Origin of the sequence: Streptomyces taklimakanensis, assembly GCF_009709575.1 — a bacterium.
Lineage (GTDB): Bacteria > Actinomycetota > Actinomycetes > Streptomycetales > Streptomycetaceae > Streptomyces > Streptomyces taklimakanensis.
The window spans coordinates 1665945-1781287 of the sequence record NZ_WIXO01000001.1 but is presented as its reverse complement, the minus strand read 5'-3'; the positions used below and the strand labels follow the sequence as shown (position 1 = coordinate 1781287).

The window sequence follows — 115343 nt, the reverse complement described above, 5'->3', positions numbered from 1 at the left end:
CCGGGATCGACCTGCCCAACGAGGTCACCGGACGCGTCCCCGACCGCCAGTGGAAGCAGGACTACTGGGAGCTCAACAAGGACTCCTGGTGCAAGTACGGCAAGAAGGACGGCGACTACGTCGAGAAGATCGCGTACGAGAACTGTCTGGAGGGCAACAAGCTCCGCGCCGGTGACAGCGTCAACTACTCCATCGGCCAGGGCGACACCCTGGTGACGCCCATCCAGATGGCCACCATCTACGCGGCCCTCAGCAACGGCGGGACCCTCTACGAACCGACCGTCGGCAAGGCGATCGTCAGCCCGGACGGCAAGGAGATCAAGGAGATCAAGCCGAAGAAGAAGGCCCGGCTGCCGATGGACGACAAGACCCTGAGGCAGACGGACAAGGCGCTGGAGGGCGTGGCCACCCGGGGCACCGCCGCCTGGCGCTTCGCCGACACCGGCTGGCCGCAGGACAAGATCCCCATGCACGCCAAGACCGGTACGGCCGAGGTCTACGGCAAGCAGACCACCTCGTGGTTCGCCACCTACACCGACGAGTACGCGATCGTGATGACGATCTCCCAGGGCGGCACCGGCTCCGGCGCCTCCGGCCCCGCCGTGCGCAACATCTACGACGCGCTGTACGGCGTGGACGACGAGGGGAAGGTCCACCCGGACAGGGCGCTGCTGCCCGAGCCGCAGAAGGAGCTTCCGAAGGTCAACTCCGACGGCACCATCGAGGCCCAGCGCCAGAAGGGCTTCAATCCGTGAGCACCCACTCCTACAACGGGCGGCCCTGGCAGGAGCGGTCGGCCTGGAGCAGGATCACCGCGCGTGACTCCCTCGTCCGCCGCCTGGACTGGATACTGCTGCTGGCCTGCCTGGCGCTGTCGGTCCTGGGCTCCCTGCTGGTGTGGTCGGCCACCCGCAACCGCACCGAACTCAACGAGGGCGACCCGCAGCACTTCCTCTGGCGCCACCTGATCAGCCTGGCCATCGGCATCGCCCTGGCCGTCGGCACCGTCTGGCTCGGCCACCGTCGGCTGCGCGGTGCCGTCCCGGTGCTGTACGCGCTGTCGGTGGCGCTGACACTGCTGGTGCTCACCCCCCTGGGCGCCACGATCAACGGGCAGCGCGCCTGGTTGGACTTCGGCGGCGGCCTCTCGCTCCAGCCCGCCGAGTTCGCCAAGATCACCATCATCCTGGGCATGGCGATGCTGCTGGCGGCCCGGGTGGACGCCGGCGACCGGGTCCACCCCGACCACCGCACGGTGGTCCAGGCCCTCGGCCTGGCCGCCGTGCCGATCGCGATCGTCATGCTGATGCCCGACATGGGCTCGGTGATGGTGCTGGTCGTGATCGTGCTCGGAGTGCTGCTGGCCTCCGGGGCGTCCAACCGCTGGATCATCGGTCTGCTCGCCGCCGGCGGCATCGGCGCGGTCCTGGTCTGGCAGCTCGGCGTGCTCGACGACTACCAGATCAAGCGCTTCGCCGCCTTCGCCAACCCGGCCCTGGATCCGGCCGGTGCCGGCTACAACACCAACCAGGCCCGCATCGCCATCGGATCCGGCGGCCTCTACGGCAAGGGTCTGTTCGAGGGCACCCAGACCACCGGCCGGTTCGTGCCCGAACAGCAGACCGACTTCGTCTTCACCGTCGCGGGGGAGGAGCTGGGCTTCCTCGGCGCGGGACTGATCATCTTCCTGGTCGGCGTGGTGCTCTGGCGGGCCTGCCGCATCGCCCGCGAGACGACCGAGCTGTACGGCACGATCGTCGCCGCCGGGATCATCGCCTGGTTCGCCTTCCAGTCCTTCGAGAACATCGGCATGACGATGGGCATCATGCCGGTCGCCGGTCTGCCGCTGCCCTTCGTCAGCTACGGCGGCACCTCGATGTTCGCGGTCTGGATCGCCATCGGGCTGCTCCAGTCGATCCGGGTGCAGCGCCCCGTGTCCGCCTGATCCACAGGCGGCGCGGGGCCCCGTCGGGCAGGCGTTACGCTGGATGGTCACGTCCGTCCGCACCCCGTGCGCGGACCGGCACCCACGAACCCAGCATCCGAGGACACCACCCATGCCTGTCGAGTCGGTCTTCCCGCGCCTGGAGGCCCTCCTCCCGCACGTCCAGAAGCCGATCCAGTACGTCGGCGGAGAGCTGAACTCCACCGTCAAGGACTGGGACGCCTGCGATGTCCGCTGGGCGCTGATGTACCCCGACGCCTACGAGGTCGGCCTGCCCAACCAGGGCGTCATGATCCTCTACGAGGTCCTCAACGAGCGCGAGGGCGTGCTCGCCGAGCGCACCTACAGCGTCTGGCCCGACCTCGAGAAGCTCATGCGCGAGCACGGTGTCCCCCAGTTCACCGTGGACGCCCACCGTCCGGTCGGCGCCTTCGACCTGCTCGGCGTCTCCTTCTCCACCGAGCTGGGCTACACCAACCTGCTCGCCGCCCTCGACCTCGCGGGCATCCCGCTTCGGGCGGAGGACCGCGACCTGGACCACCCCGTGGTCGTCGCCGGCGGGCACGCCGCCTTCAACCCCGAGCCGATCGCCGACTACATCGACTGCGCGGTCATCGGCGACGGCGAGCAGGCCGTGTTGGAGATCACCGACATCGTCCGGGAGTGGAAGGCCGAGGGGCGCCCCGGCGGCCGCGAGGAGCTGCTGCTGCGCCTGGCGAAGACCGGCGGCGTGTACGTGCCCGGGTTCTACGACGTGGAGTACCTGCCCGACGGCCGCATCGCCCGGGTCGTCCCGGGCCGTTCCGGCGTGCCGTGGCGGGTGTCCAAGCACACCGTGATGGACCTCGACGAGTGGCCCTACCCCAAGCAGCCGCTGGTGCCGCTGGCCGAGACCGTCCACGAGCGGATGAGCGTGGAGATCTTCCGCGGGTGCACCCGCGGTTGCCGTTTCTGCCAGGCCGGCATGATCACCCGTCCGGTGCGCGAGCGCTCCATCACCGGCATCGGCGAGATGGTGGAGAAGGGCCTGAAGAACACCGGCTTCGAGGAGGTCGGCCTGCTCTCGCTGTCGTCGGCCGACCACAGCGAGATCGGCGACGTCGCCAAGGGCCTGGCCGACCGCTACGAGGACGACAAGATCGGCCTCTCGCTGCCCTCCACCCGCGTCGACGCGTTCAACATCGACCTGGCCAACGAGCTGACCCGCAACGGCCGTCGCTCCGGCCTGACCTTCGCGCCCGAGGGCGGCAGCGAGCGCATCCGCAAGGTCATCAACAAGATGGTCTCCGAGGAGGACCTGATCCGCACCGTCGCCACCGCCTACGGCAACGGTTGGCGGCAGGTGAAGCTGTACTTCATGTGCGGCCTGCCCACCGAGACCGACGACGACGTGCTGCAGATCGCCGACATGGCCGCCAAGGTCATCTCCAAGGGGCGCGAGGTCTCCGGCACGGGCGACATCCGCTGCACCGTCTCCATCGGCGGTTTCGTGCCCAAGCCCCACACTCCCTTCCAGTGGGCGCCGCAGCTCTCGGCCGAGGAGACCGACGCCCGTCTGGAGAAGCTGCGGGAGAAGATCCGCGCCGACAAGCGGTACGGCCGGTCCATCGGCTTCCGCTACCACGACGGCAAGCCCGGCATCGTCGAGGGCCTGCTCTCGCGCGGCGACCGCCGCGTCGGCGACGTCATCCGGGCCGTCTACGAGGCCGGCGGACGCTTCGACGGCTGGCGCGAGCACTTCTCCTACGACCTGTGGATGGAGTGCGCCGAGCGCGCGCTGGCCCCCCACGGCGTGGACGTCGACTGGTACACCACGCGCGAGCGCACCTACGAGGAGGTCCTGCCCTGGGACCACCTCGACTCCGGGCTCGACAAGGACTGGCTGTGGGACGACTGGCAGGACGCCCTCGACGAGACCGAGGTCGAGGACTGCCGCTGGACCCCCTGCTTCGACTGTGGCGTGTGCCCGCAGATGGGCACCGAGATCCAGATCGGCCCGACCGGCAAGAAGCTGCTGCCGCTGACGGTCGTCGACAGGTAGGCCCGACGACGGGCCGGACGAGGGCGAGGGGGAACGCGGCACGGGACGCGCCCCCGCACCCCGGACCGCCCCCGGCCGGCGGATGTCCGCCGGCCGGGGGCGGTGGTGTGCTGCGAGACTGCCGTCCATGCCGGAACTGATCGTTCCCGACGTCCGTGTGCGGGCCTCCTACGTCGAGGCGATGGAGGAGTTCGTCGCCGAGGGGCGCGGCACGCCGGACGACGGCTCGACGATCGGTCGCGACATCCTCGCCTGGCACGACCGGTGGCGGGACCCGGAGGTCTTCGCCGAGTACGTCGCCCGGGTCCGCGCCGCCGGGAAGGACGCCCCCCGAGCGCCGGGGGCCGTCCCGACCACCACCCTGTGGTGGGTCGACGGCGACGTCTTCCTGGGCCGTGTGGCCATCCGCCACCGACTCGACGGCTTCCTCCTCGACTACGGCGGCCACATCGGCTACGACGTGCGGGCCTCCGCCCGCCGCCGCGGTCACGCCACCGCCATGGTGCGGGCCGCCCTGCCCGTCGCCCGTTCGCTGGGTGTCGACCCGGCCCTGATCACCTGCGACGACACCAACACCGCCTCCCGCGGGGTCATCGAGAAGTGCGGTGGTGTCTTCGAGGACCGGCGGGGAATAAAACTGCGGTACTGGGTGGCCACGGACCCCGACGGGACACGGCCCGGGAGACGGGCGGGCGGCGACGAGTAGGCTGGTGGGTAGGTACGGGCCCACCGGCCCCGCACCGGCGGGGGACGGCCCGGCCGCCACTGTTCGACCGAGGGGCGCTCGGCGCGCCACCCCGCAGCAAGGAGAAGGATCCTGGGCAAGCGACAGCCCGAAGGCCCGCCGCCCGCACCCGTGGCGCAGCGCATCCGTCTGCGCTACACCAAGCGCGGCCGCCTCCGGTTCACCAGTCACCGCGACTTCCAGCGCGCCTTCGAGCGGGCGCTCCGCAGGGCCGGGGTGCCCATGGCGTACTCGGCGGGCTTCACCCCGCACCCCAAGGTCTCGTACGCGAACGCGGCACCGACCGGCACGGGCAGCGAGGCCGAGTACCTGGAGATCGCCCTCACCGAGCGACGCGACCCGGAGGAGCTGCGCGGGCAGCTCGACGAGTCGCTCCCCGAGGGGCTCGACGTCGTCGACGCGGTGGAGGCCCGCACCTCCGGCTTCGCGGACCGGCTCACGGCCTCCCATTGGGAGCTGCGGCTCGACGGAGTGGACCCCGAGGAGGCGGGAAAGGCCGTGGAGGCCTTCCTGTCCGCCGACTCGGTCGAGGTACAGCGGCAGACCAAGAAGGGCATGCGCACATTCGACACACGGGCCGCGGTGGCCTCACTGGAGGTCGCCTCGGCCGGGTCCGATAGGTCCGGCGAGGGTCCCTGTGCGATACTGCGCCTGGTGGTACGGCATCTGACACCTGCCGTGCGACCCGACGACGTCCTGTCCGGTCTCCGAGCTACGGCCGACCTGGCGCCGCCGGTCCCCGCAGCGGTGACCAGGCTGGCGCAGGGGCCGCTCGATGAGGAGACCGGCACGGTGACCGACCCGTTCGCGCCCGACCGCGACGCAACACCAGTCGCGACGGCGCCGGAAGGCACCGCGTAGGCCGACGCCGCCGCGCCGCCGACGAGCGAGGCACCAGGGAGCCACCCGGGTCCGGCCGTCAGGCAGGCGCATCCACCAGCAGACTTTCGTCGTAGCCGAGCCGGATGGCCCGGAACCGGCGAGCGAGACGACAAGCTCCCGTGCGGCGCCCGCGCCCCGGACAGCGGCCCGCGACATCACGCGGAGCCCGACCGGACGAGGCGCGGCGCCCGGGAGCGTGACGGGAGAACCGCCCGCATGCGCGAACCCACCGAGTCCGCGGAGTCCACCGCCGCGGAGAACATCGACAGCACGTCCCCCGCTCCGAACGGGGAGGCCACCGAGCACGGCGGCCCCGGCGACTCGCCGGCGCCACGCCGCCGGCGCCGCGCCGTGTCCCGCCCGGCGGGGCCGCCCGCGGTCACCAGTGTGGAGCCCGAGGTCGTGACCGCGGCTCCTGCCACGGCCACCGCGGAGACGGACACCGCTCCACCGCGGACCGAGGGGCGGTCCGCACCGGAGTCCGCCGAGGACACCGGCGACGCCGAGGAGCGACCGGCCGCTCCGGCCGCCCGCACCCGCCGTCGCGCCACGCGCCGGGCGACCGCTCCGGCAGGGCCGCCGGAGCCTGCCGAGGCGGTGGCGACCGACTCGGGGAGCGACGCCGCGGAGCGGGCGACGGAGACGGCGACGGAGATGGAGCCCTCTTCCGCCGGTGCGGAGAAGCCCGCGGAGGAGACGCCCGCGCGTCCCCGCCGCCGTGCGACTCGCCGGGCGACCGCCCCGGCGGGCCCGGCGCAGTCGTCGGCGGAGGAGCCGGCGGAGGAGGCGACCGGGGAGGCGACCGGACAGGAGGCCGTCTCGGCCGTCGAGGAGAGCCCGGCCCCCGCCCGCACCCGGCGCCGCACCCGCAAGACCGCCGCGAAGGAGACGGACCGGGAGCCCCCGGTCGACGCCCCCGCGGCCGACGAGCCCGCCGAGGCACCCCGGGCCGCCGGACGGAAGCGGACCGCGGGGAACGAGCGCTCCGAGCGGCCTTCGCGGACCACGACGCCCGCCGCGGACGCTGAGGAGCCCCGGACGGAGGAGCCCCGGACGGAGGAGTCCCCGAAGCGGGCCCGGAAGAGGCCGCCGGTGGCCTCGACCGCACTGTTCCAGCCCCCCGTCTTCGCCGAGCCGGTCTTCCAGACCCCCGAGACCGCAGCGGCCGCCGCCGCTGCCGAGTCCGCCGCCGAGGGGCCCGACGAGTCGGACGAGGACGAGTACGACGTCGAGGACGGCGGGCGTGAGGACCGCTCCGAGTCCACCGCCACGGCACGTCGCCGTCGCCGTCGCCGCCGCGGTGGCGAGCCCGCCGAACGGGACGGGAACACCGAGCGGGACGAGCGGGGCGGCGGCGAGGCCGACACCGCCGCCGACACCGCCGCCGACACCGGCGAGGACGACGAGGAGGCGGACGCCCGGACGGACTCCGAGGAGGGCTTCGAGGACCGCCCGTCGCGCCGCCGCCGCCGTGGTGGTCGCCGCCGCCGCAGGGGCGGGGAGGCGGAGTTCGCCGAGGACGCCGGGAACGGCGACGGGGACCGCGAGGACCGCGACGACCGCGACACCCGCGACACCAAGGCCGCGTCCGCCGACGAGGACGACCGGAGCGACGAGCAGGCGTCCGCCGACGAGGAGCGGAACGCCGCCGACGAGCAGGCGACCGGCCCTTCCAGCAGCAGTTCGCGCCGTCGCCGCCGGCGTCGCCGCCGCAGCGGAGAATCCGAGGTCGTGGCCGCCGACGTCGCGCCGGACGACCCGGAGCGCACGGTCGTCAAGATCCGCGAGCCCCGGAAGAAGAAGGACGAGCCCTCCGAGAGCGCCGATGGCGTGCAGTCCATCAAGGGCTCCACCCGTCTGGAGGCCAAGAAGCAGCGCCGCCGCGAGGGCCGTGAGCAGGGCCGCCGCCGCGTCCCGATCATCACCGAGGCCGAGTTCCTCGCCCGTCGCGAGGCCGTCGAGCGGGTCATGGTCGTCCGCCAGAGCGGTGAGCGCACCCAGATCGGCGTGCTGGAGGACGGCGTCCTCGTCGAGCACTTCGTCAACAAGGAGCAGGCGACCAGCTACGTCGGCAACGTCTACCTGGGCAAGGTCCAGAACGTCCTGCCGTCGATGGAGGCGGCCTTCGTCGACATCGGTAAGGGACGCAACGCCGTCCTGTACGCCGGTGAGGTCAACTTCGAGGCGCTGGGCCTCTCCGGCGGTCCGCGCCGGATCGAGACCGCGCTGAAGTCCGGCCAGTCCGTCCTGGTGCAGGTCACCAAGGACCCGATCGGTCACAAGGGCGCCCGGCTGACCAGCCAGGTCTCCCTTCCCGGCCGTTACCTGGTCTACGTGCCCGAGGGCTCGATGACCGGCATCAGCCGCAAGCTGCCGGACACCGAGCGGGCCCGGCTGAAGCAGATCCTCAAGCGGATCGTCCCCGAGGACGCGGGCGTCATCGTGCGCACCGCCGCCGAGGGCGCCAGCGAGGAGGAGCTGCGCCGGGACGTCGAGCGGCTCCAGGCGCAGTGGGAGGACATCCAGAAGAAGGCCCGCAAGGGCGGCGCCCCGACGCTGCTCTACGGCGAGCCGGACATGACCGTCCGGGTCGTCCGCGACATCTTCAACGAGGACTTCTCCAAGGTCGTCGTCAGCGGCGACCAGGCGTGGGAGACGATCCACGGATACGTCTCGCACGTCGCGCCCGATCTGGCCGACCGGCTGCAGAAGTGGACCTCCGAGGTCGACGTCTTCGCCACCTACCGGATCGACGAGCAGTTGATGAAGGCGCTGGACCGCAAGGTCTGGCTGCCCAGCGGCGGATCGCTGGTCATCGACCGTACCGAGGCGATGGTCGTGATCGACGTCAACACCGGGAAGTTCACCGGCCAGGGCGGCAACCTGGAGGAGACGGTCACCAGGAACAACCTGGAGGCGGCCGAGGAGATCGTGCGCCAACTGCGGCTGCGCGACCTCGGCGGCATCATCGTCATCGACTTCATCGACATGGTGCTGGAGTCCAACCGGGACCTGGTGATGCGGCGCCTGCTGGAGTGTCTGGGCCGGGACCGCACCAAGCACCAGGTCGCCGAGGTCACCTCGCTGGGTCTGGTCCAGATGACGCGCAAGCGCGTCGGCCAGGGACTGCTGGAGTCGTTCTCCGAGACCTGTGTGCACTGCAACGGCCGGGGACTGATCGTCCACATGGACCAGGTGCAGTCCCAGGGCGGCGGCGGTGGCGGCGGCAAGCGCGGCAGGAAGAAGGGCAAGGCCGCTCAGCAGGCGACCAAGGCCCCGGAGGCGCCCGTCGAGGAGGTCGTCGAGGCCGTCGAGGACTCGGAGGCGCCCGTCGCCGAGGCCGCCGAGACGGCCGCCGAGATCGCGGCGGAGACCGCCGAACCCACCGCGCTGCCCGAGCCGGAGTTCGTCCCGGACGAGGAGCTGTACAGCAGCGCGGCCGAGGCCGAGGAGGCCGCCCGGCGCGGCCGCAGGCGCCGTCGCGCGGTGCGGAAGGTGTCGGCTCCGGCGGGTCCGCCGAAGGCGGCTGCCGAGGTGGAGGCGGCGGTGACGGTCGTCCCGGCGTCCCAGGAGGCCGAGGCCGCCGAGGCGCCGGAGGAGGCCGCCGAGGCCGCCGAGGGGACCGTCGAGGCCGAGCGGTCCGTCGAGACCGCCGAGGAGACACCGGCCGCCGCGGAGGCGGCACAGCCGCGACCGCGCACCCGCCGTCGCGCGGTGCGGAAGGTGTCGGCTCCGGCGGGTCCGCCGAAGGCGGCTGCCGAGGTGGAGGCGGCGGTGACGGTCGTCCCGGCGTCCCAGGAGGCCGAGGCCGCCGAGGCGCCGGAGGAGGCCGCCGAGGTCTCCGAAGGGGCCGCCGAGGCCGCCGGGGGCGCGGTGAAGGCGGAGGAGCCCGCTCCCTCGTCCCGTCCCCGTCGCCGTGTGGTGCGTCGGGCGGCCGCTCCGGCCGGCTCCCCGGAGGCCGCCGAGATCACCGAGCCCGCCGTGGAGCCGGTCTCCGAGGCGGCTCCCGAGACGGCTCCCGAAGCGGAGGCCGAGCCGGCGAAGAAGACGGCCCGCAAGACGGCCAAGAAGACGGCGGCGAAGAAGACCGCCACGAAGAAGGCCGCGGCCAAGAAGACCGCCACGAAGAAGACGGCGGCCAAGAAGACCGCCACGAAGAAGAGCGCGGCGGAGAAGAGCACGACGAAGAAGGCGGCGGCCAAGAAGACCACCGCCCGGAAGTCGACGGCCGGGAAGACGTCCGCGGCGGAGCAGCAGGCGTCGCCGTCCGTCTCCTCTCCGGCCGAGGAGTGACGGGACCGGGTTCCGGGCGCCTCGCCGGCGCCCGGGACCCGGTTTGACCCTCGACTTCGGGCCCCGTAACCTTGACCGTCGGCGTGTCGATGGACACGTCAGGCTCCTGAGCAACTACCTCCACGCACTCCGCGAGGTGTCGCGCGAGCGCGAGGAGAGGCCGCTCAATCCACTCGGATCAGCACGGGCCCCGGCCCGTGGCGAGCGGCTGGCATCAGGTGTCCCACCCACGAGCGAGAGAGAGTTCCGCGTGTACGCGATCGTGCGCACCGGCGGCCGCCAGCAGAAGGTGTCCGTCGGAGACGTCATTGAAGTTGACCGCATCTCCACCAGCAAGGTCGGCGACAGCGTCGAGCTCTCGACCCTGCTCATCGTCGATGGCGACGCGGTCACCAGCGACCCGTGGGTCCTGGCCGGTGTGAAGGTCCACGCCGAGGTCGTGGACCACCACAAGGGTGCCAAGATCGACATCATGAAGTACAAGAACAAGACCGGCTACCGCAAGCGGATCGGTCACCGCCAGCTGCACACCGCGCTGAAGATCACCGGCATCGACGCCCCGGCGACGAAGTAAGGGACTGAGGAGAGATGGCACACAAGAAGGGCGCATCGTCCACTCGGAACGGTCGCGACTCCAACGCCCAGCGGCTCGGCGTGAAGCGCTTCGGCGGTCAGGTCGTGAACGCGGGCGAGATCCTGGTCCGCCAGCGCGGCACCCACTTCCACCCGGGTGCCGGTGTGGGGCGCGGCGGTGACGACACCCTGTTCGCGCTGGCCGCCGGTGCGGTGCAGTTCGGCACCTCCCGCGGCCGCAAGGTCGTGAACGTCGTCCCGGTCGCCGAGTAACCACCGGCTACGGCACGACCGCAGCACCACCTTCCGAGGGCGGACCGCCTCCCGTCCGTACGCGCCACGTGCGTACGGACGGGGAAGCGGTTCCGCCCTCGGCGCGTTGTACCCGTTGTACCGGTGAGCGCACTCGGAACGACGCCCCCGCGTCCCGGGCGCGCGAGCCAGGGGCCGCGCTGACGCGTCGGCCCCGCACCCCGAAACCCCCGACCACCAGCTCTGGAGGCACCCCTCATGACCACCTTCGTGGACCGCGTCGAGCTCCACGTCGCCGCGGGTAACGGAGGACACGGCTGTGCCTCCGTGCACCGGGAGAAGTTCAAGCCGCTGGGCGGCCCGGACGGCGGCAACGGCGGTCGCGGCGGCGACGTGGTCCTCGTCGTCGACCAGTCCGTGACCACCCTGCTGGAGTACCACCACACCCCGCACCGCCGGGCGACCAACGGCAAGCCCGGTGAGGGCGGCAACCGCTCGGGCGCCGACGGCAGGGATCTGGTGCTGCCCGTCCCGGACGGCACCGTCGTCCTCGACACGCGGGGCAACGTCCTGGCCGACCTCGTCGGGCACGGCACCACCTTCGTCGCCGGCCGCGGTGGCCGCGGCGGACTGGGCAACGCCGCGCTGGCCTCGGCCCGCCGCAAGGCACCGGGCTTCGCGCTGCTGGGCGAGCCGGGGGAGACCCGCGACATCGTCCTGGAGCTGAAGACGGTGGCGGACGTGGCGCTCGTCGGCTACCCGTCGGCCGGCAAGTCGTCGCTGATCTCCGTCCTCTCCGCCGCCAAGCCGAAGATCGCCGACTACCCCTTCACCACCCTGGTGCCCAACCTGGGCGTGGTGACGGCCGGCTCGACCGTCTACACCATCGCCGACGTCCCCGGCCTGATCCCCGGCGCCAGCCAGGGCAAGGGTCTGGGCCTGGAGTTCCTGCGCCACGTCGAGCGCTGCGAGGTCCTGGTGCACGTGCTGGACTGCGCCACGCTGGAGACCGAACGTGACCCCGTGACCGACCTCGACGTCATCGAGGCCGAACTGGCCCAGTACGGCGGTCTGGACGGCCGTCCCCGGGTCGTGGTCCTCAACAAGGTGGACATCCCCGACGGGCAGGACCTCGCCGACATCATCCGCCCCGAGCTGGAGGCACGCGGCTATCCGGTCTTCGAGGTGTCGGCCGTCAGCCACAGGGGACTCAAGGAGCTCTCCTACGCCCTGGCGCGGATCGTGGACGAGGCGCGCGCGGCCAAGCCGAAGGAGGAGGCGACCCGCATCGTCATCCGCCCCCAGGCCGTGGACGACGCGGGCTTCACGGTCACCAGGGAGGACGACGGCTTCTTCCGTGTGCGCGGCGAGAAGCCGGAACGCTGGGTGCGTCAGACCGACTTCAACAACGACGAGGCCGTCGGCTACCTCGCCGACCGGCTCAACCGCCTCGGCGTCGAGGAGGAGTTGATGAAGGCCGGTGCCCGCGAGGGTGACGGCGTCGCCATCGGCCCTGAGGACAACGCGGTCGTCTTCGACTGGGAGCCGTCGATGGCGGCGGGCGCGGAGATGCTCGGTCGTCGCGGGGAGGACCACCGTCTGGACACCCCCCGCCCGGCCGCCCAGCGACGTCGCGACCGCGAGGCCGAGCGCGACGAGACCCTGCGCGCGTACGAGGGCTTCGACCCGTTCGAGTGACGGCGTGACCGTCGGCCCGAGGGCCCGGGGGAACGAGGAGAACGAGGAGGGAGCCGCGCCCGGTGGCGCGGCTCCCTCCTCGTCGTCTCACACCCCCCGCGGGGTGTCATCCGGCTGGCGCTCCCCGACTCAGCGGTCCTCCTCGGCCTTCTCCAGCATCCGGTCCACCACGCGCTTCGAGGCGTGACCGTCGTCCAGGTCGCAGAAGAGGTGGTGGAAGCGGTCGTACCGCTCCTTGTACTCCCTCATGACCTCGTCGACGTTCCGGATGGCGGTGACCAGCTCCTCGGAGGTGCGGATCAGCGGTCCGGGGGAGTCCTTCTCGAAGTCGAAGTAGAACCCGCGCAGGGTGTCCCGGTAGTGCTCCAGGTCGTACGTGAAGAAGAGCATGGGACGCTTGAGGTGGGCGTAGTCGAACATCACCGAGGAGTAGTCGGTGATCATGATGTCGGCCGCCAGGTACAGGTCCGCGATGTCCGGGTACTCCGAGACGTCCCAGACGAACCCGTTCCCCGCGCCCGGGACGGCGTCCACCACGTTGGAGTGGCGTCGGACCAACAGGACGTGGTCGTCGCCCAGGCGGCGCCGGGCGTCCTCCAGGTCCACGCGCAGGTCGAACTTGTACTGGCCGGCGCCGTGGGAGAGGTCGTCGCGCCAGGTCGGGGCGTACAGCACGACCTTCTTGCCCTCCGGCAGGCCGAGCTTCTCCCGCGTCCGCCGGGCGATCTCGTCGCGGTCGGGCGAGTAGAGGTAGTCGTTGCGGGGGTAACCCGCCTCCAGGATCTCCCCGTCGAAGGAGAACGCCCGCTTCAGGATCGGTGTGCTGAAGCGGTTGGAGGAGACGACCAGGCTCCAGTTCTTCGCCTCCATCGCGATCCGGTTCTGGTACTCGCGGTCGAAGTGGAGCGTCTCGATGTCGTGGCCGATCTTCTTCAGCATGGTGCCGTGCCACGTCTGCACGATCACCTGGCCAGGCCGCCGCTCCACCCACTCCGGCAGGTGGGCGTTGGTCACGATGTAGCGGCAGGTCGCCAGCGCCTCGAACCACTCGGTGCCCCACATGCGCACCGGCTTGAGCTCCGGCGGCAGGACGACCTGGTCGTCCCGGACCGCCCACAGGTGTTCCAGCTCCAGGTCGCGTCCGGCCAGTTCCTCGTACATGGCGCGGGGGCTGTCGGAGAACTGCTTGCCGTTGTAGCTGAGGTAGAACACGGCGTCGCGCAGCGGCTTGTGACGGCTCGGCTCGTACACCTCGCGCCGCAGTTGCGCCTGCCGGTACGGGCCGCGTTCCATGTCGGTCAGCCCGGAGCGGCAGTTGAGCTGCGGGAAGTCGCCCCAGCGTGCCTCGAACCAGTAGTGGCGCCCGCCCAGGTGGGCCTTGAGCGGGAAGCGGTCGGCGGCGAGACGGTCGATGACGAACGAGGCGTCCCTGGCCTCCTCGCCCTCCGGTCGGAGGTAGAGGTTCCAGCGGCCGGCCTTGAGCGGCACGGTGCCGGCGGGGTTCCCCATGGTGGAGGGGTCGAAGCCGAACTCGAACGAGCCGTCCTCCCGCCACTCCACCGGGACGGTCCGCTCCTCGAAGCGGTTGTTGGCCCTGAGGACGAACGACGCGCCGGTCAGCCGGGGGTCGGTGTACCCGCCGACCGTGATCTTCCCGTCCTTCAGCGCCACGTCGGTGATCACCGCGCGCGTCGCACGTCCGGAGAACTTCAGGTAACCGGTGTGTCCGGCCAGGACGGCGACCTCCCGGTGCCGGGCCTCCTCGCCCAGCGACTCGGGCAGCGGGAAACGGGCGTCGGGAAGGCCCTCCCGGACGACCGTGCTGAAACGGCGCTCCCGACCGTCCGCGGTCTCGGCGACGAGGACGGTGCTCCAGTCGCGCTTCGCCGAGCGGGTCTTGTCCTGGACCCCCTCGCCGGCGATCAGGGCGATGTCGCCGACGGGCACGCGGACCGTGAAGGGCCTCCTGCCGCCGGTGGCGGCCTCCAACGTGACGGGGTACTCCAGGACCTCGCCGCTCCTGCGGTTGGTCACCCGCAGCCGGACCGCCTCGCCCTCGGCGAGCGCCTCGCGGATCTCGCCGCCGATCTCGAGCGACTCGCCGACCAGGCGGCGCTCGGTGACCAGGGCGCGCACCTTCTCCAGGCGCAGCTTCAACGCGGCGCGCTCGACGAACGGCACCAGCCGGTGGTCGTCGTCGAGCCAGTGGTACGGCGGGTAGTTGGCCGCCGCGGCGCCCACGGTCTGGACACCGCGCTTGCGCATCAGACCGGAGCTGATGACCCGCATGCCGACGTGCCAGACGCCCTCGTCCCACTCGCCGCCCCTGCGGAACTTGGCGGGGTCGAGCGTGTACGTCCAGCCGGCCCAGTCGTAGTTGTGGAGCTTCTGGCCGGAGTCGGTGGTGCACTCCGGGCGGTGGAGGTTCTTCGCCGGGAACACCAGACGGCGGCGCGAGCCGTCCTTCTTGAACTGGATGAACTTCACCGAGCTGCGGCGGGTGGGCAGGTCGATCTTCTCGATGTAGGCGTCGCCGAGGAGGACGAGCTTGCCGTCCTGCCAGGAGATCTCCCGCAGCGGAGCCTTGAGGACGAGGTCGGGGTCGATGCGCAGCGCCCGCTTCGGCAGCTTCAGGGAGCTGTCCTCCAGCGCCTTGAAGCCGGCGTACTTGCGGACGAGGCCGCTGACCTCGACGGGTTCGCGCCGACGCTGGGCCGCCAGCAGGTCGATCAGCTCCGGCAGGGCCCGCTTGCGCACCAGCAGCCACTGCACCCGCAGTTGGACCGGCAGGGCCGACAGGACCTTGGGGTCGATGGTGTCGAGGTAGCGGTTGGTCACGTCGAGGAAGGCGGCGCGGTACTCCTCGTCGCCGTCCGGGAGCACGTTGAGGAAGAGCCGCAGGTCGTCGGTGAGGGCCCGGTGGTCGTACTCCCGCTTGTAGCGGGCGAACTCGGGACCGTCCTGCCTGGCGAGGAAGTCGCTGACGGCCCGGACCGCGGCGACGCGGTCGCGGACGGACTTGACCTCGGTGCGCCGCTGGGTGATCGACGGGGCGCCCCGGCCCCCCTCGCGCTGCCGCCAGTAGTAGACGGGCTCGCCGATGATGTCGACGGCCTCGGCGATGTAGTGGGCGGGGAGGACGACGGGGCTGTCCTCGTACAGCACGCCCTCGGGGAAGGAGAAGCCGTGCTTCTCCCAGAAGGAGCGGCGGAAGACCTTGTTGCAGGCGATGCGGTCGGCGACCAGCTTGGGGTACTTCGATATGTGGGTGCGCCGGCGGGCCTGGCCGGCCAGCATCTTCAGCAGCGGCACCTGCCAGGTGCGCTCGCCCTTGATGTGGAGGACGTTGCCGGTGGCGAAGTCCGAGCCGGTCTCGTCGAGGCTGGTGACCATCAGCCGGTAGGCGTCCGGCGGTATCAGGTCGTCGCTGTCGATGAAGGTCAGGAACTCGGATTCGGGCGATATGTTCTCGATGCCCGTGTTGCGGGCGGCTCCGAGACCGGCGTTCTCCTTGCGGACGAGTCGGAAGCGAGGGTCGCGCTCTGCGTACTGCGCCGCGATGGCGGCCGAGCCGTCAGGGGAGCCGTCGTCCACCATGACGACCTCGATGTCCTTCAGGGTCTGTTCGGCCAGGGAGTCGAGACAGGCCGGAAGATACTCCTCCACGTTGTAGATGGGGACGATGACGCTGAGCCGCGGAGCCATGGTGCGCGGTGTTTCCTTTCGGTTCAGACCGTTTCGACCGAAGCTACGGCCTGGGCGGGAGTGGGTGCCGTGCGACGCTCGCTCAGGGGAACGATAGGGGGGAGGTCGGCGAGGTCCTCGCCCAGGAAGACGTGACGCACCACTCTTTCCGCGGCGCGGCCGTCGTCGAAGTCGCAGAAACGCGCCCGGAAGGCGGTGCGCAGACGGGCGGACTCGCCGTCGTTCCAGGCCCCCGAGGTCAGGATCTCCGCCAGTTCGTCCTGGGTGCCGGCCACCGGTCCGGGTGGCTCCGCCGGCAGGTCGAAGTAGGTGCCGCGGACCACCTTGTAGATCTCCCAGTCGGGGGCGTAGATCACGATCGGGCGGTCCAGGTTGGCGTAGTCGAACATGGCCGACGAGTAGTCGGTCACCAGCGCGTCCGCGGCGAGGTAGAGCTTCTCCACCACCGGGTGCGCGGAGACGTCGACGATCCGGCCGTCCTCGCGCAGCGCGGCCGTCCGGGAGGAGGGGTCGTAGAAGTAGTGGCCGCGCACCAGCAGGGTGGTGTCGGGCCCCAACTGCTCCGCGAACCGCGCCAGGTCCAGGCGCGGCACGAAGGACGACTCGTACTCGCGGTGGGTGGGGGTGTAGAGGACGGCGGTGGTGCCGTCGGCCAGCCCCAGCTCGCGGCGGGCGGCCGCCACCTCCCGGGCGGTGGCGTTGACCAGAACGTCGTTGCGCGGGTAGCCGGTCTCCAGGGAGGTGTAGGAGCAGGGGTAGACCCGCTCCCAGACGGCGGTGGAGTGGCGGTTGGAGGAGATGCTGTAGTCCCAGCGGTCACAGCGGGCCAGCAGCTTCTCGAAGTCCATGCCGTGCGCGGAGCCGGGGTAGTCGCGCTGGTCCAGACCCATCGACTTCAGCGGGGTGCCGTGGTGGGTCTGGACGTGCACCTGACCCTCGCGCTTGACCACGGAGTCGCCGAAGTTGACGTTGTTCACCAGGTACTTCGCGCGGGCCATGGCCGTCCAGTACTCGCGTGAGCCCAGCAGGACCTTCTCCACGCCCGCGGGAACCTTGTGGGCGTCCCCGGCCCGGATCACCCACAGCCTGCGGACGTCGGGCGCCAGGCGGGCCAGTTCGGCGTCGATCGCGGCGGGGTTGCAGGAGTGGGACCGGCTCCAGTAGGCGGAGAAGACGGCCAGCTTCTCGTCCAGGGGCAGCCGCAGTTGCGCGCGGTAGTGCGCGTTCTTGACCTGGCGCTTGGCGCCCTGCACGTGCCGGCGTCCGCGCCGGCCCAGGGCGGCCCGGGTGCGGCCCGCCACCTTGAACCCGGCCAGCGCCGGGTAGCTGCCGAGCGCGATCAGGCGGTACTTCTGGCCGCGTCTGCCGCCCGGACGGACGAAGCCCTCCGGCTTCCGGCGGCGGTAGTCCGCCGTGGCCCGACGGAAGAACTCGGACCGGGCCGACTGGGGCAGCCGTCCCGGGCGGTCGAGGATGGTGATGTAGTGGTCGACCATCTTGCGGAACAGGTGGGGCCGCCAGTGGTCGAGCTCGGGGTGCTCGTCGACGTAGGAGAAGATCCGCTCGTACTGGTCGAAGACGTCGAAGTGCTTGCGGCTGACCGTGCGCAGGATGTTGCCGCCCTGCCGCCGCTGCCGGTAGTGCACGCATATTCGGTCCAGCACGGCGATGCGCTTGGCCGTGATCAGCGAGCAGAACGTCCAGGGGGCGTCCTCGTAGTAGCCGGGGGGGAACCGGAAGCCGTGCTCCTCGACGAAGTCCCGGCGGTAGGCCTTGTTCCAGACGATCTGGAGGAGGTCGAGCAGTTCGGGGCGCTGTTCCAGGGAGAAGACGGCGGGGCCGCTCTCGCTCAGCAGGTCGGCGCGCTGGTTGCGCAGCACCCGACCGTCCCAGTAGGTGCGGGCGTAGTCGTAGATCACGACGTCGGGGTCGCCCGTGGCGTCGATCCGCTCGGCGACGGCGGCCAGGGAGCCGGGGGTGAGGGTGTCGTCGCTGTCGAGGAACAGCACGTAGTCGCCGCGCGCCTGCTCCAGACCGGCGTTGCGGGCGCGGCCGAGTCCCACGTTCCGGGGCAGGTGCAGGACGCGGACCCGGTCGTCCCGGGCGGCGTACCGGTCGAGGATCTCCCCCGATGCGTCCGGTGAGCAGTCGTCGACCGCCACGACCTCGAAGTCGCCGAAGTCCTGCTCCAGGATCGAGTCCATGCAGGCCGGCAGGTAACCCTGCACCTTGAAGGCGGGCACCACGAGCGTGAAGCGCGGCAAAACTTCCCCTTTGGAGCGGATCACACCCTCGGGGGGTGCTCTCGGTGAACTGTCGCCTAACAGAGACGACAAGCTGAAGTGAACAGTTGTCGCGTGTTCGAGGCGTGTTATCCGATTGTGACGGGTGGAGCCGCCGATCGGAGCGTTTCGGTCTCCCGGAACGTGGCGTGACATGATATCTCGCCAGCCACCCACCGGGTCGCTGCCCGCCACCGTCCCCGGTGCCGGGCCGCCGACCGCACGGCCCACCCGTCCGGGCCGCGTGCCGCCGCCCGGAGGGGGCCGCGGACGGGAGGACGGCAGACCGGGAGATGCGCACATGACGTGGATGGTGACAGGCGGAGCCGGGTACATCGGGGCTCACGTCGTCCGGGCGATGGCGGCCGACGGGCAGCGGGTCGTGGTCTACGACGACCTGTCGACCGGTGACGCGGCCCGGGTCCCGCAGGACGTGCCCCTGGTCAGAGGCACCGTCCTGGACCGGGCGGCACTGGACGCGGCGATCCGCGACCACGGGGTGACCGGCGTCGTCCACATCGCCGCCAAGAAGCAGGTGCCGGAGTCCGTGGCCCGCCCCCTGCACTACTACCGGGAGAACGTGACCGGTCTCCAGACCCTGCTGGAGGCGGTCGCGGACGCGGGCGTGCGCCGCCTCGTCTTCTCCTCCTCGGCCGCCGTCTACGGCATGCCCGACGTGGACCTCGTCACGGAGGACACCCCGTGCGCCCCGGTCAACCCCTACGGGGAGACCAAGCTGGCGGGCGAGTGGATGGTGAAGGCGGCCGGTGCGGCGCACGGCATCGGCAACGTGTCGCTGCGCTACTTCAACGTGGCCGGTGCCGCCACGCCCGAACTCGGCGACACCGGGGTGTCCAACCTCGTGCCGATGGTCTTCGAGCGGTTGGAGGCGGGTGGGGCGCCCCGGATCTTCGGGGACGACTACGACACGCCGGACGGCACCTGCGTGCGGGACTTCGTCCACGTCCGGGACATCGCCTCCGCGCACCTGGCCGCCGCCCGCAGGCTGACGGAGGCGGCGGGGGAGGACGCGTCCGACGGGCCCCTCTCCCTGGTGCTGAACATCGGACGGGGCGAGGGCGTCTCGGTCCGGGACATGGTGGAGCGCATCTGCAAGACCACCGGCCACGAGGACACGCGCCCCGAGGTCCACGACCGCCGTCCCGGGGATCCGGCGCGGGTGGTGGCCTCGGCCGACCGGATCCGCGCGGAGCTGGGCTGGTCGGCCCGGCACGGTGTCGAGGAGATGATCGAGTCCGCCTGGGCGGGCTGGCGGCTGCGCCACCCCTGACCCCGGGGAGACGGACGCACGGACGGAAGGCGTGGTGGCCGGGGTCCGACGGGCCCAGGCCACCACGCCTTCCGGACGTCCTCCGCGCCGGTGCCCGGCCGGATCTCACGCGGTGACCGTGTCCTCCGCCGAGCCGTCGACCGCCTGCTCCTGCTCCTGCTCGCCCACCGCTTCCGGGACCCCGGACCGCTCCGGTTCCTCCCGTGCCCCCTGTCCGCGCGGGCCGGCCTCCGCCGCCATCCGGGCCCGGCGCTCGTCCGACCTGGCGCACAACTCCGCGACCGCACGACCGAAGCGAACGATCGACGGCGGGTCGGCCGGGCCCAGCAGGTGCGTCTTCAGTTCGGCGCGGTCGTGCGCCAGGGCGTCCTTCGACGGGTCCCGCACGGAGTCCAGCAGGGCCGGGACGCCCGCCGCGTCGGGCGTGAGCACCACGGCCGCCCGCACCGTCGGGAAGCCGGCCCTGAACTCCTCCTCCGACAGGTCGGTGGTGTTGGTCACCGCGTACGGCTTCTCGCTGCTCAGCCAGTCCGACACCACGCTGGAGACATCGCTGATCAGCAGGTGTGCCCGGTTGAAGCAGGAGTAGAGGGCGGGCCGGTGCCCGGTGACCACCAGGTGCTCCCACTCGGGGTGCGCCGCCCAGTAGGCCTCCTCCCAGGCCGCCGTCGCGGCCGCCACGGCGGCCGCCCGGTCCTCCCGCGGCGCGGACTGGACCAGCATCCGTTCCGCCTCGTCCGCGCTCGCCCGGAACGCCGTGGTGGTCAACTCGTCCAGCTCGGCGGTGCGGCGCTCCAACCGGGCGGCGGCCTCCGGGCCGGGACGCGGCCCGGAGCGCCGGGCGTTGGCCTCGTCGACCAACTGCCGGATCCGTTCGTCGGCCAGGGCCGCGCGGGGGTCCACCGAACCGGTCATCGGGTGCGGCTTGTACAGCAGCCGCACCCCCGGATCCGCCAGCAGCGCCCGGACGATGTTCTCGCCGGCCAGGACGATCGAGGTGTTGCCCGGATCATCGGTCCAGCCCTCCCAGGTGGGGGCGTAGAGCACCGTGAGGGGGGAGTCCGGCGCGGGCGGCCCGGCGTGGGGACGGATCGGCGCGAGCTGGGGGCGGCCGACCTCCACCACGTCCCGGTCCTCGACGCCGATGTCGGCGAGCCGGTAGCGCTCCCGGGCGGCCGGACCGGCCACCCACACCTCGTCGTACGCCTTGGCGTAGGGGTTGCAGCTGGAGAGCTTGTCGCTCTCGCCGTGGTTGATGAAGGCGTGTTTGATCGTGGGGATGCGCAGCACCTGGGAGGTCTTGCCCGAGTTGGACGGGTGCAGCATCACCTTCAGGGGGGAGTGTTCCAGGCGCATCAGGTGGGCGACCTTCGGCACGCACACGATCGGCACGTCGGTCGCGTCGATCCGCTGCACCATGAACCGCTCGCGGAGCACGATCAGCGGCCTGGCGCCCGACACGGCCGGCGCGGCCAGCGTGGACAGCCACATGTTCGCCTGGTAGGCGGAGGCGGTGCCGCCGGAGAAGTACATCGCCACGGTCGGCCGGTACTCCGCCAACCAGCGGTCCAGCCACTCCAGGGCCTGCCGCTCGTCCGCGGGCCGCCTACCGGGCAACAGCCGGCGGGCGAGCACCATGGTGCCGACCAGGACCGTGACCAGCGCGGCGCCCACGCCCAGCAGGCCCCACAGCGCGTCCCCGAGGACGGTGGTGGCCAGCAGCCCGGCCGTGACGGGCACCGACAGGCACAGCAGGCGGCGGCTGGGCTGGCGGGCCAGCAGACGCGGCGGAGCGGGGGACAGACCCAGCTCGGAGGCGTCGATGTTGCGGGTGACCACCGGGAGGGTGCGGGTGCGTCGGACCAGCAGTGCGAGCGCCTGGCAGCAGAAGTGCAGCAGATAGCAGGCCAACAGCGCCGTCACCAGCAGTCGTTCGGTCGATTCCGACACCTCCGGTGCCCCGAGCAGCCCGACGACGAGCAGCAGGTCGCGGAGGAGCTGGCGGGCGGTGATGTCGAAGCGGGTCCTGGCCAACAGGGACGCCACGCGTGGTTGTCTGCCGACGAGGTGCGTGTCGAGGGCGAGCCCGACCACGGAACCGGCGACGAACAGCGACGGCACCTGGTACAGGGCGCCGACGAGCTGGGTGGCGAACGCCGCGAGCAGCAGGACCGGTCCCGGCAGGGCCCGCAGCCGGGAGGGGGTCGCCGGAGGCGTCCGTCCGGCCGGTGGTCGCGGAAGCGACCGGAGGGGGGAAGGGATCCGGGCGGAGCGGGGCGACACAGCGGCTCCCTTCCGCCGGGACGTGGTGCGAAAGAACCTCACCGCTGTGAACGAGGGAGACAACATGCGGGTCACGCTCCTGGTGGACGGGAAGCGGTCGGGGTGCCCTCCCGGAGCCGTGCCGCCGCACGGCGTTCGACCCGCGCCCGGAGCGCCCGTACGGCCACCGCGACGCGGGACGGGAAGGAAGGATTCCGGGAACTTCGGTGGCTTATTTCTGTTTCATCCTGTTCTATCCGCTCGGAGTGCCACGGTGGGGGAGGCGTGACGAGTAGCCGGACGACGGGGTGTCACACGTCCGACGCACGGGCCCGTGCGCTCGGCCCCGTACGCGGCGCGTCCGGCCCACCGCCCACCGCCCACCGCCGTCCGCCGGGCGGGACGGGTGGGCGGGCGGAGACGGGGGTCGCGTAGATTGCGACGCGGACGGGCAACAGGGACCACGCACAGAGGACGCGCAGGTGGCAGCGGCAGAACAGGATCTTCGGCCGGACGTACGGGACGCCCGCAGGATCGTGGTGAAGATCGGGTCGTCCTCGCTCACCACGGCCGCGGGCGGACTGGACGCGGACCGGGTGGACGCGCTGGTGGACGTGATCGCCCGACACCTGGCCGCCCCCGCGGCCGCCGGGAGCGGCGGAGGCGGCAAGGAGCTGGTGCTGGTCTCCTCCGGCGCCATCGCCGCCGGGCTCGCGCCGCTGGGGTTGGACCGCCGCCCCCGCGACCTCGCCCGCCAGCAGGCCGCCGCCAGCGTCGGCCAGGGTCTGTTGGTGGCCCGCTACACGGCCTCCTTCGCCCGGTACGGACGACGCGTCGGACAGGTGCTGCTGACGTCGGACGACACCAGTCGGCGCGCCCACTACCGCAACGCCTACCGCACCCTCGACCAGCTCCTGGCCATGGGCGCGGTGCCGATCGTCAACGAGAACGACACCGTTGCGACCGACGAGATCCGGTTCGGCGACAACGACCGACTGGCCGCGCTGGTGGCCCACCTCGTCCGTGCCGACCTGCTGGTCCTCCTCTCCGACGTGGACGGTCTCTACGACGGGGACCCGACCACCCCCGGCACCTCCCTCATCCGGGAGGTGCGCGGGCCGGACGACCTGGCGGGCGTGGAGATCGGCAGCGCGGGCCGGGCCGGGGTCGGCACCGGCGGCATGGTCACCAAGGTCGAGGCGGCCGACATCGCCGCCGCGGCCGGCGTCCCCGTGGTGCTCACCTCCGCCACGCGGGCCGCCGACGCGCTCGCCGGACGGCCCGTCGGCACGTACTTCCACCGCACCGGACGCCGCTCGGCCGGCCGGCTGCTGTGGCTGGCCCACGCCTCCACACCGCGCGGCGCGCTGGTGCTGGACGAGGGCGCGGTGCGCGCCGTGGTCGAGCGGCGCACCTCACTGCTGCCGGCGGGCCTGGCGGGGGTCGAGGGCGATTTCTCGGCGGGCGACCCGGTCGAGTTGAAGGACGTCTCCGGCCGCGCGGTCGCCCGTGGGCTGGTCAACTTCGACGCCCGCGAGATCCCCCGTCTGATCGGCCGCTCCACCCGCGACCTCGCCCGTGAGCTCGGCCCCGCGTACGAGCGCGAGGTGGTCCACCGCGACGACCTGGTCCTGCTGCGTCGCCGACCGGCGGAACCGACGGCCGAACACTCCGCGCGCGACCGGTGAAGACGGCGGGGAGAGGTCGGCCTTTCAGCGGACAGCTTCCCGAAAACCGTCACACGGCGGCCCGTGGACTGGTCAACTCTTGTGCGGGGGGTCGCCCGGGGAGGCGGCCCGCGGCGCAGGCACACGGAGTTCGGCACCACACGGGAGGCCACCGGTGAGACGACTGACCAGCGTCGACATGGGGTACCCCCAGCGAAGCGAGGGGAGGGGGCATCCCCGGTGGAGCGAGGGGAAACGCTCCCGGCGCGGCACGGGGAGGGACCCGTGGGCCGGCCCCGGGAGTGAGGCGGAGGCTCCCCGTGTCGAGGCGTCGCGGATGTGGCACGTCACCCTCAGCGTCTCCGGGGAGGAGGCCCCGCTCAGGGACGTCAGGAGGGGGCTGGAGCAGCTCGCCCACGACCACCCGTTCCTGCTGGCCGGCCGGTACGCCAACGACCACGCCGAGATCCGGTACTGGGAGGAGGCCCGCGACCTCCACGACGCGGCGGCCGTGGCGCTGCGGCTGTGGGGGGAGCACCGGGCCTCGGCGAAGCTGCCGCCCTGGGAGATCGTCGGGTTGGAGGTCATCGGTCGCGAGACCTACCACCGGCGGGTGGCGGAGGGCTGTGGCCCGTACCCCGCGGTGCCGGTGGGCGTGCACCCCTTCTGAGGGGCGCTCCCGACGGCGGCTCCGGGGCCCTCACGGGCCGGGCGCGCGGGGGCGGCGGCGCGCGGGGGGATGTCGCGGGGGGCGCGGAGCGCGGCGCGAGCCTCCCCGGTCCCACCCGCCCCCCACGTCTCGCGAAGCGGACTTTCCGGCGTACATCCTCCGCGGGCCGGCTAGGCTTGCGGCATGAGCAGCGCATCGCAGACCTCGCCCGTCATCGACACCGCCCGCCGCGCGAAGGAGGCGGCCGCCGTGCTCGCCCCACTGCCGCGCACCGCACGGGACGGCGCGCTGCTCGCCGTCGCCGACGCGCTCGAGGCCCGCGCGGACGAGATCGTCGCGGCCAACGCGGGGGACGTGGCCAAGGCCCGCGCCGCCGGCGCCCCGGACGGAATCGTCGACCGGCTCACCCTCACCCCCGAGCGGATCGCCGCCATCGCCGCCGACGTGCGCGACGTGGTGGCCCTGCCCGACCCGGTCGGCGAGGTGGTGCGCGGTTCCACGCTCCCCAACGGTCTGGAGCTTCGCCAGGTGCGGGTGCCGCTGGGCGTGGTCGGCATCGTCTACGAGGCCCGGCCCAACGTCACCGTGGACGCCGCCGCGCTCTGCCTGAAGTCCGGCAACGCGGTGCTGTTGCGGGGGTCGTCCTCCGCCCACGCCTCCAACGCCGCCCTGGTGGAGGTGCTCCGCGACGCGGTGTCCTCCGCCGGCCTGCCCGCCGACGCCGTCCAGCTGGTGCCCGGCGAGAGCCGTGACAGCGTCAGGGAGCTGATGCGCGCCCGCGGCCTGGTGGACGTGCTGATCCCGCGCGGCGGTGCCTCCCTGATCAAGACGGTGGTCGAGGAGTCCACCGTCCCGGTCATCGAGACCGGCACCGGCAACTGCCACGTCTACGTGGACGAGCGCGCCGACCTCGACATGGCCGTGGAGATCCTGGTCAACTCCAAGGCGCAGCGCCCCAGCGTCTGCAACGCCGCCGAGACCGTGCTGGTGCACACCGGCATCGCCGACGCCTTCCTGCCCCGTGCCCTGGCCGCCCTGGAGAAGGCCGGCGTGACGGTCCACGGCGACGAGGCGTGGGTGAAGGCGGGCGAGGCCGAGGGCGTGACGGTGGTGCCCGCCGACGAGGAGGACTGGGCCACCGAGTACCTCTCCCACGACATCGCCGCCGCCGTGGTGCCCTCCCTGGACGCCGCCGTGGACCACATCCGCCGCTGGACCTCCGGTCACACCGAGGCCATCGTCACCGCCGACACCGCCGCGGCCCGCCGCTTCGTGTCGCTGGTGGACTCCACCGCGGTCATGGTCAACGCCTCCACCCGCTTCACCGACGGCGGCCAGTTCGGTTTCGGCGCCGAGATCGGCATCTCCACCCAGAAGCTGCACGCCCGCGGTCCGATGGGCCTGCCCGAGCTGACCTCGACGAAGTACGTGGTCACGGGCGAGGGGCACGTGCGGAGCTGACCGGGCGGGGGCGGCTCCGTCCGGAACGATCCGTCCGCGGTGGGGATCGGACCAGACGAATCGCGATTATCCCTGCCCAAACTTCCCCGACCGGTCTACGCTGGACACGTGCCGGAGGATGTGGGGGGCCGGCCGCCCGACGGCGGCGAGGAGCCCGACGACCGCGACCGCACGGCGGCGGACGACGTGTTCGCCTCCGTGATCTTCGACGAGTCCTTCGTGAGGGCCGCGTTGATCCACGAGCCCACCGCGGCCGAACGTGGCCTCGCCGCCGCCCAGTCCCCCTCCGAGACGGAGGCGGCGCTCGCGTACGACGATCAGTACGGTCACGGGCCGCGCTGGGAGGACGCCGAGGCTCCCGAGTACGGCCCGGGCGAGGAGGAGGACGAGCACCGTCACGGCCGGTACCGGTACGGGCGGCTGGAGTTCGCCGACCGGCTGGACCACGTGGAGTACGTGGCGGACGCCGAGTACCCGGAGGACGTCGGCTACGCCGCCTACACCGAGGAGGACGAGGGCCGGCACGGCGTCGCCCCCCGCCCCTACCGCGGTCACATCCGTTGGCAGCGCCCGGTCGCGTGGGTGCTGGCGGTGGTGATGGGCGTCGGCATCGTCGCGCTCGCCTTCGCCGCCGTCCACCGGAGCGCCTCCGGGCAGCGGTACCAGGAGCCCGAGCCGCCGCCCGCGACCACCGGGGTGGACGTCCCGTCGGTCGGGCAGCCCGGGGCGCCGCTCTCCCTGTCCGGTCGTTACGCGACCTCCTAGGGGCGGTCCCGGCCGACGCGTACCGCCGCCTTTCGGGGCCCCGGTACACGTCCTCGGTCTGCCCTCGGTGGGCCGCCCGGCGGACGCCTGTCGGGTTTTCCCGGAATTATCGCGCCGCGAGGCGTTTGGGATGGCTTCCACCGACCTACCCTGTCGGTATGACCGGGCACGGGAACCCACCGCCCGAGGGTTTCCCCGGGGGTGCCGACGACGAGTACCGCTCCACCGTCTTCGACGAGTCGTTCGTCCGAGCTGCCCGCCTCCAGGAGTTCTCCGCCAGGGAGCGGTTGGCCGACCACGAGCACCCGGTCCGCGCCCTGCCCTCCGGCCCGCTGCGCGGGCTGCCGTGGCAGGGCCTCGTCCTGACGCTGCTGATCGTCATGGCCTTCGGCGCCGCCGTCTATCTGGGGGCGCGTGCCCCCCAGGAGCCCGTCGAGCCGCCGCCCGGCCGCCAGGTGATGCACAGCACGGTGGTTCCGCTCGCGCCGCGCGGCCAGGTGCCCGGCGGAGCCCCGGAGAGGCTGTTCGAGCACAGCCCGGCCGCCGAGTTCTACGACGGGGCCTCGGGGGTGTCGCTGCCGCCCGCCCGCGACACCGCCCACTTCGCCGAGAGCCAGGTGCTCGCCGCGCTGACCGTCGCCAAGGAGTACCTCGTCGAGAGTTCCGTCAATCCCGAGGTGCTCACCGGATCCACCGAGCGCCCGGTGCGGATACTGCTCGACCCCGACCAGCACCCCCAGTTCGACCGCAGCCTGCGGGAGCCCGCCGACGACGGCCGCCACGCGGCGACCGGCTGGTTGGTGCGCTTCGACCCGGAGCGAACGGCGTTGACCGGGGAGGGGGTGCGGGTGCGCGGCACGATGGAGTACCGGGAGACGGACGCCGCCGCCCTGGAGGTCCACACCGACCACGTCTTCGTCTACGCCGTCCGGCCGGCCGAGGGCGGGACGGACGCGGGGGCCGGTGCCTCGCTGTTCACGGTGCGGCGCGAGCTGCTGCTGCGCTTCGACCGCGAGGACCTGCGCGACCACCACCTCACGGTGGAGCGCAGCACCGTGCGGGCCGGCCCGATGGAGTGCACGGCCCGGCCCCACGACGTGCTGGTGCCCCTGACGGCCGGACAGCGCGCCGGGAACGATCGCCCGGCCGACACCGACCCGTACGCGCGCGACGGCGGCGCGCCGGTGTGCGGAACGCTGGACCCCGGCGCCCTGCCCACTCCCTGAGGCGCCGAGGCTCCCCGGCCCGGATCGTCAGCCGGCGGTGTCCCCGGAGCTCCTCGCCCCGCCGTTCGAGCCGTTTCCGTCGCCCGTGCCGTCGCCGGCGCCGGTACGCCCGGCGAACCGGTCGCGCAGCTTCCCGCCCAGGTCGCCGGCGCCGTCGGTGAGGTCCCGCAGCAGCCCCATGAGCGGGTCCTTGCTGGTGCGCACCGTCTCGGAGTAGTGGTTCGCCGACTGCCGGAACGACTCGTACACCGAGGTGTCCTTGTCGTCCTCGCGGCGCGGGTAGTGCCCGTCCATGATCCGCTGGTAGTCGCGGCCGGACGTCCACCTGCGCAGCTCGGCGGCGCGCACGGTGGTGAAGGGGTGGCTGCGGGGCAGCACGTTGAGGATCTTCAGTACGGAGTCGCGCAGATCACCGCTGGACTCGTACTCGTCGGCCTGCTTCAGGAACGCGTCCACGTTCATCTCGTGCAGGTGGTTGCCACCGGCGATCTTCATCAGGCCGCGCATCGACGCCTGGAGATCCTGCCCGACCAGCAGACCGGCCCGGTCCGCCGACAGCTCCGACTTGCGGAACCACTCGCGCAGCGCCGTCACGATCGCCATGATCGCCATGTTGCCCAGCGGGATCCAGGCCACCTTCACGGCCAGGCCCGTCAGGAACAGCAGGATCGTGCGGTAGACCGCGTGCCCGGACAGGGCGTGGCCGACCTCGTGGCCGATCACCGCCCGCATCTCCTCCTCGTCCAGCAGCTCCACCAGCCCGGTCGTCACCACGATGATCGGCTCGTCCAGGCCGATGCACATGGCGTTGGGCTTCGGGTCCTGCGTGACGTACATCGGCGGGACCTTCTCCAGGTCCAGGATGTAGCAGGCGTCCCGCAGCATGGCGTACAGGTGGGTGAACTGCTCGTCGTCCACCCGCACCGAGTCGGACAGGAACAACAGGCGCATGCTGCGCTCGGGCAGCAGTCCGCTGAGCGCCTTGAAGACGGTGTCGAAGCCGCTCAACCGGCGGAGCGCCACCAGCGCGGAGCGGTCCGCCGGATGCTCGTAGGCCCGGGAGGAGATCCCGGGGAAGCGCCGCCTGGTGCGGCCGGGAGGGTGCTCGGTGCTGCTGCCGTTGGTCATCGTCCGCCCCCTGCGGGTCTGGTGTGGGCCCGTCCCCCGTGTCGGAACCCACCCTAGGCGGTGGGTGCCACGAGCCCCAGCACCCGGCCCGCTTACGATGTGCCTCAAGTTTTTCCGCCCCTACCCGATAGGTCTGCCGACGATGACCCTCACCGAGACCGCGCACACCCTCGCCCTCCTCGCCTCCGAGGGCGGTGAGCACGGCGGTGCGTCCGCCAGTCCGCTCGCCACCGGTGGCGGTGCCCTGCTGGTGCTCCTCCTGCTGCTGTGGATCACCACCCGCTTCAACCGGGACCGCTGAGGCCCGGGGCCTCACGGGGACGGAATCGACGTCGGACGGCTAAGGTCGGCACGCATGGGAGAGCACATAGTGTCCGGCACCGGTAGGCGGCGGCTGGGAGTGATGGGCGGGACGTTCGACCCGATCCACCACGGACACCTGGTCGCCGCGAGCGAGGTGGCGGCGCGGTTCGAGCTCGACGAGGTGGTCTTCGTGCCGACCGGGCAGCCGTGGCAGAAGAGCCACAAGGCGGTATCGCCGGCCGAGGACCGCTACCTGATGACGGTCATCGCCACCGCGTCCAATCCACAGTTCTCCGTCAGCCGCATCGACATCGACCGCGGCGGTCGGACGTACACCATCGACACGCTGCGGGACCTGCGCGCCCTGCACCCCGACGCCGAGCTGTTCTTCATCACCGGCGCGGACGCGCTCGCCCAGATCTTCACCTGGCGCGACGTCGACGAACTGTTCTCGCTCGCCCACTTCATCGGGGTCACCCGTCCGGGGCACCCCCTGACCGACCCGGGGCTGCCCGACGGCGGGGTGTCCCTGATCGAGGTCCCGGCACTGGCGATCTCCTCGACGGACTGCCGTGCGCGTGTGGCGCAGGGGGATCCCGTCTGGTATCTGGTGCCGGACGGGGTGGTGCGCTACATCAACAAACGCCGGCTGTACCGGGACGGACAGGCGCCGAGGGGCTAGAGGGGCGGCAGTCGTGAACGATCGACAGGACCCGTACGGGCCGGGGGAGCCGCCGCGGACGTGGGGCTACGTCCAGGAGGGACACGACCACGGCCCCGGCTACGACGAGTACGGCCGGCCGCTCCCCGTCGATCCACCGCGGCAGTACGACCCGTACCGGGACGCCGGAGGCCACGGGGGCGCCGCCTACGGCACGGACCCCCACGGCACGGACCCCTACGGCACCGGCGCCTACGGCACGGCCCCCCACGGGACGGACTCCCACGGCGCGAGCCCCTACGGAGCCGACGTCCACGGAACCGGCGCCTACGGGTACGCCCCGGACCCCTACGGCACCGGTTCCCCGGACGGATACGCGCCGGGGGCGTACGGCCAGGACGCCTACGCGCCCGGGTACGCCCCGGACCACACCCAGGGCGGCCACCCGTCCGCTCCCGACACGGGCGGTGTGGATCCGTACGGCGACGGCTGGACCACCGCCCCCGCCGACACCGGCCGGCCCCCGTCGGGCCCCTGGGTCCCCCAGCAGCCCCAGGGCCCCTGGTACGAGGACGGTTCCGAGGGACCCGCCGGCCCCGGACGGGAGGCCGACGGCGGCACCACCGCGCCCGCGCCCGCGGACGTCCCGGGCGGCGGCCTTGGCGACCGGGAGGGCCCGAGCGGCCCGGAACGTCCCGGCGCCCGGGACGACGGTCCCGACGCTCCCGACGGCGAGTACCGGACCGAGGAGTTCTCCTTCGTCGAGGAGCAGGACGAGGAGTCCGAGGACGTCATCGACTGGCTGAAGTTCTCCGAGAGCCGCACCGAGCGGCGTGAGGAGGCCAAGCGGCGCGGCCGCAACCGCATGGTGGCCCTGGCCGCAGTCCTCGCCGTGGCCCTGGTGGCGGGCGTCGGCTGGCTCTGGTACGCGGGCGTGCTGCCGGGCGCGTCCGAGGGCGGGGACGCCGAACAGGCGGCCGGCGGGGCCCAGAAGCGTCAGGTGATCGTCGTCCACCTGCGCGAGATCGACGGCGGCGAGACCTCCACGGTGCTGCTGGTGGACAACGAGACGGCCCGCAGGGGGACCACCGTCCTGTTGCCCAACTCCCTGGCCGTCTCCTCCGGGACGGGCGGTGGGGGCACCACGCTCGGCAAGGCGTTCGAGTCCGAGGGGGCGGCGGCCACGCGCGACGCGCTGGGCCTGCTGCTCGGGACCGAGATCCGGGGCACCTGGCGGTTGGACACCCCGTACCTGCACAGCTGGGTCGATCTCGTCGGTGGCATCACCCTCGACGCCGACACCACCGTGCCCGGTGCCGAGAAGGGCGACGACCCCCTGGTGGAGCAGGGGAAGGACCGCGACCTCGACGGCGAGGCCGCGGTCGCCTACGCCACCCACCGGGCCGACGGCGAACCGCAGACCGAGCAGCTCGCCCGCTTCGGACAGGTCGTGCAGGCCACGCTCACCAAGATGTCCGACGACCCGGCGACCGCCACCAAGACGGTCAGGGCGCTGACCCAGATCCTCGACCCCTCCCTGACCGACGCGCAGCTCGGCGCCAGCCTCGCCGAGCTGGCCGGCTACGCCAAGAAGGGCGACTACAGCACCGAACTGCTGCCCGTCGAGGACGACGGCACGCTGAGCGACGAGACCGGCCGGAGCCTGGTGAAGGACATCCTCGGCGGCACGGTGAAGAACACCGATCCGGACGCCACCCCGCGGGTGAGCCTGCGGGACGCCGGGGGCGACGAGGACGCCGCGACCGCCGCCCGGGTGGCGTTGGTCAACGGCGGCTACACCGTCGTCGGAGCCGGCAGCGCCGGATCGACGCAGGCCACCACCCGCGTGACGTACTCCGACGAGGCGAACAGGGCGAAGGCCGTGGAGGTCGCCAGGACGCTCGGTCTGTCGGAGGAGGCCGTCTCCCAGGGCCGGGGAGCGGCCAACGCCGACGTCACGGTGGTGCTCGGGAAGGACTACGAGCCCCGGGGATGAACCGGAGCGGGCCCCGGGTACGCACCCCGCGGGCCGCGCGGGGTACGGGCCCGGGTCCGACCCGCCCCGGCCCCCGGAGGCCGACGGAGCCGGTCCGCGGTGGTTCGTGAGACCCTGGAGGGGTTGTTGACCACCGACCGAAAGCGTTGCCTGTGACCGCCACGGACCGCTCCATCGAGCTGATCAACGCAGCAGCCCAGGCTGCCGCCGACAAGCTCGCCCACGACGTCGTCGCCTACGACGTCAGCGATGTGCTCGCCATCACCGACGCCTTCCTGTTGGCCTCCGCCCCCAACGACCGCCAGGTGAAGGCGATCGTCGACGAGATCGAGGAACGGCTGCTGAAGGAGAAGGGCGCCAAGCCGGTGCGCCGCGAGGGGGAGCGCGACGGCCGCTGGGTCCTGCTGGACTTCGTGGACATCGTGGTGCACGTCCAGCACAGCGAGGAGCGGGTCTTCTACGCCCTGGAGCGCCTGTGGAAGGACTGCCCGCAGATCGACCTGCCCGAGGACGCCAAGGCGACCCGGGGCAAGGGGGAGGAGACCGAGCGCGAGGGCGGTGAGTCGAGCTGAACGGGCGGGTTGCGGGACGCGGCCGCCGGATCGTGCTGTGGCGGCACGGTCAGACCGCGTGGAACGTCGAGCGTCGTTTCCAGGGCACCACGGACATCGAGTTGACCGAGGCGGGCGTCGAGCAGGCGCGCCGCGCCGCCCGTCTCCTGGCGGCGCTCGGGCCGGACGCGATCATCGCCTCCGACCTGAAGCGGGCCGTCGACACCGCCGCCGAACTGGCCGCCCTCACCGGCCTCGACGTCACCCACGACGAGGGCCTGCGCGAGACGTACGCGGGCGTCTGGCAGGGGCTGACGCACGAGGAGATCATCGAGCGGTACGGCGAGGAGTACGCCGCCTGGAAGCGCGGCGAGCCCGTGCGGCGCGGCGGCGGCGAGCTGGAGACCGAGGTGGCCGACCGGGCCGCGCCGATCGTCGAACGCAACGCCGACAAGCTGCCCGACGGCGGGATCCTGGTCGTGGTCAGCCACGGCGGCACCATCCGCACCACCATCGGCCGCCTCATCGGTCTGGAGCCACGCTCGTGGGAGGCGCTGGGCGGGCTGACCAACTGCTGCTGGTCCGTGCTGGGCGAGGGAGCCCGGGGCTGGCGGTTGCTGGAGCACAACGCCGGGACGCTGCCTCAGCCGGTCCTCGGCGACGACGTCTGACCCGGTCTCGGACGCCCCCCGTGATGCCGCCCGCCCCGGGCCGGCCACGGGGGCTCGGGGCGGCTCGGCGGCGGATTTCGCGTTCGGGCAGGTCACGGGGTAAGCTTCTTCCCGTTCACGGCGCCGCGGTGAGAAGCGGCGGAGCCTGAACGATGGGGCTATAGCTCAGTTGGTAGAGCGCTTGCATGGCATGCAAGAGGTCAGGAGTTCGATTCTCCTTAGCTCCACAGCAGCGGAACGAAGGTCCCGCACCCACCGGGTGCGGGACCTTCGTCGTTTCCGGCGGTGCCGCGACGCGTCTCGGCCTCCTCCGCGGTCCGCCCGCTCACCCCGCCGCTGCTCACGGATCGGAAACGGAACGGGGGTTGGGCGTTCTCGCGCCCTCCTGCGCACGGGTGTGACGTGGCACAATCGGACCGCCGGGTGAGGCCGCCGCCCCGTGGAAGCGGGCCTGCGGAAGGAAGTCCGGGGGGATGGGCGCCGTGATGCCGGGACGAAGGAGCGCCACGGATCCCGCTTCCCGACCCGGGGACGGTCGGGCGCCGCCGGGGCTCCCGCCGTGGGGGCCGCGGTACCGAAACGACCGGCGGGCCGGAGAGATCACCGGAGAGACCACCGAAGAGACCGAAGACATCGACGACGGCAGAGACAGCGGAGGGATCCCCCACGTGCGCACGCCTGCGGTCACGGCTGGAGTTGGCTGACGGACATGGGCGCTCACAGCAGGAAGTGCGACTGGTGCGGCAGCGGCACCCCGATCGTCCGCGACATGGAGCCGGTCAACACGACGTACCAGTACTGGTGCGTCGAGTGCGCGCGGGCGCTGATCATCAAGGGCGACCCGATCGAGGTCTACCGCGAACTGGAGGGCGAACCCATCTACGGGCGACTGCTCGAGGAGCACTGCACCCTCAAACGCTTCTACTGCTTCGTCGCGGCCTGAGGGCGGCTCCGCCGCAGGGCCACCACCACCGACACCGCGGCGAGCGACAGCAGCGCCACGCCCGCCACCGGATAGACCGCCGACAGCGCCATCTGCGCGCCGGTCTGCCGCAGTTCGAGCCGTTCCGCCGAGGAGCCGTGGGGCACCCACCACAGCGCGTACGAGCAGAACAGCAGCGCGACCGGCCCCACCCCCACCCACCACGACGGGCGGCCCCGGCGCAGCGCCTCGGAACCGAGCAGCAGTACGGCCGGTACGCACCACACCCAGTGGTGTGACCAGGAGACCGGGCTGATCAGCAGGGCCGTGCAGGCGACGGTGACGGTGGCCCAGGCGTACGCGGAGGGCAGCCGGCGCGGCCCGGCGAGCGCGGCGGCCACCGCGACGGAGAGCCCGGCCACGGCCACCACGGCGGCCACGACCGCCCAGGTCGAACCGGGGTCGTCGGTGTGCGTCAACCGGGCCAGGACGCCGCGCAGCGACTGGTTGGCGGTGTCCTCCACGCGGCCGACCCGCTCCGGCGAGAACAGGGCCTCCGTCCAGAAGGTTCGGGAGTCACGGGGCAGCACCAGCGCCGCCAACAGCACCGTCCCGGCGAAGGACGCGGCGGCCACCGAGGCCCGGCGCAGCCAGGGGTTCCACATGTCGCGCCATCCGCCGCCCGGACTCCGCAGCCGTCGCCAGGCGCTCACCAGCCCGCACAGCGCCAGGAACACCGCGAACAGCGAGGGCGTCAGCTTGATGCCCGCCGCCACCCCGATGCCCACGCCCGCCCAGCGGTGGTCGGTCCGGCGGGAGAGGTCCCACAGGACCACCACCGCGAGCAGCAGGTTGACCTGTCCGTACCGCAGCGTCGTCCACACCGGTTCGCACCACACGGCGACCGCCGACACCGCCAGGACGGCGGCCGGGCGCGGCAGGCGCAGCGGACGGCCGACCAGCCGCAGGGACAGGTGCACCAGGGCGACCAGCAGGGCGAGGTTGGCCACCGTGGCCAGGAGGCGCATCTCCGGCACGCCGACGAACGTGAGCGGCATGAACAGCAGCGCGGCGAACGGCGGGTAGGTCATCGGCAGTTCGGCGTACGTGGCCCGCATCGCGTACAGGTCGCCACCGGTGCGGGCGGTCCAGCCCCCGGCCCGGTAGACCATCAGGTCGATCATGGAGACGTCCGCGGCCCGCTGGGCCGCCAGGAAGGCGGTGAAGGACAGCAGGCAGAACGTCGCGGCGATCCGTACGGACCGCTTCTGCAGATACGCCCTCGCCGTGGGGAAGCGGCGGACGACGGTCAACTGCAGCGTGCTCACGGGCGGCTCCGGTCTCCGGGAGGGATGGCCACAGGGGGGACGGCCCGTACGCGACGCACGCGAACGGGGGGTGCGGAGACCAGACAGTACCCGCCCGCCGTAACCCGCTCGTTATGGGATTTGGCGAAGAGCGGTCCGGGGCGTGTAAAGTAGGCGACGTCGCCGCGGGGGACCGCGGAGGACGAACAAGGGGCTATAGCTCAGTTGGTAGAGCGCTTGCATGGCATGCAAGAGGTCAGGAGTTCAATTCTCCTTAGCTCCACATTCGGAGAGCGGGCCGTCCGTACGGGCGGCCCGCTCTCGTTCGTCTGCCCGTGCTCGTCGAGGGCGCCGGGTCTCCGGCCGCCGGGCGGCCGCCGGGGTGGAGGGGGCCTTGCGGTACCCTGACCGCATGCGTGCCGTACGCCTTCTGCTTAGCGGGCCGCGCTGAACCACCGCCGACCCTCCGGTCCCGGTTCCGGCGAGGTCGGAATCAGCGCGGCGCCCCCTCCTGTGCGAGGGGTCTTTTGTTTTACGGACCACGGGTCCCGCACGACCCCGCCGGTTCCCGCGAGCAGACGACGACCGATGGAGCTTAGAGGACGATGAGCGAGACCACCGCCGCCGCGGAGACCGCGGCCCCCCATCGCTACACGGCCGCGCTGGCCGCCGAGATCGAGGCGCGCTGGCAGGACTTCTGGGACGAGCACGGCACGTACGAGGCCCCCAACCCCACGGGGGACCTGGCCGGGGATCCCGAGACCGTCGCCAGGCCCGAGCGGTTCATCATGGACATGTTCCCGTACCCCTCGGGCGCGGGCCTGCACGTCGGGCACCCGCTGGGGTACATCGCCACCGACGTCACCGCGCGCTACCTGCGGATGACCGGTCACAACGTCCTGCACACCCTGGGTTTCGACGCCTTCGGCCTGCCCGCCGAGCAGTACGCCGTGCAGACCGGTACCCACCCGCGGGTGTCGACCGAGGCCAACATGGAGAACATGAAGGCCCAGTTGCGGCGGCTGGGTCTGGGCCACGACCAGCGCCGGTCCTTCGCCACGATCGACCCGGACTACTACCGCTGGACCCAGTGGATCTTCCTGAAGATCTTCGACTCCTGGTACGACGAGGAGGCGGACCGGGCCCGGCCGATCGCGGAGCTGGTCGAGCAGTTCGACAGCGGCAGGCGCCCCACGCCGGACGGTCGCCCCTGGAGCGAGCTGAGCGCGGCCGAGCGGGCCGACGTGCTGGGCGAGTACCGACTGGCGTACGCCTCCGACGCGCCGGTCAACTGGTGCCCCGGCCTGGGCACCGTCCTGGCCAACGAGGAGGTCACCGCCGAGGGCCGCTCCGAGCGCGGCAACTACCCCGTCTTCAGGGCGAAGCTGCGCCAGTGGAACATGCGCATCACCGCCTACGCCGAGCGGCTGCTGCGCGACCTGGACGGACTGGACTGGCCCGAGGCCATCAAACTGCAGCAGCGCAACTGGATCGGCCGCAGCGAGGGCGCCCGCGTCGAGTTCCCCGTGGAGGGAAGCGACGAGCGGATCACCGTCTTCACCACCCGCCAGGACACCCTGTTCGGGGCCACCTACATGGTGCTGGCGCCCGAGCACGACCTGGTGGACCGGATCGTGCCCGACGCCTGGCCCGAGGACACCCGCGAGGCGTGGACGGGCGGTCACGCCACCCCGGCCGAGGCGGTCGCCGTGTACCGCGAGCAGGCCGCGGCCAAGTCCGACGTGGAGCGGCAGGCCGACGCGAAGGAGAAGACCGGGGTCTTCACCGGCGCCTACGCCGTCAATCCGGCCGGCGGTGAGCGGATCCCGGTCTTCATCGCCGACTACGTGCTGATGGGGTACGGCACCGGCGCGATCATGGCCGTCCCCGCCCACGACAGCCGGGACTTCGCCTTCGCGCGCGCCTTCGAGCTGCCGATGCGCTGCGTGGTCAAGCCGACCGACGGCCGCGGCACCGATCCGTCGACCTGGGACGACGCCTTCGACTCGTACGACGCCACGATCATCAACTCCACCGGTGTGGAGGTGTCGCTGGACGGTCTGGGCGTCGCCGAGGCCAAGATCCGGACGACCGAGTGGCTGACCGAGCGCGGCATCGGCGAGGGCACCGTCAACTACCGGCTGCGCGACTGGCTGTTCAGCCGGCAGCGTTACTGGGGCGAGCCCTTCCCGATCGTCTACGACGAGGACGGCGTGGCCCACGCCCTGCCCGAGTCGATGCTGCCGCTGGAGCTGCCCGAGGTCGAGGACTACTCCCCGCGCACCTTCGACCCCGACGACGCCGACACCGAACCCGAGACCCCGCTGTCGCGGAACGAGGAATGGGTCAACGTCACCCTGGACCTGGGCGACGGCCCCAAGCGGTACCGGCGCGAGACCAACACCATGCCCAACTGGGCCGGCTCCTGCTGGTACGAGCTGCGCTACCTGGATCCGCACAACGACGAGCGGTTGGTCGACCCCGAGGTCGAGCGCTACTGGATGGGTCCGCGCGAGGACAAACCGACCGGCGGCGTCGACCTGTACATCGGCGGCGCCGAGCACGCCGTGCTGCACCTGCTGTACGCCCGCTTCTGGTCCAAGGTGCTGTACGACCTGGGGTACGTGTCCTCGGCCGAGCCGTTCCACAAGCTGTTCAACCAGGGCATGATCCAGGCGTACGTCTACCGCGACTCCCGCGGCATCGCGGTGCCCGCCGCCGAGGTCACCGAGCGCGACGGCGCGTACTGGTACAAGGGCGAGAAGGTCAGCCGGGCGCTGGGCAAGATGGGCAAGTCCCTGAAGAACGCCGTCACCCCGGACGAGATCTGCGCCGAGTACGGCGCCGACACGCTGCGGCTGTACGAGATGGCGATGGGTCCGCTGGACGTCTCCCGTCCGTGGGACACCCGCGCGGTCGTCGGCCAGTACCGGCTGCTGCAGCGGCTGTGGCGCAACGTCGTGGACGAGGCGACGGGCGAGGTGTCGGTCGTCGACGCCGAGCCGGACGAGGAGACCCTGCGGGCGCTGCACAAGGCGATCGACGGGGTGCGGCAGGACATGGCGGGGCTGCGCTTCAACACCGCCATCGCCAAGATCACCGAGCTGAACAACCACGCCACCAGGCTGCGCGAGGTGCCGCGTTCGGTGGCCGAGTCGCTGGTCCTGCTGATCGCGCCGCTGGCCCCGCACGTCGCCGAGGAGCTGTGGCACCGGCTGGGCCACGAGGACAGCGTCGTGTACGCGGACTTCCCCGTCGCGGACCCCCGGTACGTGGTGGACGAGACCGTGACCTGCGTCGTCCAGGTGCGCGGCAAGCTCAAGGCCCGGCTGGAGGTCTCCCCGGACATCTCCGAGGCGGACCTGGAGAGCCGGGCGCTGGCCACGCCCGCGGTGGTGAACGCGCTGGACGGCGCGGGAGTCCGGAAGGTGATCGTCCGGGCGCCGAAGCTGGTGAACGTCGTCCCGGCCTGAGCCCGGTCCGCCCCGGCGCCGTGGAGCCACGGCCCGAGGGCGGCCCGAGGACGTGGGACGTCGCGGGGCGGAGACCGTCACCCGGTCTCCGCCCCGCCCGCCTTCCCGGCCCGCGGCCACGGGGACACCCGCCGCCCCGCCGGCGGAATCAGTCGGCGGGGGCCTCCGGCTCCCCCCGGTCCTTCCCGGCCCCTCCGCTCCCCCCGGCCTCCCCGGCCGCCGCCAGGGCGAGCAGTTCGGCGAGGTGGAGCGCGCGCACCCGCGAGCCGCCGCGCCGCAGCCCCTGCCGGAGCTGACGCAGGCATCCGGGGTTGACGGCCACGACGTAGTCCACGTCCGCCGCCTCGATCGCGGCCAGCTTCGGGGCCAGTACGGCCCGGCTGTCGGCGGGCCGGAGCATCGAGTACGTGCCGGCGGCGCCGCAGCAGTCGCCCGCGTTCGGCAGCTCCACGTACTCGGCGACCGCGGCGATCGCCTCCCGGGGTGGGCGCGTCACACCGAGCCCGTTGCGCAGGTGGCAGGAGTCCTGCAGGGCGACCCGTGCCGGGCGGCCGTCGACCGTGACCCTGCCCGCCGGGCGGTGGCCCGTCAGCTCCAGGTACTCGCTCAGCTCCCGCACGCGACCACGTCCCAGGTGGTGGGCCAGGTGGGCGGCGCAGCCGCCGGCGGTGGTCACGATGGTGCCCGGCAGGCGCTCACCGAGCGCGTGGGCCAGCTCGGCGCCGGCGGCGGAGTCGCCGTTGTGGGCGTGCAGCGCGCCGCAGCAGCCCTGCCCGGGCGGTACGTCGACCTCCGGCCGCAGCGTGCGGACGGCTCGGGAGACGGCCGGGTACAGGCCGCGCTCGACGCAGCCCAACATCAGCGAGACGGGCTCCGCCGGGCGGCTCGACGCCGCTTCCGGCGCGTCCCGCCGGGTGGCCTGTGGCGCCCCCGTCCCCGCCCTCGCTCCCGCTCCCGGCCGCCGTCCGGGGCGGGCGTGGCGCCGAACGAGTCCCTGGAGCCGCAGCAGGGCGGGCCGGGACACCAGGGCCATCAGCAGCCGGGCGATCAGAGGGCGGTCACGGCCCCGCCACTGGTGGTCCCGCCACTGCTCCAGCAGCGCGCCGTACCGGACGCCCGCGGGGCAGACCGGCTCGCAGGCCCGGCAGCCCAGGCAGAACGACGACTCCTCGGCCAGGGTGGGGTCGTCCGGCGCGAGGTCGCCGGACTCCAGCGCCCGCATGAGCGTGATGCGCCCGCGCGGGGAGGAGGGCTCCTGACCGGTGAGGGTGTAGGTGGGGCAGGCGGGCAGGCAGAAACCGCAGGAGATGCAGCGGTCGAGCAGATCCTTGTCGAAGACGCCAAGGCCCGGGCCGGATGCCGGGCCGGGCGTCGGGCCGGGCGTCGGGCCGGACTCCCGACCGGACCCCGGGGTCGGCTTCCGCGGGGCCGCAGGCGCCACGGGCTCTCGGGGGGACCGGTGGGAGGGTCGGTCGGTGGTCATCGGAGCTCCTCCGGGGACGCCCCCGCCGTCGGGTGGGGGGAGGGGAAGTCAGGAACCGAGCTTTCCGGGGTTGAGGATGCCGGCGGGGTCGAAGGCCCGCTTGATGCGGCGCAACAGGGCCACCTGGTCGTTCCCGATCCGGTCGGCCAGGTACGGCAGTTTGGCGGCGCCCACACCGTGTTCGCCGGTGATGGTGCCGTCCAGTTCGATGGCGGCCGCGAAGATCTCCGCGAACGCCTTGTGCGAGCGTTCCACGGCCGCCCCGTCGTCCGGGTCCAGCACGCAGGTGGGGTGGAGGTTGCCGTCGCCCGCGTGCCCGAAGGTGGCGATCATCAGATCGTGACGGGCGGCGATGTCGTCGATGCGGTCCACCATCTCGGCGAGCCGGTGCCGGGGCACGGTGGCGTCCTCCAGGATCGTCAGCGGGGCCAGCCGGGAGAGGGCGGGCAGCGAGCAGCGGCGGGCGGCCAGCAGCGCCTCGGAGCGGGCGACGTCCTCGGCGAGGGTGACCTCCGGCGAGCCGGCGTCCGCGCAGACCTCGCCGATGCGGGCGAGCGTGCCGGCCACCGCGCCGGTCGGGCCGTCGTCGCCGAACAGCAGCAGCGCGCCCGCGTCCCGCCGCAGGCCGAGCCCGGCGAACTCCTCCACGGCCACCACGCACTTGCGGTCGAGGAACTCCAGCGTGGCCGGGAGGACGCCGCTCGCGATGACGGCCGCCACGGCGCGGGAGGCGTCGGCGAGGGAGTCGAAGTAGGCGACCCCGGTACCGGTCTCCTCCGGTGCCGGCAGCAGGCCCACGGTGACCTCGGTGATCACCGCGAGCGTCCCCTCGGAGCCGGTCAGCAACCGGGTGAGGTCGTAGCCGGCCACGTCCTTCCAGAGCCGGCCGCCGGTGCGTACGACCTCCCCGGTGGGGAGGACCGCCTCCAGGCCGAGGACGTGGTTGCGGGTGACGCCGTACTTCAGGCCGCGCAGTCCGCCGGCGCAGGTGGCCACGTTGCCGCCGACGGTGGAGACGGTGCGGCTGCCGGGGTCGGGAGCGTAGAGCAGCCCCTGGCGGGCCGCCGCGTCGGAGAGTGCCGCGGTGGTCACCCCGGTCTGCACGCGGGCCAGCAGCTCGGCGGGACTGACCTCCAGGACGCGGTTCAGCCGGGTCAGCGCCATCACGATGCCGCCGCTCAGGGGCACGGTGGCGGCGCACAGGTTGGAACCCGCGCCGCGCGGTACGACGGGCACGCCCCGATCGGTGGCGTACCGCAGGACCGCCGCCACCTCGTCGGTGGAGCCGGGCAGCACCACGGCGTGGGGTCGGGCGGTGTACAGGGGGGTGGCGTCGCGGGCGTAGGCGGTCAGCGCGCCGTCGTCCACCCGTACGTGCTCGCGCCCCACGAGGCCGGCCAGATCGTCGGCCAGGCTCCCGGGCGGATCCGTGCCCACGGTCATCGACGCACCACCATCCTGTGTCGGGTGTCCGGGCCCGTGCGGGCCTGCCGACAGACGGTAGACCAGCGGACGGACGGCGACGAGCGGGCGAGCGCGCGTCGGTCCGGAAGTCCGGCCGAACCCCTACGGGACGCGCGGGGGAACGTTCCGGGCCCGGCGGAACTCCGTATCGGACCCGGCGCGTTTACCCTGGGAGAACGGCCGCCCCGCCGGGAGAGGACCTGGAGGGCGGGGAGGCACCGGCGGACGAGGGAGCGGACCTGTGGAGTTCGTCACCGGCCTGATGGCTGTGCTTTTCGTGCTCTTCGTACTCTTCGTGGCCCTCGGCGCGTTCCTCACCGTCAAGGCGGTGCGCACGGTCAAGCGCGGCGTGGAGCGGACGGGGCGGCAGGTGCGTCACACCGTGGAGGAGACGACCCTGCGGGCTCGCAGCGCCCAGCCCGGTCCGATCGGCGAACTGGCCCGGGTACGGCTGGAACTGCGCGCCTCCCTCGACGGCACCCGACGTGCCCTGGAGGCCGGGGTCGCGCACGACGCCTCGCTGGCCGAGGCCGTCGGCCTGTTCGAACGGCTCGACGATCACGCCCGCCAACTCGACGGCGAACTGCGGCTGCTGATGGAGCGCGAACCGGACCGGAACCGGATCGCCGCCCGGCTGCCGGAGGCACGCGAGCGCGCCGACCGCATCCGCGCCTCCGCGGACTCGTTGCGCTTCGCCGCCCAGGACCGGGCCCTGCGACACGACGAGGAGAGCCTGGCCGCCCTCGGCGAACAGATCGAGATCGAGGCGGGCGCCCTGCGCCACTGGATGGAGCCCGGTGCGGAGGAGGCCCCCCGCGCCGCGGGGGCCACCGGCGCGCCCGGTGCGTCCGGCGCTCCCGCCCCGGGGACGTCCGAGGCCCCCGGTGGCCGGCGGCCACCGGGGATCGAGGGCGGGAAGGACCCCCGGCAGGGGTGGCCGGGAGCCCATGGCACCGGTTCGGCCGGAGATCCCGTCGGGGAGTTCGGCACCGGCCTCGGCCCGGACTTCGGCAGGGGCCACCCGCGGAGCGCCCCGTGAGCGCGGGCGGCCGGTCGTGTGTCGCTCCCGTGCGGTGAAGCGTGCCGTGGGGCGCGCTGTGAACCGGTGACGTACCGCTGACGGCCGCCCGGTGAACGGCTCCCGTCCCGGCGGACGCGCGGCGGACGGGAACACGACGGCCCGCGCCGGGCGGCTCGCGTCGCCACCGCGCCGAAGAGCCCGGTAATCTCCGCCCCATGTCCCGCCATGTCGCGATCGTCACTGACTCCACGGCCTACCTGCCGCGGGCGGCGCTGGAGCGGCACCGCATCACCTCGGTGCCGCTGACCGTGGTGCTCGGCGACCGGGCGTTGGAGGAGGGCACCGAGATCTCCGCCCGTTCGCTGGCCGAGGCGCTCGGGAAGCGGCGGTCGGTGACCACCTCCCGGCCTGGTCCCTGGGTGTTCGCCGACACCTACCGGGCCATCGCCGAGGCGGGGGCGGAGAGCATCGTCTCCCTCCACCTGTCGGCGGAGATCTCCGGCACCTACGACGCGGCCGTGCTCGCCGCCCGGGAGGCACCCGTACCGGTGCGTGTGGTGGACACCGGCATGGTGGCGATGGCACTGGGCTTCTGCGCCCTGGCCGCGGCCGGGACCGCCGAGGCGGGCGGCACCCTGGAGGAGACGGTCGCCGCGGCGCGCAAGCGCGCCGCGGGAACCTCGGCGTTCTTCTACGTGGACACCCTGGAGTACCTGCGGCGTGGTGGCCGTATCGGCGCCGCCCGGGCGCTGCTGGGCTCCGCGCTGGCGGTCAAGCCGCTGTTGGAGCTGGAGAACGGCCGCATCGGTCTGTTGGAGAAGGTCCGCACCGCCTCCCGCGCCATCGCCCGTCTGGAGGAGATCGTCGTGGACCGGGCGGGAACCGCGCCCGTGGACGTCGCCGTGCACCACCTGGCGGCGGCGGACCGTGCCGACCACCTCGCGCAGCGCCTGCGCGAACGGCTGCCGGGGCTGGAGGAACTGCACGTCAGCGAGGTGGGGGCGGTGATCGGCGCGCACACGGGGCCGGGGTTGCTGGGCGTGGTGGTGTCACTCAAACAGGTGGCGGAGTTGTCCACAACCGGCCGGTAGTCCACGGGAAAGGGCGGCCGCCGGAAGGAAGGGGCGGGCCCGCCCTACCGTCGGCCGACATGAGCTCTCGACCACGCCTTCGACCGCGTTTCCCCTCCGACCCCTCCACCTCCACCTCCACCTCCGCGTCCGTCTCCGCCGCGGAGCCCGCTTCCCCCTCCCCCTCCCCCTCGACCGGGCGGCCTCCCACCTGGGGCCGGTCGACAGGGCCGGGGCGCCACCGGAGGGCGGACGGCCCCGGTCACCGCATGCGCGCGCGGGTCCGGGGGCGAGGGCTCCGGCGGGCGGCCGACGCCCGCGCGCTGAGGGAGCGGGCGAGCGCGCTGCCGTTGGATCCGCCCTCCGGAGCCTCGGGGCGTGAGCCACGCGGCCCCGACGGCCTCCTCGCGCCCGTGCGCCCTTCCGCCTCCTCCGTCCCCGCCGCCTCCTCCGTCCCCGCCTCCGGTCCCACCCCTGATCCCGTTGCCGCGGAGGCCGTCCGAGCGGCTCCGCTGCCGCGTGCCGAGGCGATCGCCTCGGCACGCGAGGCGGTGCGGCGGGCGCGCGTCCGGCGAGGGGTGGCGGAACGGCGGCCACGGGTGCCGGCGCGCGCCTCCACCGAGGCCCACGGGCCCGACCCCAAGGGCGCGGCGGACGAACCCGTGCCGGGCGACACCGTGTCGGACGACGCCGTGCCGGGTCCCGGTGCCGTCACCGCGCCGTCGGCCGGTCCGAGGACTCCGCGCTCGTCCCGGTACGAGCGGTTGACGGAAGCGGTACGGGATCGGCTGCCGTTGTGGGCTCGGGCGCGGTTCGGTGCGGCGCCGCGCTCGCTCGCCGCGCTCACCGTCGTCCTGGTCCTGGCGCTCGGCCTCGCCGCGCACCACTTCTGGAGCGGGCGCCCGCGGACGGTGGAGGCACCGCCGGTGGAGTCCGCGTCCCGCTCGCGTCCCGTGCCGCCGTCGGAAGCGCCCCCGCCGTCCCTCGGCGCGTCGCCCCCGGCCGCCGGACGGCTGCTGGTGGACGTGGCGGGCGAGGTCCGCAGGCCGGGGCTCCACCGGCTGCCGCCCGGCGCGCGCGTGGCCGACGCCCTGGAGGCCGCGGGCGGCGTCAGGCCGGGCACGGACCTCCACGGCCTCAACCGCGCCCGGCCGGTGGCCGACGGAGAACAGATCGTCGTCGGCGAGCCCCCCGCTCCGGCGGGCGTGCCCGTCCCACCCGCCGGGGCGGGGGCGCCGCCCGGCGCACCGGTCAGCCTCAACTCGGCCACCGTCGAGCAGCTCGACGCCCTTCCCGGCATCGGCCCCGTCATGGCCCGGCGCATCGTCGACTACCGCACCGAGCACGGCGGGTTCTCCTCGGTCGACGAACTCCGCGAGGTGAGCGGTATCGGCGAGCGGCGCTTCGCCGATCTCCGCCCCCTGGTCGGGCCGTGAGCACCTCGGCGGGCGTCCGGGCGGTCCGGAGCGCGGCACGGGCGGCGGTGCACGCCGGATCAGGACACCGACTGGGAGCGGCCCACCCGCGCCAGGAGGGCCCGGCCGATCTCCGTCTGGTCCCGCCCGCCCTGGCCGCCTGGGGGGCCGCGGCACTGGCCCTGGGGCTTCCGGGCCGCACCGCGGTGGTCGGCGCCTCCGCCTGTGCCCTGCTGGCCGTGGCACTTTTGGTGCCGGCCCGGGGCCGGGGGCGGTCGAGCGGGCGCACGGCGGTCGCGATGGCACTGGTGTGCGCCGCGACGGGCGGCGGAGTGGCCGCCGCGCACGTCGCCGACGTGCACCGAGGCCCCCTGCCGGAGTCGGCCCGGCGGTACGCCCACGTCACCGCGGAGGTGGTCGTCACCGGCGATCCGCGGTCGGCGCGCCCCCGTGTCCACGGATCCGAGCGGCTGCCGGGCGCGATCGTGCTCCGGGCCGACGCCCTGCGCGTCACCGGGGCCGGCGGCACGGTGACCGAGGCCCGGTCTCCGGTCCTGCTGGTGGTGTTGTGGGGCGGGCCGGGCACGCGCCAGGCCGCGGCGGGGCGGGCGGCCCGGCCGCCGTCGGCCTGGCGGGAACTGCTGCCCGGCACCCGCCTGGAGGTGAGGGCCCGATCGGCACCCGCGCGGGAGGACGGCGCGGGCGGTCGGGACGTGGCCGCCGTGTTGCGGGTACGGGGCGAGGAACCGCCCACGGTGACCGGTGCGCCGCCGGCAGCGCAACGCATCGCCGGGAGGCTGCGGTCGGGGCTGCGCGAGGCGAGTGACGGCCTGTCACCGGACGCGCGGGCGTTGTTGCCCGGTCTGGTGGTCGGCGACACCTCCCGCATCCCGGCCGATCTCGACGCCGCCTTCCGCGCGGCGGACATGCTGCACCTGCTGGCGGTGAGCGGTGCCAACCTGTCGATCCTGCTGGTGCTGCTCATCGGACCGCCCGGCACGGCCTCCCGTGCCGAGCGACGGGGGGCCGCGCCCCTGTTGGGGCTGTCGTTGCGCACCACGGCGGTCGTCTGCGCACTGATCACCCTGGCCTTCGTGGTGGTCTGCCGCCCGGAACCGAGCGTGTTGCGGGCGGCCGCCTGCGGACTGATCACCATCGTGGCGATCGGCACCGGCAGGCGCAGGTCCCTCCTGCCCGCGCTGGCCGCGGCCGTCCTGCTGCTCGTCCTCCACGATCCCTGGCTGGCCCGCGACTACGGTTTCCTGCTCTCGGTCCTGGCCACCGGCTCGCTGCTGACCGTGGCGCCCCGGTGGAGCGAGGCCCTGCGCCGTCGGGGCGTGCCCGGACGCGTCGCCGAGGCCCTGGCCGCGGCCGCCGCGGCACAGGCGGTCTGCGCGCCCGTGGTCGCCGTCCTGGCCTCCCACGTCAGCCTGGTGGCGGTCCCGTGCAACCTCTTGGCGGAGTTCCTGGTGGTGCCGGCCACCGTCCTCGGCTTCGCGGCCCTGGCGGCCGCTCCGGTGTCGATGTGGACGGCGGAGGCGCTGGCCTGGGCGGCGGGCCGGCCCACCGAGGGCATCGCCGCCGTCGCCCGTACGGGGGCCTCCCTGCCCGGTGCGGAGATCCCCTGGTCCGGCAGTTGGGCGGGGGCGCTGCTGCTGGCGGTCCTCATCGTGTCGGTGGTCCTGGCCGCACGGCGACTGGTGCGGCACCCCTGGCTCTGCGCGGCCTGCGTCGTCCTGCTGCTCCTGGCGGTTCTGCGGCCCGCCCCGCTGTTCCGTCCGCTCGTCGGCTGGCCACCACCGAACTGGCGGATGGTGGTCTGCGACGTCGGCCAGGGCGACGCGTTGGCGCTGGCGGCGGGGGAGGGGGCGGCGGTCGTCGTCGACACCGGCCCCGACCCCGAGCCCGTCGACCGCTGCCTGCGAGCCCTCGGCGTCACCACCGTCCCGCTGTTGGTGCTCACCCACTTCCACGCCGACCACGTGGCCGGCGTGCCCGGGGTGCTGCGCGGCAGGGCGGTCGGGGCGATCCAGACCACCCCCCTGGGCGAGCCGTCCGGTCAGGCGGCGGCCGTACGGCGCGAGGCGGCCCGCGCGGGCGTTCCGATGGTGCGGGCGACCCCGGGGGAGCGGCGTCGGACGGGCGATCTGTCCTGGGAGGTGCTGTGGCCCCGCCGACCCCCGCCCCCAGGCCCTCCCTCGGCATCCGGGGAGGAGGCCAACGACTCCAGCGTCACCCTGCTCGTCCGTACCGCGGGGCTGACGGTCTTCCTCCCCGGCGACCTCGAACCCCCGGCCCAACGACGCCTGCTGGAGAGCCACCCGGACCTGCCGCCCGTGGACGTCCTCAAGGTCGCCCACCACGGGTCCGCCCGACAGGAGCCACGGCTGCTGGAACGTCTGCGCCCGCGCGTCGCCCTCGTCTCCTGCGGAGAGGACAACCCCTATGGCCATCCGTCCCCCAGGACCGTCCTCGGGCTGCGCGCCTCGGGCGCGGCCGTCCTGCGCACCGACACCCACGGCTCCCTGGCCGTCACGGCCGACGGCACGGTCACCGCCTCGGGACGCTGAGGTCCTGTCCCGCCCGGGGCCCGGGCCGGTGGCCCTTCGGCCCCGGAAAGCCGCACGAGCCCGGCGTCCTCCGTGTCGGTCCGCCCGTGCGGGCTCCGTCCGACCGGCGCGCCGGTCGGGTCAGCGGGCGAGAGAGGCGGCGTCTCCCATGACGACGACCGGGTTCGACTCCGGTTCCAGCGCGCGCAGCAGGGCCTTCATGTGCGGCTCGGAGAGGGTGACACACCCCTTCGTCGGTCCGTCGTGGTCGACGTGGAACCAGATGCCGCCGCCCTTCGAGTCGCCCATGGGCCGGGTCCAGTCCAACGGGGAGACGCCCGTCTCGCGGTTGTAGTCGATGGCCACCACGTAGTCGAAGGAACCCTCCAGCGGCTCGCCCTCGAACCCGGTGCCGTCGATGGTGAAGCCGCCGGAGCGGTGGTACGGGAGTTCGGTGCCCGGGTCGGGGAGCAGGCCCCCGGCGTCGGAGAGGGTGAACACCCCGATCGGCGAGCGCAGATCACCGAGCCGGTGGTCGTCGGTCCAGCCGCGCAGGGCGTTGTGCGCGGGCCACCGCTCACCGGCCCGCCAGCCGTCGTCGGCACGCTCGTGGAGGACGACGGTGGAGCGCGGGGAGTCCCGGTGCTCGCCGGTCACCACCACCACCTGGTGGGCGTCGTCGGGCACCCGGGCCAGGGTCTTCGGGCCGAGGCCCGGCAGTCGTCCGGTCTTTCCGTCCCCGGCGGACGCCGACGGGTCCGGGGACGACGTCGGAGCCCGTCCACCGGCCAGGGTGTGGGTGGGAGCGGGCCGGTCGCGCGCGGTGCCGTCGGTGCTGCCGGAGTCGCCGGAGCCTCCGCAGCCGGACAGCGCGCCCAGGGCGACGACGGTCAGCAGGAGGGCGAGCGGACGGGTGGGCCGGGTGGACATGGGAGCGCCTTTCGGAGCCGTTGGGGACGGGCGCGGGCGGGGGCACCGACCGCGACGGGGACCGGGGAACGCGGGTGAGGGTGTGGACACGACGGGCCCGCCCGGGGCCTCGTGGTGCCGCCCCGGGCGCCGGGCGTCCGACCGTGTCGTTCTCCCCCACACCCGGTCCAACTCGGTGGGACGGTGGCCGGGTGCCCCGTTCCGTGGAAAAACCGCTTCCGGGGCCGGAGTTCACCGTTACCGGTGAAGTGTCGTCTCGTCACATTCTCTGACACAGCGACTGGTTTCCGGGCGCGGAGCAGGGCAGGTGGCCGTGGGTGCGCAGGACGTTCTGCGCGGTGCCGCCGCCCAGGTAGTCCAGGAACTTGGAGGTCAGGGAGTCGGCGGGGGGCTGGGTGTAGGTGTAGGCGTACTCCACCTCCCAGAAGGGGTACGCGCCGCGGCCCTCGCCCGACCCGTCCGTGTTCCCCGACTCCGGTACCGGGCCGATCGCGTCCACGTCGGCCGCGACCCCGTCGAGCCGCAGGACGGTGACGTTCTCGGCCTCGGCGGCCGCCTGGAACTCGGCGTACCCGATCGCCCCGGGCACGGTGCCGACGGCCTCCAGGACCTGCTCGGTGCTGCCGCGCTCGCAGCGCAGCACCGGGGCGTCGGCGTCGTCCTTGTGCCGGCAGTCGGAGGACGAGGAGGCGGGCTCGTGGTCACCGAGTATCCGCTTCTGGAAGGCGCCGCGGGTGCCGGAGTCCGAGCGGCGGCTGACGAGGCTGACCGGCAGGTCCGCACCACCGAGCCGCGACCAGTTGTCGATCTCGCCGGAGTAGAGGCGCCGCAGGTCGGCCGGGGAGAGGTCCTCCACGCCGGTGTCCTCGTCGACCACCACCGCGAACAGGGTGACGGCGACGGGTTGGCCGCGGAGTTCCGGGCGGTTGTCCGGTTCGACGCCGTCCGACATCGCGATGGCGGCGGGAGCGCCGCCGTCCGAGGCACGGCCGAGCGCGTCGAGTTCGCGGGTGCCGTCCGCGCTGCTTCCGGCCTCCACGGTGATCTTCGCGCCCGCGCAGTCCGCCGCGTACGCCGCGGAGATCTCCTCCATCACCGGGGCGAAGGCGGTGGATCCCAGGACGGTGAGTTCGCCGCGGGCGCACTCCAGCGGGGGCGGCGTGCCCTCCAGCCGGGTGCCGATGGCGATGCCGCCGATGAGGACGAGGAACGCCGTCAACCCGAGGTAGATGGTGCGGGGACCGCCGCGGCTTTGGCGGTTGGACCTGATCCGACCCTCGTTGACGGTCCCCTCCAGGTGGACCCCGCCGCCCACCGGGCCACCGGTGAGCAGGACCAGCAGCTTGAAGTGGTCCCCGGTGTTCAGCGGCAGGGGAGGGACGCGGACCCGGTTGCCCTCGTACCGCAGGCCGTTGTCGGGGGTCAGGCGCTCCATCAACCCGCGCGGGTTGGGATCGGTGACGGCGACCCCCAGCACTCGGCGGCCCTCGAACACCGCGCACAGTGGCGCTTCGAAGGCGGCCTGGCCGATGTCCTTGACGCCGTCGTTCTCGATGCGCAGCAGCACCAGTGTCGCGTCGGTCAGCTCCCGGTCGTCGCCGAACAGTCCGAGCCTGGCGCCGGTCTGGCTCTGGCGGGTCTCCGCGCCGATCGCGGTGTCCATCTGGACCCGGTAGCCGATGAGGCGCCGCCCGGGACGGAGCCGGTCGTAGGCCACGACGGCGATGGTCACGGCGATGCCGAGGGCACCGAGGACGGTTTCGGTGGACAGCCACTCCACGGGGCAACCTCACTCCTGGGCGAGCCGGTCGGGACGTGGGGGTGTGGGGAATGTACGTCCACCGGTCGCCGGAGACACCACCTTGCCCGAAGGCTTCACCGAGGGTTCATCCGGGGGGTGAGCCAGGCCCCGGCCGGGCTTCACCGCCCGACAAACCGTTTCCCCGTGCGAGCGGCGGTGTGTCAGGGTCGAACGGTGACCGCATCCCGACGTGATCTGCTGCGCCGACAGTTCGACCTGACCTGGGCGTTGTTCGAGTACCACCTGGAGCGCCTGGAGCCCGACGACTTCCTCTGGGAGCCCGCGTCCCGCTGTTGGACGGTGCGTCCGGCCGCCGACGGCAGGTGGGTGCCGGACTGGGCGGAGACCGAGCCCGATCCCGTCCCGGTCCCCACGGTCGCCTGGCTGAGTTGGCACATCGGCTGGTGGTGGAGCACGGCCGTCGACCACGTGCGGGGGCGGACGCCACCGGCGCGGACGGAGATCACCTGGCCGGGCGGGGGGAAGGCCGCCGTCGACCGGCTGCGCGGTCTGCGCTCCGACTGGCTGGAGGTGCTGGAGGGGCTCACCGAGGCCGATCTGGACGCCGCCGCCCCGTTCCCGTGGCCGGACGGCTCCGGGTACTCGGTCGCCGACACGGCGGCCTGGGTGAACGCCGAACTGATGAAGAACGCCGCCGAGATCGGTCAGCTCCGGATGCTGCGCGCCGTCGTCGGGAGATGAGGCGTCGAGGGCCCGTTCCGCCGGGGGCGGACGGTCTCAGTCGCGTTCCAGCCAGCCGTCGTGCTCCTCGACGAGCGCCTCCAGCACGGCCGTGTCGTAGGTGCCCGCCGGGTCCTCGACCACGACCAGCCACTGGGCGTCCTCCGCGTCGTCCTCGCCCGCCAGGGCCTCCCGGATCGGGCGTGGCGCCTCGGGCAGCCCGAGGCGGTCGGTCGCCTCCTCGGCGACCTCGTCGGCGGCGTCGCGGTCGGGGAGCACCAGGATGTGTCGTCGTGCTTCGGTCACGGCACACCATTGTGCGACAGCGCCCGTTCGGTTCCGGAGCGGGCCCTCGGGGTGGGGCGCGCTGTCGGAGGCTCATGGGATGCTGGTCCGCGATGGCCGGAAAAACCAGGAAGTCCTCGACCGACGATCCCCTCGCCCCCGTCACGCTCGCCGTGGGCCAGGAGGGGCTGCTGCTCGATCGTGCCGTGCGCGAGGTGGTCGACGCCGCCAGGGCCGCCGACGCCGACACCGACGTGCGCGAACTGGCCCCCGCCGACCTGCGGCCGGGCACGCTCGCCGAGTTGACCAGTCCCTCGCTGTTCGCCGAGCGGAAGGTCGTGGTCGTGCGGGACGCGCAGGATGTGGCGGCGGACACGGTCAAGGACGTCAAGGCCTATCTGGCGTCCCCGGCCGAGGAGATCACCCTGGTGCTGGTGCACGCGGGCGGCGCCAAGGGCAAGGGGCTGCTGGACGCGGCCCGCAAGGCGGGGGCCCGCGAGGTGGCCTGCCCGAAGATGACCAAGCCCGCCGACCGGCAGGCGTTCGTGAGGGCCGAGTTCCGTGCCGTGGGGCGTTCGGCCACTCCCGAGGCGTGCCAGGCCCTGGTGGAGATCCTCGGCAGCGATCTGCGCGAGTTGGCCAGTGCGTGCAGCCAGCTCACCGCCGATGTCGAGGGGACCATCGACGAGGCCGTCGTCGCCCGCTACTACAGCGGCCGGGCCGAGGCGTCCAGCTTCACCATCGCCGATCGCGCGGTGGAGGGCCGGTTGCCGGAGGCACTGGAGGCGCTGCGCTGGTCCCTGTCCACGGGAGTGGCGCCGGTGCTGGTCACCAGCGCCCTGGCCCAGGGGGTACGGGGCGTCGGCAAGCTGCTGTCGCCCCCGCGCGGGATGCGGCCGGGCGATCTGGCCCGCGAGCTGGGCATGCCGCCGTGGAAGGTCGACCGGGTGCGTCAGCAGGCGCGCGGCTGGTCGGCCGACGGTGTGTCGGTGGCGCTGCGCGCCGTCGCGGAGGCCGACGCGGCGGTCAAGGGTGGCGGTGACGATCCGGAGTACGCCCTGGAGAAGGCCGTGATGGTCGTCGCCCGCGCGGCCCGTTCCCGCTGAGGCCGGCTCGGGCGGCCGGTTCGCGGCGGTCCGGGCCCCGAGCGGTCCGAACGTGCCGCCGAACGCCCGCGGCAACGCGAAACGCCCGCCGTGGGGGATCACGGCGGGCGGTCGCTTCAGGCTCTCGGCCCGGTACTTCTCGGTGCGCCGCACCCGCGTGGCGAACGCAGGCCGCGTGCGGCGCGGTGGTGCCGGTACGGAGCGGTGAGAGGGTCCGCTGTGGTCCGACTCGGCACCGGAGCGGGCCGCTCGGTGGCGGCCCCTTGAGGGATCAACCCTGGAGAGCGGAGACCTTCTGGGCCAGCGCCGACTTCTTGTTGGCGGCCTGGTTCTTGTGGATCACGCCCTTGCTGGCGGCCTTGTCCAGCTTCCGGTTCGCGACGCGCGCGGCCTCGACGGCCTTCTCGACGTCGCCCGCGGCGACGGCCTCACGGGTGCGACGGATCGCGGTCTTCAGCTCGGACTTGACCGCCTTGTTGCGCTGGCGGGCCTTCTCGTTGGTCTTGATCCGCTTGATCTGGGACTTGATGTTCGCCACGAAAGAGCCTTCTCGAATGGGTCGGAGTGTGATTCCGTGCTCGGTGTCCCCTCATCGGCTCCCGCCGCGCTCCGCGCGCCGGACCGCCCGCGAGAGGGCATGAGGCACAGTCGGTCAGGCTACCAGCAGGCCTCTCGGCCTCCCAAACCGGACCGGAACCGCCACTCGTGGGACGATGGGGGAGACGTATCGAACCCGAGCCATGACCCGACAGGACCCTGCGTGCCCGCGACCCCTTCGAACGTGCCGGAGCCGAGCCGTACCGACCCGGCGCTGATCCGCAACTTCTGCATCATCGCGCACATCGACCACGGCAAGTCGACGCTCGCCGACCGGATGCTCCAGCTCACCGGTGTCGTCGAGCAGCGCCAGATGCGTGCCCAGTACCTCGATCGCATGGACATCGAGCGCGAGCGGGGCATCACGATCAAGTCCCAGGCGGTTCGCCTGCCGTGGGCCCCGGGCGAGGGCGAGGAGAAGGGGAAGACCCACATCCTCAACATGATCGACACCCCGGGACACGTCGACTTCACCTACGAGGTCTCCCGCTCGCTGGCCGCCTGCGAGGGATGCATCCTCCTGGTCGACGCCGCCCAGGGAATCGAGGCGCAGACCCTCGCCAACCTCTACCTGGCGATGGAGCACGACCTCACGATCATTCCCGTCCTCAACAAGATCGACCTCCCGGCCGCCCAGCCGGAGAAGTTCGCCGCCGAGCTGGCGCACCTCATCGGCTGTGACCCGTCGGAGGTGCTGAAGGTCTCCGCCAAGACCGGCGAGGGCGTCGAGGCCCTGCTGGACGAGGTCGTCCGGCAGGTTCCGGCCCCGGTCGGCGAGGCGGACGCCCCGGCCCGCGCGATGATCTTCGACTCGGTCTACGACGCCTACCGCGGCGTGGTGACGTACGTGAAGGTCGTCGACGGCCGGCTCTCCAAGCGCGAGCGCATCCAGATGATGTCCACCGGCGCCGCGCACGAGCTGCTGGAGATCGGCACCAACAGTCCGGAGATGCTGCCCGCCGACGGCCTGTCCGTCGGCGAGGTGGGCTACCTGATCACCGGTGTGAAGGACGTCCGCCAGTCCAAGGTCGGCGACACCATCACCCAGTTCTCCAAGGGCGCCACCGAGCCGCTGGGAGGTTACAAGGACCCCAAGCCGATGGTGTTCTCCGGCCTCTACCCGCTGGACGGCTCGGACTACCCCGAGCTGCGCGACGCCCTGGACAAGCTCCAGCTCAACGACGCCGCGCTGGTCTACGAGCCGGAGACGTCCGCCGCCCTCGGCTTCGGCTTCCGCGTCGGCTTCCTCGGCCTGCTCCACCTGGAGGTGATCCGCGAGCGGCTGGAGCGCGAGTTCGGGCTCGACCTGATCGCCACCGCGCCCAACGTGGTCTACCGGGTGGAGATGGAGGACGGCACCGAGCACGTCGTCACCAATCCCAGCGAGTATCCGACCGGCAAGGTCGCCCAGGTGCACGAGCCGGTCGTCCGGGCCACCGTGCTGACGCCGGGCGACTTCGTCGGCGCCGTCATGGAGCTGTGCCAGTCGCGGCGCGGCAACCTCCAGGGGATGGACTACCTCTCCGAGGACCGTGTCGAGCTGCGCTACACCCTTCCGCTGGCGGAGATCGTCTTCGACTTCTTCGACGCCCTGAAGTCCAAGACCCGCGGCTACGCCTCGCTCGACTACGAGCCGACCGGCGAGCAGACCGCCGACCTGGTGAAGGTCGACATCCTGCTGCACGGCGACAAGGTGGACGCCTTCTCCGCGATCGTCCACAAGGACAAGGCGTACGCCTACGGCGTCCGGATGGCCTCGAAGCTGCGCGAGCTGATTCCCCGGCAGCAGTTCGAGGTGCCCATCCAGGCGGCCATCGGGGCGCGCGTCATCGCCCGCGAGACCGTCCGCGCCATTCGCAAGGACGTGCTCGCCAAGTGCTACGGCGGTGACATCTCCCGGAAGCGGAAGCTGCTGGAGAAGCAGAAGGAGGGAAAGAAGCGCATGAAGGTGGTGGGCCGTGTGGAGGTCCCGCAGGAGGCCTTCATCGCCGCGCTCTCCTCCGACTCCGCCGCCGGCGGCGGTGGCGAGGGCAAGGGCAAGAAGTAGCCCGGCGCCCGACGGGTCGCCGAGGGCGCCCGCCCCCTTCCCGGGGCGGGCGCCCTCACGCGCGTGCGGCCCTCGTGGAAGCACCGCGGGGCGCCGCGGGAGCGCCGAGGGGGTGCCGGACGCGGTCCCGAACGGCCCGCCGGGCGGTGAGCCGGTCGTGTGGGACATGTCTCGCGGAGGTCACGGCTTGACGGAAGCGGTGCGCAAGCCCTTTCACGGTGGGGCGTTCCGGCCTACCCTGATCGTCCGCTCGGTTGTTACTCGCGAGTCACCCGATACGCACAACCCGGTACGCACAGGTACGCACCCTCCTGGCGGCGGAACCGGGCACCACGCATCAGGTACCGACACGCACCGCAAAAGACCACTCGCCACCCCGACACTCGCGGTACACCGGGCCTTGAGCCACCCCCTGCACCGTCGCGGGCCCCGGAGGATGTTGTGAGCGACCACCAGTCCCTGATCGAGAACCGTCCGCCCTCGGTGGCGAACCTCTTCCTGGAGCGCGTCGAGGCCACTCCGGACGGCGAGGCGTACCGCTATCCCGTGCCGCCCGCCTCCGGAAGGGGGCCCGACGACTGGCACTCCCTGACCTGGGGCGAGGCCGCCGAACGGGTCTTCTCGATCGCGGCCGGGCTGATGAGCCTGGGCGTGCGGCCCGAGGAACGGGTCGCCATCGCCTCCAACACCCGGGTGGACTGGATCCTGTGCGACCTCGGCGTGCTGTGTGCCGGAGCGGCCACCACCACCGTCTACCCCAGCACCAACGCCGAGGAGACCGCCTACATCCTCGCCGACTCCGAGAGCCGGGTCCTGATCGCCGAGGACGCCGACCAGGTGGCCAAGGCGCGGGAGCGCCGCGCCGAGCTCCCCGACCTCGCCCACGTGGTCGTCGTCGAGGCGGCGGACGCGGGGGCCGCCGATGACGACCCCGAGGACTGGGTGCTGTCGCTGGACGAGCTGCGCAAGCGCGGCCGGGCGTACCTGGAGGAGCACCCCGAGGCGGTCCGGAAGACCGTCTCCTCCCTGCGCTCCGACCAGCTCGCCACCCTGATCTACACCTCCGGCACCACCGGCCGGCCCAAGGGCGTGCGGCTGCCCCACGACGCCTGGTCGTACATGGCCAAGGCCATCGCCACGACCGGGCTGGTGACGAGCGACGACGTGCAGTACCTGTGGCTGCCGCTGGCGCACGTCTTCGGCAAGGTGCTCACCGCCGGTCAGATCGAGGTCGGTCACGTCACCGCCGTGGACGGCCGGGTCGACAGGATCATCGAGAACCTCCCGGTGGTGCGGCCCACCTACATGGCCGCCGTGCCCCGCATCTTCGAGAAGGTCTACAACGGCGTCGCGGCCAAGGCGCGGGCCGGCGGCGGCGCCAAGTACAAGATCTTCACGTGGGCGGCCGGAGTGGCGCGCGAGTACGCCAGGACCACCCAGGACAACTTCCGCCGCACCGGGGTGGCCTCCGTGCCCGCCGGTCTGAGGATCAAGCACGCGGTGGCCGACAAGCTCGTCTACGCCAAGTTGCGCGACGCCTTCGGCGGCAGGCTCCGCGCCTGCGTCTCCGGCTCGGCCGCCCTCGCCCCGGAGATCGGCTACTTCTTCTCCGGCGCCGGCGTCCACATCCTGGAGGGCTACGGCCTCACCGAGTCCAGCGCCGCCAGCTTCGTCAACCCCGGTGAGGCGTACCGCACCGGCACCGTCGGCAAGCCGCTGCCCGGCACCGAGGTGCGCATCGCCGAGGACGGGGAGATCCTGCTGCGCGGACCCGGCATCATGCAGGGCTACCACAAGCTGCCCGAGAAGACCACCGAGGTCCTGGAGGACGACGGCTGGTTCCACACCGGCGACATCGGCGAACTGTCGGAGGACGGCTACCTGCGGATCACCGACCGCAAGAAGGACCTGATCAAGACCTCCGGCGGCAAGTACATCGCCCCCGCCGAGGTCGAGGGCCGGTTCAAGGCGGTCTGCCCGTACGTCTCCAACATCCTGGTGCACGGCGCCGACCGCAACTTCTGCACCGCGCTCATCGCGCTCGACGAGCCGTCCATCATGGGGTGGGCCGAGGAGCACGGCCTGGGCGGGAGGAGCTACGCCGAGGTCGTCTCCTCCGACGAGGTGCACCGACTGATCGACGAGTACGTCCAGCGGCTCAACTCCGATCTGCAGCGCTGGCAGACGATCAAGAAGTTCCGCATCCTGCCGCGCGACCTGGACGTCGAGCACGGCGACCTCACCCCGAGCCTGAAGCTGAAGCGGCCCGCGGTGGAGCGCGAGTTCGGTCACCTCATCGAGGAGATGTACACCGGCGCCCGCGAGGTCTGAGGCCGGCCCGACGGGGGTGGGGCGGCCCGCGGGCCGCCCCACCCCCGTGTCCCCTGGTCCCGGTTGCCGGGGGCGTCGTCAAACGGCCGTCGGACGGCGCGGGACTCGCTGTTCCCCGGGCCCGTCGGGAGGGCGCCGTGGTGGTTCCGCGTCCGGCGCGCCCGCGCTCGCGAGCGGGACGGCGCGCCCGCCGCCCGGCTAGTCCACCAGGTCGCGGACCACCGCGTCGGCCAGCAGCCGGCCGCGCAGGGTGAGCGCCGCGCGGCCCCGCCCGTACGCCTTTGGGCGCAGCAGACCGTCGGCCAGCGCACGCTCGGCCGCCCGCGCCCCCGCCGGGGCGAGGACGTCCAGGGGGACGCCGTCCGCCAGCCGCAGCTCCAGCAGGATCCGCTCTACGCGGCGGTCCTCGGCGTCCAGCACCTCGCGGCCCGCCCCCGGCGAGCGCCCCTCGGCGAGGGCCTGGGCGTACGCGCCGGGGTGCTTGGCGTTCCACCAGCGCACGCCTCCGACGTGGCTGTGCGCCCCCGGCCCCGCGCCCCACCAGTCGGCGCCGGTCCAGTACAGCTCGTTGTGGCGGCAGCGGGCGGCCTTCGAGGTCGCCCAGTTGGACACCTCGTACCAGTCGAACCCGGCCGCCGACAGCTTCTCCTCGGCGATCAGGTAGCGGTCGGCGTGCACGTCGTCGTCCGTCGTCGGCACCTCGCCGCGCCGGATGCGGGCGGCCAGCCGGGTGCCGTCCTCCACGATCAGCGCGTACGCCGAGACGTGGTCGGGACCGGCGCCGATCGCGGCGTCCAGCGAGGCCCGCCAGTCGTCGTCGCTCTCGCCCGGGGTGCCGTAGATCAGGTCCAGGTTGACGTGCTCGAAGCCCGCCGCCCGTGCCTCGGCCACACACGCCTCGGGACGGCCGGGGGTGTGGGTGCGGTCCAGGACGGCCAGCACGTGCCGCCGGGCGCTCTGCATCCCGAAGGAGACCCGGTTGAAGCCGGCTTCGCGCAGCCCGGTCAGGTACGCCGGGTCGACGGACTCCGGATTGGCCTCCGTGGTGATCTCCGCGCCGTCCGCCAGTCCGAACTCCTCGCGGACCGCGGCCAGCATCCGTCCCAGGTCGGCGGCGGGCAGCAGGGTCGGGGTGCCGCCGCCGACGAAGATCGTCTCCACCGGCCGCGGATCGTCGCCGAGGACCTTGCGGGCCAGCCGCACCTCCTCGACCAGGACGTCCGCGTAGTTCTCCCGGGAGGCGAGGGCACCGCCCGAGCCGCGCAGCTCGGTGGCGGTGTAGGTGTTGAAGTCGCAGTAGCCGCAGCGCGTCGCGCAGTACGGAACGTGCAGGTAGAAACCGAGCGGACGCCGTGCGGCGTCCGCCAGGGCGGACGCGGGCAGCGTCCCGTCGGCGGGGACGGGCTCGCCGTCGGGCAGTGCGGAAGGCATGGGACCCATTGTCCGGCATCCGCCCGGCATCCGTCCGACGCCCGATGCCACGCCCGGTCCGACGCCCGATGCCACGCCCGGTCCGACGCCCGATGCCACGTCCGGTCCGGCACCGCGTGCCGTACCCGGGCGGGTGGAGGGCGCGAAGGCGCGAAGGGCTCAGGGGCCGACGGGTCCGGTGGGGCCGCCCACCGTGACGTGGTCGATCAGCCGTTCGACCGGTCCGAGCAGCTCCGGTTCCAGGTCCGTGTAGCCGCGCACGCTCCCCAGGATCCGCTTCCACGCCGCGCCGGTGTTCTCCGGCCAGCCCAGCGCCCGACACACACCCGTCTTCCAGTCCCGGCCGCGCGGGACGTCGGGCCAGGCGCCGATGCCCAGCGCGGACGGTTTCACCGCCTGCCAGACGTCCACGTACGGATGCCCGACGACCAGCACGTTCTCGTCGGTCACCCGCTCGGCGATCCGCGACTCCTTGGAGCCGGGCACCAGGTGGTCCACCAGCACTCCCAGCCGCGCGTCCGGGGTGGGGCCGAAGGCCTCCACGATCGCGGGGAGGTCGTCGACGCCCTCCAGGTACTCCACGACGACGCCCTCGATCCGGAGGTCGTCGCCCCAGACCTTCTCCACCAGCTCCGCGTCGTGGCGCCCTTCCACGTAGATGCGCCCCGCGCGCGCCACTCGCGCGCGGGCACCCGGTACGGCGATCGACCCCGATGCCGTGCGCCGGGGCGCGGACGGGGCGGGCGCCGCCGCCCGTGGCCGCACCAGGGTGACGACCTTCCCCTCCAACAGGAAGCCGCGCGGCTCCATGGGGAAGACGCGGTGCCTGCCGAAGCGGTCCTCCAGGGTGACGGTGACCCCCTGGGCGGTCTTCTCGCAGCGGACCACGGCCCCGCAGAAACCGGTGGTGACCTCCTCCACCACCAGGTCCGGTTCGGCGGGCACCTCGGGCACGGGCCGTTTCCGCTTCCAGGGAGGGGTCAGGTCGGGACCGTACTGTCTGCTGCGCATGCGCTCATTCTGACGCGCGGGCCCCGCTGCGAAACCCGAAGGAGCGGCCCCGGGGCCGCTCCGCCCGCCCCTACGCGACGCCGAAGCGCCGTGCCAGCGCGTCGCGCTGCGCCCGGACGAACGCGGCGTCCACCACGGCCCCGTGGCCGGGCACGTACACCGCGTCCTCGCCGCCCAGCGCGAGCAGCCGGTCCAGGGCGGCCGGCCAGTGGGCGGGGTGGGCGTCCGGGCCCGCCTGCGGCTCGCCGGACTCCTCCACCAGGTCCCCGCAGAAGACGACGTCCCGCCCGCCTCGGACGCCGGGGGCCACGACCGCCAGGTCGTGGGCGGTGTGCGCGGGTCCCACGTTGGCCAGCAGCACCTCCCGGTCGCCCAGCGAGACGGTGAGATCGCCCACCACCCGGTGGTGCGGGTGGACGAGCACGTCGACGGCCTCGGCGGCCTCCTCGCGGTCCATGCCGTGCCGCACGGCGTCGTCCCGCAGCTCGTCCTTGGAGCGCGCCAGCCACGTGTCGGCCCCCACGGCGGCGTAGACCTCCACCCCGGCGAAGGCCGCCGTGCCCAGGACGTGGTCGAAGTGCGGGTGGGTGAGCGCCACATGGGTGGCCGGTCGGCCGAGGAGTCCGCGCAGCCGGCGCCGGATCCCCGCGCCCTCCCGCAGGCTCGCGCCGGTGTCGACCACCAGCACCCCCGCGCCGCCCGCGACGGCGCCGACCGTCTCGTCCCAGCCGGGCATGCGCCGGCGCACCACCCCCGGCGCGAGAGCTTCCCAATCGGTCTCCATACGGCGACGCTAGCGCCATCGTGGGGATGACGCCCGTTCGATGCCGGCCGAGCCGGGTTACCTTTCCGTCCGGGGCCACCCTTGCCCTGGCCGTGGTCACCGGCCGTACACTGGCTCAGGGGCGCTGGCACTCATGAGCCGAGAGTGCCAGGCAGACAACCGGAGACAGACAACCGGAGACGAGGAACGGCCGGACGGGAGGTGCGCCCAAGTGCTCAGCGAACGCAGACTCGAGGTCCTGCGCGCCATCGTCCAGGACTATGTCGGCACCCAGGAGCCCGTGGGCTCCAAGGCCCTGACCGAACGGCACAACCTTCAGGTCTCCCCGGCCACCGTGCGCAACGACATGGCGGCGCTGGAGGAGGAGGGCTACATCGCCCAGCCCCACACCAGCGCGGGCCGTATCCCCACCGACAAGGGCTACCGGCTGTTCGTCGACAAGCTGGCGAGCGTCAAGCCGCTGTCGAAGCCGGAGCGTCGGGCGATCCAGAGCTTCCTGGAGGACGCCGTCGACCTCGACGACGTGGTCAGCCGCACCGTACGGCTGCTGGCCCAGCTCACCCGTCAGGTGGCCGTCGTCCAGTACCCCTCGCTGACCCGCTCGACCGTGCGCCACGTCGAGCTGTTGCTCCTCGCGCCGGCGCGGCTGATGCTCGTGCTGATCACCGACACCGGGCGGGTCGAGCAGCGTGTCGTGGAGTGCCCGACGCCCATCTCCGAGACGTCACTGGCGGACCTGCGCGCCCGCCTCAACAGCAGGGTGGTCGGAGAGCGCTTCTCCGAGGTGCCCAAGCTGGTGCAGGACCTGCCGGAGTCCTTCGACCAGGAGGACCGCGGCACGGTCTCGACCGTGCTCGCGACCCTGCTGGAGACCTTGGTCGAGGAGACCGAGGAACGGCTGATGATCGGTGGCACCGCCAATCTCACCCGCTTCGTGCACGACTTCCCGCTGACCATCCGGCCGGTGCTGGAAGCGTTGGAGGAACAGGTCGTCCTGCTCAAGCTGCTGGGGGAGACCCAGGAACCCGGTATGACGGTGCGCATCGGACATGAGAATGCTCACGAGGGGCTGACGTCCACGTCGGTCGTCTCGGTCGGTTACGGTTCGGGCGACGAGGCGGTCGCCAAACTCGGCGTGGTCGGACCGACCCGCATGGACTACCCCGGAACGATGGGAGCGGTACGCGCAGTGGCACGTTACGTCGGACAGATCCTCGCGGAGTCGTAAGTGGCGACGGATTACTACGCGGTCCTGGGCGTGCAGCGCGATGCCTCGCAGGACGAGATCAAGAAGGCATTCCGGCGGCTCGCCCGCGAGCTGCACCCGGATGTGAACCCGGACCCGAAGACGCAGGAGCGGTTCAAGGAGATCAACACCGCCTACGAGGTGCTCTCCGACCCGCAGAAGAAGCAGATGTACGACCTCGGCGGCGACCCGATGGGCGGCGCCGGGGCCGGAGCGCGGGGCGGTGGCTTCGGCGCGGGCTTCGGGAACTTCTCCGACATCATGGACGCCTTCTTCGGCACCGCCGCGCAGCGCGGGCCGAGGTCCCGCACCCGGCGCGGCCAGGACGCCATGATCAGGCTCGACATCGAGCTGGACGAGGCCGCCTTCGGCGCCACCAAGGAGATCCAGGTCGACACGGCGGTCGTCTGCACCACGTGCAGCGGCGAGGGCGCGGCCCCGGGCACGTCGGCCCAGACGTGCGACATGTGTCGCGGTCGCGGTGAGGTGTCGCAGGTCACCCGGTCCTTCCTGGGCCAGGTCATGACCTCGCGTCCCTGCCCGCAGTGTCAGGGCTTCGGCACGGTCGTGCCGACCCCGTGCCCGGAGTGCGCCGGCGACGGTCGCGTCCGCTCGCGGCGCAACCTGACGGTGAAGATCCCGGCCGGTGTCGACAACGGCACCCGCATCCAGCTCGCCGGCGAGGGCGAGGTCGGTCCGGGCGGGGGGCCGGCGGGCGACCTGTACGTGGAGATCCACGAGGTTCCGCACCCGGCCTTCCAGCGGCGCGGCGACGACCTGCACTGCACGGTGACCATTCCCATGACGGCCGCCGCGCTGGGCACCAAGGTCCCGCTGGAGACGCTGGACGGCATGGAGGAGGTGGACATCCGGCCCGGCACCCAGTCCGGCCAGTCCATCCCGCTCCACCAGCGCGGTGTGACGCACCTGCGCGGCGGCGGCCGCGGCGACCTGATCGTCCACGTCGAGGTCCAGACGCCGAGCAAGCTCGACGCCGAGCAGGAGGAACTGCTGCGCCGGCTGGCCAAGCTGCGCGGCGAGGAGCGGCCGACGGGCCAGTTCCAGCCGGGGCAGCAGGGGTTGTTCTCGCGGCTGAAGGACGCCTTCAACGGACGCTGAGGCGCTGCCGGCCGGCGCTCGGGGGGCATGACAGGATGCCGTCATGTCCTCCGAGTCGACTCCCCTGACCTCCTGGCTGGACCACCCCGTCGTACAGGCACCCATGGCCGGGGGCCCGTCCTGTCCCGAGTTGGCCGCGGCCGTCTGCGGGGCGGGCGGTCTCGGCTTCCTCGCGGCCGGGTTCAACTCCCCCGACGCGATGCGCGAGGAGATCGGACGGCTGCGGGAGCTGACCGACCGGCCCTTCGGCGTGAACCTCTTCGTGCCGCAGCCCGCCGGCGGCCCGGAGACGGAGGCCGCCGTCGCGGCGTACCGCGATCGGCTCGCGGGCGAGGCCGCCCGGTACGGGACCGAGCTCGGCGACCCCGGGCCCGGCGGCCACGACGGGGCCGCCGGGTACGAGGCCAAGCTGGCGGCCCTGCTGGACGACCCCGTGCCGTTCGTCTCCTTCACCTTCGGCTGCCCGCCGCGCGACGTCCTGGCGGAGCTGGCCGGGCGGGGCACCCTCACCGCCGTCACCGTCACCTCCGTGGCCGAGGCGCGGGCCGCGCGGGAGGCGGGAGCCGACGTCCTGTGCGTCCAGGGCATCGAGGCGGGCGGCCACCAGAGCACGCACCGCGACGACCCCGCGGCGGACGGTCCGGGTGCCGGCATCGGCCTGCTGACGCTGCTGGCGCTGGTCCGCGACGCCGTGCCGCTCCCCCTGATCGCCGCGGGCGGGCTGATGCGCGGTGAGCAGATCGCCGCCGTGCTGGCGGCCGGAGCGACCGCCGCGCAGCTCGGCACGGCGTTCCTGGCGTGCCCCGAGTCCGGGGCGCACGAGCTGCACAAGCGGGCCCTCACCGATGTGGCGTTCCCCCGCACCGAACTGACCCGCGCCTTCACCGGCCGCCCGGCGCGCGGGCTGGTCAACCGCTTCATGGCCGAGCACGGGGCGCACGCTCCCGCCGCCTATCCCCAGGTGCAGCGACTCACCACCCCGCTGCGCCGGGCCGCCGTGGCGGCGGGCGACGCGCAGGCCCTGCCGCTGTGGGCGGGGCAGGGGCACCGGCTGGCGCGCCCGCTTCCGGCCGCCGAACTGGTCGCGGTGCTGGCCGGCGAACTGGCGGCGGCCCGTGCGGCGCTCGCCTCCGCTCCCTCGGGACGGTCCGCGTGACCGCCCCCGTCTTCCTCGCGGAGCCCGGCGCCCTCGCCGGTGCGGCCCCCGGCGCCGGGCTGGTGCTGGACGGTCCCGAGGGCCGGCACGCCGTCGCGGTGCGGCGGCTGCGGGTGGGCGAGGAGATCGTCCTCACCGACGGGGCGGGCACCGGGGCGTTCGGCACCGTCGCCGCCGTCGAGGGCCGGGACCGCCTGGAGGTCGCCGTCGCCGAGGTGCGCGCCGAGCCGGAGCCGCGTTTGCGGATCACCGTCGTCCAGGCGCTGCCCAAGGGCGATCGCGGCGAGCTGGCGGTGGAGACCATGACCGAGACCGGCGTGGACGCGATCGTGCCCTGGTCGGCGGCGCGCTGTGTGACCCAGTGGCGGGGCGAGCGGGGGGCGAAGGCGCTGCGCAAGTGGCGGAGCGCGGCGCGCGAGGCGGGCAAGCAGTCCCGTCGGCTGCGCTTCCCCGAGGTCGCCGAGCCGGTGACCACCCGGCAGTTGGTGCCGCTGCTGTCCTCGGCCGCCTTCGCCGCCGTCCTCCACGAGGAGGGCTCCGAGCCGTTGGCCACGGCCGAGCTGCCCGCCGACGGTGAGCTGGTGCTCGTCGTCGGACCGGAGGGCGGGGTGGCCCCGGAGGAGCTGGAGGCGTTCGCGGGGGCGGGGGCGCGGCCGTACCGGCTGGGGCCGAGCGTACTGCGCACCTCCACGGCGGGAACGGCCGCGGTGGCCCTGCTGTCGGGGCGTACCGGCCGCTGGTCCTGACCGTCGGGTCCGGACCGGTCGGGGTACGATCTGCACCGCGCACCCCGCATCGGGCCAGGTTCGAGACCATCCTCAGCGAAAGGCGCCACCGTGGCGGAAGAACCGCAGGAAGACTGCCTGTTCTGCAAGATCGTCGCGGGTGATGTCCCAGCGACCGTCGTCCACGAGACGGACACCACGCTCGCCTTCCGGGACATCAACCCCCAGGCGCCCACGCACGTCCTGGTGATCCCCAAGGAACACCACCCCGACGCCGCGGCCCTGGCCGCCGCGGCCCCGCAGTTGGCCGCCGACGTGCTGCGCGCGGCGGGCGAGGTGGCGGCGCGGGAGAACATCGCCCCGCCCGGGGGCGCGACCGTCGGCTACCGCATCGTGTTCAACACCGGTGCGGGGGCCGGGCAGACGGTGTGGCACGCGCACGCCCACGTCCTCGGCGGGCGCGGTCTGAACTGGCCGCCCGGGTAAGGGGCGGTCCTCCCCGCATGTCCGTACGGGAACTGGTCGTGCTGGGCACCGCCAGCCAGGTGCCCACCCGGCACCGCAACCACAACGGCTACGTCCTGCGCTGGGACGGCGAGGCCCTCCTCTTCGACCCGGGCGAGGGCACCCAGCGCCAGATGCTCCGCGCGGGCGTGGCCGCCCATGACCTCACCCGGTTGTGCGTCACGCACTTCCACGGTGACCACTCGCTCGGACTGGCCGGGGTCGTCCAGCGCATCAACCTCGACCGGGTGCCGCATCCGGTCACGGCGCACTACCCGGCGAGCGGGCAGCGCTTCTTCGACCGGCTGCGGTACGCCACCGCCTACCGGGAGACGGTCGAGCTGCGCGAGGAGCCGGTCGCCGCGGACGGCACGCTGGCCGTCACCGCCGCCTACACCCTCCAGGCACGCCGGCTGTCGCACCCGGTGGAGTCCTACGGCTACCGTCTGGTCGAGCCGGACGGGCGCCGGATGCTGCCCGAGCGGCTCGCCGCGCGCGGCATCACCGGTCCGGACGTCGGCCGCATCCAGCGGGAGGGCGAGCTGCGCGGCACCTCCCTGGAGGAGGTGAGCGAGGCCCGGCCCGGGCAGCGCTTCGCCTTCGTGATGGACACCCGGCTGTGCGACGGCGTCCACGAACTCGCCGAGGGCTGCGACATGCTGGTCGTCGAGTCCACCTTCCTGGACACCGAGCGGTCCCTGGCCGAGGAGTACGGTCACCTCACCGCGGGGCAGGCGGCCTCCGTCGCGGTGGAGGCGGGCGTGCGGCACCTGGTGCTCACGCACTTCTCGCAGCGCTACGACGATCCGGCCGCGTTTGCCCGCGAGGCACGGGCGGCCGGGTACCGGGGGGAGTTGACGGTGGCCGAGGACCTGGCGCGGGTGCCGATGCCCCGCCGGCGCTGAGCGGCCGGACCGCCCCGGGCGCTTCCCGTCACCGCTCCCTCCCCCCTCCCGCTCTCTCCCACCGCCCCCCGCCGCCCCGCGTCCTTCCCAAAACGCGCGGGCACCCTTGACGCTCTCCGTCCGCCTACCTAGTCTCCGTTTCCGCTCATGGACACTGTTCATGTACCGGAACGGGTCGATGGCGCGGGCCGCTCCGACGACGGATGCCGACGCCCCCGGCCCCCAGCCGACAGGAGTCGCCGGATGAAGGACCTGACCGTCACCGAGGTACGTCTGACCCCGATCCTCGTCGCCGACCCGCCGCTGCTCAACACCCAGGGAGTCCACCAGCCGTACACCCCGCGGCTGGTCGTCGAGGTGGTCACGGCCGGCGGCGTCACCGGGGTGGGCGAGACCTACGGCGACACCGAGTACCTGGAGACGGCGCGCTCCCTCGCCGAGCGGCTGCCGGGCCGCTCGGTCACCGATCTGAACGGCCTGTTCTCCCTGATCGACGATGTCCCCCTGCCCGGGCACCACGTCGACGGCGGTGTGGACGTGGGCGGGCTGCGCGGCGTCCGGACCGCCGACAAACTGCGGCTGTCGGTCGTCTCCGGCTTCGAGGTGGCCTGCCTGGACGCCATGGGCAGGGCGTTCGACCTGCCGGTGCACGCCCTGCTCGGGGGGAAGTTGCGCGATCGCGTGGAGTACAGCGCCTACCTCTTCTACCGCTGGGCCCGGCACCCGGAGGGCGTGGCGGGGGAGGCCGACGACTGGGGCGCCGCCCTCGATCCCGAGGGGATCGTCGCCCAGGCCCGTCGCTTCGTCCGCGACCACGGCTTCGGTTCCTTCAAGCTCAAGGGCGGGGTCTTCCCGCCCGAGGAGGAGATCGCCGCCGTCCGGGCGCTCGCCGCCGCCTTCCCCGGGCGGCCCCTGCGCCTGGACCCCAACGGCGCCTGGTCGGTGGAGACCTCGCTGGAGGTCGCCGCCGAACTGCGCGACGTGCTGGAGTACCTGGAGGACCCGACCTCCGGCACCCCCGCGATGGCGGAGGTCGCCGCACGCGCCGGCGGGCTGCCGCTGGCCACCAACATGTGCGTGACCACCTTCCCGGAGATAGCCGAGGCCTTCACCACCGGAGCCGTCCAGGTCGTGCTCAGTGACCACCACTACTGGGGCGGGCTGCGCAACACCCGGCACCTCGCCGAGATCTGCCGCGCCTTCGGCGTGGGGATCTCCATGCACTCCAACACCCACCTGGGCATCAGCCTCGCCGCCATGACCCACGTCGCCGCCACCGTGCCCGGTCTGCGTCACGCCTGCGACACCCACTACCCCTGGCAGACCGAGGACGTGCTCACCGAGCGCCTGACCTTCACCGACGGATGCGTCACCGTCCCCGACGGGCCCGGCCTGGGCGTCGTCCTCGACCGCGCCCGGCTCGACGCCCTCCACCGGCGCTGGCTGGCGGACGACGGTTCCCTGCGCGACCGGGACGACGCCGCCGCCATGCGCCGGGCCGACCCCGGCTGGACCGCACCGGCCGTACCCCGCTGGTGACGGGAGCGCCGCCGCCCCACCGCCGCGCGGCGCGGCGGAACACGGAGCCGACCTCCCCCGACCGCCGAAGGTGTCGGCTCCGTTGGGGCACACTGGCCGCATGCTCGACCCGCTCGCCGCGCTCCGCACCCCCCACGACCCGCCCCACGACGTCTACCTGACCGGGAGCGTCTTCCTGGACATCGTCTTCACCGGCCTGGACTCCGCGCCCGTGCGCGGCACGGAGTCCTGGGCCCGGGGCATGGGATCCAGCCCCGGCGGCGTCGCCAACATGGCCACCGCCCTGGCCCGGCTCGGCCTGCGCACCTGTCTGGCCGCCGCCTTCGGGGACGACATGTACGGCGAGTACTGCTGGGAGGCGCTGGAACGGGGGGAGGGCATCGACCTCTCCCTGTCGCGCACCGTCCCCGGCTGGCACTCGCCCGTCACCGTCTCGATGGCCTACGAGGGCGAGCGGACGATGGTCTCCCACGGGCACGAGGCCCCGTCGCCGAAGGAGACCGCCCCCGACACCCCGCCCCCCGCCCGCGCCTGCGTCGCCTCCCTCCAGGCGGGCGCCGACCGGGAGTGGCTGGAGCGGGCGGCCCGCGCCGGCAGCCGGGTCTTCGCCGACGTCGGCTGGGACGACACCGGCCGTTGGGACCCGGCCGACCTCGCCGGCCTGGAGCACTGCGAGGCGTTCCTGCCCAACGCCGGCGAGGCGATGCGCTACACCCGCACCGACTGCCCCCGCGCCGCCGCCCGCCGCCTGGCCGACCGGGTGCCGCTGGCCGTGGTCACCCTGGGCTCCGAGGGCGCCTACGCGGTGGACGGCGCCACCGGCGAGACCGCCGAGGTGCCCGCCATCGAGGTGGAGGCGCTGGATCCCACCGGCGCCGGAGACGTGTTCGTGGCCGGTTTCGTCACCGGCACCCTGGCGGGGTGGCCGCTGGCCGACCGGCTCGCCTTCGCGGGCCTGACCGCCGCCCTGTCGGTACAGGAGTTCGGCGGTTCGCTCTCGGCGCCCGGCTGGGCGGAGATCGCCGCCTGGTGGCAGCACGTGCGCGCCTTCGACGACCAGGACCCGGCCGCCCTGCGCCGCTACGCCTTCCTCGAAGCCCTGCTGCCCGGCTGCGCCCGTCCCTGGCCGTTGCGCCGGGCGGTGCCCACCATCGGCTTCCGCCGGTCGTGAGACGGGCCCCACCGGCTCCCCGCGGGGCGGAAGCCGACGGTGGGGCCCGTGCCGTCCGCCACCGCCCGGCGCGGCACCGGCACCGGCACCGGCACCGGTACCGACAAATCCCTACTGGCCCGCCACCGCCACGGCGTACCCTGGAAGTCCAGGCGCACAGCAGCGACAGAGAGGGAAGCGCAGGCCACAGAGCCGGCCCATGACTCAGACACAGACAGACCAGGCACGGTCCACCCAAGCGAGTGCCCGCTTCACCGTCCCGGCCAAGCACCCGATGGTCACGGTGCTCGGTTCCGGCGACTCCCTCCTCCGCGTGGTCGAGGACGCCTTCCCGGCCACCGACATCCACGTTCGCGGCAACGAGATCAGCGCGACGGGCGACGCCGCGGAGGTCGAACTCGTTCAGCGACTGTTCGACGAGATGATGCTGGTGTTGCGTACCGGCCAGCCCCTGACGGAGGACGCGGTGGAGCGCTCGATCGCCATGCTCAGAGAGGCCACGGGGGACGACGGGAACGCCGAGACGCCCGCCGAGGTGCTCACGCAGAACATCCTGTCCAACCGCGGTCGCACGATCCGCCCCAAGACGCTCAACCAGAAGCGCTACGTGGACGCGATCGACAAGCACACCGTCGTGTTCGGCATCGGCCCCGCGGGCACCGGCAAGACGTACCTGGCCATGGCCAAGGCGGTGCAGGCCCTGCAGTCCAAGCAGGTCACCCGCATCATCCTGACCCGGCCCGCGGTGGAGGCGGGGGAGCGACTGGGCTTCCTGCCCGGCACGCTCTACGAGAAGATCGACCCCTACCTGCGGCCGCTGTACGACGCGCTGCACGACATGCTCGACCCCGACTCGATCCCGCGTCTGATGGCCGCCGGGACGATCGAGGTCGCACCGTTGGCGTACATGCGCGGCCGGACGCTCAACGACGCCTTCATCATCCTGGACGAGGCGCAGAACACGAATCCCGAGCAGATGAAGATGTTCCTCACCCGGCTCGGGTTCGACTCCAAGATAGTGATCACCGGTGACGTCACGCAGGTCGACCTCCCCGGCGGCACCAGGAGTGGTCTGCGTCAGGTGCAGGAGATCCTCGAAGGCGTCGAGGACGTCCACTTCTCGCGGCTCACCAGCACCGACGTCGTCCGGCACAAGCTGGTCGGCCGTATCGTCGACGCCTACGACCGCTACGACGACCGCAACGGCACGACCAACGGCAGTGACCGGACGTAACGGAAAGCAACCGACACCCACATGTCGATCGACGTCAACAACGAGTCCGGCCGGGAGATCGACGAGCGCGCGATCCTCGACATCGCCCGCTACGCCCTGGCCCGTATGCGCATCCACCCGCTCTCGGAACTGTCGGTGATCGCCGTCGACGCCGACGCGATGGAGCAGCTCCACAAGCAGTGGATGGATCTGCCCGGCCCGACCGACGTCATGTCCTTCCCGATGGACGAGCTGCGGTCGCCCACCAAGGACGACGAGGAGCCCCCGCAAGGGCTCCTCGGCGACATCGTCCTGTGCCCGGACGTCGCCGAGCGACAGGGCGAGCAGGCCCCGACGAAGCACTCCATGGACGAGGAACTCCAACTGCTCACCGTCCACGGAGTGCTCCACCTCCTGGGCTACGACCACGAGACGCCCGCCGAACGGGCCGAGATGTTCGGCCTCCAGGCGGCCATCGTCGACGGCTGGCGCGCCGAGCACGGTCTGACGGGGCCCTCACCGGCCCCGACGACGACATGAGCGCCCCCCTGGTCGCCGCGGCGATCCTGCTGGTGGGCGTCGCCTGGCTCGCCGCCTGCGCCGAGGCGGGGCTGGCCGGCATCACCAGTTACCGGGCCGAGGAGGCCGTCCGCTCCGGGCGGCGCGGTGGCGCCCGGCTGGCCGCGGTCTCCGCCGACCCCACCCGCTACCTCAATCTGGCGCTGCTGCTGCGCGTCGCCGCCGAGATGGCGTCCGGGGTCCTGGTCACCTACGGTTTCCTCCACACCTTCGACGAGACCTGGCAGGCGCTGTCGGCCGCCATCGCCGTGATGGTGCTGGTCTCCTACGTCGCGGTCGGCGTCTCACCGCGCACCATCGGCCGCCAGCATCCGCTGAACACCGCCACGACCGCCGCGTACGTGTTGCTGCCGCTGGCCCGCGTCCTCGGCCCGCTGCCGCAACTGCTGATCCTCCTGGGCAACGCGCTCACTCCCGGCCGGGGCTTCCGCAAGGGGCCGTTCGCCACCGAGGCCGAGTTGAGGGCCATGGTGGACCTGGCCGGCCGGGAGTCGCTGATCGAGGACGAGGAGCGCCGGATGGTGCACTCGGTCTTCGAGCTGGGCGACACGCTGGTGCGCGAGGTGATGGTGCCGCGCACCGAGCTGGTCTCCATCGAACGCTTCAAGAGCGTCCGGCAGGCGCTCACCCTCGCCCTGCGCTCGGGCTTCTCCCGCATTCCGGTGACCGGTGAGAACGAGGACGACGTCGTCGGCATCGTCTACCTCAAGGACCTCGCGCGCCGGGTGCACGTCAACCGGGACGCCGAGAGCGACCCGGTCTCCACGGTCATGCGGCCCGCGGTCTTCGTCCCCGACACCAAGAACGCCGGCGACCTGCTGCGCGAGATGCAGAGGGACCGCAACCACGTCGCGGTCGCCGTCGACGAGTACGGCGGCACGGCCGGGATCGTCACCATCGAGGACATCCTGGAGGAGATCGTCGGCGAGATCACCGACGAGTACGACCGCGAGCTGCCGCCCGTCGAGGATCTGGGAGACGGCCGCTACCGGGTCACGGCCCGGCTCGACCTGGGCGACCTGGGCGAGCTGTACGGCCTGGACCTGGAGGACGAGGACGTGGAGACGGTCGGCGGCCTGCTGGCCAAGCTGTTGGGCCGGGTGCCCATCGCGGGTGCCACGGTCGTGGTGGACCCGACCGAGGGCCGCGGCGACCACCACCGCGATCACCACCGAGACCACCACCGCACCGCCGACCCCGCCCACTCCGAGCCGGTGGGCCTGCGTCTGACCGCCGAGTCCCCGGCGGGGCGCCGCAACCGCATCGTCACCGTCCTGGTCGAGCCGGTCCGCGCTCCCGTCCCGGCCCCCCAGGAGGAGCGGGTCGTGGGGAGCGGCGGCTGAGCCCGCGCCGCGCCCCACCCGGCCGTCTCCACCCGTCCCACCCGCCCCGCCCGGCACCGCCGGCGGGGCGGTCCCGTTCCTCCCACATTTCCGGGCACGTCCGGACCGCGACCAGCGCTTCGGCATCCGTTCACGGGCAATCGCGGGCATCCGGTTTCGCGGGTGGCGGTCCGAGTAAGGAGTACCACCGCCAACCACCCCGAGAAGTACAGGAGTTGCGCATGGTGGGCAGAAAGACCCGCAAGGCCCGTGCCGCGGCGGCCGTGTTCGCGGCGGCCGGTGCCGTCTCGGCGGCCTCGGCGCAGGCGGCCGTGGCCGCCCCCGAGGACGGCCCCCGGCACTGCGTCGTGGACCTCCGCGGCGGGGAGCGGAGCTGCTTTTCGAGCTTCACCGACGCCGTCGCCGCGGCCACCGACGGCCGCATCACCGACGCCCCCGCCTCCCCCCGGCGCGCCGCCGGGGACACGGCGTTCCGGGCGGAGGCGAAGGGCCTGGCCGCCTCGGCGGAGGCCGCCCGGAGTTCCGACGTCATCCAGGGCACCTTCTTCGAGGACGAGAACTACGGCGGCGACTCGCTGACCGTCTACGGCGCCGCGCCCTGTGAGAAGGACGGCTGGGTCGACTACCAGCTCGACCTCTCGGACGACTGGAAGAACAAGATCACCTCCGTGCAGCCGTGGGCGAACTGCTGGATCTGGCTCTACCCCGAGCCGGGCCTGAACGGCGACCGGGACGGCCCGTTCAAGGAGAACACCCCGAACATCGGGCCGTTCATGAACGACCGCACCCAGTCCATCGGGTTCAGCTGACGGCCGGCGCACCGCGCCCTCCCGCGGCGCGCCGGGCGAACGGACGAAGCGCGCCACACGCCATCCCCCACGACACCTGGAGTCACCGATGACCGGACGAGTCCGCCTCTCCGTGCTGCTGGCGGCACTCGCGACCGCCGGAAGCGCGGTCCTGGCCCCGACCACCGCCCACGCCGACCACGACGGCAAGCCCACCATCCGCGAGCTGCTCGACAAGTGCGACAACGGCAGCGACGTCTGCCTCTTCCACCCCGACGGTCCGCCCCAGACCTTCATGGGCGAGCCGCACCAGGTCGGCGGCAAGGTCTACAACTGCACCCAGGACGTGCAGCGGGCCTCCGTGGGCTGGTCGGACACCGTCGGCGAGTCGAACAGCGTCGGCGTCTCGCTGAGCGCCGAGTACGGCTTCGCCGAGGTCTTCAAGACCAGCATCGAGGTCAGCTACAACCACACCTGGTCGAGTTCGCACACCGACAGCGAGACGACCTGGATCGAGGTGCGTCCCGGCGAGGTCGGCTGGGTGACCCGCGAAGCCGAGATGCAGCGCGTCGGCGGACGCTACGAGCTGCACTTCCCCGACCGCTACTACGGCCACTACTACTGGTACGCGCCGTTCGAGGCGGTCGGCCCGGTGCCCGACGGGAACGACACCAAGACCCAGCACACCCGTGCGATGACGGACCGGGAGAAGGCCGAGCACTGCGGCTGACACCGCCCTCCGGCTCCGCGCCCTCCGCCCGGCGAGCCCGGGTGGGGGGGCGCTCCCGGAGCGGACCGGGAACTCGGGACCGCATATGCTCACCCCCATGAGCGAAGCCGCCGACCTGGACCCCGAAGACCGCAAGATCGTCACCCTCGCCCGCAGCGCGCGGGCCCGCAACGCCGTCCCCGAGGGGGCGGCCGTACGGGACGGGACCGGGCGCACCTACGTCGCCGGGACCGTCGCGCTGGCCTCGCTCAAACTGAGCGCGCTGCGGACGGCCGTGGCGATGGCGGTGGCGTCCGGGGCCACCTCCCTGGAGGCCGCGGCCGTGGTCTCCGAAGCGCCCTCCGTCCCCTCCGCCGACCTGGCCGCCGTCCACGACCTGGGCGGGCCCGCCACCCCCGTGCTGCTCGCCGGCCCGGACGGCACGGTGCGCTCCACCGTCACCGCGGGCTGACCGCCGCCGGTACGGGACGCTCCGCCGATCGGGGAGAATGGCCCCCATGAGCGACCGTTCCCCCTCCTCACGACCCGAGACGCAGTCGGAGTCCGCGCCGCACCGCGCGGGCTTCGCCTGCTTCGTCGGCCGCCCCAACGCGGGCAAGTCGACGCTCACCAACGCCCTGGTGGGAACGAAGGTCGCGATCACCTCCAACCGCCCGCAGACCACCCGCCACACCGTCCGGGGCATCGTCCACCGCCCCGACGCGCAACTGGTGCTCGTGGACACCCCCGGGCTGCACAAGCCGCGCACCCTGCTCGGCGAGCGGCTCAACGACGTGGTGCGCACCACCTGGGCCGAGGTCGACGTGATCGGCTTCTGCCTGCCCGCCGACCAGAAGATCGGCCCCGGTGACCGGTTCATCGCCAAGGAGCTGGCCGACCTGAAGCGCACCCCCAAGGTCGCGGTCGTCACCAAGACCGATCTGGTGGACTCCAAGGCGTTGGCCGAACAGCTCCTCGCCGTCGACCGGCTCGGCAGGGAACTGGGCATCGAGTGGGCCGAGATCGTGCCCGTCTCGGCCACCGCCGGCGAACAGGTCGGCCTGCTCGCCGATCTGCTCGTCCCGCTGCTGCCCGAGGGGCCGCGGCTCTACCCGGACGGGGACCTGACCGACGAGCCCGAGCAGGTCATGGTCGCCGAGCTGATCCGCGAGGCCGCCCTGGAGGGCGTGCGCGACGAGCTGCCGCACTCCATCGCGGTGGTGGTCGAGGAGATGACACCGCGCGAGGGCCGGCCGGCCGACCGTCCGTTGCTGGACGTCCACGCCAACGTCTTCATCGAACGGCCCAGCCAGAAGGGCATCGTCATCGGGCCGGGGGGCAGCCGGCTGAAGGAGGTCGGCACCAGGTCCCGCAAGCAGATCGAGGCGCTGCTGGGCACGCCCGTCTACCTCGACCTGCACGTCAAGGTCGCCAAGGACTGGCAGCGCGACCCGAGGCAACTGCGCAGGCTCGGCTTCTAGCGTCCGCCGCACCCTCCTCCGCCGCCCGCCGCCCGCCGCCGCGCTCCGCCCCGCCGTCACCCGGCCGGCCGTACTCCCTCGTCGGCCGGGCCGGGACCGGGTAGGGATGCGGCCGACGAGCCGCACGGAAGCGAGGTTGCGATGAGTGGACCGGTCGGCGCGATCGACGCGCCCCCCGCCCTGGCCGACACCGGCCACCCCACGGCGCCGTGCGTGGAGGTGAGCGACAGCCGCGAGGCGCGGGTGGGGAGGTTCCGGGTGCGCCGCGCGCTACCGCGCCGGGGACGGCGCACGGTCGGCGCCTGGTGCTTCGCCGACCACATGGGGCCCGCCGACGTCACCGAGGACAGCGGCCTGGACATCGGTCCGCATCCGCACATCGGCCTCCAGACCGTCACCTGGCTCACCGACGGGCAGGTGCTGCACCGCGACAGCCTCGGAACCGAGCAGGTGATCAAGCCCGGCGGGCTCAACCTGATGACCGCCGGCGGCGGCGTCTCCCACGCCGAGGAGGCCACCGGCCACTACCGCGGCACCCTGGAGGGCATCCAACTGTGGGTCGCGCTGCCCGACGCCACCCGACACGGCCCGGCGGCGTTCGAGCACCACACCGAGCTCCCCCGCGCCGACCTCGACCACGGCGCGGGCGCGGCGACCGTGTTGGTCGGGGAGTTCGGCGGCCTGCTCGGCCCGGCCCGGCACGACACCCCGTTGGTCGGGATCGACCTCGACCTGCGCCGGTCCGCCACCGTGCCGTTGCGGCCCGGGTTCGAGTACGCGGTGGTGGTCCTCGAAGGAGAGGTCGGTGTCCACGGCGAGCCGTTGCGTCCGGGCAGGTCGGGCTATCTCGGCGAAGGCCGCGACGAGGTCCGCCTGGATGTGCGCGAACCGGCCCGCGCGATGCTGCTCGGCGGCGAACCGTTCCCCGAGCCGATCCTCATGTGGTGGAACTTCGTCGCCCGCACCCGCGCCGAGATCGACGCCGCCCACGCCTCCTGGGCGGCGGGGGACGATCGCTTCGGCCGCGTGCGCTCCGCCCTGCCGCCCATCCCCACCGAGGCCCCGTACTGGCAGCGGGCGACGGGGAACCGGTGACGAGGGCGACGGGCCGACGCGGAGATGTGGACCAAGCGGCGCGGAAACCCCCAGAGCCGGCCCGTCAGGCGTGCGTTCCCGGCCCAACTGTCCGCCCCCGTGCGCCGCTTCCTGGCGACGGAGGCGGGCAGCGCGGGCCTGCTCCTGGCCGCCACCGTGGTGGCCCTGCTCTGGGCCAACTCACCGTGGTCCGGTCTGTACGAGTCCCTCCGGGCCACGGAGGCGGCGTTCTCGCTCGGGGGCGCCGACCTGTCGATGGACCTCGAACACTGGGTGAACGACGGCCTGATGGCCCTGTTCTTCTTCGTGGTCGGCCTGGAGGTCCGACGCGAGTTCTCCCTCGGCGAGCTGACCGACCGGCGCCGCGCCGCCGTCCCGGTCGCCGCCGCGCTCGGCGGGATGACCCTTCCCGTGCTGCTGTACCTGGCGATCGTGCCCGCGGGCGAGGCCGCGGGGGGCTGGGGCGTCGTCATCGGCACCGACACGGCGTTCATGCTGGGCGCGCTCGCCGTGGTGGGCCCCCGGTTCGCGACGCAACTGCGGGTCTTCCTCCTGACCCTCACCGTCATCGACGACATGGTGGCCGTGACCGTGATCGGCCTGGTCTACTCCGGGTCCCTCCACCCACCGGCGCTCCTGGCCATGCTCGTCCTGGGCGCGCTGCTCTCGCTGCTGAGCCGCCTGGGCGTCTGGCGCGCCGCCCCGTACGTCCTCGTCGTCCTGGCGCTGTGGCTCGCCGCCCACCGGGCGGGTCTCCACGCGTCCATCGCCGGTATGCTCGGCGGCCTCCTGGTCGCCGCCCGCGCCCCCGCCCGTGAGGCGGTCGAGGGGGCGGCCCGGCGCTTCCACGCCTTCCGGCAGTCCCCCATGGCCGAGGTGGGCCGGTCGGCCCGGGTGGAGCTGGAGCGGGCGATCTCGGTCAACGAGCGGTTGCAGGAGGTGCTGCACCCCTGGACCGGCTATGTCGTCGTCCCGCTGTTCGCCCTGGCCAACGCCGGTGTGGACCTGCGTGGCGGCGTCCTCGTCCAGGCGCTGTCGTCGTCGGTCACCTGGGGCGTGGTCGCGGCGTTGGTGGTGGGGAAGTCCCTGGGCGTGACGCTGGCCTCCGCCGCGGGCGTACGGCTGGGGCTCGGAAGGCTGCCCCAGGGGGTCGGCTGGGGCCACGTCCTCGGGGGCGCCACCCTCTCCGGCATCGGGTTCACGGTCTCGCTGCTGGTGACCGGCCTGGCCTTCGACGACCGGATCCTCCGCGACGAGGCGACCGTCGGCGTGCTGATCGCGCTGCTCGTCGCGCCCGTCCTCGGACGGCTGCTGTTCCGGGTGTCCGCCGCGCTCGGCGGGAAGAGGGACGCGGACCTGCCGCGGGTCCTCGACCGACCGGTGGACGTGGCGACGGACCACGTCAAGGGAGCCCCGGACGCCCCGCTCACCCTCGTGGAGTACGGCGACTTCGAGTGCCCGTTCTGCGCGCGCGCCACGGGTGTCACACGCGAGCTGCGGGACCGCTTCGGCCACGACCTGAGGTACGTCTTCCGGCACCTGCCGCTCACCGACGTGCATCCGCACGCCGAACTCGCCGCCCGTGCGGCGGTCGCCGCCGACGCCCAGGGGCGCTTCTGGGAGATGCACGACCTGCTCTTCTCGCACCAGGACCAACTGGAGTTCGAGGACCTCGTGGGCTACGCCGCCGAGCTCGGCCTCGACGTGGAGGAGTTCCTCCGGGATCTCGGCGACGACAGGACGGCGGCCCGGGTGCGCGCCGACATCGCCGGCGCCGAGGCCAGTGGCGCGCGCGGCACACCGACCTTCTTCGTCGGCGAGAGGCGGCACGTCGGGCCGCACGACGCGCAGACGCTCGCACGGGCGCTGGAGGAGTCCCGCGGCGGTCCGTCCGGGGCGTAGGCCGGCGCCCGCGGGCACGGCGCGCGGCCCCGGCGTTCACCCGTAAGGGTTCTCGCATGTTGATACACCCCACGGAAAGCCCCCGCCGCGGGTTACGCTGCTGCGCGTCATGATTTTTGGGCTGCTCCTCCTTAGCTGCCGCGGCGAGGGCCTGTAGACACACGGCCGACCCCCTCCCCGCGGAGTTCGGTGATGCCGTCGTCGGCCCCTTCGGAAGGCTCGGAGAGCCATCCGGAGCCATCGCCTCCCAATGAGGAGAAACAGCCCCATGAGCAGTGGTTCCTCCCGCGTCGGACGCCCCACGCCCATCACCGCCGCGACCGTCGCCCAACAGCCGTCCGGCATGCCGATCCACCGTTACCGCGGCTACGAGGCCGTCGACCTGCCCGACCGCACCTGGCCCGAGAAGCGGATCACCAAGGCCCCCCGCTGGCTGTCGACCGACCTGCGCGACGGCAACCAGGCCCTGATCGACCCGATGTCGCCGGCCCGCAAGCGGGAGATGTTCGACCTGCTGGTCCGCATGGGCTACAAGGAGATCGAGGTCGGCTTCCCCTCCTCGGGCCGGACCGACTTCGACTTCGTGCGCTCCATCATCGAGGGGGGCGCGATCCCCGAGGACGTGACGATCTCGGTGCTGACCCAGGCGCGCGAGGACCTGATCGAGCGGACGGTGGAGTCCCTGCGCGGCGCCCACCGCGCCACCGTCCACCTCTACAACGCCACCGCCCCCGTCTTCCGCCGCGTGGTCTTCCGCGGCAGCCGGGACGACGTGAAGCAGATCGCCGTGGACGGCACCCGCCTGGTGATGGAGTACGCCGAGAAGCTGCTGGGCGACGAGACCGTCTTCGGCTACCAGTACAGCCCGGAGATCTTCACCGACACCGAGCTGGACTTCGCCCTGGAGGTCTGCGAGGGGGTCATGGACGTCTGGCAGCCCGAGGAGGGCCGCGAGATCATCCTCAACCTGCCCGCCACCGTCGAGCGCTCCACCCCCTCCACCCACGCCGACCGCTTCGAGTGGATGTCGCGGAACCTGTCGCGGCGCGAGTTCGTCTGCCTGTCCACCCACCCCCACAACGACCGGGGCACCGCGGTGGCCGCCGCCGAGCTGGCGGTCATGGCCGGCGCCGACCGGGTGGAGGGCTGCCTGTTCGGACAGGGCGAGCGCACCGGCAACGTGGACCTGGTCACCCTGGGCATGAACCTGTTCTCCCAGGGCGTCGACCCGCAGATCGACTTCTCCGACATCGACGAGATCCGCCGCACCGCCGAGTACTGCAACCGGATGGAGGTCCACCCGCGCCACCCCTACGCGGGCGACCTGGTCTACACCGCCTTCTCCGGCTCCCACCAGGACGCCATCAAGAAGGGCTTCGAGGCGCTGGAGGCCGAGGCCGCCGCGGCCGGCAAGGCGGTCGAGGAGATCGAGTGGGCGGTGCCGTACCTGCCCATCGACCCCAAGGACGTGGGCCGTTCCTACGAGGCGGTCATCCGCGTCAACTCCCAGTCCGGCAAGGGCGGCGTCGCCTACGTCCTGAAGAACGACCACAAGCTGGACCTGCCGCGCCGGATGCAGATCGAGTTCTCCAAGATCATCCAGGCGAGGACCGACGCCGAGGGCGGCGAGATCACCCCCGCCCAGATCTGGGAGACCTTCCACGACGAGTACCTGCCCACCCCCGACAACCCCTGGGGCCGCATCCAACTGCGCGCCGGGCAGACCACCACCGACACCGACGGGGTGGACACCCTCACCGTCGAGGCCGCCGTGGACGGCACCGAGACCGTGCTCACCGGCAGCGGCAACGGCCCGATCTCCGCGTTCTTCGACGCCCTGGCCGGCATCGGCATCGACGCCCGCCTGCTGGACTACCAGGAGCACACCATGAGCGAGGGCGCCTCCGCGCGGGCCGCCTCGTACATCGAGTGCGCCATCGACGGCAAGGTGCTGTGGGGCATCGGCATCGACCCCAACACCACCCGCGCCTCCCTGAAGGCCATCGTCTCCGCCGTCAACCGCGCCTACCGCTGACGCCACCCGGCACCACCAGAGCGGCCCCGCCGGACACCCGTCCGGCGGGGCCGCCGCCGTTCCGGCGGGCCGGGCTCACCGCAGGTCCAGCTCCGCCCAGACGGTCTTGCCGGGCGCCGGGCCCGGCTCCCGCTCGCGGACGCCCCAACGGTCCGCGAGGGCGGCCACCAGGAGGAGCCCGCGACCGGACTCGTCGGTGGGGTCGGGAGCGGCGGGAGCGGTGGGCGGACGGCTCTCGCCACGGGGATCGGTGACCTCGACGCGGAGGGTCGGACGCGAGGGCGGGGAGGAGAGGGCGACGCGGACGGCGAAGTCCCGGCCGGGCACGCGTCCGTGGACGACGGCGTTGGCGGCCAGTTCGGCCACCAGCAGACAGGCCGCCCGGGCGGTGTCGCCGTCGTGGGGGAAACCCCACTCGTCGAGCCGCACCGCGACCAGCCGCCGCGCGAGCCGCGCACCGCGCGGGGTCGGGCCGAACCGCATCCGGAACTCGTACGGGGCGTGGAGGGAGGTACGGGCCCGGGGCCCGAACAGGAGGTGGCTTGAGGGGGATTCGGATGCCATGCCCGCCAAGGAACAGCACCGCCGTGTGACGTGGCCAGGGGCACCCCGAACCGATCGGGACGTGTACGCGTTTGTACGAGGTCCTGTACGCGTCGCGTGCCGTAACGGCGGCGTCCACGGTCGGGTTGACCGTACGGAGCCTGCGAACGGGGTGGTGCCGCATGGGTGAGCAGAACGACTACGGGGCGACGACGCTCAGGTACTTCGGCAGCCAGTTGAAGCTGTTCCGCAGGAGGGCGGGCCTGTCCCGCGCGGAACTCGGAGACCGGATCGGCTACTCGGAGGCGACGGTCGCCTCCGTCGAGCAGGGGCGGCGGATGCCGCAACAGGAGTTCGTCGACCGGGCGGACGAGGCGCTGGGCGCGGGCGGAGTGCTGCGGGCCGGCCTGCCGTACCTGCTCCAGTCCCGGTACCCGACGTGGTTCCGGGACTTCGCCCTGCTGGAGGCGGAGGCGGTGAGCCTGTACTCGTACGAGAACCACGCGGTGCCGGGGCTGCTCCAGACGGAAGAACACGTACGCGAGGTGATCTCGGCGCGTTGCCCACCGCTCGACAACGAGGAGATCAAGAACCGTGTCGCCGCTCGGGTCGATCGGCAGAGGCTTCTGCGCCGTCGCCCGGCGTGTGTCCTGGGTTTCGTGATCGAGGAGGTCGTGCTGCGGCGCCCCATCGGTGGAAGGGAGATTCACCAAAGGCAGCTTCGACATCTGCTCGAATGCTCGAAAATGCGCCATGTCTCGGTACAGGTCATGCCGACGTCGCGGGAGACCCACATGGGTTTGGACGGTCCCTTCGTCCTGTTGGAGACACCGGACGGTCGGAACCTGGCTTATGCGGAGGGGCAGAGCGGGAGTTTCCTCGTCTCCGACCGGAAACGAGTGAGTGTGCTCGCGCAACGGTATGGAATCATCCGGGCACAGGCTTTGCCTCCGGAAGAGTCGGCACACCTGATCGAGCAGGCGGCAGGAGACCTATGAACACCGAGCAGGCCACGGGGACCAACGGGTTGGTGTGGTTCAGGAGCAGCCACAGTGGCAACGAAGGCGGCAACTGCGTCGAGGTGGCGGCCGGTTCCGAGGCCGTCCGCGTGCGTGACTCCAAGGACCGGGCCGGCGGCACGCTCGCCTTCCCGCCCGCCGCGTGGAGCGCGTTCGTCGGCTTCGCCGGGGGAGCGACGGTCACGGAGTGAGCCAAAGGGAGCGGCCCGGTCCGCCGGACCGCTCCCTCGCCGGGAGGCGCGCCCAGGCCCGACCGCCCCAGGGCGACCGGCCGCCCCCGAGCCGGTCCGCCGCCGCGCTCGCTGTCACAGGGGGCTGGGAGGTTGTCCCTCATGGACGAGCACGAGGATCTGATCGGCGCCCAGACCCCGAAGCACCGGATCACGGATCCGGACGAGGCGCTCGCCGCGCTGGAACGCGCCGTCCCCGAGTTGGCCGCCCACCGCCGGCCGGAGCCGGCCGTGATCGACTGGGCCGTGCTCGAGGACGGCCTGGGCACCGCGCTGCCCGCCGACTACAAGCGCCTCGCCGAGTGGTACCCGGTCTTCCACATCGGTGACTTCCTCCTCGTCGGCACTCCCGTGCCGGGGAAGGAGCACCATCGGCTGCGCGGCATACGCGACGACCTGGACGGGGTCCTCCAGGACTGGTGGGAGGCCGACATGTCCGTCGGTCTGCGTCCGTACCCGGCCCCCGGCGGCCTGCTGCCGTGGGCGTACTCCAACGAGGGCGACACGTTCCTGTGGAACACCGTCGGGAGCGACCCCGACCGGTGGCGCGTCACCGTCGCCTCCCGCAACGGCGGCTGGTGGCACTACGAGGGCGGTGCCCTCCAGTTCCTCGCCGAGTACTGCGACGGCACGCTGGAACCCTGGGAGCTGCCCGGGATCCGCCTCGACGTCACCGTGCGCTCGTGACGCTCCGGCCCGACGGCCGGGGCGCCGTGTGGCCCGGTGTCGTCGTGGATGTTTTTGTCTCCTCTCGGCGCCGTCCCCACCCCCTCCGACCAGCGGGAACACCGGCCCGGCCGGTCCCTGCGGACCGGCCGGGCCGGTGGCGGAGGTCGGTCGGGGTACTGACGGGGGCTTATCAGTGTGGTTAACATCACGCCCACGCGGCAATGGCGCTGAAGCGTGACGGAGGTACGGCAGTGGTGCACTCCCGGAGCCGGGACGGCCGGAGGCTACGTGTGGCGGGCGTCCGTACGGCATGGCGCACGATCGACGACGGCGAGTTCTTCTGCCCGTCCTGCGGCGGTGATCGCAACTACCGACGTCGTACCGGCCGCCGCCGCCTCGTCGTGCTGGGCGTGCCCGTGCTGGCGCGCGGCGACACCGGGCCCGTCCTGGAGTGCGCCTCCTGCCGCGGCCACTTCGGTGTCGACGCCCTCGACCACCCCACCACCACCAAGCTGGGCGCCATGCTCCGCGACGCCGTGCACACCGTGGCGCTGGCGATGCTGGCGGCGGGCGGTTCGGAGTCCCGGTCGGCCCGTGAGGCGGCCGTGGACAGCGTCCGGGCGGCGGGCTTCGCCGGCTGCTCCGAGGAGCAGTTGATCACCCTGCTCGCGGCGGTGGGCGGCGACAGCGTCACCATGGAGATCGAGCTGCACGAGGCCCTGGCACCGCTCGCACCGCACCTCGCCGCGCCCGGCCGCGAGAGCCTGCTGCTCCAGGGCGCCCGCGTCGCCCTGGCCGACGGCCCCTACACCCCCGCCGAGCACCGCGCGCTGCTCTCCGTCGGACGGGCCCTGCGCCTGGACCGCCGGGACACCGAGCGCCTCCTGGAGACCGCCCGCACCACCCCGTCCTGACGCGGCCCCGGCCGCCACCACGGCGGGGTCGGGTGGGGGACAATGGGGGAATGAGCCTCTTCCGTGACGACGGCGTGGTGCTGCGCACCCAGAAGCTGGGCGAGGCGGACCGCATCATCACGCTGCTCACGCGCGGGCACGGTCGGGTGCGGGCCGTGGCCCGGGGGGTGCGGCGCACCAAGTCCAAGTTCGGCGCGCGGCTGGAGCCGTTCTCCCACGTGGACATCCAGTTCTTCGCCCGCGGCAGCGAGCTGATCGGGCGCGGGCTGCCGCTGTGCACCCAGACCGAGACCATCGCCCCGTACGGTCGCGGCATCGTCACCGACTACGCCCGCTACACCGCCGGCACGGCCATGCTGGAGACGGCCGAGCGCTTCACCGATCACGAGGGCGAGCCGAACGTCCAGCAGTACCTGCTGCTGATCGGTGGGCTGCGCACCCTGGCGGCCGGGGAGCACGCCCCCGCGCTGGTGCTGGACGCCTTCCTGCTGCGGTCCCTGGCCGTGGGCGGCTACGCGCCCAGCTTCGACGACTGCGCGCAGTGCGGGATGCCCGGCCCCAACCGGTTCTTCTCCGTCGCCGCCGGTGGCGCGGTGTGCGCCGACTGCCGCAGGCCGGGCAGCGTCGTGCCCTCCCCGGAGGTGCTGCGGCTGCTGGGCGCGCTGCTGACGGGCGACTGGGCCACCGCCGACGCCGCGGAGGCCCGGCACGTGCGCGAGGGCAGCGGGCTGGTCTCGGCGTACCTGCACTGGCACCTGGAGCGGGGTCTGCGCTCCCTGCGGTTCGTGGAGAAGGGCTGACGGGCTAATCTCGCGGTTGTCCCCCGACCACCTGAGCTTGAGTTGTGCGGCGCGGCCCGTGGGGGCGCGCCCGAGCGGAGATGAGAGTCCCATGGCACGGCGCGGAATGCTGTCCCGGCAGCGTCGCGAGTACCTCGCCCCCGAACCGCACCCCTCCGGCGCGCGCCCGCCGCGCATCCCCGCCGAGCTGGTGCCCAACCACGTGGCCGTCGTCATGGACGGCAACGGCCGGTGGGCCAAGCAGCGCGGGCTGCCGCGCACGGAGGGGCACAAGGTCGGCGAGGGCGTGGTGATGGACGTCCTCAAGGGCTGCCTGGAGATGGGGGTCAAGAACCTCTCCCTGTACGCCTTCTCCACCGAGAACTGGAGGCGCTCCCCGGAGGAGGTCCGCTTCCTGATGAACTTCAACCGCGACGTCATCCGCCGCCGCCGCGACGAGATGGACGCGCTGGGCATCCGCATCCGCTGGGTGGGCCGGATGCCCAAGCTGTGGAAGTCGGTGGTCCAGGAGCTCCAGGTGGCGCAGGAGCAGACGAAGGACAACGACGCCATGACGCTGTACTTCTGCGTCAACTACGGCGGTCGCGCCGAGATCGCCGACGCGGCGGCGGCCATCGCGGCGGACGTGCGGTCCGGGCGGCTGGACCCGTCCAAGGTGAACGAGAAGACCGTCGCGAAGTACCTGTACTACCCGGACATGCCGGACGTGGACCTGTTCGTGCGGCCGTCGGGCGAGCAGCGCACGTCCAACTACCTGATCTGGCAGAGCGCCTACGCCGAGATGGTCTTCCAGGACATCCTGTGGCCGGACTTCGACCGCCGGAACCTGTGGGACGCGTGCCTGGAGTACGCCCGTCGCGACCGTCGCTTCGGCGGCGCGGAGCCCGTCGCGCCCGCACCGTCCGCCGGCGCCACCGCCGGGAGCACCGGGGCCGAGCCGGGGCCCGGGACGGGCGTGGCGGGGGCCTGAGCGGACGGCACGCGGTGCTGCGCACGCGGCCCGTGACCCGCTCGGGGTCACGGGCCGCGTCACCGTCCGTGATGGGTCGTCCGTGGGGTGTCCGCTCAGCCCTTCGCGCGGGCGGCGGCGCACTCGCAGCAGGTGCCGAAGATCTCGACGGTGTGGGCCACGTCCACGAAGCCGTGCTCCGCGGCGATGGAGTCCGCCCACTTCTCCACCGCGGGCCCCTCCACCTCCACGGCCTTGCCGCAGTTCCGGCAGACCAGGTGGTGATGGTGGTCGTCGCTGCTGCACCGGCGGTAGACGGCCTCGCCCTCGTCGGTGCGCAGCACGTCCACCTCGCCCGCGTCGGCCAGCGACTGGAGCGTGCGGTAGACGGTGGTCAGACCGACGGAGTCGCCGCGGTGCTTGAGCATGTCGTGCAGCTCCTGGGCGCTGCGGAACTCGTCGACCTCGCTGAGCGCCGCTGCCACTGCGGCGCGCTGCCGGGTCGACCGGCCGCGTACGGGGGGACCTGCGGTCGCCACCATTGCCTCCTAGAGTCGGCGCTACCTCGCGTAGCTGATCGGCCATTGTGCCAGGTGGGGAGGGCGCGGACGGGGAGTGCCCCTTACCACTGTGTCACCTCTCACACCCGGTGTCCGTGGCCATCGGTCACCGCACGACCGTAGCGCCATCCGTCGGTTTCCGTTCCTCCCCCCGGGGGTCGTCCCGCCCCTCGCGCCCCTGGTGCCCCTCGTGTCCCCCGTGCGGCTCCGCCCCGGCCCGTGTCCGGTCCAGCAGGCGCGCGAGCACCGAGAGCAGGGGGAACACGGCGATGGCCAGCAGCACGATGGTGGCGCCGGGCGGCACCTCCACGTAGTAGGAGGTGGTGGTGCCGGAGAGGGCCACCACCACGCCGACGGCCACCGAGAGGGCCAGCGTGGTCGCGAAGCCGCGGGTGAGCTGCTGGGCCGCGACGACCGGCAGCACCATCAGGGCGCTCACCAGCAGCAGTCCCACCACCCGCATCGCCACGGTCACGGTGACGGCGGCGGTGACGGCCAGCAGCAGGTTGAGCAGCCGCACCGGCAGTCCGGCCACCCGGGCGAACTCCTCGTCCTGGCAGACGGCGAACAACTGCCGCCGCAGCCCGAAGGAGACCACCAGGACGAAGGCCGACAGCACCACGATCGCCGTGATGTCCTCGGGCGAGACGGTGGTGATGGAACCGAACAGGTAGGTCAGCAGGTCGGCGTTGGAACCGCCCGGCGTCAGATTGATGATCATGACGCCCGCGGCCATGCCGCCGTAGAACAGCAGTGCCAGGGCGATGTCGCCGCGTGCCATGCCGTACCAGCGGATCAGCTCCATGGCGATCGCGCCGAGGGCGGAGACCAGCACGGCCGTCCACACCGGGTTGGTGCTCAGCAGGAAGCCCAGTGCCACACCGGTCATCGCCACGTGCCCGATGCCGTCGCCCATGATCGCCTGACGGCGTTGGACCAGGTAGACGCCGATGGCCGGGGCGGCGACGCCGACCAGCAGCGCGGCCAGCAGCGCGCGCTGCATGAAGGGGTAGTCGAGGAGTTCGATCATGTCAGCAGTCCGGTCCGGGTCGGTTCGGCGGCGGAGGCGTCGTGCGGATGGCACGCCTGGTCGTGGAGGTGGGCGGTGCCCTCCACGCGCTCGACCCGACCGTCGTGGAGGACGACCGTGCGGTCGATCAGCGGGGCCAGCGGGCCCAGCTCGTGGAGCACCAACAGGACGGACACGTCACGGGAGACCTGCTCGCGCAGGGCGTCGGCCAGGACGCCCTGGCTGAGCAGGTCCACCCCGGCGAGCGGCTCGTCCATGATCAGCAGCTCGGGCTCGCAGGCCAGGGCGCGGGCGATCAGCACGCGCTGGTGCTGGCCACCGGAGAGGGCGTCGACCGAGTCCCCGGCGCGGTCGGCCATCCCGACCAGTTCCAGTGCCCGGTGGACGGCCGTCCGGTCGCCGCGGCCCAGGGGCCTCAGCCGCCTCCGGGCCAGCCGCCCGGAGGCGACCACCTCGCGCACGGTGGCGGGCACGCCGGTGGACGCGGTGGAGCGCTGCGGGACGTAGCCCACGCGCCACCACTGGCGGAAGCGGCGCAGCGGGGTGCCGAACAGCTCCGTCTCGCCGCCGGTCGTCGGGATCTGGCCGACGGCCGTGCGCACCGTGGTGGACTTCCCCGACCCGTTCGAGCCGAGCAGGGCGACGACCTCGCCGCGTCCCACCGTCAGGTCGATGCCGCGCAGGACCCGTCGCGATCCCAGCGAGGCGGTCACGCCGCGCAGGGACAGCACCGGGTGCGCCGTGGTGTGCTCGTCTGCCATGGGTGGCCTCCTCGCCGGTTCCGTCCGGCCGGTCGTCCGTTCCGTCTCGCTCACTCGGCGCCGAGGGCCTTCCTCAGGGCCTGGAGGTTGGCGCGCATGACCTCGAAGTAGTCGTCGCCCCGGGAGGCGTCGGTGATCCCCTCGACCGGGTCGAGGACGTCGGTGCGCAGCCCGAGGTCGTCGGCGAGGGTGCGGGCCGTGCGGTCACTGGCGTCGGCCTCGAAGAAGACCGTGTCGACCCCGTCGTGCTCGACGATCTCGTGCAGCTCCTTCATCCTCGCACCGCTGGTGCCGGACTCGGGGTCCAGTCCGGCGATGGACTCCTCGTGGAGGCCGTAGCGCTCGGCGAGGTAGCCGAAGGCGGCGTGGGTGGTGACGAAGGTGTCGGTCCGGCGGTTCTCCAGGCCCTCGCGGAACTCGGTGTCCAGGGTCTTGAGCTTCCCGGCCAGCTCCTCGGCGTTCGCCCGGTAGTCGGAGGCGTGGTCGGGGTCGGCCTCGGCCAGGGCGTCGCCGACGCCCTCGGCCATCTCGGCGTACTTCACCGGGTCGAGCCAGACGTGCGGGTCGAGCGAGCCCTCACCGTGGTCGTGGCCCTCGTGGCCGTGCTCCTCCTCGTGGCCGTGTCCCTCTTCGTGACCGTGCTCCTCCTCGTGCTCGTGACCGCCGTGCTCCCGCAGTTCGGTGTAGGAGGAGACCTCGGCCACGTGGGCCGGGCCGGACTGCTCGACGGCGTCGTCGACGGCCGGCTGGAACCCCTTGAGGTAGACGACGAGGTCGGCGTCGCTGAGCGAGGCGGTCTGCTGCGGCCCCAGCTCCAGGTCGTGCGCCTCGACGCCCGGCTTGACCAGGGAGGTGACCGAGACGTGTTCCCCGCCGACCTCCTCGGCGAGGAACCGCATCGGATAGAACGACGCGACGACGTCCACCCCGTCGCTCACGTCCCCACCGGCCTTCCCGGTACCGCAGGCCGAGAGGCCGAGGACGCCCAGGGCGGCCACCGAGGCCAGGACGGCACGGGCCGTGGCGCGGCGGCGGCCGGGGCGGCGGGTGGGGGACGCGGGGGATATGAGAGGGCCTCGTCGAGCGTTCATGACAGTCATTTTCGGACTACATGGAAATGATTGTCAAATGACCGATGGGGGGGCGCGGACGGGGCGGAGGCGGGGTGTGGGGCGTCATGGGCCCGAACCCCGGACCGATTTGATCCGGCCCCCGTCATCGCCGGTAACCTGAGGTATTCCGTCGTCTGTAACGAAGAGAGCACCGTGGCCGCCGACAAGATCGACACCATCGTCAGCCTCAGCAAGCGCCGTGGCTTCGTCTACCCCTGCAGCGAGATCTACGGCGGTCAGAGGGCCGCCTGGGACTACGGTCCGCTGGGCGTGGAGCTGAAGGAGAACATCAAGCGCCAGTGGTGGCGCTCCATGGTCACCTCGCGCGACGACGTGGTCGGGATCGACTCGTCGGTGATCCTCGCCTCCGAGGTGTGGGTCGCCTCCGGCCACGTCGCCACCTTCACGGACCCGCTGACCGAGTGCACCTCGTGCCACAAGCGGTTCCGGGCCGACCACCTGGAGGAGGCGTACGAGGCCAAGCACGGCCGTCTTCCCGCGGCGGGCCTGGCGGACGTCAACTGCCCCCACTGCGGCGTCAAGGGGCAGTTCACCGAGCCCAAGCAGTTCTCCGGCCTGCTGTCCACGCACCTCGGTCCCACACAGGACTCCGGTTCCATCGCCTACCTGCGGCCCGAGACCGCCCAGGGCATCTTCACCAACTTCGCGCAGGTGCAGCAGACGTCGCGGCGCAAGCCGCCGTTCGGCATCGCGCAGATGGGCAAGTCCTTCCGGAACGAGATCACTCCGGGCAACTTCATCTTCCGCACCCGTGAGTTCGAGCAGATGGAGATGGAGTTCTTCGTCAAGCCGGGCGAGGACGAGAAGTGGCACGAGTACTGGATGGAGCAGCGCTGGAACTGGTACACCGGCCTGGGCCTGCGCGAGGAGAACATGCGGTGGTACGAGCACCCGGCCGAGAAGCTCTCCCACTACTCCAAGCGCACCGCCGACATCGAGTACCGCTTCCAGTTCGGCGGCGGCGAGTGGGGTGAGCTGGAGGGCGTGGCCAACCGCACCGACTACGACCTGACCTCCCACTCCAAGGCGTCCGGCCAGGACCTGTCGTACTTCGACCAGGAGGCCGGCGAGCGCTGGACGCCGTACGTCATCGAGCCGGCGGCCGGTGTCGGCCGCACCATGCTCGCCTTCATGCTCGACGCCTACACCGAGGACGAGGCGCCCAACGCCAAGGGCAAGTTGGAGAAGCGCGTCGTGATGCGCCTCGACCCGCGCCTGGCGCCGGTCAAGGTCGCCGTCCTGCCGCTGTCGCGCAACCCGCAGCTCTCCCCGAAGGCCAAGGGGCTGGCGGAGACGCTGCGCCGGCACTGGAACATCGAGTTCGACGACGCCGGCGCCATCGGCCGCCGCTACCGCCGACAGGACGAGATCGGCACGCCGTTCTGCGTCACCGTCGACTTCGACACCCTCGACGACAACGCCGTGACGGTGCGCGAGCGCGACACGATGAAGCAGGAGCGCGTCTCGCTCGACCAGATCGAGTCCTACCTGGCCGGCCGGCTGATCGGCTGCTGAGCCACCGGAGCCACCGAGGTCGACCGCGCCGCGCGGAACGCGCGCCCGGGGCCCCGGCACCCGCCGTCGAGACGGGTGCCGGGGCCCCTGTCGTTCGGACGCCGTCGGACGGCGTCGGGTGCCGGGCGGGCTGCCGCGGACCGTCCGCCCGCACCCTCGCGCGGCCGTCCCAGGGGGAACGTCGGGGCACGGAAGCCGGCGGACGAAAAAGCCCGGGTCCGGCCGTCCGTTCCGCCGCGGGAATTGCCGGATCCCGGCAATCGGCCGACGGCCGAACCTGCTGCCATCGCCCCTGTCGGAACCGCGCGCCACAGGCCAGGATCGGCAGGGTGAGAACGATGGGGATCCGGAGCTACACGGGGGGACGGATGCCGGCGACAGCCACGGTGACGACGGGAACGATGAGCGGCTACGGACTGGACGGCCGTCTGTACGAGGTGCGGATCGCCCGCACCCTCGACCTCCGGCGCGGCACGCGGACCACGTGCCACGTCGTCTGCGGCAGCTGCGGCCACCGCCACACGGCCCGGGGACTGGACCGTTCCGAGGCGGCCTTCGAGGCCGCACACCACCTCGCCGAGCACGGCGCGGGCCGGGGCGGCCGGACCGGGACGGTCCCGGCGCCCTGGATCCTCGGACTGCTCGGGACGCTCGGCTTCCTCGCCGGCTGCGCGGTCGCCTTCCTCGGGCACTGAGCCGCCCCCGTCCCGAGCCGGACTCGGGGCGGGGAGGCGGGGGCGGAGCCGGAGCCGATTCGGATGGGGGACAATGGAGGGTCCTGTCCCCCGTCACCGGCGATCACGAGGATGCCCACGCCCATGACACAGCAGCTCGCCATCGGCCCGCACACGGTCCGGCCACCGGTGGTCCTGGCACCGATGGCCGGGATCACCAACGCGCCGTTCCGCACGCTGTGCCGCGAGTTCAGCGGCGGTCGGGGACTGTTCGTCAGCGAGATGATCACCACCCGGGCGCTGGTGGAGCGGGACGCCAAGACCATGCGGCTCATCCGCTTCGACGCGAGCGAGAAGCCGCGCTCCATCCAGCTCTACGGCGTGGATCCGGCGACCGTCGGCAAGGCCGTCCGCATGATCGCCGACGAGAACCTGGCCGACCACATCGACCTCAACTTCGGCTGCCCGGTGCCGAAGGTGACCCGCAAGGGCGGCGGTTCCGCGCTGCCCTACAAGCGTCCCCTGCTGCGGTCGATCCTGCGCGAGGCCGTCACCGGCGCCGGCGGACTGCCGGTGACGATGAAGATGCGCAAGGGCATCGACGACGACCACCTCACCTACCTGGACGCCGGGCGCATCGCCGTGGAGGAGGGCGTCACCGCCATCGCCCTGCACGGGCGCACCGCCGCCCAGCACTACGGCGGCACCGCCGACTGGGACGCCATCGCCACCCTGAAGGAGGCCGTGCCCGAGATCCCGGTGCTGGGCAACGGCGACATCTGGTCGGCCGACGACGCCGTGCGGATGATGCGCGAGACCGGCTGCGACGGGGTCGTGGTCGGTCGCGGCTGCCTGGGCCGCCCGTGGCTCTTCGGCGACCTGGTCAACGCCTGCTCCGGCTCCGACGAACGGGCCCGCCCCACCCTGCGGGAGGTCGCGGCCGTGATGGTGCGGCACGCCCGGCTGCTGGGGGAGTGGCTGGAGGACGAGGAACGCGGAGTGATCGACTTCCGCAAGCACGTCGCCTGGTACACCAAGGGCTTCTCGGTCGGCTCCGAGATGCGCCGGAAGCTGGCGGTCGCCTCCTCCGTGGCCGAACTGGAGGGCCTGCTGGGCGAGCTGGACCTGGACCAGCCCTGGCCGGCGGGCGCCGACGGGCCGCGCGGGCGGACCTCCGGACGCAACCGGGTCGTCCTGCCCGACGGTTGGCTGGACGATCCCCAGGACTGCGCGGGCGTCACGGTGGACGCGGAGCTGGACACCTCCGGCGGCTGATCCGCCGCCGGCGGTCCGGGCCGGCGGGCCCGCGCCTCACGTCGCCGGCGCCGCCACGCGCTCCTCGGCGCGCCCTGGGACGCGGTCGCCGCCCCCGCCGGGGTCGGCGGCCAGCAGGTCCAGGGTGAGCGCGGCCGTCCAGCTGAACTCCCGGGCGCCGTGGCCCGCCCCGGTGCGCGGATCGACGTACTCGGCGAAGCCCGACGAGACGGCGTGGGTCAGCACGGCGGCGCGCAGGGCGTCGGCCCGCGCCCGGTGCCCGTACTCCCTGAGTCCGCGCTCCAGCAGCCAGTTGACGTTGAACCAGGCGGGCCCGCGCCAGTAGCGGCACGGATCGAAGGCGTGGCCCACCAGGTCGTAGCTGGGCGCCAGCCGCGCGGTGTCGCCCAGCCCGAAGTGCGCACCGCCCAGCGTGTCCGCCAGCGTCTGGGCGATCTCCTCGGGCAGGCCCGGCGCCACCAGGGGCACCAGCCCGGCCACGCTGCGCTCGCGGATCGGCTCCCCTCGCCCGCCGGGCTCCCCGGCGCGCACGTCGCGGCAGAGGAACATCCCGGCACGGGCGTCCCACAGACGGGCGACCAGGGCGGCGGTCAGCCGTGCCGCCCGGGCACGGTGGACGTCCGGGTCGGGGGCGGACCGGAGGCCGTCGCGGGCGGCCCGCCCGGCGGCGGACCCGGAGTCGATCTCGGCGGCGATCTCGGCGGCGATCTCCGCCAGCGCGTGCTCGGAGGCGATCAGCAGCGCGTTGACGCCCGGGTCCTCCACCGCGAACGGGTGCGGCGCGTCGTCGTCCCGGTAGCCGTGGTCGCGGTAGTCGGAGGCGAGCCGCACGTAACGGGCGTAGTCCAGGTCGGTGGGGCGGTCGGTGGGGGCTCCGTGCGCGAGGTCGGCGCGGCGGAAGGAGTCGGGGTCGGCGGGCTCGACGCGGGCCAGGGGACCGTCCCAGGCGGGGCTGTTGTCCATGCCCGGTTCCCACGGATGGACGACCGAGACCAGTCCGTGCCCGCCCAGGTCGCGGTGTTCGGTGAGGTAGCGGTGCCAGGCGACCAGCTTCGGGTACAGGCGGCGCAGGAAGCCGCGCCGCCGCGAGGTCGCCGGGTCGGCGCGGTGCACCAGCCAGGCGGCCAGCGCGTGGACGGGCGGCTGCACGATGCCCGAGGTCTCCGTCCGTGCCGGTGCGCCGGCGCCGGCGCCGGCGGTCGAGGAGCGCCAGAAGTCCGGGCTCGGGAAGTAGGCGCCCAGCGGGACGGAGGGGTTGAAGACGATGTGCGGGACGCGCCCGTCGCGCCACTGGGCGGCCATCAGCGTCTCCAGTTCGCGCTGGGCGCGCGCTGCCGACAGGTGGCGCAGGCCGATCGCGACGAACGCCGAGTCCCAGCTCCACTGGTGGGGGTAGAGGCCGCGGGACGGCACGGTCGAGGCGCCCGTCCAGTTGCGCAGCAGCACCCGTCGCGCGGCGCGCCGCAGTTGCGCGGCGGTGACCGGGGGGTGGGCGGTGGTGTGGGACCTCTGGGCGGGGATGTACGGCCGGGTGGGCGGAAGGAGGCTCATCGGACCGCCCGGCCGGGAACGGGGAGGCCGCCGGGGGGAAGCGCGGCGGCGCGGGCGGGGGCGCCCGGGTGAGGTGCGTGGAGCCGGGGGTAAGCGGTCGTCGGCAGCGGCGCGGCCGGCCGTTCCGCCGGGGCGTCGGTGCGCGGTGGGGCTTCGGTGGGTTGGGCGACGGGTTCCACGAGAACTCCGTGTCTGTACGACTCCTGGGTTACGCCTCTGTAAGCCTAGGGTTTTGTCTTGCGGAAAGGCAGAAGTGGTGCTGTGAAACCTGACACACGAAGGGCGCGCGGCTGGGGTTCGTGGAAGCTCGGGAGGGGCGCGCGTGGGCGCGCCCACGCCCGTGGGTTCCGTCGCGTGGCGACCGTCGCGCTGTCCGCCGCCCTCTGCGCGGTCCTCCTGACGGGGTGTGGCGGTGTGACGCGGAACACGTCCGACGGCAGGATCACGGTGTGGTCCCTGGAGAACCTCCCGGACCGGATGGCGACCACCGAGGAGATCGTCGACCGGTTCGAGGAGCGGACCGGCATCGAGGTGGAACTGGTCGGCGTCGCCGAGAACCAGCTCCCCCAACTGGTGATGTCCGCCGCCGCGGCGGGCGAGCTGCCCGACGTCGTCGGCGCGGTCCCGCTGGGCCTGCTCTGGCAGATGTACGCCAACGAACTGCTGGACACCGGGACGGCGAGCGACATCGTGACCGGCCTGGGCACCGACACCTTCACCGACAACGCCCTCGCCCTGGCCTCCGACGGCGAACGGCGCCTCGGGGTGCCCTCCGACGCCTGGCTGCAACTGCTCGTCCACCGCGCGGACCGGCTGGAGGAGGCCGGCCTGCCCACCCCCGACACCCACCGGAACCTGCTGCGGGCCGCGCGGGAGCTGGACGGCGACGGACGCGTCGGCGCCTCCCTGGCCACCGACCCCGGCGACATCGCCACCCAGCAGGGCTTCGAGAGCCTGGCCCTGGCGGGTGGCTGCGACATGGTCCGCGCCGACGGGGAGGTGGCCCTGGACTCCCCGGCCTGTCGCCGGGCCTTCGAGGTGTACGACACCCTCGCCCGCGAACACGGCGCCCCCGGCACCCAGACCGTCGACTCCACCCGCGCCGGCTACTTCTCCGGCTCCTCCTCGCTGTTGCTGTGGTCCTCCTTCATCCTGGACGAGCTGGCCGGGCTGCGCGCCGACGCCCTCCCCGGCTGCCGCGAATGCGCGGACGACCGCGGTTTCCTGGCCCGCAACAGCGGGATCGTCACCTCCCTGGAGGGGCCGGGCGGCACCGGACCCACCCAGTTCGGCGAGGTGACCTCCTGGGCCGTCACCGAGCACGCCGAGACCGAGGCGGCCCGGGCCTTCGTCGAGCACATGATGGGCGACGGCTACCGGGACTGGTTCGGCATGGCGCCGGAGGGCAAGATCCCGGTCCGCGCCGGCACCCCCGGCGACCCGGAGGAGTACCTGCGCGCCTGGCGCTCCAGCGAAATCGGCGTGGACCGGCGCCGGCCGATGGACGAGACGTACCCGCCCGAGCTCCTGGACCGGCTCGCCCGGGGGGTCACGGAGATGAGCCGGTGGGGCATCGGGCGGGGCCAGGGCACCCTCGTCGGCGCCATGGGCGGCGAGCTTCCCGTGCCGAAGGCCGTCAGTGCCATGACCAGCGGACAGCTCACCCCCGAGGAGGCCGCCGAGGAGGCCGCCGAGGAGGTCGCCGCGCTGCGGGCGTCCCTGCGGTAGGGGCCCCGGCCTCCTCCGACCCGTCTCGGCCCGCTCCCGCCACCGTCCCGCCACCGTTCCGCGACCGTCCCCGCCCCGTCACCCCCACGAACCCCGAGGTGCGCCCCATGACACCCCGAACCCCGACGGAACCCGAGACCTCCGACGAGCCCGAGGGCCGCGGCGGCCACGTCCACGTGCGGGCGCGGCGCGCGCCCCGCGCCCCGCGTCGCGTTCCGACCGCCGCCCAGCGGGAGAACCGCGCCGGACTGGCCTTCGTCACCCCCACGCTCCTGGTCGTCCTGGTGGTGGTGGTCCTCCCCATCGCCTGGACCGTGCTGCTGGCCTTCCAGGACGCCCGTCTGATCGACATCCAGGGCATGGGCCTGTTCGGCCACTGGACGACGGACAACTTCCGCGCCGTCTTCGGCTCCCCGGGCTTCTGGACGAGCCTGACCACCACCCTCGTCTACGCCGCCGGGGGCACCGCCGGATCGGTCCTGCTCGGCCTGGTCGCCGCCCTCGCGCTGCGCGGGCCGTTCCGCGGCCGCGGCCCGCTGCGCGCCGCCATGCTCCTGCCCTACGTCGCGCCCGTCGTCGCCGTGGCCTTCGTCTGGCAGGTGGCGCTCAGCCCGCAGTACGGCATCGTGGGCGAGTGGGGCCGCCGGTTCCTCGGCTGGGACCGGCCGATCGCCTTCCTGACCACCCGCGACCACGAAGTCTCGGTGGCGGGAGTGGAGTTCGAAGTCCCGCTGGCCCTGCTGACCGTCATCGCCTTCGAGACGTGGCGCTACTTCCCGTTCGCCTTCCTCTTCCTGCTGGCCCGCCTCCAGGCCGTTCCCGGCACCCTGGAGGAGGCCGCCACCGTGGACGGCGCCACCGTCTCCCAACGCTTCCGCCACGTGTTGCTGCCCCAACTGATGCCGGTGATCGCCCTGTTGAGCGTGCTCCGCTTCATCATGACCTTCAACAAGTTCGACGACGTCTACCTGCTCACCGGTGGGGGAGCGGGCACCGAGGTGGTGGCGGTGCGCGTCTACGAGTTCCTCACCGCCCGCTACGACGTGGGGGCCGCCGCGGCCCAGGCCCTGGTCCTGGCGGTGGTTCTGATGGGCCTGCTGGGCCTGTACTTCGCGTTCTTCGCCGACCGGACGGGAGAGGAGGCGTGATGAGCCGGGCGCGCGTCGAGGAGCGGGTCTTCGGGGTCCTGCGGTGGGTGGTGATCGCCTTCCTGGCGCTGATCACCCTCCTCCCCTTCTGCTACATGCTCCTGTTGTCCGTCAAGCCCATCGAGGCCTTGCTCCTGGACCCCGGCAGGCTGTGGGTCCCCGTGGAGGAACTGACCACCGCCACCTACGAGGAGGTGCTGCGCCCCACCGACGAGGGCGGCCAGGGCTTCGTGCGGATGCTGGTCAACTCGGCGGTGGTGTCGCTGGGAACGGTGGCGCTCACCCTGCTGGCGGCCGTTCCCGGCGCCTACGCCGTCAGCCGGCTGCGCTTCGCCGGGGGCCGGCACGTCGGCGTCCTCTTCCTGGCCGTCTACCTCTTCCCCGCCACCCTGTTGGCCGTTCCGCTGTTCGTGATGTTCGCGAGGATGGGGCTCCAGGGAAGTCTGGCGGGACTGGCGATCGTCTACATCGCCCAGACGGTGCCGGTGTCGGTCTACATGATGCGGAACTACTTCCACACCGTTCCCCGCGGCATCGAGGAGGCGGCGGCCCTGGACGGCTGCACCCGCCTGCAGACGGTCCGGAAGGTGGTGCTGCCGTTGGCGGTGCCCTCGTTGACGGCCACGGGGCTGTACGTCTTCATGATCGCCTGGAACGAGTTCCTCTTCGCGCTGCTCTTCCTGGCCGCGAAGCCGGAGCGGTGGACGGTCTCCCTCGGGCTCCAGCAGCTCGCGGGCGGCGTCGAGGTCTCCAAGACGGTGCTGATGGCCGGTTCGGTGGTGTTGACCGTACCGGTGGTCCTGCTGTTCCTCGCCGCCGAACGACTGCTCACCGAGGGGCTGGCCGGCGGCGCGGACAAGGGGTGAGCGGTGCGGACGACAAGCGTCCGGGAGCCGTCGACGAGGGGGCGGAAGGGCGCCTTCCGGAGCGGGCGGCGAAGATGGCGGTATGACCGGCAACCAATCGAGCGCGGGACACCTGCTGCGGTTGATCCGCAGTGGGCGGGCCACCACCCGCGGTGAACTCCAGCGCGCCACCGGACTGTCGCGTTCCACCGTCGGCAACCGACTCGACCGGCTCTTCCGGGCGGGCTGGCTGCGCGACGGCGCCACCGTACCCGTGGACGGCCCCTCCGGCGGGCGTCCCTCCAACCGGTTGGAGTTCGACGCGACGCACGCCGTGGTCCTCGCCGTGGACCTGGAGACCCGGCACGGCCGGGCCGCCGTGCTGAACCTGGGCGGCGCGGTGCTGGCCGAGCGGGCGGGCACCGTGAACATCGAGGACGGTCCGGACCGGGTGCTCGACCGGGTGGCGAGCTGGTTCCCGGCTCTGCTGGAGCGGGCCGGCGTCACCCCGGAGGACGTCTGCGGCATCGGCGTGTCGGTGCCCGGACCGGTGGACGGGAGGACCGGACGGGTGGTGCAGCCACCGATCATGCCCGGCTGGGACGGCTACCCGATCCCCGAACGGATGCGGGACGCCTACCGGGAGCACGTCGGAGCGCGGGGCGGGGCCGGGGAGGGCGGGAGCGGCGCGCCCGGCCGGGACGGCGACCCCGTCGTGCTGGTGGAGAACGACGCCAACCTCATGGCGTACGCCGAGCAGCGCGCCTCCCACCCGGACTGCGCCGCGTTCCTCCTGGTCAAGGTCTCCACGGGCATCGGCGCCGGGCTGGTGGTGGACGGCGAGATGTACCGGGGCATCGACGGCGGAGCCGGCGACATCGGGCACATCCGGCTGCACGACCGGCCGGACGCCCTGTGCATGTGCGGCTCCTACGGCTGTCTCGCGGCGGTGGCCAGTGGCCGGGCGCTGGCCGGAAGACTCACCGCGGCCGGGGTGCCGACCGCCTCCGGGGCGGGGGTGCGCGAGCTGCTCGCCGCGGGCCGGCCCGACGCCGTCCGGCTGGCCCGGGAGGCGGGCCGCAGGGTGGGGGAGGTGCTGGTCACCGTGGTCACCGTGCTCAACCCCGGAGTGCTGATGATCGCGGGCGACCTGGCCGGGGCCCCGTTCGTCACCGGGGTGCGTGAGCTGCTCTACCAGCGCGCCATGCCGCGCAGCACCGCGCACCTGACGGTGGTGACCTCGCGCCTGGGGGCGCGTGCGGGTCTGGTGGGCGCCGGGGCGATGGTCGTGGAGCACCTGTACGAGCCGGAGCGGGCCGACGCCCGGCTCGCCGCGATGGGGTTGTGAGAACCGGTGGGTCCGGCGGCGCGGCCGGGCGCGGCCGCGGCCCACGGCTGCTCTTTCGAGCGCCAGGGCCCTCGTATGTGTCCGATGACTGAGACGCGGCGCCCACCGACGGCGTGATCCTCGCCACTTTGATATGTGCTGCGCTCATTTGAGCGCTTGTTCGAGGGCTGCACTTCTCCAAGGTGTGGCACTGGGTGCCACCTCCCTCTCGTTCACCTCACCGACCGTCAGGTGACCGAGTGTGACGAGGGAGCGCTCCACCGGCCACGCAACGGAAGGAGTGATTCAACTCCTGAAGGCCGCGTTTCACGTCAGATGAACCGGCCCACGCTTTCGATCCATCGGCGGATGGGTGGTTACACCCGCATGGAATGCCGATGGCCGTACTCGAAATCCTTCGATCTGGGTACGCTCCCCGCCGTCAGGGCAGCCTTCCCCCGGCCTCCGCCGAGGGATCCAGCGAGGAGCGCGATTCTCGTGGCGGAAAACGAAGAACCTCACGCGACACAGAAGTTCGTCTACGACTTCACCGAGGGCAACAAGGAGCTCAAGGACCTCCTCGGCGGCAAGGGAGCCAACCTCGCCGAGATGACCAACCTCGGTCTCCCGGTCCCTCCCGGGTTCACCATCACCACCGAGGCGTGCAAGGTCTACCTCGACTCCGGTGTCGAGCCCCCGGCGCTCCGCGACGAGGTGAGTGCGCACCTCGACGCCCTGGAGCGGAAGATGGGCAAGAAGCTCGGCCAGGCGGACGACCCCCTCCTCGTGTCCGTCCGGTCCGGCGCCAAGTTCTCCATGCCCGGGATGATGGACACCGTCCTCAACATCGGCCTGTCCGACGCCTCGGTGGTCGGACTCGCAGCCCAGGCCGGGGACGAACGTTTCGCCTGGGACTCCTACCGGCGCCTCATCCAGATGTTCGGCAAAACCGTCCTCGGCGTCGACGGCGACCTCTTCGAGGAGGCCCTGGAGGAGGCCAAGCGCGCCAGGGGCGCGGCCACCGACGTCGACCTGGACGCCGACGACCTCAAGGCGCTCGTCGAGACCTTCAAGGGCATCGTCTCGGAGCGGACCGGCCGCGACTTCCCGCAGGACCCGCGCGAGCAGATGGACCTCGCCATCCGCGCGGTCTTCGACTCCTGGAACGGCGACCGCGCCAGGCTCTACCGCCGCCAGGAGCGCATCCCCCACGACCTGGGCACGGCCGTCAACGTCTGCTCCATGGTCTTCGGCAACCTCGGCCCCGACTCCGGCACCGGCGTCGCCTTCACCCGCGACCCCGCCAGTGGCCAGCAGGGCGTCTACGGCGACTACCTCGCCAACGCCCAGGGCGAGGACGTCGTCGCCGGCATCCGCAACACCGTGCCGCTCGCCGAGCTGGAGACGATCGACAAGGCGTCCTACGACCGGCTCATGGAGATCATGGAGATCCTGGAGAACCACTACCGGGACCTCTGCGACATCGAGTTCACCATCGAGCGCGGCAAGCTGTGGATGCTCCAGACCCGCGTCGGCAAGCGCACCGCCGCCGCGGCCTTCCGCATCGCCACCCAACTCGTCGATCAGGGCCTGATCGACGAGGCCGAGGCGCTGCGCCGGGTCAACGGCGCCCAGCTCGCCCAGTTGATGTTCCCGCGCTTCGAGGAGAGCCGGATCGGCGACAGCGGGGTCCGGCGGATCGGCTGGGGCATCGCCGCCTCGCCCGGCGCGGCCGTCGGCAAGGCCGTCTTCGACTCCTACACCGCCATCAAGTGGTCGCGTTCGGGCGAGAAGGTCATCCTCATCCGCCGCGAGACCAACCCCGACGACCTCGACGGCATGATCGCGGCCGAGGGCATCCTCACCTCCCGCGGCGGCAAGACCTCACACGCCGCCGTCGTCGCCCGCGGCATGGGCAAGACCTGCGTCTGCGGCGCCGAGGAACTGGAGGTGGACACCAAGAGGCGCTGCCTGAGCGCACCGGGCGGAGTGGTCGTCGAGGAGGGCGACGTCATCTCCATCGACGGCTCCACCGGCAAGGTCTACCTCGGCGAGGTGCCCGTCGTGCCCTCCCCGGTCGTGGAGTACTTCGAGGGCCGCATGCACGCCGGCGCCGACGACGCCGACGAACTGGTCAAGGCCGTGCACCGGATCATGGCCTACGCCGACCGGGTACGCCGGCTGCGGGTACGCGCCAACGCCGACAACGCCGAGGACGCCGCCCGTGCCCGCCGCTTCGGCGCCCAGGGCATCGGCCTGTGCCGCACCGAGCACATGTTCCTCGGCGAGCGGCGCGAACTGGTCGAGCGGCTGATCCTGGCCGACACCGACACCGAGCGCGAACAGGCGCTGGCCGCGCTGATGCCGCTGCAGAAGGGCGACTTCGTCGAACTCTTCGAGGCGATGGACGGCCTGCCGGTCACCGTCCGCCTGCTGGACCCGCCGCTGCACGAGTTCCTGCCCGACATCACCGAGTTGTCGGTGCGGGTGGCCCTGGCCGAGGCCCGCGAGGAGCCGCACGAGAACGAACTCCGCCTGCTCCAGGCCGTCCACCGCCTCCAGGAGCAGAACCCGATGCTGGGCCTGCGCGGCGTGCGCCTGGGTCTGGTCATCCCCGGACTGTTCACCATGCAGGTGCGGGCCATCGCCGAGGCCGCCGCCGACCGCATCGACGCCAAGGGCGATCCGCGCGCGGAGATCATGATCCCGTTGGTGGGCACCGTCCAGGAGTTGGAGATCGTCCGCGAGGAGGCCGAGAAGGTCATCGCCGAGGTCGAGCGGGCCCGCGGCGTGGAGTTGAGGCTCCTGCTGGGCACGATGATCGAACTGCCGCGCGCCGCGCTGACGGCCGGACAGATCGCCGAGTGCGCCGACTTCTTCTCCTTCGGCACCAACGACCTCACCCAGACCGTGTGGGGCTTCAGCCGGGACGACGTGGAGGCCAGCTTCTTCACCGCCTACCTGGAGAAGGGCATCTTCGGCGTCTCGCCCTTCGAGACCATCGACAAGGACGGTGTCGGCTCGCTGGTGCGAAGCGCCGTGGCGGCCGGTCGGGCCACCCGCCCGGACCTCAAGCTCGGCGTCTGCGGCGAGCACGGGGGCGACCCGGAGTCGGTGCACTTCTTCCACTCCGTGGGCCTGGACTACGTCTCCTGCTCCCCGTTCCGCATCCCGGTCGCCCGGCTGGAGGCCGGCCGCGCGGCGGCGGTGGAGACCGTGGAGGGCGGCGGCCGCTGACCCCACCGAGCCCGACGACCACCATCCGGGGGCGGAGCCGTTCCCGTCACGTCCCACCCTCACCGGCGGGGACGTCTCCGCTCCCATGAGAAGGGCGGCGCCTGTGCGGAGGCGCCGCCCTTCCGCCCGTCCGGAGCCCTTCCCGTACTCGGGCCACCTCTCCGCGGTGCCGAGGGGACGGTGAGAGGACGGGGCGTCAGGAGAGAATGACGGTTTCGAGGTGTGACGACTATCTCCGGTGCGATGTGTCCATTGATGTTCAAGGAACACACATCGTCTCCCGGGACTCACGGCCGGTGTTTCGGCCGCCGACCGTTCCGGGACATCCCATCGCACAAGAAGGAGCCGGAATGCTTCTCGTCAAGATCGAGAAATACAAGCAGAGCCCGCCCAGTGACGCCGACATCAAGACGGCGATGAAACGGTGCAACGGCACGGTCAGTTCCATCGTGCAGGATGGGGCGGGCACCAAGATCGTCTACTTCACGGGGGACGTGAACCACACCGTTTTCCAGAACACACTGCAGCTCGTGGCCCAAGGCGGTCAAATGAGTTGGCTGTTCCACTGGGGGGACAGCGGGACGCTGCAGAGTTCGGCCCAGGTCGGTGTGGCAGGAAGCGGGTACAGCATCACGATCCGCAACAACTCGCAGATCGACAACAGCCGGGCGATCGTCTTCCAGCAGGACCCGGAGACGCCGTCCGAGGTGGCGTCGCTGGCCTGGCTCTCGAAGATGTGCCACAAGAACACCCAGGTCACCTACAACTGGACCCTGAACTTCAATTTCGTCTGGGGCCAGAACGGCAACCTGAAGCCGGGGGTGAGCTACCAGGCCGGCGGTTCGATTCCGGCCGACCTCACCGCCAACAACCAGGTGACGCTCGACTACGTCGACGGCGGATTCGAGTTCGGTCCGACCTCGGCCGGTCCGAGCCAGGGCTCCCTGCTCATCCACGAGAGCGACAACGTCCCCGGCGCCGGCAACATCGACCAGGGATCCGTCGGCATCGGCATGTTCGGCAAGGGCACCTTCGTGCGGCCGACCCAGCCCACGGGGATGAGTGGGGGGATCCAGTTCGGAATTCACCCGGAGTACTGGGTGGCCTTCGGCAGTTACGAGGAAGGCGAAGTGGTCGACACATCGGTTCTGTACTATCCGGAGCAGGTGATGTTCTCCGGTAATATGTTCCACGCCGACTGCGCCTTCGACGGGCAGAAGTGGTCGATCAGCTACTCGTGATCGGTCGGCGGTCCCCTCGGGCACGCCCGGGACGGGGAACGCCGGGTGTGCCGGCCTCCTCGGTCTTCGTCGGCCTCACGGACCGCGTCCGGCCTGGGCGTCAGGACATGCTGACGATGCCGGCGAAGCGCCCTCGGAAACCCATGGTCGTGGTGCGCCGATCGTCACGATTGTCCACCATGACGCACATGGAGAACCAACTCTGGCCGTACCTGTCTCCGAGCAGACCGGGGTGGTGGCTGGTGGGCGGGGTTCGCGGCCGGGTCCGACGGGTCGTCTCGGAAGGCGGCGGCAGACGGGAGTCGGCGGGGGATCCCCTGGTGGTCGTGCTGGACGTGCTCGGCAACGTCGACCGGATCAGGAGGACGTTGGACAACGACGTGCTGATGTTGGTCGCCGAGGCCCATCAGCATGGTGCGTCGTGGACGGAGATCGCCAACCGGCTCTACCGGACGAAGCAGACCGTCCACCAGCAGTACCAGCACCGGCTGTACGCCTGCCGGACGCGGGAACTGCTCCGTCGCGACCACCAGGAGGCGGTCCGGCAGGCCCAGGTGCTCTGTCGGCAGGGCGATCCGGAGGAGATGGCCGAGTCGCGGGCGTTCCTGCGGAGGCTCCGGACCGTGGCGGAACGCCCCGTTCCGACCCCCTCGGCCGATCGCCGTTGACGCCGGACACGGACGCCGCCGCACCCGGGACCGGCCACGGCCGGGGGTGCGGTGGTGTCCGTGTCGGCGTCCGTGTCACGGAGGAACACGAGGCGTGCCGGTCGTCGGACCGGAGCGGCGCAAAGTGGAGATAAGCCGTCAACTCTTGAACGAACAGCGGCCGTTGAAGATCTTTTTCGTCGAACACCTTGACGATCGTTTAGGTGAACTTTACGTTGCCGGAATCTGAGAGCGCTCTCAAGACCCCCCTCACCCCCCCCGAGGAGCCGTTCCATGAGATTCCGCAGACGCCCCGCCGCGCTTCTGGCGGCGGTGGTGGCCACGGCGGCCGGCGCCACCGGCCTCGGTGTCGCCGGCGCGGGCAGCGCCGCGGCCGCCACCGTCCCCGTCGGCCAGGGCGGTTACAGCGACACCCGCCCCGCCGGGGCCGCGGGCCCCGAGAACAACGTCGGCGCCCCCGTCAAGCCGAAGGTCACCTCCGCCGCCGCGGGCAAGCCGGTACCCACCAACGACTGGTGGTCGTCCCTGGTCTTCCAGCGGTACCCCGACAACCCGTACTCCGAGAACATGTACGGCCACCCCCTCACCTACCGGGCCGTCTCCGGCGGACTGGAGGTCGGCCACCCCACCTCGCACGCCGTCGTCGGCGAGGGACGCCAGTACGAGTTCGCCCACAAGCGCGACCTGACCCTCGGCCTGGCGGGCCTCAACTCCCCCGACGCCAAGGCCGACTCCTGGAGCGACTGGACCGTCACCCCCTACTGGTCCGACGGCACCCGCACCCTGCGCACCACCATCGGGCACGGCCTGCCCTACGTGTACGCCCAGGGCACCGGCGGGGCGGCGCGGATCTCCGCCGCGAGCACCCCGAACGTCTTCGCCGACCAGGGCAACGTCCTGGGTGTCACCATCGGCGGCCGGCACTACGCGCTGTTCGCCCCCACCGGCAGCGACTGGACCGTCTCGGGCACCGACATCCGGGCGAACCTCGGCTCGAAGGACTACTTCTCGCTGGCCGTGCTGCCGAGCACCGACGCGCTCGCCACCTTCCGCAAGTACGCCTTCAGCTTCGTCACCGGCTCCAGGGTGAGCTGGGACTACGACGAGGCCGCCGGTCGGATCAAGGCCACCTACACGCTCACCACGACGCCCAGGGAGGGCAGCGAGCGGGGCACCCTCCAGGCGCTCTACCGCCACCAGTGGCTGCACACCACCGACGCGCTGACCGGTTGGACCTACGCCTCGCCGCGCGGGACGATGAAGGTCCGCGAGGGAACCTCCTTCACCACCTCCCAGAAGGTCACCGGCGTCCTGCCCGGACTGCCCCGCACCTCCGCCGTGGACAAGGCCCGACTCACCGGCTACCTCAACGAGGTGGTGAACGCCGCCGACCCGTTCGAGGGGGCCACGGACACCTACTGGACGGGCAAGCAGCTCGGCAAGCTCGCCCAGCTCGTGCCCATCGCCGACCAGATCGGTGAGACCGGCGTCCGCGACAGGCTGCTCGGACTGATCAAGGGCCGGCTCCAGGAGTGGTTCACCGTCGGCGGTGCCGCGGAGTTCTCCTACGACCGCGACTGGAAGACCCTCATCGGCTACCCCGCCTCCTACGGCAGCGACAAGGAACTCAACGACCACCACTTCCACTACTCGTACTACGTGATGGCCGCGGCCATCGTCGCCCAGTACGACCGGGCCTGGGCAGCCGACTCTGCCTGGGGCGGCATGGTGAAGACCCTCGTCAGGGACGCCGCCAACCCCAGCCGCACCGACGAGATGTTCCCGTTCCTGCGCGGCTTCGACGTCTACGCCGGGCACAGCTGGGCGGCCGGCCACGCGGGCTTCGCCGCCGGCAACAACCAGGAGTCGTCCTCGGAGTCGATCAACCTCAGCGCCGGCCTGATCCTGTGGGGCTCGGCCACCGGGGACACCTCCCTGCGCGACCTGGGCGTCTACCTGCTGACCACCGAGTCCGAGGCCATCGCCCAGTACTGGTTCGACGCCGACCAGAAGGTCTACCCCCAGGACTTCGGCCACGACGTCGTGGGCATGGTCTGGGGCAGCGGTGGCGCCTACTCCACCTGGTGGACCGCCAACCCCGAGGAGATCCACGGCATCAACGTCCTGCCCGTGACCGGCGGCTCGCTCCACCTGGCCCGCAACAAGGACGCCATCCGGCGCAGCATCGCCGAGATGGAGCGGAACAACGGCGGCCCGGCCGTCGAGTGGCGCGACATCCACTGGGAGTTCCAGGCCCTGGCCGACCCCGCGAAGGCCAAGGCCACCTGGGACGCCCAGGGCGGGAACTACGGTCCGGAGGCGGGCGAGACCAGGGCCCACACCTACCACTGGATCGCCACCCTGGACGCGCTCGGCGCCCCCGACCCCTCCGTCACCGCCGACAGTCCCACCGCCGCGGTCTTCGCCAAGAACGGCACCCGCACCTACGTCGCCCACAACTTCTCCGGCTCGGCGACGACCGTGACGTTCTCCGACGGCGGGAAGCTGACCGTCCCGGCCCGTTCCACGGCCACCGGCACCGGCACGGCGGACCCGGGCGACCCCGGTGACCCGGGCGACCCGCCCGCCACCGGCGACACCTTCCACCTGCGCGCCGGCGGGACGCTGAGCACCACCGCGGCCGCCACCCCGACCGCCGACACCATCGCCTCGGCGGGCGGCGCCAACCACGACGGCACCCCCCACCGGCCGCTCGTCTACGAGGTCCGGAACGTCAACGGCACCCACGAGGCAGGCGGCACCACCGGATTCCGACTGAAGGTGGACGCGGGGACGGCCGTCGGGCTCGGCCAGCAGGCCCGGGTCTCCTACGACCTGACCGGCGACGGCACCTTCGACCGGGTGGAGACCTACCGCTACTTCGCCACCGACCCGGTCCCCGGCTGGGAGGAGTACGACGCCTCCCGCGCCGGACTGAAGTCGGCCTCGGGCAGCCTCGGCGACCTGCGGGGCGGAACGGTCCGCGTCGAGGTGTGGAGCGCCATCGGCAACGCCCCCTCGCAGCTCCAGGTCGGCTCGGGTTCGGTGCTCACCATCCCCTTCGGATGAGCCGGCCGGCCGACCGGCACGGCCCCGCCTGACCGGGCCGCCGTGCGCACGCCCCCCACCGCCCCCGGGTGTGCGCACGGCGGCCCTTCCACGCGTCGGCGGGCGCCGACTGCCCCGAACACAAAGGGAATTGAGCCTTCCGTGGGGTGTGCCGGCGGCCTCCGAAGCCGTGGCGTACCGTTCGAGGAGGCCCTGGTCCGGTGCGTTCCCGGGGTCGGCCCGACGACCCCGCCGATCGATCGGAGTCCCCACGTGCGAATCCGCCGCGCTCGTACGACGGCCGTGCTCGCCGTCCCCCTGACGCTGCTCCTGGTGTCCTGCTCCGGCGGCGGGGAGGACGAGGCCGGAAGCGGGAGGACCTCCGCGAGCCCCGCGGCGAGCGCGGCCCCGGAGGCCGGCACGCCCACCGGCCCGCGGACACCGGGGCCGGGGAAGGTCCGCGACGCCTTCGCCGGGCTCCAGGCGACCCTGGACGACTCGTGCGACACCCCCGGCAACTGCGAGTACCTCCTGGGCCGCATCGCCTACGAACTCGACCGCCTGGACCGGGCGATGAAGGCCGACCCCAAGGGCCCCGGCCACTTCCCGGAGCCGATCGCCTGGATCGCGGACCTGCGCGAGCGGATGGGCGAGGACCGGTCCTACGAGAACCTCAAGAGGCACCGGGACCGGCTCTTCGGCACCCGCGACAGGATCAACACCTGGATGCAGGACCACCCCGACGACTACCGCTGACACCTCCCGGCACGGGCCCCGGGGCGGGTTCCGGGGCCCGTGTGGGAGAGGCCGCCGGAAGGGAGGGCGGCCGGAAGGGGGGCGGGAGCGGAACGGTCAGGAGCGGAACGGGCCGGTCACCTCGTAGGTGATGCCGCCCGAGCTGCTGCCGCTGGTGCCGCGCTGGCTGGAGAAGTACAGCCGGCTGCCGTCCGGCGAGAAGGCCGGGCCGGTGATCTCCGAGGACGACTGGCCGGTGACCTGGAGGAAGGGCGCGACCACGCCGTCCGGGGTGATCACGCAGATCTCCATGGTGCCGCCGTCCTCGGCGACGAACAGGTCGCCGGAGGCCGAGCCGGTGACGTTGTCCACGCCGGTCAACGGGGCGCTGCCGGAGACCAGGGAGTCGTCGTAGGCGAGTTCGACGGTGTCGTGCGCCGCGTCGAGCCGCCAGACCCGGCCGTCGCCCTTGGTGGTGAACCAGCAGCTGCCGTCGGCGTAGTGGCAGCCCTCGCCGCCGTTGAAGTGCTTGGCGGCCGCGACCTGGTGGCGGGTGGCGGTGGAGGAGGCGGACGGGTCGGGGACGGGTGCCCAGCCGATCGAACCGGAGGTGCCCGAGCCGCCCGTCAGCACCTCCAGGGTGCCCGAGGACAGCACGCCCCAGGTGTGCGGGCGGAAGCGGTAGAGGCAACCGTCGGAGACGTCCTCGGTCAGGTAGATCACCTTCCGGACCGGGTCGGCGGCCGCCGCCTCGTGCTTGAAACGGCCCATGGCGTCGCGGCGGACGGCGGGGTTCACGCCCCACGGGTCGGTCTCGTAGACGTAGCCGCGGTCCACCTCCTCGCAGGAGAGCCAGGTGTTCCACGGGGTCTTGCCGCCGGCGCAGTTCTGACGGGTGTTCGACAGGACGCGGTAGGCGTCGGTGACGTTCCCGGCGGAGTCGAAGCGGACGGCGCCCGCGCCGCCGCCGGGGGTGACCTCGGAGTTGGAGACGTAGATCCACCCTCCCCCGTCGGTGGCGTAGCAGGCGCCGCCGTCGGGGGCGTTGTGCCAGGTGTGGGAGGTGCCGGAAACCCTCCGCCCGGAACGGGCGATCACCCGACTGGTGAAGCCCCGGGGCAGCCGGACGCCGTTGGCGTCGGCCGGCAGGAGGCTCCCGTAGGGGCTGGGGCCGGGTTGGGCGGGCGCGGCGTGCGCGGCGCCGCGCCACAGGGAGCCGCCGAAGGCGGCGACCGATCCGGCGAGTACGGCTCCGCGCAGGAAGGTGCGACGTTCCACGGTCATGTGAACGCTCCCGGGGGTCGTCTGGCCCCGCGTCCGGTGGGCCGCGGGGTCGAACGTCCCGGAAGGCTAGGGGCGCTCTTTTGACGGGGCATGAACAATCGACCGCCCGGAGTGGCCGGTTGCCCCAACAACCGGTCGCCGGTACCCGCCCGCCGGCGGTCACCCCGGCGCGTCGAGGAAGTCGGCGACGGCACGGGCGAAGTCCTCCGGGGCGTCGTCGTGGACCCAGTGCCCGGCCGACGGAAAGGTGACCAGCCGGGTGCGGGGACGGCGCTCGGTCATCTCCCGCGCCAACCACGCGGGCAACAGGGGGCTCCTGCCGCCGTGCAGCACCAGCGCGGGGCAGGTGGAGCCCAGCCAGTCCGCCCACCAGTCGCCGGTGCCGCCCTCCTGGACGGCCGTCATGTCGTCCCAGTCGAACAGCAACCGCCAACGGTCGCCGTCCTGGACCGCGCTGTGCAGGAAGTAGGCGCTGTCGGGGGCACCGGCCTCCTCGACGCGGCGGGCGAGCTCCTCCCGGGTGCGGCCGGTGGCCGGCCACCCCCGCACGTCCAGGACCGGCCGGGCGATCTCGGGCTCGCGCATCACCGGCCCCACGTCCTCGACGACGAGCGCGCGCACCAGCTTCGGGTGGCGGGCGGCCAACTGGTAGGCGGTGATGCCGCCCAGGGAGTGCCCGAGGACGACGGCGGGGGCCAGGCCCAGCTCGCGCAGCAGGTGGGCGGCGTCCTCGACGAAACCGTCGCGCCCGTAGTCGGCCGCCCGGTCGCTGAGTCCGTGACCGCGCTGGTCGGGCGCCACGATCCGGGCCCGGCCGGCGAGGTCGCGGGCCGCTCGGGCGAAGACCGAACCGCGGCCGAAGGTGCCGTGGAGGGCGAGGACGGGGACGCCGGCACCGCCGAAGTCGAGGCAGCACAGGGTGCGGTCGCCGACGCGGACCCGAATCGTCTCGTACATGACGCCCACTCTGGCACGCCCCCGCCGGCCGTCCCGTGCCCGTGCGGACCCTCCCCGGCGCGGCGCCCGCCCCGGACGCGGGCGGGCGCCGCACGGCCGGTGCCGGATCAGGGCCGCAGGACGCGTACCTCGGCCCCGCAGGTCATCCGACGGTCGTGCCCGACCGTGCGCTCCTCCCCGGTCAGGGTCAGCGGCACGGTGTGGCGGACGTCGGCGCTGGAGGCCGCCAGGCGCAGCTCCACGGCGCCGGGCTCGACGATCCGCCGGCCGGGCCGCTCGGTGTAGGAGGCCAGGTCGGCGTGGAAGTCGAAGACGACCTCCGCCGCCTGCCCCGGCTCCAGCGCCACCCGTGCGTAGCCGACCAGCCGGCTGACCGGCTGGACGGTGCGGGCCACGGGATCGTGCAGGTAGAGCTGGACGACCTCGGTGCCCGCCCGCTCCCCGGTGTTGCGCACGGTCAGACGCACGCGCGTGCCGCCGTCGGTGGGGAGGGCGTCGGTGTCGGCGCCGGCCCCCTCCCAGGCGAAGGTGGTGTACGACAGACCGTGCCCGAAGGGGTACAGCGGCGTCGGGTCGAGGTTGCTGGCCGCGCCCTTGAGACCCAGCGGCGGCGCCAGGTACGTCCAGGGCTGGCCGCCGTTGCCGCGCGGCACGCTGACCGGGAGTCGGCCGGAGGGGTCGATCCGTCCGGTGAGCACTCCGGCGACGGCCGGGCCGCCCTCCTCGCCGGGGAAGAACGCCTGCACCACGGCGGCGAGCCGGCCGTCCCAGCGGCCGAGCGCGTAGGGGCGTCCGGTGAGCAGCACCAGCACCACGGGCTTGTCGGTGCGCTCCAGCAGCTCGTCCAGGAACGCGGCCTGGCCGTCGGGGAGGGTGAGGTCCTCGGCGTCGCAGCCCTCGCCGGAGGTGCCGCGACCGAAGAGGCCGGAGCGGTCGCCGAGGACGGCGACGACGATGTCGGCGTCCTCGGGGGAGGCGGTGAGGTCCGCCCCGGGCAGCTCGGCGCCCAGCGAGTCCAGCAGCGTGGGGATCTCCACGCCCAGGGCCAGGTCGGGGTGCTCCACGCCCACGTGCCGGGGGAAGGTGTAGCAACCGAGCATGGCGGACCGCTCGTCGGCGTACGGGCCGACCACGGCGATCCGGGCCGTGGGGGACAGCGGCAGCACGTCCCGGCGGTTGTCCAGCAGGACGACCGACTCCTCGGCCACGCGCCGGGCCAGCTCCCGCATGGCCGGCGGGTCCAGGTCGACCTTCCCCTCCGGCACGGTGGGCTTCCAGTCGGGGTCCAGCAGGCCCAGCTCGCACTTCTGCCGCAGGACCCGCAGCACGGCCCGGTCCACCAGCTCCTCGGAGACCTCGCCGGAGCGCACGGCCTTCAGCAGGGGCTCGCCGTAGCAGCGCACGCTCGGCAGCTCCACGTCGACGCCCGCCGCCAGGGCCAGGGCGCCGGCACGGGCGGGGGAATCGGCGACGCGGTGGTTGCGCTCCAGGAAGGAGATGCCGAAGTAGTCGGCGACGACCGTGCCGGTGAATCCCCACTCCTCGCGGAGCAGCCCGGTCAGCAGATCGGGGCTGGCCGCGGCCGGCACGCCGTCGAGGTCGTTGTAGGCGTGCATGACCGAACGGGCGCCGCCCTCGCGCAGCGCCATCTCGAACGGCGGCAGGATCACGTCGGCCAGTTCGCGCGGGCCGATGGAGACGGGCGCGTGGTTGCGGCCGCCGCGGGAGGCGGAGTAGCCGGCGAAGTGCTTGAGGGTGGCCACGATCCCGGCCGACTCCAGGCCCGCCACGTAGGCGGTGGCCACGGTCGCCACCAGGTAGGGGTCCTCGCCGATGGACTCCTCGGTGCGGCCCCAGCGCGGATCGCGCACCACGTCCAGGACGGGGGAGAGGCCCTGGTGGATGCCGACCGAGCGCATCGAGGCGCCGATGGCGGCGGACATCTCGCGCACCAGCGCGGGGTCGAAGGTGGCGCCCCAGGCCAGCGGGGTGGGGAAGACGGTGGCCTGCCAGGCGGTGAACCCGGTCAGGCACTCCTCGTGGGCCAGGGCCGGGATGCCGAACCGGTTCGCGGCGGCGACCCGGGACTGGAAGTCCGCCAGCGCCCGGGCCCCTTCGGTCGGGTCCACGGGCGCGGTGCCGAAGGGGCGGGTGAGCTGCCCCAGGCCGTGGGGCAGCAGCCCGTCCAGGTCGACGGCCTCGGAGACCTCGTGCTGGAACGGAGCGACGTCCTCGCCTTCGGCCTCGGACCCGGGCCAGATGCTGGAGAGCTGGGCGAGCTTCTCCTCCAGCGTCATCCGGGACAGCAGGTCGGCAGCGCGTTCCTCCGAGGGTCGGGAGGTGTCCTGCCAGGGGTGGTGATGCATGAGGCTCCTTGTTCGGCGTCAGCGTGGTCGGGGCGCGGTTCAGCGCCCGCCGGCCCCCATGAGGCCGTTGATGAGCTGACGGCGCGCGAAGAGGTACACGACGAAGATCGGCACGATCGACAGCACGACCGCGGCGAGCAGTGCCGGGATGTCCACCCGGAACTGGCCCACGTAGTCGTAGAGGCCGAGGGTGAGCACCTTGGTGTCCCGCGACTGGGTGAGGATCAGCGGGAAGAGGAAGTTGTTCCAGGCCTGCAGCGCCGCGTAGACGCCGACCGTGGAGATTCCGCCCCGGGAGAGCGGCACCACGAGCTGGAGGAGGATGCGGGTCTGGCTCGCGCCCTCCAGGGCCATCGACTCGTACATCTCCTCCTCGATGTCCCGCATGGTGCCCGCCAGGATCAGTACGCAGACGGGCAGGCAGAACGCCGAGATGGGCAGGATGATCGCCAGCAGGCTGTCGTACAACTGCATCTCGGTGATCAGCAGGTAGACGGGGACGATCACCGCCTGGGCGGGGATGGCCAGGCCCAGCAGGAAGAACTGGAAGACCCGCTGGGAGGTCCGGCTGAGGGTGCGCACGACGGTGTAGCCGACGCCCACCGAGAGCACGATGACGATCGCGGCGGTGGCGGCCGTGACGATCGCGGTGTTGAGCAGGTAGGTGAAGAAGTCGCCTTCCAGCACCTTCCGGTAGTTGTCCAGCGTCAGGCCGCCGGGCAGGGAGAGCGCGCCCTTGTCGTAGTAGGCCTCGTTGGTCCGCAGGGTGGCGAGGACCAGCACGTACAGCGGCAGGCCGACGACGACCAGCCACAGGAGGGCGGCGACGCCCGCCGGGATGTTCCACTTGCGGACGCCGCGGAGCCTGCCGCGCACCCCCCGGTCGTTGCGGACCTGCGGGGCCGGCGGGCCGGACGGGGCGCTCGGGGAGGGCCGGTGGTCCGGCCGGGTGGCGGTCTTCACATCCCCTCCCGGGTGCTGCGCATGGCGGTGAAGCCGGAGATCCGGACCATCAGCAGGGAGATGGCCGTGGCGACGATCACGAGGGTGGTGGCGATGGCGCTCGCGTAGCCCATGTCGTACGCCTGGAAACCGGTCTCGTACATCAGGTAGGGAACGATCGTGGTATCCGTTCCCGGTCCGCCCTCGGTCAGGATGAGGACGGTGTCGAAGAAGGTCAGCGCGCCGACGACCATCAGCACCGAGGAGGTGATGACGGTGTTGCGCAGCTGCGGCAGGGTGATGGTGAAGAACTGCCGGACGGTTCCCGCTCCGTCGAGGGAGGCGGCCTCGTAGAAGGACTTGGGGATCTGCCGGGCGCCGCCCTGGTAGAGCAGGGTGTGGAACGGGATGAACTGCCAGGAGGCGACGAAGGCGACCGCGGCCATGGCGCTCGTCCCGTCGGCGAACACGTTGCCGTTCTCGATGCCGATCCACGGGCCGATCTCGGCGATCAGACCGAAGTTGGGGTCCAGCAGCGACTTCCACAGCAGGGCCAGCGCCACCGAGGAGGCCAGCAGCGGCAGGAAGAAGATCGCGCTGAGGACGGCCCGGTTCTTCTGGCGGCCCGCGGACCACACTCCCAGCAGCAGGGAGATGGGGGTCTGGATCAGCCAACTGGCGGCGGTGAGGATGATGCTCAGCTTCACGGCCTGCCGCATCGTGGGGTCGTCGAACAGCCGTTCCCAGTTGTCGGTGCCGCTCACGGAGGGGAAGCTGCCCAGGCCGTCCCAGGTGGTGAAGGAGAGGTAGACGACCAGCAGCATGGGACCGACGGCGAACAGGGCAAAGAACAACACGCCGGGGACCGCCCAGGCGATGCCCGGGCGGCCCACACGCGACGTGGTCGCGACGTGCTTCACTTGAGAGCCTTCATTGCGTCGACGAACTTTTCGGGGTCGAGCTGCTTGTTGAACAGCTTCTGGATGTTGGTCAACATCGGCGAGGCCTGCTGGGCCGGCAGCGCCTGGTCCCAGGAGAGGGTGTAGGACGGGGCGTCGAGGGCCAGGTCGTACGCGGAGAGGGCGAAGTCGGGGGCCGGGTGGCTGGCGAGCTGCTCCTCGGCGTCGGTGGTGGCGGGCACCTCACCGTTCTCCACCATGTCCTTGACGTACGCCTCCTCGGCGGTGGTCTTGAGGAACTCGATGGCGGCCTCGCGCCTCTCGCCCTTCAGGCTGGAGTTGACCGACCAGTAGTTGGTGGGGTTGCCCACCACGTTCCGGGGGTCGCCCTTGCCGTCGGGCATCGCCGGGAAGGTGGTCCAGCCCAGGTCGGACTTGGCGAAGTCCGGGTTGTTGGACTGCTGGGTGGAGTACTCCCAGCTGCCCATCAGGAACATGGCGGCCTTGTCCTTGGCCAGGAGGGTGGAGGCGGCGCCGGAGTCGTAGTCGACCGACTGGTACTTGTTGCCGAACGCGCCGCGGTCCACGAGGTCCTGGATGGTCCGGGCGGTCTCCAGGACGGCCGGGTCGCCCCAGGCGGAGGAGTCGCCGCCCCGGATGCGGTCGAAGACCTCGGCGCCGCCGATGCGGTCCAGCAGGTACTCCACCCACATCAGCTCGGTCCAGGGCGTGGTGCCGGCGAGCGCGAAGGGGGTGACGCCCTCCTTCTTGAAGGTGTCGACCAGGTCGAGCAGGTCGTCCCAGGTCTTCGGCGGCTCGACGCCGGCCTCCTTGAAGACCTTCTTGTTGTAGAAGAGCATCACCGGCTGCATGCCGCGCATCGGGATGCCGTAGTACTTGTCGTCGATCTTGCCCTCGTTCAGGATCGCCGGGATGAACGAGTCCCTGAACTCGGTGTCCTTCTTCAGCTCGGGGGTCAGATCGACCAGCATGTCCTTCTCGACGAAGT

General features: G+C 72.6%; 92 protein-coding genes and 2 tRNA genes (2 of these 94 cut by a window edge). 68 read left to right on the top strand and 26 right to left on the bottom strand.

What is annotated here, in order from left to right; genetic code table 11:
* From mrdA to obgE, 9 genes are all read left to right on the top strand, one after another.
* A protein-coding gene (gene mrdA / locus F0L17_RS07855; RefSeq protein WP_162465941.1) for a penicillin-binding protein 2 crosses the window boundary here: on the top strand, nucleotides 1-755 show its 3' portion. Its footprint begins 1360 nt before the window's first position; the window shows 755 of its 2115 coding nt (coding positions 1361-2115); the start codon falls outside the window, past its left edge; the stop codon is at nucleotides 753-755.
* The gene (gene rodA, locus F0L17_RS07850; RefSeq protein ID WP_162465940.1) at nucleotides 752-1945 is read left to right on the top strand and encodes a rod shape-determining protein RodA; all 1194 of its coding nucleotides are present in this window, start codon (nucleotides 752-754) and stop codon (nucleotides 1943-1945) included. The genes mrdA and rodA overlap by 4 nt, the downstream gene beginning before the upstream one ends.
* Nucleotides 1946-2057: 112 nt before the next feature.
* Entirely contained in the window at nucleotides 2058-3986 is a 1929-nt protein-coding gene (locus F0L17_RS07845) for a TIGR03960 family B12-binding radical SAM protein (RefSeq protein WP_155070501.1), read from the top strand.
* Between the two features lie 127 nt (nucleotides 3987-4113).
* Nucleotides 4114-4692 carry a GNAT family N-acetyltransferase gene (locus F0L17_RS07840; protein ID WP_202917849.1) on the top strand — a complete coding sequence of 193 codons (579 nt, stop codon included), beginning with the start codon at nucleotides 4114-4116 and terminating at the stop codon, nucleotides 4690-4692.
* Between the two features lie 150 nt (nucleotides 4693-4842).
* A complete protein-coding gene (locus F0L17_RS07835; RefSeq protein ID WP_162465939.1) occupies nucleotides 4843-5592 on the top strand; it encodes a TIGR03936 family radical SAM-associated protein in 750 nt (249 codons plus the stop codon).
* A 237-nt stretch (nucleotides 5593-5829) separates the two neighbouring features.
* Nucleotides 5830-9906, top strand: coding sequence for a ribonuclease E/G (locus tag F0L17_RS07830; RefSeq protein ID WP_155070499.1), 4077 nt, complete (start codon nucleotides 5830-5832; stop codon nucleotides 9904-9906).
* A gap of 250 nt (nucleotides 9907-10156) precedes the next feature.
* Nucleotides 10157-10480: a 50S ribosomal protein L21 gene (gene rplU / locus F0L17_RS07825; protein WP_093654483.1), complete on the top strand. Its 324-nt coding sequence runs from the start codon at nucleotides 10157-10159 to the stop codon at nucleotides 10478-10480.
* Nucleotides 10481-10494: 14 nt separating this feature from the next.
* Nucleotides 10495-10752, top strand: a complete 258-nt coding sequence (gene rpmA / locus F0L17_RS07820) for a 50S ribosomal protein L27 (protein ID WP_155070498.1) — start codon at nucleotides 10495-10497, stop codon at nucleotides 10750-10752.
* Between the two features lie 237 nt (nucleotides 10753-10989).
* Nucleotides 10990-12429: a GTPase ObgE gene (gene obgE / locus F0L17_RS07815; RefSeq protein ID WP_155070497.1), complete on the top strand. Its 1440-nt coding sequence runs from the start codon at nucleotides 10990-10992 to the stop codon at nucleotides 12427-12429.
* 129 nt (nucleotides 12430-12558) lie between these two features.
* On the opposite strand, the gene F0L17_RS07810 is transcribed toward obgE, so the two are convergent.
* Together F0L17_RS07810 and F0L17_RS07805 are read right to left on the bottom strand one after the other, a co-directional pair.
* On the bottom strand, nucleotides 12559-16134 hold the full coding sequence (locus F0L17_RS07810) for a bifunctional glycosyltransferase/CDP-glycerol:glycerophosphate glycerophosphotransferase (protein WP_155070496.1): 3576 nt from the start codon (nucleotides 16132-16134) through the stop codon (nucleotides 12559-12561).
* Between the two features lie 23 nt (nucleotides 16135-16157).
* Entirely contained in the window at nucleotides 16158-18398 is a 2241-nt protein-coding gene (locus F0L17_RS07805; protein ID WP_155070495.1) for a bifunctional glycosyltransferase/CDP-glycerol:glycerophosphate glycerophosphotransferase, read from the bottom strand.
* 319 nt (nucleotides 18399-18717) lie between these two features.
* Here F0L17_RS07805 and galE point away from each other — a divergent pair, with 319 nt between their 5' ends.
* Nucleotides 18718-19707 (top strand): UDP-glucose 4-epimerase GalE, encoded by a 990-nt coding sequence (galE, locus tag F0L17_RS07800; RefSeq protein ID WP_155070494.1) that lies wholly within the window; start codon nucleotides 18718-18720, stop codon nucleotides 19705-19707.
* A 105-nt stretch (nucleotides 19708-19812) separates the two neighbouring features.
* Here the strand turns inward: galE and F0L17_RS07795 are convergent, their stop codons facing one another.
* Nucleotides 19813-21969 (bottom strand): hypothetical protein, encoded by a 2157-nt coding sequence (locus F0L17_RS07795; RefSeq protein WP_420802464.1) that lies wholly within the window; start codon nucleotides 21967-21969, stop codon nucleotides 19813-19815.
* 482 nt (nucleotides 21970-22451) lie between these two features.
* Here F0L17_RS07795 and proB point away from each other — a divergent pair, with 482 nt between their 5' ends.
* The 5 genes from proB to F0L17_RS07770 all read left to right on the top strand — a co-directional run bounded on the left by proB (nucleotide 22452) and on the right by F0L17_RS07770 (nucleotide 27758).
* The gene (proB, locus tag F0L17_RS07790) at nucleotides 22452-23657 is read left to right on the top strand and encodes a glutamate 5-kinase (RefSeq protein WP_162465938.1); all 1206 of its coding nucleotides are present in this window, start codon (nucleotides 22452-22454) and stop codon (nucleotides 23655-23657) included.
* Nucleotides 23658-23736: 79 nt separating this feature from the next.
* A complete protein-coding gene (locus F0L17_RS07785) occupies nucleotides 23737-24306 on the top strand; it encodes a hypothetical protein (RefSeq protein WP_420802397.1) in 570 nt (189 codons plus the stop codon).
* A 183-nt stretch (nucleotides 24307-24489) separates the two neighbouring features.
* Nucleotides 24490-25767 carry a glutamate-5-semialdehyde dehydrogenase gene (locus tag F0L17_RS07780; protein ID WP_155070492.1) on the top strand — a complete coding sequence of 426 codons (1278 nt, stop codon included), beginning with the start codon at nucleotides 24490-24492 and terminating at the stop codon, nucleotides 25765-25767.
* Between the two features lie 108 nt (nucleotides 25768-25875).
* Nucleotides 25876-26532 (top strand): SCO2584 family spore wall biosynthesis protein, encoded by a 657-nt coding sequence (locus F0L17_RS07775; protein WP_162465937.1) that lies wholly within the window; start codon nucleotides 25876-25878, stop codon nucleotides 26530-26532.
* Between the two features lie 158 nt (nucleotides 26533-26690).
* Complete coding sequence (locus F0L17_RS07770; RefSeq protein WP_155070491.1) at nucleotides 26691-27758, top strand: SCO2583 family membrane protein; 1068 nt, start codon at nucleotides 26691-26693, stop codon at nucleotides 27756-27758.
* Between the two features lie 27 nt (nucleotides 27759-27785).
* Here the strand turns inward: F0L17_RS07770 and F0L17_RS07765 are convergent, their stop codons facing one another.
* Entirely contained in the window at nucleotides 27786-28886 is a 1101-nt protein-coding gene (locus F0L17_RS07765) for a M48 family metallopeptidase (RefSeq protein WP_155070490.1), read from the bottom strand.
* Between the two features lie 142 nt (nucleotides 28887-29028).
* On the opposite strand from F0L17_RS07765, the gene F0L17_RS27005 reads away from it, so the two are divergent.
* From F0L17_RS27005 to F0L17_RS07735, 7 genes are all read left to right on the top strand, one after another.
* Nucleotides 29029-29187 carry a hypothetical protein gene (locus tag F0L17_RS27005; RefSeq protein ID WP_202917848.1) on the top strand — a complete coding sequence of 53 codons (159 nt, stop codon included), beginning with the start codon at nucleotides 29029-29031 and terminating at the stop codon, nucleotides 29185-29187.
* A 54-nt stretch (nucleotides 29188-29241) separates the two neighbouring features.
* On the top strand, nucleotides 29242-29871 hold the full coding sequence (nadD, locus tag F0L17_RS07760; RefSeq protein ID WP_155070489.1) for a nicotinate-nucleotide adenylyltransferase: 630 nt from the start codon (nucleotides 29242-29244) through the stop codon (nucleotides 29869-29871).
* A 13-nt stretch (nucleotides 29872-29884) separates the two neighbouring features.
* Nucleotides 29885-31846 carry a LytR C-terminal domain-containing protein gene (locus F0L17_RS27000; RefSeq protein ID WP_162465936.1) on the top strand — a complete coding sequence of 654 codons (1962 nt, stop codon included), beginning with the start codon at nucleotides 29885-29887 and terminating at the stop codon, nucleotides 31844-31846.
* A gap of 152 nt (nucleotides 31847-31998) precedes the next feature.
* Nucleotides 31999-32418: a ribosome silencing factor gene (gene rsfS, locus F0L17_RS07750; RefSeq protein ID WP_162465935.1), complete on the top strand. Its 420-nt coding sequence runs from the start codon at nucleotides 31999-32001 to the stop codon at nucleotides 32416-32418.
* A complete protein-coding gene (locus tag F0L17_RS07745; RefSeq protein WP_155070487.1) occupies nucleotides 32415-33068 on the top strand; it encodes a histidine phosphatase family protein in 654 nt (217 codons plus the stop codon). The genes rsfS and F0L17_RS07745 overlap by 4 nt, the downstream gene beginning before the upstream one ends.
* Before the next feature lie 154 nt (nucleotides 33069-33222).
* Nucleotides 33223-33295 (top strand) — tRNA-Ala (locus F0L17_RS07740).
* Between the two features lie 482 nt (nucleotides 33296-33777).
* Complete coding sequence (locus F0L17_RS07735; RefSeq protein WP_155070486.1) at nucleotides 33778-34011, top strand: hypothetical protein; 234 nt, start codon at nucleotides 33778-33780, stop codon at nucleotides 34009-34011.
* On the opposite strand, the gene F0L17_RS07730 is transcribed toward F0L17_RS07735, so the two are convergent.
* On the bottom strand, nucleotides 33990-35318 hold the full coding sequence (locus tag F0L17_RS07730) for a glycosyltransferase 87 family protein (protein ID WP_420802396.1): 1329 nt from the start codon (nucleotides 35316-35318) through the stop codon (nucleotides 33990-33992). The genes F0L17_RS07735 and F0L17_RS07730 overlap by 22 nt on opposite strands.
* 189 nt (nucleotides 35319-35507) lie before the next feature.
* On the opposite strand from F0L17_RS07730, the gene F0L17_RS07725 reads away from it, so the two are divergent.
* Both F0L17_RS07725 and leuS read left to right on the top strand, forming a co-directional pair.
* Nucleotides 35508-35580: transfer RNA gene (locus F0L17_RS07725), tRNA-Ala, on the top strand.
* Nucleotides 35581-35902: 322 nt separating this feature from the next.
* The gene (gene leuS, locus F0L17_RS07720; RefSeq protein ID WP_155070485.1) at nucleotides 35903-38770 is read left to right on the top strand and encodes a leucine--tRNA ligase; all 2868 of its coding nucleotides are present in this window, start codon (nucleotides 35903-35905) and stop codon (nucleotides 38768-38770) included.
* A gap of 148 nt (nucleotides 38771-38918) precedes the next feature.
* On the opposite strand, the gene F0L17_RS07715 is transcribed toward leuS, so the two are convergent.
* Nucleotides 38919-40253 (bottom strand): (Fe-S)-binding protein, encoded by a 1335-nt coding sequence (locus tag F0L17_RS07715; protein WP_155070484.1) that lies wholly within the window; start codon nucleotides 40251-40253, stop codon nucleotides 38919-38921.
* A 48-nt stretch (nucleotides 40254-40301) separates the two neighbouring features.
* Entirely contained in the window at nucleotides 40302-41696 is a 1395-nt protein-coding gene (locus F0L17_RS07710) for an FAD-binding oxidoreductase (RefSeq protein WP_155070483.1), read from the bottom strand.
* 262 nt (nucleotides 41697-41958) lie between these two features.
* On the opposite strand from F0L17_RS07710, the gene F0L17_RS07705 reads away from it, so the two are divergent.
* From F0L17_RS07705 to F0L17_RS07690, 4 genes are all read left to right on the top strand, one after another.
* Nucleotides 41959-42756 carry a hypothetical protein gene (locus F0L17_RS07705; protein ID WP_202917847.1) on the top strand — a complete coding sequence of 266 codons (798 nt, stop codon included), beginning with the start codon at nucleotides 41959-41961 and terminating at the stop codon, nucleotides 42754-42756.
* Between the two features lie 197 nt (nucleotides 42757-42953).
* Nucleotides 42954-43829, top strand: a complete 876-nt coding sequence (locus F0L17_RS07700) for a DegV family protein (RefSeq protein WP_155070482.1) — start codon at nucleotides 42954-42956, stop codon at nucleotides 43827-43829.
* 248 nt (nucleotides 43830-44077) lie between these two features.
* Entirely contained in the window at nucleotides 44078-45244 is a 1167-nt protein-coding gene (locus tag F0L17_RS07695; protein ID WP_155070481.1) for a helix-hairpin-helix domain-containing protein, read from the top strand.
* Entirely contained in the window at nucleotides 45241-47793 is a 2553-nt protein-coding gene (locus tag F0L17_RS07690; protein ID WP_162465934.1) for a ComEC/Rec2 family competence protein, read from the top strand. Before F0L17_RS07695 ends, F0L17_RS07690 begins: the two co-directional genes overlap by 4 nt.
* A gap of 120 nt (nucleotides 47794-47913) precedes the next feature.
* On the opposite strand, the gene F0L17_RS07685 is transcribed toward F0L17_RS07690, so the two are convergent.
* Both F0L17_RS07685 and F0L17_RS07680 read right to left on the bottom strand, forming a co-directional pair.
* Nucleotides 47914-48702: a L,D-transpeptidase family protein gene (locus F0L17_RS07685; protein WP_155070480.1), complete on the bottom strand. Its 789-nt coding sequence runs from the start codon at nucleotides 48700-48702 to the stop codon at nucleotides 47914-47916.
* Nucleotides 48703-48961: 259 nt separating this feature from the next.
* On the bottom strand, nucleotides 48962-50482 hold the full coding sequence (locus F0L17_RS07680) for a substrate-binding domain-containing protein (RefSeq protein WP_162465933.1): 1521 nt from the start codon (nucleotides 50480-50482) through the stop codon (nucleotides 48962-48964).
* Between the two features lie 195 nt (nucleotides 50483-50677).
* Here F0L17_RS07680 and F0L17_RS07675 point away from each other — a divergent pair, with 195 nt between their 5' ends.
* Entirely contained in the window at nucleotides 50678-51205 is a 528-nt protein-coding gene (locus F0L17_RS07675) for a DinB family protein (protein ID WP_162465932.1), read from the top strand.
* A 36-nt stretch (nucleotides 51206-51241) separates the two neighbouring features.
* Here F0L17_RS07675 and F0L17_RS07670 read toward each other — a convergent pair whose 3' ends face one another.
* Nucleotides 51242-51490, bottom strand: a complete 249-nt coding sequence (locus F0L17_RS07670; protein ID WP_162465931.1) for a hypothetical protein — start codon at nucleotides 51488-51490, stop codon at nucleotides 51242-51244.
* Between the two features lie 92 nt (nucleotides 51491-51582).
* On the opposite strand from F0L17_RS07670, the gene holA reads away from it, so the two are divergent.
* Nucleotides 51583-52575 carry a DNA polymerase III subunit delta gene (gene holA / locus F0L17_RS07665; protein WP_238419299.1) on the top strand — a complete coding sequence of 331 codons (993 nt, stop codon included), beginning with the start codon at nucleotides 51583-51585 and terminating at the stop codon, nucleotides 52573-52575.
* A gap of 271 nt (nucleotides 52576-52846) precedes the next feature.
* Here holA and rpsT read toward each other — a convergent pair whose 3' ends face one another.
* Nucleotides 52847-53113, bottom strand: a complete 267-nt coding sequence (gene rpsT / locus F0L17_RS07660) for a 30S ribosomal protein S20 (RefSeq protein WP_162465930.1) — start codon at nucleotides 53111-53113, stop codon at nucleotides 52847-52849.
* Nucleotides 53114-53335: 222 nt separating this feature from the next.
* On the opposite strand from rpsT, the gene lepA reads away from it, so the two are divergent.
* Complete coding sequence (gene lepA / locus F0L17_RS07655; protein WP_162465929.1) at nucleotides 53336-55219, top strand: translation elongation factor 4; 1884 nt, start codon at nucleotides 53336-53338, stop codon at nucleotides 55217-55219.
* 441 nt (nucleotides 55220-55660) lie between these two features.
* Nucleotides 55661-57550 carry an AMP-binding protein gene (locus tag F0L17_RS07650; RefSeq protein WP_162465928.1) on the top strand — a complete coding sequence of 630 codons (1890 nt, stop codon included), beginning with the start codon at nucleotides 55661-55663 and terminating at the stop codon, nucleotides 57548-57550.
* A 198-nt stretch (nucleotides 57551-57748) separates the two neighbouring features.
* On the opposite strand, the gene hemW is transcribed toward F0L17_RS07650, so the two are convergent.
* From hemW to F0L17_RS07635, 3 genes are all read right to left on the bottom strand, one after another.
* Nucleotides 57749-58981, bottom strand: a complete 1233-nt coding sequence (gene hemW, locus F0L17_RS07645; RefSeq protein ID WP_155070478.1) for a radical SAM family heme chaperone HemW — start codon at nucleotides 58979-58981, stop codon at nucleotides 57749-57751.
* Between the two features lie 159 nt (nucleotides 58982-59140).
* On the bottom strand, nucleotides 59141-59992 hold the full coding sequence (locus F0L17_RS07640) for a DUF3097 domain-containing protein (protein ID WP_155070477.1): 852 nt from the start codon (nucleotides 59990-59992) through the stop codon (nucleotides 59141-59143).
* A gap of 70 nt (nucleotides 59993-60062) precedes the next feature.
* Nucleotides 60063-60776, bottom strand: a complete 714-nt coding sequence (locus tag F0L17_RS07635; RefSeq protein ID WP_202917846.1) for an MBL fold metallo-hydrolase — start codon at nucleotides 60774-60776, stop codon at nucleotides 60063-60065.
* A gap of 211 nt (nucleotides 60777-60987) precedes the next feature.
* On the opposite strand from F0L17_RS07635, the gene hrcA reads away from it, so the two are divergent.
* From hrcA to leuA, 18 genes are all read left to right on the top strand, one after another.
* Nucleotides 60988-62004, top strand: coding sequence for a heat-inducible transcriptional repressor HrcA (gene hrcA, locus F0L17_RS07630; protein ID WP_162465927.1), 1017 nt, complete (start codon nucleotides 60988-60990; stop codon nucleotides 62002-62004).
* Nucleotides 62005-63141, top strand: a complete 1137-nt coding sequence (dnaJ, locus tag F0L17_RS07625; protein WP_162465926.1) for a molecular chaperone DnaJ — start codon at nucleotides 62005-62007, stop codon at nucleotides 63139-63141. It begins immediately after the preceding gene.
* Between the two features lie 43 nt (nucleotides 63142-63184).
* Nucleotides 63185-64297 (top strand): nitronate monooxygenase, encoded by a 1113-nt coding sequence (locus F0L17_RS07620; protein ID WP_155070476.1) that lies wholly within the window; start codon nucleotides 63185-63187, stop codon nucleotides 64295-64297.
* Nucleotides 64294-65043, top strand: a complete 750-nt coding sequence (locus F0L17_RS07615) for a 16S rRNA (uracil(1498)-N(3))-methyltransferase (protein WP_162465925.1) — start codon at nucleotides 64294-64296, stop codon at nucleotides 65041-65043. Before F0L17_RS07620 ends, F0L17_RS07615 begins: the two co-directional genes overlap by 4 nt.
* A gap of 90 nt (nucleotides 65044-65133) precedes the next feature.
* Entirely contained in the window at nucleotides 65134-65508 is a 375-nt protein-coding gene (locus F0L17_RS07610) for an HIT domain-containing protein (protein ID WP_162465924.1), read from the top strand.
* Nucleotides 65509-65525: 17 nt separating this feature from the next.
* Nucleotides 65526-66431: a ribonuclease Z gene (locus F0L17_RS07605; RefSeq protein ID WP_155070474.1), complete on the top strand. Its 906-nt coding sequence runs from the start codon at nucleotides 65526-65528 to the stop codon at nucleotides 66429-66431.
* Between the two features lie 243 nt (nucleotides 66432-66674).
* Nucleotides 66675-67970, top strand: a complete 1296-nt coding sequence (locus tag F0L17_RS07600) for a glucarate dehydratase family protein (protein ID WP_155070473.1) — start codon at nucleotides 66675-66677, stop codon at nucleotides 67968-67970.
* A 100-nt stretch (nucleotides 67971-68070) separates the two neighbouring features.
* A complete protein-coding gene (locus tag F0L17_RS07595) occupies nucleotides 68071-69141 on the top strand; it encodes a carbohydrate kinase family protein (RefSeq protein WP_155070472.1) in 1071 nt (356 codons plus the stop codon).
* 199 nt (nucleotides 69142-69340) lie between these two features.
* Nucleotides 69341-70375, top strand: coding sequence for a PhoH family protein (locus F0L17_RS07590; RefSeq protein ID WP_155070471.1), 1035 nt, complete (start codon nucleotides 69341-69343; stop codon nucleotides 70373-70375).
* 21 nt (nucleotides 70376-70396) lie between these two features.
* Entirely contained in the window at nucleotides 70397-70894 is a 498-nt protein-coding gene (gene ybeY / locus F0L17_RS07585; protein ID WP_155070470.1) for an rRNA maturation RNase YbeY, read from the top strand.
* Nucleotides 70891-72276, top strand: coding sequence for a hemolysin family protein (locus F0L17_RS07580; RefSeq protein WP_155070469.1), 1386 nt, complete (start codon nucleotides 70891-70893; stop codon nucleotides 72274-72276). Before ybeY ends, F0L17_RS07580 begins: the two co-directional genes overlap by 4 nt.
* A gap of 221 nt (nucleotides 72277-72497) precedes the next feature.
* Nucleotides 72498-73085: a hypothetical protein gene (locus F0L17_RS07575; protein WP_155070468.1), complete on the top strand. Its 588-nt coding sequence runs from the start codon at nucleotides 72498-72500 to the stop codon at nucleotides 73083-73085.
* An 88-nt stretch (nucleotides 73086-73173) separates the two neighbouring features.
* The gene (locus F0L17_RS07570) at nucleotides 73174-73794 is read left to right on the top strand and encodes a hypothetical protein (protein ID WP_155070467.1); all 621 of its coding nucleotides are present in this window, start codon (nucleotides 73174-73176) and stop codon (nucleotides 73792-73794) included.
* 97 nt (nucleotides 73795-73891) lie between these two features.
* On the top strand, nucleotides 73892-74245 hold the full coding sequence (locus F0L17_RS07565; protein WP_155070466.1) for a cytidine/deoxycytidylate deaminase family protein: 354 nt from the start codon (nucleotides 73892-73894) through the stop codon (nucleotides 74243-74245).
* 37 nt (nucleotides 74246-74282) lie between these two features.
* Nucleotides 74283-75254, top strand: a complete 972-nt coding sequence (gene era, locus F0L17_RS07560; protein ID WP_155070465.1) for a GTPase Era — start codon at nucleotides 74283-74285, stop codon at nucleotides 75252-75254.
* Nucleotides 75255-75395: 141 nt separating this feature from the next.
* Entirely contained in the window at nucleotides 75396-76349 is a 954-nt protein-coding gene (locus F0L17_RS07555) for a pirin family protein (protein ID WP_155070464.1), read from the top strand.
* A gap of 24 nt (nucleotides 76350-76373) precedes the next feature.
* Complete coding sequence (gene nhaA, locus F0L17_RS07550; RefSeq protein WP_155070463.1) at nucleotides 76374-78251, top strand: Na+/H+ antiporter NhaA; 1878 nt, start codon at nucleotides 76374-76376, stop codon at nucleotides 78249-78251.
* A gap of 268 nt (nucleotides 78252-78519) precedes the next feature.
* Entirely contained in the window at nucleotides 78520-80286 is a 1767-nt protein-coding gene (gene leuA, locus F0L17_RS07545; RefSeq protein ID WP_155070462.1) for a 2-isopropylmalate synthase, read from the top strand.
* A gap of 75 nt (nucleotides 80287-80361) precedes the next feature.
* Here the strand turns inward: leuA and F0L17_RS07540 are convergent, their stop codons facing one another.
* Entirely contained in the window at nucleotides 80362-80850 is a 489-nt protein-coding gene (locus F0L17_RS07540; RefSeq protein ID WP_338017998.1) for an ATP-binding protein, read from the bottom strand.
* Between the two features lie 161 nt (nucleotides 80851-81011).
* Between F0L17_RS07540 and F0L17_RS07535 the strand changes: the two genes are divergently transcribed.
* The 6 genes from F0L17_RS07535 to F0L17_RS07510 all read left to right on the top strand — a co-directional run bounded on the left by F0L17_RS07535 (nucleotide 81012) and on the right by F0L17_RS07510 (nucleotide 85431).
* Nucleotides 81012-81827, top strand: coding sequence for a helix-turn-helix domain-containing protein (locus F0L17_RS07535; RefSeq protein WP_155070461.1), 816 nt, complete (start codon nucleotides 81012-81014; stop codon nucleotides 81825-81827).
* Nucleotides 81824-82039, top strand: coding sequence for a DUF397 domain-containing protein (locus F0L17_RS07530; RefSeq protein ID WP_155070460.1), 216 nt, complete (start codon nucleotides 81824-81826; stop codon nucleotides 82037-82039). The genes F0L17_RS07535 and F0L17_RS07530 overlap by 4 nt, the downstream gene beginning before the upstream one ends.
* Nucleotides 82040-82180: 141 nt before the next feature.
* Entirely contained in the window at nucleotides 82181-82765 is a 585-nt protein-coding gene (locus tag F0L17_RS07525; protein ID WP_155070459.1) for an SMI1/KNR4 family protein, read from the top strand.
* 203 nt (nucleotides 82766-82968) lie between these two features.
* Nucleotides 82969-83661, top strand: a complete 693-nt coding sequence (locus tag F0L17_RS07520) for a TerB family tellurite resistance protein (RefSeq protein ID WP_155070458.1) — start codon at nucleotides 82969-82971, stop codon at nucleotides 83659-83661.
* A 50-nt stretch (nucleotides 83662-83711) separates the two neighbouring features.
* Nucleotides 83712-84461 (top strand): DNA repair protein RecO, encoded by a 750-nt coding sequence (gene recO / locus F0L17_RS07515; protein WP_155070457.1) that lies wholly within the window; start codon nucleotides 83712-83714, stop codon nucleotides 84459-84461.
* Nucleotides 84462-84552: 91 nt separating this feature from the next.
* The gene (locus F0L17_RS07510) at nucleotides 84553-85431 is read left to right on the top strand and encodes an isoprenyl transferase (protein ID WP_238419294.1); all 879 of its coding nucleotides are present in this window, start codon (nucleotides 84553-84555) and stop codon (nucleotides 85429-85431) included.
* A gap of 95 nt (nucleotides 85432-85526) precedes the next feature.
* On the opposite strand, the gene F0L17_RS07505 is transcribed toward F0L17_RS07510, so the two are convergent.
* The 4 genes from F0L17_RS07505 to F0L17_RS07490 all read right to left on the bottom strand — a co-directional run bounded on the left by F0L17_RS07505 (nucleotide 85527) and on the right by F0L17_RS07490 (nucleotide 88852).
* On the bottom strand, nucleotides 85527-85949 hold the full coding sequence (locus tag F0L17_RS07505) for a transcriptional repressor (protein WP_162466766.1): 423 nt from the start codon (nucleotides 85947-85949) through the stop codon (nucleotides 85527-85529).
* Between the two features lie 127 nt (nucleotides 85950-86076).
* The gene (locus tag F0L17_RS07500; RefSeq protein WP_155070455.1) at nucleotides 86077-87000 is read right to left on the bottom strand and encodes a metal ABC transporter permease; all 924 of its coding nucleotides are present in this window, start codon (nucleotides 86998-87000) and stop codon (nucleotides 86077-86079) included.
* On the bottom strand, nucleotides 86997-87761 hold the full coding sequence (locus tag F0L17_RS07495; protein ID WP_155070454.1) for a metal ABC transporter ATP-binding protein: 765 nt from the start codon (nucleotides 87759-87761) through the stop codon (nucleotides 86997-86999). Before F0L17_RS07495 ends, F0L17_RS07500 begins: the two co-directional genes overlap by 4 nt.
* Before the next feature lie 50 nt (nucleotides 87762-87811).
* Entirely contained in the window at nucleotides 87812-88852 is a 1041-nt protein-coding gene (locus F0L17_RS07490; protein ID WP_155070453.1) for a metal ABC transporter substrate-binding protein, read from the bottom strand.
* Nucleotides 88853-89026: 174 nt separating this feature from the next.
* On the opposite strand from F0L17_RS07490, the gene F0L17_RS07485 reads away from it, so the two are divergent.
* From F0L17_RS07485 to dusB, 3 genes are all read left to right on the top strand, one after another.
* Nucleotides 89027-90409, top strand: coding sequence for a glycine--tRNA ligase (locus F0L17_RS07485; protein WP_162465923.1), 1383 nt, complete (start codon nucleotides 89027-89029; stop codon nucleotides 90407-90409).
* A gap of 401 nt (nucleotides 90410-90810) precedes the next feature.
* Nucleotides 90811-91104 carry a hypothetical protein gene (locus tag F0L17_RS07480; protein WP_155070452.1) on the top strand — a complete coding sequence of 98 codons (294 nt, stop codon included), beginning with the start codon at nucleotides 90811-90813 and terminating at the stop codon, nucleotides 91102-91104.
* A gap of 111 nt (nucleotides 91105-91215) precedes the next feature.
* Nucleotides 91216-92358, top strand: coding sequence for a tRNA dihydrouridine synthase DusB (dusB, locus tag F0L17_RS07475; RefSeq protein ID WP_420802395.1), 1143 nt, complete (start codon nucleotides 91216-91218; stop codon nucleotides 92356-92358).
* Nucleotides 92359-92394: 36 nt separating this feature from the next.
* Here dusB and F0L17_RS07470 read toward each other — a convergent pair whose 3' ends face one another.
* Nucleotides 92395-93909 carry an MGH1-like glycoside hydrolase domain-containing protein gene (locus F0L17_RS07470; protein ID WP_238419291.1) on the bottom strand — a complete coding sequence of 505 codons (1515 nt, stop codon included), beginning with the start codon at nucleotides 93907-93909 and terminating at the stop codon, nucleotides 92395-92397.
* Between the two features lie 354 nt (nucleotides 93910-94263).
* On the opposite strand from F0L17_RS07470, the gene F0L17_RS07465 reads away from it, so the two are divergent.
* The 9 genes from F0L17_RS07465 to F0L17_RS07425 all read left to right on the top strand — a co-directional run bounded on the left by F0L17_RS07465 (nucleotide 94264) and on the right by F0L17_RS07425 (nucleotide 107907).
* Complete coding sequence (locus F0L17_RS07465) at nucleotides 94264-95637, top strand: ABC transporter substrate-binding protein (protein WP_420802394.1); 1374 nt, start codon at nucleotides 94264-94266, stop codon at nucleotides 95635-95637.
* 107 nt (nucleotides 95638-95744) lie between these two features.
* Nucleotides 95745-96785, top strand: coding sequence for a carbohydrate ABC transporter permease (locus tag F0L17_RS07460; protein ID WP_155070450.1), 1041 nt, complete (start codon nucleotides 95745-95747; stop codon nucleotides 96783-96785).
* A complete protein-coding gene (locus tag F0L17_RS07455) occupies nucleotides 96785-97651 on the top strand; it encodes a carbohydrate ABC transporter permease (protein WP_155070449.1) in 867 nt (288 codons plus the stop codon). Before F0L17_RS07460 ends, F0L17_RS07455 begins: the two co-directional genes overlap by 1 nt.
* Before the next feature lie 82 nt (nucleotides 97652-97733).
* The gene (locus F0L17_RS07450) at nucleotides 97734-98978 is read left to right on the top strand and encodes an ROK family transcriptional regulator (protein WP_155070448.1); all 1245 of its coding nucleotides are present in this window, start codon (nucleotides 97734-97736) and stop codon (nucleotides 98976-98978) included.
* Nucleotides 98979-99455: 477 nt separating this feature from the next.
* Nucleotides 99456-102194 (top strand): pyruvate, phosphate dikinase, encoded by a 2739-nt coding sequence (gene ppdK / locus F0L17_RS07445; RefSeq protein ID WP_162465922.1) that lies wholly within the window; start codon nucleotides 99456-99458, stop codon nucleotides 102192-102194.
* Between the two features lie 350 nt (nucleotides 102195-102544).
* Complete coding sequence (locus F0L17_RS07440; protein ID WP_202917845.1) at nucleotides 102545-103435, top strand: hypothetical protein; 891 nt, start codon at nucleotides 102545-102547, stop codon at nucleotides 103433-103435.
* A 188-nt stretch (nucleotides 103436-103623) separates the two neighbouring features.
* Nucleotides 103624-104103 (top strand): hypothetical protein, encoded by a 480-nt coding sequence (locus F0L17_RS07435; RefSeq protein ID WP_155070447.1) that lies wholly within the window; start codon nucleotides 103624-103626, stop codon nucleotides 104101-104103.
* Nucleotides 104104-104376: 273 nt separating this feature from the next.
* A complete protein-coding gene (locus tag F0L17_RS07430; protein WP_155070446.1) occupies nucleotides 104377-107172 on the top strand; it encodes a glycosyl hydrolase in 2796 nt (931 codons plus the stop codon).
* Nucleotides 107173-107424: 252 nt separating this feature from the next.
* Nucleotides 107425-107907, top strand: a complete 483-nt coding sequence (locus F0L17_RS07425) for a hypothetical protein (protein WP_162465921.1) — start codon at nucleotides 107425-107427, stop codon at nucleotides 107905-107907.
* A 96-nt stretch (nucleotides 107908-108003) separates the two neighbouring features.
* On the opposite strand, the gene F0L17_RS07420 is transcribed toward F0L17_RS07425, so the two are convergent.
* The 6 genes from F0L17_RS07420 to F0L17_RS07395 form a co-directional block, all read right to left on the bottom strand.
* A complete protein-coding gene (locus F0L17_RS07420; RefSeq protein WP_162466763.1) occupies nucleotides 108004-109164 on the bottom strand; it encodes an alkaline phosphatase PhoX in 1161 nt (386 codons plus the stop codon).
* A gap of 165 nt (nucleotides 109165-109329) precedes the next feature.
* Complete coding sequence (locus tag F0L17_RS07415) at nucleotides 109330-110127, bottom strand: alpha/beta fold hydrolase (RefSeq protein ID WP_155070444.1); 798 nt, start codon at nucleotides 110125-110127, stop codon at nucleotides 109330-109332.
* Between the two features lie 107 nt (nucleotides 110128-110234).
* The gene (locus tag F0L17_RS07410) at nucleotides 110235-112493 is read right to left on the bottom strand and encodes a beta-xylosidase/alpha-l-arabinosidase (protein ID WP_155070443.1); all 2259 of its coding nucleotides are present in this window, start codon (nucleotides 112491-112493) and stop codon (nucleotides 110235-110237) included.
* Between the two features lie 39 nt (nucleotides 112494-112532).
* The gene (locus tag F0L17_RS07405) at nucleotides 112533-113456 is read right to left on the bottom strand and encodes a carbohydrate ABC transporter permease (RefSeq protein ID WP_420802393.1); all 924 of its coding nucleotides are present in this window, start codon (nucleotides 113454-113456) and stop codon (nucleotides 112533-112535) included.
* Entirely contained in the window at nucleotides 113453-114355 is a 903-nt protein-coding gene (locus tag F0L17_RS07400; RefSeq protein ID WP_338017996.1) for a carbohydrate ABC transporter permease, read from the bottom strand. The genes F0L17_RS07405 and F0L17_RS07400 overlap by 4 nt, the downstream gene beginning before the upstream one ends.
* On the bottom strand, nucleotides 114352-115343 hold the 3' portion of the coding sequence (locus F0L17_RS07395; protein ID WP_155070442.1) for an ABC transporter substrate-binding protein. Its footprint extends 349 nt past the window's final position; 992 of the gene's 1341 nt are visible here — the last part of the coding sequence; the start codon falls outside the window, past its right edge; its stop codon occupies nucleotides 114352-114354. Before F0L17_RS07395 ends, F0L17_RS07400 begins: the two co-directional genes overlap by 4 nt.

Bases quoted from the DNA above. Each gene is read 5' to 3' on its own strand.
- F0L17_RS07490 (WP_155070453.1), bottom strand. From the start codon at position 88,852: ATGAACGCTCGACGAGGCCCTCTCATATCCCCCGCGTCCCCCACCCGC.
- F0L17_RS07415 (WP_155070444.1), bottom strand. From the start codon at position 110,127: ATGTACGAGACGATTCGGGTCCGCGTCGGCGACCGCACCCTGTGCTGC.
- F0L17_RS07525 (WP_155070459.1), top strand. From the start codon at position 82,181: ATGGACGAGCACGAGGATCTGATCGGCGCCCAGACCCCGAAGCACCGG.
- F0L17_RS07635 (WP_202917846.1), bottom strand. From the start codon at position 60,776: ATGGAGACCGATTGGGAAGCTCTCGCGCCGGGGGTGGTGCGCCGGCGC.
- nhaA (WP_155070463.1), top strand. From the start codon at position 76,374: ATGTGGACCAAGCGGCGCGGAAACCCCCAGAGCCGGCCCGTCAGGCGT.
- obgE (WP_155070497.1), top strand. From the start codon at position 10,990: ATGACCACCTTCGTGGACCGCGTCGAGCTCCACGTCGCCGCGGGTAAC.
- F0L17_RS07435 (WP_155070447.1), top strand. From the start codon at position 103,624: ATGGAGAACCAACTCTGGCCGTACCTGTCTCCGAGCAGACCGGGGTGG.
- F0L17_RS07590 (WP_155070471.1), top strand. From the start codon at position 69,341: ATGACTCAGACACAGACAGACCAGGCACGGTCCACCCAAGCGAGTGCC.
- F0L17_RS07715 (WP_155070484.1), bottom strand. From the start codon at position 40,253: ATGACCACCGACCGACCCTCCCACCGGTCCCCCCGAGAGCCCGTGGCG.
- F0L17_RS07520 (WP_155070458.1), top strand. From the start codon at position 82,969: ATGGCGCTGAAGCGTGACGGAGGTACGGCAGTGGTGCACTCCCGGAGC.
- F0L17_RS07450 (WP_155070448.1), top strand. From the start codon at position 97,734: ATGACCGGCAACCAATCGAGCGCGGGACACCTGCTGCGGTTGATCCGC.
- F0L17_RS07710 (WP_155070483.1), bottom strand. From the start codon at position 41,696: ATGACCGTGGGCACGGATCCGCCCGGGAGCCTGGCCGACGATCTGGCC.
- leuA (WP_155070462.1), top strand. From the start codon at position 78,520: ATGAGCAGTGGTTCCTCCCGCGTCGGACGCCCCACGCCCATCACCGCC.
- F0L17_RS07595 (WP_155070472.1), top strand. From the start codon at position 68,071: ATGCTCGACCCGCTCGCCGCGCTCCGCACCCCCCACGACCCGCCCCAC.
- F0L17_RS07605 (WP_155070474.1), top strand. From the start codon at position 65,526: ATGTCCGTACGGGAACTGGTCGTGCTGGGCACCGCCAGCCAGGTGCCC.
- F0L17_RS07430 (WP_155070446.1), top strand. From the start codon at position 104,377: ATGAGATTCCGCAGACGCCCCGCCGCGCTTCTGGCGGCGGTGGTGGCC.
- F0L17_RS07780 (WP_155070492.1), top strand. From the start codon at position 24,490: ATGAGCAGCGCATCGCAGACCTCGCCCGTCATCGACACCGCCCGCCGC.
- F0L17_RS07840 (WP_202917849.1), top strand. From the start codon at position 4,114: ATGCCGGAACTGATCGTTCCCGACGTCCGTGTGCGGGCCTCCTACGTC.
- rpmA (WP_155070498.1), top strand. From the start codon at position 10,495: ATGGCACACAAGAAGGGCGCATCGTCCACTCGGAACGGTCGCGACTCC.
- era (WP_155070465.1), top strand. From the start codon at position 74,283: ATGGCCCCCATGAGCGACCGTTCCCCCTCCTCACGACCCGAGACGCAG.
- F0L17_RS07685 (WP_155070480.1), bottom strand. From the start codon at position 48,702: ATGTCCACCCGGCCCACCCGTCCGCTCGCCCTCCTGCTGACCGTCGTC.
- F0L17_RS07480 (WP_155070452.1), top strand. From the start codon at position 90,811: ATGAGCGGCTACGGACTGGACGGCCGTCTGTACGAGGTGCGGATCGCC.
- F0L17_RS07470 (WP_238419291.1), bottom strand. From the start codon at position 93,909: ATGAGCCTCCTTCCGCCCACCCGGCCGTACATCCCCGCCCAGAGGTCC.
- F0L17_RS07810 (WP_155070496.1), bottom strand. From the start codon at position 16,134: ATGGCTCCGCGGCTCAGCGTCATCGTCCCCATCTACAACGTGGAGGAG.
- F0L17_RS07830 (WP_155070499.1), top strand. From the start codon at position 5,830: ATGCGCGAACCCACCGAGTCCGCGGAGTCCACCGCCGCGGAGAACATC.
- ybeY (WP_155070470.1), top strand. From the start codon at position 70,397: ATGTCGATCGACGTCAACAACGAGTCCGGCCGGGAGATCGACGAGCGC.
- F0L17_RS07575 (WP_155070468.1), top strand. From the start codon at position 72,498: ATGGTGGGCAGAAAGACCCGCAAGGCCCGTGCCGCGGCGGCCGTGTTC.
- F0L17_RS07460 (WP_155070450.1), top strand. From the start codon at position 95,745: ATGACACCCCGAACCCCGACGGAACCCGAGACCTCCGACGAGCCCGAG.
- F0L17_RS07455 (WP_155070449.1), top strand. From the start codon at position 96,785: ATGAGCCGGGCGCGCGTCGAGGAGCGGGTCTTCGGGGTCCTGCGGTGG.
- galE (WP_155070494.1), top strand. From the start codon at position 18,718: ATGACGTGGATGGTGACAGGCGGAGCCGGGTACATCGGGGCTCACGTC.
- F0L17_RS07735 (WP_155070486.1), top strand. From the start codon at position 33,778: ATGGGCGCTCACAGCAGGAAGTGCGACTGGTGCGGCAGCGGCACCCCG.
- dusB (WP_420802395.1), top strand. From the start codon at position 91,216: ATGCCCACGCCCATGACACAGCAGCTCGCCATCGGCCCGCACACGGTC.
- F0L17_RS07530 (WP_155070460.1), top strand. From the start codon at position 81,824: ATGAACACCGAGCAGGCCACGGGGACCAACGGGTTGGTGTGGTTCAGG.
- recO (WP_155070457.1), top strand. From the start codon at position 83,712: ATGAGCCTCTTCCGTGACGACGGCGTGGTGCTGCGCACCCAGAAGCTG.
- F0L17_RS07695 (WP_155070481.1), top strand. From the start codon at position 44,078: ATGCGCGCGCGGGTCCGGGGGCGAGGGCTCCGGCGGGCGGCCGACGCC.
- F0L17_RS07640 (WP_155070477.1), bottom strand. From the start codon at position 59,992: ATGCGCAGCAGACAGTACGGTCCCGACCTGACCCCTCCCTGGAAGCGG.
- F0L17_RS07845 (WP_155070501.1), top strand. From the start codon at position 2,058: ATGCCTGTCGAGTCGGTCTTCCCGCGCCTGGAGGCCCTCCTCCCGCAC.
- F0L17_RS07535 (WP_155070461.1), top strand. From the start codon at position 81,012: ATGGGTGAGCAGAACGACTACGGGGCGACGACGCTCAGGTACTTCGGC.
- F0L17_RS07500 (WP_155070455.1), bottom strand. From the start codon at position 87,000: ATGATCGAACTCCTCGACTACCCCTTCATGCAGCGCGCGCTGCTGGCC.
- F0L17_RS07580 (WP_155070469.1), top strand. From the start codon at position 70,891: ATGAGCGCCCCCCTGGTCGCCGCGGCGATCCTGCTGGTGGGCGTCGCC.
- F0L17_RS07570 (WP_155070467.1), top strand. From the start codon at position 73,174: ATGACCGGACGAGTCCGCCTCTCCGTGCTGCTGGCGGCACTCGCGACC.
- leuS (WP_155070485.1), top strand. From the start codon at position 35,903: ATGAGCGAGACCACCGCCGCCGCGGAGACCGCGGCCCCCCATCGCTAC.
- F0L17_RS07620 (WP_155070476.1), top strand. From the start codon at position 63,185: ATGTCCTCCGAGTCGACTCCCCTGACCTCCTGGCTGGACCACCCCGTC.
- F0L17_RS27005 (WP_202917848.1), top strand. From the start codon at position 29,029: ATGACCCTCACCGAGACCGCGCACACCCTCGCCCTCCTCGCCTCCGAG.
- F0L17_RS07410 (WP_155070443.1), bottom strand. From the start codon at position 112,493: ATGCATCACCACCCCTGGCAGGACACCTCCCGACCCTCGGAGGAACGC.
- hemW (WP_155070478.1), bottom strand. From the start codon at position 58,981: ATGCCTTCCGCACTGCCCGACGGCGAGCCCGTCCCCGCCGACGGGACG.
- holA (WP_238419299.1), top strand. From the start codon at position 51,583: ATGGCCGGAAAAACCAGGAAGTCCTCGACCGACGATCCCCTCGCCCCC.
- F0L17_RS07600 (WP_155070473.1), top strand. From the start codon at position 66,675: ATGAAGGACCTGACCGTCACCGAGGTACGTCTGACCCCGATCCTCGTC.
- F0L17_RS07510 (WP_238419294.1), top strand. From the start codon at position 84,553: ATGGCACGGCGCGGAATGCTGTCCCGGCAGCGTCGCGAGTACCTCGCC.
- nadD (WP_155070489.1), top strand. From the start codon at position 29,242: ATGGGAGAGCACATAGTGTCCGGCACCGGTAGGCGGCGGCTGGGAGTG.
- F0L17_RS07555 (WP_155070464.1), top strand. From the start codon at position 75,396: ATGAGTGGACCGGTCGGCGCGATCGACGCGCCCCCCGCCCTGGCCGAC.
- F0L17_RS07565 (WP_155070466.1), top strand. From the start codon at position 73,892: ATGAGCGAAGCCGCCGACCTGGACCCCGAAGACCGCAAGATCGTCACC.
- F0L17_RS07495 (WP_155070454.1), bottom strand. From the start codon at position 87,761: ATGGCAGACGAGCACACCACGGCGCACCCGGTGCTGTCCCTGCGCGGC.
- F0L17_RS07765 (WP_155070490.1), bottom strand. From the start codon at position 28,886: ATGACCAACGGCAGCAGCACCGAGCACCCTCCCGGCCGCACCAGGCGG.
- F0L17_RS07700 (WP_155070482.1), top strand. From the start codon at position 42,954: ATGTCCCGCCATGTCGCGATCGTCACTGACTCCACGGCCTACCTGCCG.
- F0L17_RS07770 (WP_155070491.1), top strand. From the start codon at position 26,691: ATGACCGGGCACGGGAACCCACCGCCCGAGGGTTTCCCCGGGGGTGCC.
- F0L17_RS07540 (WP_338017998.1), bottom strand. From the start codon at position 80,850: ATGGCATCCGAATCCCCCTCAAGCCACCTCCTGTTCGGGCCCCGGGCC.
- F0L17_RS07440 (WP_202917845.1), top strand. From the start codon at position 102,545: ATGCTTCTCGTCAAGATCGAGAAATACAAGCAGAGCCCGCCCAGTGAC.